The sequence below is a fragment of the Martinezella tropici genome, assembly GCF_008370325.1.
GTDB lineage: Bacteria > Pseudomonadota > Alphaproteobacteria > Rhizobiales > Rhizobiaceae > Rhizobium > Rhizobium tropici_B.
Genome location: NZ_VNIP01000011.1, coordinates 284783 through 398230 on the forward strand (window position 1 = coordinate 284783; position 113448 = coordinate 398230).

The 113448-nt window shown below is 60.3% G+C and carries 107 protein-coding genes and 1 tRNA gene (2 of these 108 only partly in view); 49 read left to right on the forward strand and 59 right to left on the reverse strand.

Annotated elements, in window-relative coordinates; translation table 11 throughout:
* From FP026_RS22275 to rpoZ, 10 genes are all read right to left on the reverse strand, one after another.
* Nucleotides 1-383, reverse strand: partial view of a response regulator gene (locus FP026_RS22275; RefSeq protein WP_246665409.1) — the 5' portion only. Its footprint begins 127 nt before the window's first position; only the first 383 of its 510 coding nucleotides appear in the window; its start codon is at nucleotides 381-383; the stop codon falls past the left edge of the window.
* Nucleotides 384-574: 191 nt separating this feature from the next.
* A complete protein-coding gene (locus FP026_RS22280) occupies nucleotides 575-1330 on the reverse strand; it encodes a Crp/Fnr family transcriptional regulator (protein ID WP_149636765.1) in 756 nt (251 codons plus the stop codon).
* Between the two features lie 84 nt (nucleotides 1331-1414).
* Entirely contained in the window at nucleotides 1415-2359 is a 945-nt protein-coding gene (gene era / locus FP026_RS22285) for a GTPase Era (RefSeq protein ID WP_149636766.1), read from the reverse strand.
* A 21-nt stretch (nucleotides 2360-2380) separates the two neighbouring features.
* Nucleotides 2381-3100: a ribonuclease III gene (gene rnc / locus FP026_RS22290; RefSeq protein WP_149636767.1), complete on the reverse strand. Its 720-nt coding sequence runs from the start codon at nucleotides 3098-3100 to the stop codon at nucleotides 2381-2383.
* Nucleotides 3097-3843, reverse strand: coding sequence for a signal peptidase I (lepB, locus tag FP026_RS22295; RefSeq protein WP_149636768.1), 747 nt, complete (start codon nucleotides 3841-3843; stop codon nucleotides 3097-3099). The genes rnc and lepB overlap by 4 nt, the downstream gene beginning before the upstream one ends.
* 114 nt (nucleotides 3844-3957) lie before the next feature.
* Nucleotides 3958-4362, reverse strand: a complete 405-nt coding sequence (gene acpS, locus FP026_RS22300) for a holo-ACP synthase (protein WP_149636769.1) — start codon at nucleotides 4360-4362, stop codon at nucleotides 3958-3960.
* A gap of 40 nt (nucleotides 4363-4402) precedes the next feature.
* Nucleotides 4403-4990 carry a DUF2062 domain-containing protein gene (locus FP026_RS22305; RefSeq protein ID WP_149636770.1) on the reverse strand — a complete coding sequence of 196 codons (588 nt, stop codon included), beginning with the start codon at nucleotides 4988-4990 and terminating at the stop codon, nucleotides 4403-4405.
* A 219-nt stretch (nucleotides 4991-5209) separates the two neighbouring features.
* Nucleotides 5210-5359, reverse strand: a complete 150-nt coding sequence (locus FP026_RS22310) for a DUF3563 family protein (protein ID WP_149636771.1) — start codon at nucleotides 5357-5359, stop codon at nucleotides 5210-5212.
* Nucleotides 5360-5551: 192 nt separating this feature from the next.
* Nucleotides 5552-7783 carry a RelA/SpoT family protein gene (locus FP026_RS22315; RefSeq protein WP_149636772.1) on the reverse strand — a complete coding sequence of 744 codons (2232 nt, stop codon included), beginning with the start codon at nucleotides 7781-7783 and terminating at the stop codon, nucleotides 5552-5554.
* A 100-nt stretch (nucleotides 7784-7883) separates the two neighbouring features.
* Nucleotides 7884-8282: a DNA-directed RNA polymerase subunit omega gene (rpoZ, locus tag FP026_RS22320; RefSeq protein ID WP_069616142.1), complete on the reverse strand. Its 399-nt coding sequence runs from the start codon at nucleotides 8280-8282 to the stop codon at nucleotides 7884-7886.
* Nucleotides 8283-8583: 301 nt separating this feature from the next.
* Between rpoZ and FP026_RS22325 the strand changes: the two genes are divergently transcribed.
* Complete coding sequence (locus FP026_RS22325) at nucleotides 8584-9168, forward strand: NYN domain-containing protein (protein WP_149636773.1); 585 nt, start codon at nucleotides 8584-8586, stop codon at nucleotides 9166-9168.
* Between the two features lie 301 nt (nucleotides 9169-9469).
* On the opposite strand, the gene smpB is transcribed toward FP026_RS22325, so the two are convergent.
* Both smpB and dapA read right to left on the reverse strand, forming a co-directional pair.
* Complete coding sequence (smpB, locus tag FP026_RS22330) at nucleotides 9470-9949, reverse strand: SsrA-binding protein SmpB (RefSeq protein ID WP_149636774.1); 480 nt, start codon at nucleotides 9947-9949, stop codon at nucleotides 9470-9472.
* Between the two features lie 136 nt (nucleotides 9950-10085).
* Complete coding sequence (gene dapA / locus FP026_RS22335) at nucleotides 10086-10970, reverse strand: 4-hydroxy-tetrahydrodipicolinate synthase (protein ID WP_113250712.1); 885 nt, start codon at nucleotides 10968-10970, stop codon at nucleotides 10086-10088.
* A gap of 217 nt (nucleotides 10971-11187) precedes the next feature.
* On the opposite strand from dapA, the gene FP026_RS22340 reads away from it, so the two are divergent.
* Together FP026_RS22340 and FP026_RS22345 are read left to right on the forward strand one after the other, a co-directional pair.
* The gene (locus FP026_RS22340) at nucleotides 11188-13239 is read left to right on the forward strand and encodes a lytic transglycosylase domain-containing protein (RefSeq protein ID WP_149636775.1); all 2052 of its coding nucleotides are present in this window, start codon (nucleotides 11188-11190) and stop codon (nucleotides 13237-13239) included.
* Between the two features lie 75 nt (nucleotides 13240-13314).
* Nucleotides 13315-14208 carry an alpha/beta fold hydrolase gene (locus tag FP026_RS22345; RefSeq protein ID WP_149636776.1) on the forward strand — a complete coding sequence of 298 codons (894 nt, stop codon included), beginning with the start codon at nucleotides 13315-13317 and terminating at the stop codon, nucleotides 14206-14208.
* Nucleotides 14209-14332: 124 nt separating this feature from the next.
* Here FP026_RS22345 and FP026_RS22350 read toward each other — a convergent pair whose 3' ends face one another.
* From FP026_RS22350 to FP026_RS22370, 5 genes are all read right to left on the reverse strand, one after another.
* Entirely contained in the window at nucleotides 14333-15400 is a 1068-nt protein-coding gene (locus FP026_RS22350) for a porin (protein ID WP_149636777.1), read from the reverse strand.
* A 446-nt stretch (nucleotides 15401-15846) separates the two neighbouring features.
* Nucleotides 15847-16908, reverse strand: coding sequence for a porin (locus FP026_RS22355; RefSeq protein WP_149636778.1), 1062 nt, complete (start codon nucleotides 16906-16908; stop codon nucleotides 15847-15849).
* Between the two features lie 671 nt (nucleotides 16909-17579).
* A tRNA-Ser gene (locus tag FP026_RS22360) sits at nucleotides 17580-17669 on the reverse strand.
* A gap of 130 nt (nucleotides 17670-17799) precedes the next feature.
* Nucleotides 17800-19017, reverse strand: a complete 1218-nt coding sequence (locus tag FP026_RS22365) for an NAD(P)/FAD-dependent oxidoreductase (RefSeq protein ID WP_149636779.1) — start codon at nucleotides 19015-19017, stop codon at nucleotides 17800-17802.
* Nucleotides 19018-19158: 141 nt separating this feature from the next.
* Complete coding sequence (locus FP026_RS22370) at nucleotides 19159-20277, reverse strand: Gfo/Idh/MocA family protein (RefSeq protein ID WP_149636780.1); 1119 nt, start codon at nucleotides 20275-20277, stop codon at nucleotides 19159-19161.
* 232 nt (nucleotides 20278-20509) lie between these two features.
* Between FP026_RS22370 and FP026_RS22375 the strand changes: the two genes are divergently transcribed.
* The 5 genes from FP026_RS22375 to iolB all read left to right on the forward strand — a co-directional run bounded on the left by FP026_RS22375 (nucleotide 20510) and on the right by iolB (nucleotide 27288).
* Entirely contained in the window at nucleotides 20510-21382 is an 873-nt protein-coding gene (locus FP026_RS22375) for a MurR/RpiR family transcriptional regulator (RefSeq protein ID WP_149636781.1), read from the forward strand.
* Nucleotides 21383-21561: 179 nt separating this feature from the next.
* A complete protein-coding gene (locus FP026_RS22380) occupies nucleotides 21562-23496 on the forward strand; it encodes a bifunctional 5-dehydro-2-deoxygluconokinase/5-dehydro-2-deoxyphosphogluconate aldolase (protein ID WP_149636782.1) in 1935 nt (644 codons plus the stop codon).
* 88 nt (nucleotides 23497-23584) lie between these two features.
* A complete protein-coding gene (gene iolD, locus FP026_RS22385) occupies nucleotides 23585-25435 on the forward strand; it encodes a 3D-(3,5/4)-trihydroxycyclohexane-1,2-dione acylhydrolase (decyclizing) (RefSeq protein ID WP_149636783.1) in 1851 nt (616 codons plus the stop codon).
* A 65-nt stretch (nucleotides 25436-25500) separates the two neighbouring features.
* Nucleotides 25501-26418 carry a myo-inosose-2 dehydratase gene (iolE, locus tag FP026_RS22390; protein WP_149636784.1) on the forward strand — a complete coding sequence of 306 codons (918 nt, stop codon included), beginning with the start codon at nucleotides 25501-25503 and terminating at the stop codon, nucleotides 26416-26418.
* Between the two features lie 72 nt (nucleotides 26419-26490).
* The gene (iolB, locus tag FP026_RS22395; RefSeq protein WP_149636785.1) at nucleotides 26491-27288 is read left to right on the forward strand and encodes a 5-deoxy-glucuronate isomerase; all 798 of its coding nucleotides are present in this window, start codon (nucleotides 26491-26493) and stop codon (nucleotides 27286-27288) included.
* A gap of 61 nt (nucleotides 27289-27349) precedes the next feature.
* Here iolB and FP026_RS22400 read toward each other — a convergent pair whose 3' ends face one another.
* Complete coding sequence (locus tag FP026_RS22400) at nucleotides 27350-28717, reverse strand: MATE family efflux transporter (RefSeq protein WP_149636786.1); 1368 nt, start codon at nucleotides 28715-28717, stop codon at nucleotides 27350-27352.
* Nucleotides 28718-28781: 64 nt separating this feature from the next.
* Nucleotides 28782-29219, reverse strand: a complete 438-nt coding sequence (locus tag FP026_RS22405) for a glyoxalase superfamily protein (RefSeq protein WP_149636787.1) — start codon at nucleotides 29217-29219, stop codon at nucleotides 28782-28784.
* A gap of 309 nt (nucleotides 29220-29528) precedes the next feature.
* Between FP026_RS22405 and FP026_RS22410 the strand changes: the two genes are divergently transcribed.
* Complete coding sequence (locus tag FP026_RS22410; RefSeq protein ID WP_188112655.1) at nucleotides 29529-29927, forward strand: PilZ domain-containing protein; 399 nt, start codon at nucleotides 29529-29531, stop codon at nucleotides 29925-29927.
* Nucleotides 29928-30035: 108 nt separating this feature from the next.
* Here FP026_RS22410 and FP026_RS22415 read toward each other — a convergent pair whose 3' ends face one another.
* Complete coding sequence (locus FP026_RS22415; protein WP_149636789.1) at nucleotides 30036-30944, reverse strand: AraC family transcriptional regulator; 909 nt, start codon at nucleotides 30942-30944, stop codon at nucleotides 30036-30038.
* 97 nt (nucleotides 30945-31041) lie between these two features.
* Here FP026_RS22415 and FP026_RS22420 point away from each other — a divergent pair, with 97 nt between their 5' ends.
* Together FP026_RS22420 and FP026_RS22425 are read left to right on the forward strand one after the other, a co-directional pair.
* Nucleotides 31042-31794 (forward strand): SDR family oxidoreductase, encoded by a 753-nt coding sequence (locus FP026_RS22420; protein WP_149636790.1) that lies wholly within the window; start codon nucleotides 31042-31044, stop codon nucleotides 31792-31794.
* Between the two features lie 240 nt (nucleotides 31795-32034).
* Nucleotides 32035-33147, forward strand: coding sequence for a pyridoxal phosphate-dependent aminotransferase (locus FP026_RS22425; RefSeq protein WP_149636791.1), 1113 nt, complete (start codon nucleotides 32035-32037; stop codon nucleotides 33145-33147).
* A gap of 134 nt (nucleotides 33148-33281) precedes the next feature.
* On the opposite strand, the gene FP026_RS22430 is transcribed toward FP026_RS22425, so the two are convergent.
* On the reverse strand, nucleotides 33282-33545 hold the full coding sequence (locus tag FP026_RS22430) for a sel1 repeat family protein (RefSeq protein ID WP_149636792.1): 264 nt from the start codon (nucleotides 33543-33545) through the stop codon (nucleotides 33282-33284).
* Nucleotides 33546-34014: 469 nt separating this feature from the next.
* Between FP026_RS22430 and FP026_RS22435 the strand changes: the two genes are divergently transcribed.
* The 3 genes from FP026_RS22435 to FP026_RS22440 all read left to right on the forward strand — a co-directional run bounded on the left by FP026_RS22435 (nucleotide 34015) and on the right by FP026_RS22440 (nucleotide 36344).
* The gene (locus FP026_RS22435) at nucleotides 34015-34353 is read left to right on the forward strand and encodes a DUF2147 domain-containing protein (protein ID WP_149636793.1); all 339 of its coding nucleotides are present in this window, start codon (nucleotides 34015-34017) and stop codon (nucleotides 34351-34353) included.
* Nucleotides 34354-34556: 203 nt separating this feature from the next.
* Nucleotides 34557-34733 carry a hypothetical protein gene (locus tag FP026_RS30305; protein WP_188112656.1) on the forward strand — a complete coding sequence of 59 codons (177 nt, stop codon included), beginning with the start codon at nucleotides 34557-34559 and terminating at the stop codon, nucleotides 34731-34733.
* Between the two features lie 108 nt (nucleotides 34734-34841).
* Nucleotides 34842-36344 carry an AMP nucleosidase gene (locus FP026_RS22440; RefSeq protein WP_149636794.1) on the forward strand — a complete coding sequence of 501 codons (1503 nt, stop codon included), beginning with the start codon at nucleotides 34842-34844 and terminating at the stop codon, nucleotides 36342-36344.
* 32 nt (nucleotides 36345-36376) lie between these two features.
* Here FP026_RS22440 and FP026_RS22445 read toward each other — a convergent pair whose 3' ends face one another.
* A complete protein-coding gene (locus FP026_RS22445) occupies nucleotides 36377-36607 on the reverse strand; it encodes a hypothetical protein (RefSeq protein WP_149636795.1) in 231 nt (76 codons plus the stop codon).
* A 155-nt stretch (nucleotides 36608-36762) separates the two neighbouring features.
* Here FP026_RS22445 and FP026_RS22450 point away from each other — a divergent pair, with 155 nt between their 5' ends.
* The 4 genes from FP026_RS22450 to FP026_RS22465 are packed head-to-tail and all read left to right on the forward strand — an operon-like array spanning nucleotide 36763 to nucleotide 39146.
* A complete protein-coding gene (locus FP026_RS22450) occupies nucleotides 36763-37122 on the forward strand; it encodes a YciI family protein (RefSeq protein WP_149636796.1) in 360 nt (119 codons plus the stop codon).
* 10 nt (nucleotides 37123-37132) lie between these two features.
* Nucleotides 37133-37495 (forward strand): YciI family protein, encoded by a 363-nt coding sequence (locus FP026_RS22455; protein ID WP_149636797.1) that lies wholly within the window; start codon nucleotides 37133-37135, stop codon nucleotides 37493-37495.
* A gap of 18 nt (nucleotides 37496-37513) precedes the next feature.
* Entirely contained in the window at nucleotides 37514-37891 is a 378-nt protein-coding gene (locus tag FP026_RS22460) for a YciI family protein (protein WP_149636798.1), read from the forward strand.
* A 10-nt stretch (nucleotides 37892-37901) separates the two neighbouring features.
* Nucleotides 37902-39146, forward strand: coding sequence for an RNA polymerase sigma factor (locus tag FP026_RS22465; protein WP_188112669.1), 1245 nt, complete (start codon nucleotides 37902-37904; stop codon nucleotides 39144-39146).
* A 15-nt stretch (nucleotides 39147-39161) separates the two neighbouring features.
* On the opposite strand, the gene FP026_RS22470 is transcribed toward FP026_RS22465, so the two are convergent.
* Complete coding sequence (locus FP026_RS22470; protein WP_149636800.1) at nucleotides 39162-40130, reverse strand: lysylphosphatidylglycerol synthase domain-containing protein; 969 nt, start codon at nucleotides 40128-40130, stop codon at nucleotides 39162-39164.
* 96 nt (nucleotides 40131-40226) lie between these two features.
* On the opposite strand from FP026_RS22470, the gene FP026_RS22475 reads away from it, so the two are divergent.
* Together FP026_RS22475 and FP026_RS22480 are read left to right on the forward strand one after the other, a co-directional pair.
* A complete protein-coding gene (locus FP026_RS22475; protein ID WP_149637176.1) occupies nucleotides 40227-41246 on the forward strand; it encodes a glycosyltransferase family 2 protein in 1020 nt (339 codons plus the stop codon).
* A gap of 50 nt (nucleotides 41247-41296) precedes the next feature.
* Entirely contained in the window at nucleotides 41297-41917 is a 621-nt protein-coding gene (locus tag FP026_RS22480) for an NUDIX hydrolase (RefSeq protein ID WP_149636801.1), read from the forward strand.
* Here FP026_RS22480 and FP026_RS22485 read toward each other — a convergent pair whose 3' ends face one another.
* Nucleotides 41918-43285 carry an aspartate aminotransferase family protein gene (locus FP026_RS22485; RefSeq protein ID WP_149636802.1) on the reverse strand — a complete coding sequence of 456 codons (1368 nt, stop codon included), beginning with the start codon at nucleotides 43283-43285 and terminating at the stop codon, nucleotides 41918-41920. It lies immediately after the preceding gene.
* Nucleotides 43286-43439: 154 nt separating this feature from the next.
* On the opposite strand from FP026_RS22485, the gene FP026_RS22490 reads away from it, so the two are divergent.
* Entirely contained in the window at nucleotides 43440-44780 is a 1341-nt protein-coding gene (locus FP026_RS22490; protein WP_149636803.1) for a glutamine synthetase family protein, read from the forward strand.
* A gap of 5 nt (nucleotides 44781-44785) precedes the next feature.
* Here the strand turns inward: FP026_RS22490 and FP026_RS22495 are convergent, their stop codons facing one another.
* Nucleotides 44786-45733, reverse strand: a complete 948-nt coding sequence (locus FP026_RS22495; RefSeq protein ID WP_149636804.1) for a diacylglycerol/lipid kinase family protein — start codon at nucleotides 45731-45733, stop codon at nucleotides 44786-44788.
* Between the two features lie 325 nt (nucleotides 45734-46058).
* Between FP026_RS22495 and FP026_RS22500 the strand changes: the two genes are divergently transcribed.
* The gene (locus tag FP026_RS22500; protein WP_149636805.1) at nucleotides 46059-47276 is read left to right on the forward strand and encodes an MFS transporter; all 1218 of its coding nucleotides are present in this window, start codon (nucleotides 46059-46061) and stop codon (nucleotides 47274-47276) included.
* Here the strand turns inward: FP026_RS22500 and FP026_RS22505 are convergent.
* The gene (locus FP026_RS22505) at nucleotides 47241-47645 is read right to left on the reverse strand and encodes a winged helix-turn-helix transcriptional regulator (protein WP_149636806.1); all 405 of its coding nucleotides are present in this window, start codon (nucleotides 47643-47645) and stop codon (nucleotides 47241-47243) included. The genes FP026_RS22500 and FP026_RS22505 overlap by 36 nt on opposite strands.
* Nucleotides 47646-47749: 104 nt before the next feature.
* Between FP026_RS22505 and FP026_RS22510 the strand changes: the two genes are divergently transcribed.
* Nucleotides 47750-48763, forward strand: a complete 1014-nt coding sequence (locus FP026_RS22510) for a zinc-binding alcohol dehydrogenase family protein (RefSeq protein WP_149636807.1) — start codon at nucleotides 47750-47752, stop codon at nucleotides 48761-48763.
* Between the two features lie 354 nt (nucleotides 48764-49117).
* Complete coding sequence (mgtE, locus tag FP026_RS22515; protein WP_149636808.1) at nucleotides 49118-50491, forward strand: magnesium transporter; 1374 nt, start codon at nucleotides 49118-49120, stop codon at nucleotides 50489-50491.
* A 48-nt stretch (nucleotides 50492-50539) separates the two neighbouring features.
* On the opposite strand, the gene FP026_RS22520 is transcribed toward mgtE, so the two are convergent.
* The gene (locus FP026_RS22520; protein ID WP_149636809.1) at nucleotides 50540-51013 is read right to left on the reverse strand and encodes an Lrp/AsnC family transcriptional regulator; all 474 of its coding nucleotides are present in this window, start codon (nucleotides 51011-51013) and stop codon (nucleotides 50540-50542) included.
* A gap of 144 nt (nucleotides 51014-51157) precedes the next feature.
* Here FP026_RS22520 and FP026_RS22525 point away from each other — a divergent pair, with 144 nt between their 5' ends.
* Nucleotides 51158-52072 (forward strand): DMT family transporter, encoded by a 915-nt coding sequence (locus FP026_RS22525; RefSeq protein WP_149636810.1) that lies wholly within the window; start codon nucleotides 51158-51160, stop codon nucleotides 52070-52072.
* A gap of 86 nt (nucleotides 52073-52158) precedes the next feature.
* Here FP026_RS22525 and FP026_RS22530 read toward each other — a convergent pair whose 3' ends face one another.
* Nucleotides 52159-52686 (reverse strand): GNAT family N-acetyltransferase, encoded by a 528-nt coding sequence (locus tag FP026_RS22530; protein ID WP_149636811.1) that lies wholly within the window; start codon nucleotides 52684-52686, stop codon nucleotides 52159-52161.
* 6 nt (nucleotides 52687-52692) lie between these two features.
* Nucleotides 52693-54357 carry an electron transfer flavoprotein-ubiquinone oxidoreductase gene (locus FP026_RS22535; RefSeq protein WP_149636812.1) on the reverse strand — a complete coding sequence of 555 codons (1665 nt, stop codon included), beginning with the start codon at nucleotides 54355-54357 and terminating at the stop codon, nucleotides 52693-52695.
* Nucleotides 54358-54648: 291 nt separating this feature from the next.
* On the opposite strand from FP026_RS22535, the gene FP026_RS22540 reads away from it, so the two are divergent.
* The 7 genes from FP026_RS22540 to FP026_RS30310 all read left to right on the forward strand — a co-directional run bounded on the left by FP026_RS22540 (nucleotide 54649) and on the right by FP026_RS30310 (nucleotide 63225).
* Nucleotides 54649-55437 (forward strand): SDR family oxidoreductase, encoded by a 789-nt coding sequence (locus tag FP026_RS22540; RefSeq protein ID WP_149636813.1) that lies wholly within the window; start codon nucleotides 54649-54651, stop codon nucleotides 55435-55437.
* 426 nt (nucleotides 55438-55863) lie between these two features.
* The gene (locus FP026_RS22545) at nucleotides 55864-57105 is read left to right on the forward strand and encodes an efflux RND transporter periplasmic adaptor subunit (RefSeq protein WP_149636814.1); all 1242 of its coding nucleotides are present in this window, start codon (nucleotides 55864-55866) and stop codon (nucleotides 57103-57105) included.
* Nucleotides 57102-60221, forward strand: a complete 3120-nt coding sequence (locus FP026_RS22550) for an efflux RND transporter permease subunit (RefSeq protein WP_149636815.1) — start codon at nucleotides 57102-57104, stop codon at nucleotides 60219-60221. Before FP026_RS22545 ends, FP026_RS22550 begins: the two co-directional genes overlap by 4 nt.
* Nucleotides 60222-60451: 230 nt before the next feature.
* Nucleotides 60452-61741, forward strand: a complete 1290-nt coding sequence (locus tag FP026_RS22555) for an Hsp70 family protein (RefSeq protein ID WP_149636816.1) — start codon at nucleotides 60452-60454, stop codon at nucleotides 61739-61741.
* Between the two features lie 54 nt (nucleotides 61742-61795).
* Nucleotides 61796-62680, forward strand: a complete 885-nt coding sequence (locus FP026_RS22560) for a uracil-DNA glycosylase (RefSeq protein WP_149636817.1) — start codon at nucleotides 61796-61798, stop codon at nucleotides 62678-62680.
* Between the two features lie 138 nt (nucleotides 62681-62818).
* On the forward strand, nucleotides 62819-63010 hold the full coding sequence (locus FP026_RS22565) for a hypothetical protein (RefSeq protein ID WP_149636818.1): 192 nt from the start codon (nucleotides 62819-62821) through the stop codon (nucleotides 63008-63010).
* A gap of 53 nt (nucleotides 63011-63063) precedes the next feature.
* Nucleotides 63064-63225: a hypothetical protein gene (locus FP026_RS30310; RefSeq protein ID WP_188112657.1), complete on the forward strand. Its 162-nt coding sequence runs from the start codon at nucleotides 63064-63066 to the stop codon at nucleotides 63223-63225.
* A 63-nt stretch (nucleotides 63226-63288) separates the two neighbouring features.
* On the opposite strand, the gene FP026_RS22570 is transcribed toward FP026_RS30310, so the two are convergent.
* Nucleotides 63289-64167 carry a hypothetical protein gene (locus FP026_RS22570; RefSeq protein ID WP_149636819.1) on the reverse strand — a complete coding sequence of 293 codons (879 nt, stop codon included), beginning with the start codon at nucleotides 64165-64167 and terminating at the stop codon, nucleotides 63289-63291.
* Nucleotides 64168-64658: 491 nt separating this feature from the next.
* Here FP026_RS22570 and pepN point away from each other — a divergent pair, with 491 nt between their 5' ends.
* Nucleotides 64659-67307, forward strand: a complete 2649-nt coding sequence (gene pepN / locus FP026_RS22575) for an aminopeptidase N (RefSeq protein ID WP_149636820.1) — start codon at nucleotides 64659-64661, stop codon at nucleotides 67305-67307.
* A 229-nt stretch (nucleotides 67308-67536) separates the two neighbouring features.
* Entirely contained in the window at nucleotides 67537-69852 is a 2316-nt protein-coding gene (locus FP026_RS22580; protein ID WP_149636821.1) for a PAS domain-containing sensor histidine kinase, read from the forward strand.
* Nucleotides 69853-69952: 100 nt separating this feature from the next.
* On the opposite strand, the gene FP026_RS22585 is transcribed toward FP026_RS22580, so the two are convergent.
* From FP026_RS22585 to FP026_RS22650, 13 genes are all read right to left on the reverse strand, one after another.
* Nucleotides 69953-72913, reverse strand: coding sequence for a bifunctional [glutamine synthetase] adenylyltransferase/[glutamine synthetase]-adenylyl-L-tyrosine phosphorylase (locus tag FP026_RS22585; protein ID WP_149636822.1), 2961 nt, complete (start codon nucleotides 72911-72913; stop codon nucleotides 69953-69955).
* Nucleotides 72914-73066: 153 nt separating this feature from the next.
* Nucleotides 73067-74482 carry a sensor histidine kinase gene (locus FP026_RS22590; protein ID WP_149636823.1) on the reverse strand — a complete coding sequence of 472 codons (1416 nt, stop codon included), beginning with the start codon at nucleotides 74480-74482 and terminating at the stop codon, nucleotides 73067-73069.
* Nucleotides 74479-75237: a response regulator transcription factor gene (locus FP026_RS22595; RefSeq protein ID WP_149636824.1), complete on the reverse strand. Its 759-nt coding sequence runs from the start codon at nucleotides 75235-75237 to the stop codon at nucleotides 74479-74481. Before FP026_RS22595 ends, FP026_RS22590 begins: the two co-directional genes overlap by 4 nt.
* A gap of 205 nt (nucleotides 75238-75442) precedes the next feature.
* Nucleotides 75443-76996, reverse strand: a complete 1554-nt coding sequence (locus FP026_RS22605) for a Do family serine endopeptidase (protein ID WP_149636826.1) — start codon at nucleotides 76994-76996, stop codon at nucleotides 75443-75445.
* A gap of 187 nt (nucleotides 76997-77183) precedes the next feature.
* Nucleotides 77184-77639, reverse strand: a complete 456-nt coding sequence (locus FP026_RS22610; RefSeq protein ID WP_149637177.1) for a cytochrome c-type biogenesis protein — start codon at nucleotides 77637-77639, stop codon at nucleotides 77184-77186.
* Between the two features lie 50 nt (nucleotides 77640-77689).
* Nucleotides 77690-79678 carry a heme lyase CcmF/NrfE family subunit gene (locus FP026_RS22615; protein ID WP_149636827.1) on the reverse strand — a complete coding sequence of 663 codons (1989 nt, stop codon included), beginning with the start codon at nucleotides 79676-79678 and terminating at the stop codon, nucleotides 77690-77692.
* Nucleotides 79675-80124, reverse strand: coding sequence for a cytochrome c maturation protein CcmE (gene ccmE / locus FP026_RS22620; RefSeq protein WP_149636828.1), 450 nt, complete (start codon nucleotides 80122-80124; stop codon nucleotides 79675-79677). The genes FP026_RS22615 and ccmE overlap by 4 nt, the downstream gene beginning before the upstream one ends.
* Nucleotides 80121-81281, reverse strand: a complete 1161-nt coding sequence (gene ccmI, locus FP026_RS22625; protein WP_149636829.1) for a c-type cytochrome biogenesis protein CcmI — start codon at nucleotides 81279-81281, stop codon at nucleotides 80121-80123. Before ccmI ends, ccmE begins: the two co-directional genes overlap by 4 nt.
* A 196-nt stretch (nucleotides 81282-81477) precedes the next feature.
* Complete coding sequence (locus FP026_RS22630; protein WP_149636830.1) at nucleotides 81478-81909, reverse strand: hypothetical protein; 432 nt, start codon at nucleotides 81907-81909, stop codon at nucleotides 81478-81480.
* Nucleotides 81910-81999: 90 nt separating this feature from the next.
* Complete coding sequence (locus tag FP026_RS22635; RefSeq protein ID WP_149636831.1) at nucleotides 82000-83394, reverse strand: sensor histidine kinase; 1395 nt, start codon at nucleotides 83392-83394, stop codon at nucleotides 82000-82002.
* The gene (locus FP026_RS22640; protein WP_149636832.1) at nucleotides 83384-84055 is read right to left on the reverse strand and encodes a response regulator transcription factor; all 672 of its coding nucleotides are present in this window, start codon (nucleotides 84053-84055) and stop codon (nucleotides 83384-83386) included. The genes FP026_RS22635 and FP026_RS22640 overlap by 11 nt, the downstream gene beginning before the upstream one ends.
* A gap of 136 nt (nucleotides 84056-84191) precedes the next feature.
* Nucleotides 84192-84440 carry a hypothetical protein gene (locus FP026_RS22645; protein WP_149636833.1) on the reverse strand — a complete coding sequence of 83 codons (249 nt, stop codon included), beginning with the start codon at nucleotides 84438-84440 and terminating at the stop codon, nucleotides 84192-84194.
* Between the two features lie 576 nt (nucleotides 84441-85016).
* Nucleotides 85017-85325, reverse strand: a complete 309-nt coding sequence (locus FP026_RS22650) for a Dabb family protein (protein WP_149636834.1) — start codon at nucleotides 85323-85325, stop codon at nucleotides 85017-85019.
* Nucleotides 85326-85430: 105 nt separating this feature from the next.
* Here FP026_RS22650 and FP026_RS22655 point away from each other — a divergent pair, with 105 nt between their 5' ends.
* Nucleotides 85431-85811, forward strand: a complete 381-nt coding sequence (locus FP026_RS22655; RefSeq protein WP_432444142.1) for an MmcQ/YjbR family DNA-binding protein — start codon at nucleotides 85431-85433, stop codon at nucleotides 85809-85811.
* On the opposite strand, the gene FP026_RS22660 is transcribed toward FP026_RS22655, so the two are convergent.
* Nucleotides 85789-86277 (reverse strand): YcgN family cysteine cluster protein, encoded by a 489-nt coding sequence (locus FP026_RS22660; protein ID WP_149636835.1) that lies wholly within the window; start codon nucleotides 86275-86277, stop codon nucleotides 85789-85791. The genes FP026_RS22655 and FP026_RS22660 overlap by 23 nt on opposite strands.
* A gap of 166 nt (nucleotides 86278-86443) precedes the next feature.
* Between FP026_RS22660 and FP026_RS22665 the strand changes: the two genes are divergently transcribed.
* The 3 genes from FP026_RS22665 to FP026_RS22675 all read left to right on the forward strand — a co-directional run bounded on the left by FP026_RS22665 (nucleotide 86444) and on the right by FP026_RS22675 (nucleotide 90037).
* Complete coding sequence (locus tag FP026_RS22665; protein ID WP_149636836.1) at nucleotides 86444-88639, forward strand: transglycosylase domain-containing protein; 2196 nt, start codon at nucleotides 86444-86446, stop codon at nucleotides 88637-88639.
* A 269-nt stretch (nucleotides 88640-88908) separates the two neighbouring features.
* Nucleotides 88909-89496 (forward strand): DUF1214 domain-containing protein, encoded by a 588-nt coding sequence (locus FP026_RS22670; protein WP_149636837.1) that lies wholly within the window; start codon nucleotides 88909-88911, stop codon nucleotides 89494-89496.
* Entirely contained in the window at nucleotides 89489-90037 is a 549-nt protein-coding gene (locus FP026_RS22675) for a DUF1254 domain-containing protein (RefSeq protein ID WP_149636838.1), read from the forward strand. Before FP026_RS22670 ends, FP026_RS22675 begins: the two co-directional genes overlap by 8 nt.
* 138 nt (nucleotides 90038-90175) lie before the next feature.
* Here the strand turns inward: FP026_RS22675 and FP026_RS30315 are convergent, their stop codons facing one another.
* Entirely contained in the window at nucleotides 90176-90343 is a 168-nt protein-coding gene (locus tag FP026_RS30315) for a hypothetical protein (RefSeq protein WP_169644805.1), read from the reverse strand.
* Nucleotides 90344-90865: 522 nt separating this feature from the next.
* On the opposite strand from FP026_RS30315, the gene FP026_RS22680 reads away from it, so the two are divergent.
* Both FP026_RS22680 and FP026_RS22685 read left to right on the forward strand, forming a co-directional pair.
* Complete coding sequence (locus tag FP026_RS22680; protein ID WP_149636839.1) at nucleotides 90866-91072, forward strand: hypothetical protein; 207 nt, start codon at nucleotides 90866-90868, stop codon at nucleotides 91070-91072.
* Nucleotides 91073-91527: 455 nt separating this feature from the next.
* Nucleotides 91528-92535 carry a DUF2336 domain-containing protein gene (locus FP026_RS22685; RefSeq protein ID WP_432444147.1) on the forward strand — a complete coding sequence of 336 codons (1008 nt, stop codon included), beginning with the start codon at nucleotides 91528-91530 and terminating at the stop codon, nucleotides 92533-92535.
* 7 nt (nucleotides 92536-92542) lie between these two features.
* Here the strand turns inward: FP026_RS22685 and FP026_RS22690 are convergent, their stop codons facing one another.
* The 3 genes from FP026_RS22690 to FP026_RS22700 form a co-directional block, all read right to left on the reverse strand.
* A complete protein-coding gene (locus tag FP026_RS22690) occupies nucleotides 92543-92902 on the reverse strand; it encodes a DUF1491 family protein (protein ID WP_149636841.1) in 360 nt (119 codons plus the stop codon).
* A 95-nt stretch (nucleotides 92903-92997) separates the two neighbouring features.
* Nucleotides 92998-94032, reverse strand: coding sequence for a peptidoglycan-binding domain-containing protein (locus FP026_RS22695; protein ID WP_149636842.1), 1035 nt, complete (start codon nucleotides 94030-94032; stop codon nucleotides 92998-93000).
* Complete coding sequence (locus tag FP026_RS22700; protein WP_188112658.1) at nucleotides 94004-95539, reverse strand: sensor histidine kinase; 1536 nt, start codon at nucleotides 95537-95539, stop codon at nucleotides 94004-94006. Before FP026_RS22700 ends, FP026_RS22695 begins: the two co-directional genes overlap by 29 nt.
* A 470-nt stretch (nucleotides 95540-96009) precedes the next feature.
* On the opposite strand from FP026_RS22700, the gene FP026_RS22705 reads away from it, so the two are divergent.
* Together FP026_RS22705 and FP026_RS22710 are read left to right on the forward strand one after the other, a co-directional pair.
* Nucleotides 96010-96465, forward strand: a complete 456-nt coding sequence (locus FP026_RS22705) for a DUF5330 domain-containing protein (protein WP_149636844.1) — start codon at nucleotides 96010-96012, stop codon at nucleotides 96463-96465.
* Between the two features lie 232 nt (nucleotides 96466-96697).
* Nucleotides 96698-97120 (forward strand): SufE family protein, encoded by a 423-nt coding sequence (locus FP026_RS22710; RefSeq protein WP_149636845.1) that lies wholly within the window; start codon nucleotides 96698-96700, stop codon nucleotides 97118-97120.
* Nucleotides 97121-97195: 75 nt separating this feature from the next.
* On the opposite strand, the gene FP026_RS22715 is transcribed toward FP026_RS22710, so the two are convergent.
* From FP026_RS22715 to FP026_RS22750, 8 genes are all read right to left on the reverse strand, one after another.
* Entirely contained in the window at nucleotides 97196-97627 is a 432-nt protein-coding gene (locus FP026_RS22715) for a MucR family transcriptional regulator (protein WP_047627360.1), read from the reverse strand.
* 529 nt (nucleotides 97628-98156) lie between these two features.
* The gene (gene mnhG / locus FP026_RS22720) at nucleotides 98157-98525 is read right to left on the reverse strand and encodes a monovalent cation/H(+) antiporter subunit G (protein ID WP_149637179.1); all 369 of its coding nucleotides are present in this window, start codon (nucleotides 98523-98525) and stop codon (nucleotides 98157-98159) included.
* Nucleotides 98522-98899, reverse strand: coding sequence for a cation:proton antiporter (locus FP026_RS22725; RefSeq protein ID WP_149636846.1), 378 nt, complete (start codon nucleotides 98897-98899; stop codon nucleotides 98522-98524). The genes mnhG and FP026_RS22725 overlap by 4 nt, the downstream gene beginning before the upstream one ends.
* Entirely contained in the window at nucleotides 98896-99369 is a 474-nt protein-coding gene (locus FP026_RS22730; RefSeq protein ID WP_149636847.1) for a Na+/H+ antiporter subunit E, read from the reverse strand. The genes FP026_RS22725 and FP026_RS22730 overlap by 4 nt, the downstream gene beginning before the upstream one ends.
* The gene (locus tag FP026_RS22735) at nucleotides 99366-100928 is read right to left on the reverse strand and encodes a Na+/H+ antiporter subunit D (protein ID WP_149636848.1); all 1563 of its coding nucleotides are present in this window, start codon (nucleotides 100926-100928) and stop codon (nucleotides 99366-99368) included. The genes FP026_RS22730 and FP026_RS22735 overlap by 4 nt, the downstream gene beginning before the upstream one ends.
* A gap of 4 nt (nucleotides 100929-100932) precedes the next feature.
* A complete protein-coding gene (locus FP026_RS22740; protein ID WP_149636849.1) occupies nucleotides 100933-101310 on the reverse strand; it encodes a Na+/H+ antiporter subunit C in 378 nt (125 codons plus the stop codon).
* Nucleotides 101310-101729 carry a Na+/H+ antiporter subunit B gene (locus FP026_RS22745; RefSeq protein WP_149636850.1) on the reverse strand — a complete coding sequence of 140 codons (420 nt, stop codon included), beginning with the start codon at nucleotides 101727-101729 and terminating at the stop codon, nucleotides 101310-101312. Before FP026_RS22745 ends, FP026_RS22740 begins: the two co-directional genes overlap by 1 nt.
* Nucleotides 101726-104122 carry a putative monovalent cation/H+ antiporter subunit A gene (locus FP026_RS22750; RefSeq protein WP_149636851.1) on the reverse strand — a complete coding sequence of 799 codons (2397 nt, stop codon included), beginning with the start codon at nucleotides 104120-104122 and terminating at the stop codon, nucleotides 101726-101728. Before FP026_RS22750 ends, FP026_RS22745 begins: the two co-directional genes overlap by 4 nt.
* 348 nt (nucleotides 104123-104470) lie before the next feature.
* On the opposite strand from FP026_RS22750, the gene FP026_RS22755 reads away from it, so the two are divergent.
* Nucleotides 104471-104986 (forward strand): hypothetical protein, encoded by a 516-nt coding sequence (locus FP026_RS22755; RefSeq protein ID WP_149636852.1) that lies wholly within the window; start codon nucleotides 104471-104473, stop codon nucleotides 104984-104986.
* On the opposite strand, the gene trhA is transcribed toward FP026_RS22755, so the two are convergent.
* Complete coding sequence (gene trhA / locus FP026_RS22760; RefSeq protein WP_149636853.1) at nucleotides 104961-105629, reverse strand: PAQR family membrane homeostasis protein TrhA; 669 nt, start codon at nucleotides 105627-105629, stop codon at nucleotides 104961-104963. The genes FP026_RS22755 and trhA overlap by 26 nt on opposite strands.
* A gap of 315 nt (nucleotides 105630-105944) precedes the next feature.
* Between trhA and FP026_RS22765 the strand changes: the two genes are divergently transcribed.
* Nucleotides 105945-106811, forward strand: a complete 867-nt coding sequence (locus tag FP026_RS22765) for a VOC family protein (RefSeq protein ID WP_149636854.1) — start codon at nucleotides 105945-105947, stop codon at nucleotides 106809-106811.
* A 98-nt stretch (nucleotides 106812-106909) separates the two neighbouring features.
* Complete coding sequence (locus tag FP026_RS22770; protein WP_149636855.1) at nucleotides 106910-108079, forward strand: AI-2E family transporter; 1170 nt, start codon at nucleotides 106910-106912, stop codon at nucleotides 108077-108079.
* A 13-nt stretch (nucleotides 108080-108092) separates the two neighbouring features.
* Here FP026_RS22770 and FP026_RS22775 read toward each other — a convergent pair whose 3' ends face one another.
* Entirely contained in the window at nucleotides 108093-108884 is a 792-nt protein-coding gene (locus FP026_RS22775; protein WP_149636856.1) for a polysaccharide deacetylase family protein, read from the reverse strand.
* A gap of 260 nt (nucleotides 108885-109144) precedes the next feature.
* Here FP026_RS22775 and FP026_RS22780 point away from each other — a divergent pair, with 260 nt between their 5' ends.
* Together FP026_RS22780 and FP026_RS22785 are read left to right on the forward strand one after the other, a co-directional pair.
* Nucleotides 109145-110056 carry a DnaJ C-terminal domain-containing protein gene (locus FP026_RS22780; protein ID WP_149636857.1) on the forward strand — a complete coding sequence of 304 codons (912 nt, stop codon included), beginning with the start codon at nucleotides 109145-109147 and terminating at the stop codon, nucleotides 110054-110056.
* Between the two features lie 3 nt (nucleotides 110057-110059).
* Nucleotides 110060-110392: a chaperone modulator CbpM gene (locus FP026_RS22785; RefSeq protein ID WP_149636858.1), complete on the forward strand. Its 333-nt coding sequence runs from the start codon at nucleotides 110060-110062 to the stop codon at nucleotides 110390-110392.
* Nucleotides 110393-110467: 75 nt separating this feature from the next.
* Here the strand turns inward: FP026_RS22785 and FP026_RS22790 are convergent, their stop codons facing one another.
* A complete protein-coding gene (locus FP026_RS22790) occupies nucleotides 110468-110857 on the reverse strand; it encodes a DUF930 domain-containing protein (protein ID WP_149636859.1) in 390 nt (129 codons plus the stop codon).
* A gap of 283 nt (nucleotides 110858-111140) precedes the next feature.
* Here FP026_RS22790 and FP026_RS22795 point away from each other — a divergent pair, with 283 nt between their 5' ends.
* Both FP026_RS22795 and FP026_RS22800 read left to right on the forward strand, forming a co-directional pair.
* Nucleotides 111141-113234, forward strand: coding sequence for a S9 family peptidase (locus tag FP026_RS22795; RefSeq protein ID WP_149637180.1), 2094 nt, complete (start codon nucleotides 111141-111143; stop codon nucleotides 113232-113234).
* Between the two features lie 21 nt (nucleotides 113235-113255).
* Nucleotides 113256-113448, forward strand: partial view of a DUF1697 domain-containing protein gene (locus FP026_RS22800; protein ID WP_149636860.1) — the 5' end (the start) only. The gene runs 329 nt beyond the window's last position; only the first 193 of its 522 coding nucleotides appear in the window; the start codon lies at nucleotides 113256-113258; its stop codon lies off the right edge, out of view.

A 113448-nucleotide genomic window follows, 5' to 3' on the forward strand; every position in this document is an offset into this window, starting at 1 on the left:
CCGCTGACAAAACCAAAGGAGATGCCGCGATCCATCAACAATCGGGCAAAACCGAAGCTTGTCGACTCCCCGAGGTTCACGTCCAGCATCGCAAAATCATAATGTTCGGAATGAACAGCGTTGACCGCCTGTTCCAGATTTGAAGCAATCTCAATCTGTTGAATTCCCACGAGACGAAGAATTTCCTCCGCCTCCATGGCAATAATGAGATTGTCTTCCAGAATAAGGACGCGCTGAAACGTCATATCAGCGCCATCCTTGCATGCGCGCGCCAGTTGGCGCTCCCCGTAAAAAGTCCCACATCTATCCCTCCGGTGCCAATCATCGGCCCGTATTGAATGAATGGTTTTTCCCATCCGTAATGGCTTAGTCTCTTGCAACATGACCTTGCCTCCAACCCGCTTCGCACTTTTTGCACTGCGGTACTATGGGCTCGTTGACGTGCTCCAATCGCTTTTGCCGCCGGGGTTAGTAAAAGGTGAAACTGGTGGAAAAGTGACGGTGAAAATAATCTATGCTGATACACTTACCGTCAGCATTTAAAAAAGACATGCTGCTTTGCATCGAGAATAACTCAGATGAAGGGACGCTTGCCCGAATCAAGTCCGTCCCAGCCGGCTAGTGCCGCAAGCCCTTCCCCATCCAGAACCTCGCAGCCTCGCTCCTGCCAGAGAAGCAATCCTCGTGCAGCCAGCTTTTTCAATGTCTTATTGGTGTGAACAACGGAGAGGCCGAGCGTATCCGCCACATGCTGCTGCGTGACGGGAATGACCTTGCTGCCATCGAAGAGGCGAAGCGCTTTGGCGCGCTGGTGCAGGTACGCGATCAGATAGGCTGCGCGCTCGACCGCGGACCTGCGTCCGATGCTCAGGAGATGTTCATCCAGAATCCGCTCTTCCCTTGCAGCAATCCACGTGAGGTCGAAGGCGAGTGAGGCGTGCAAATTGTATAGCGTCATCAATTCGGTGCGCTCGAAAACGCAGAGCGATACCGGCGACAGCGCTTCGGTCGAGTGCTGCATCTCTCCCATGATCGAACCCTGCAGCCCGATGAGGTCGCCGGGCATTACATAGTTGAGGATCTGGCGCCGGCCGTCCTCCAGCGTTTTGTAGCGAAAACCCCACCCCGACAGGATGGTGAAGAGATGGGCACTGTGAGCACCTTCGAGGAAAATCGTGGCGCCGGCATCGACAAGAAGCTCGCCCTTCTTGAAAGTGCTTATAAAATTCAGTTCATCGCGGTCGAATTCACGAAAATGCGGCAGAGACCGCAATGGACAGTGGTGACATGGTGTTCGCTGTCCATGCATCGTCGCAACCGCTTTCGCCATGAAACGCTCCCTGAATGGCAGCGGCGTGGGCGCCACGCCCGACAAGCCGCTGCATTATAAAGCACTCATGAAAGCAAAGCTCCATTAACGCGGGAAGTCCAGCCCCATCTCCCGGAAACGCTCGGGATCATCTCCCCAGTTCTCGCGGACCTTGATGAAGAGGAAAAGATGTACCGGCTGCTCCAGGATCTCGGAGAGTTCCTTGCGCGATGCGGTCGAAATCGCCTTGATCGTCTCGCCGCCCTTGCCGAGCGCAATCTTCTTCTGGCTTTCGCGCTCGACGTAGATCACCTGTTCGATGCGCACCGAACCGTCCTTGCGCTCCTCCCACTTTTCCGTCTCGACATGCGAGGAATAGGGAAGCTCCTGATGCAGGCGCAGAAACAGCTTTTCACGGGTGATTTCGGCGGCAAGCTGCCGCATCGGCAGATCCGAAATCTGATCCTCGGGATAGTACCAGGGCCCTTCCGGCAAGGTGTTCGCCAAATAGTCCATGACATCGTCACAGCCGGAGCCGTTTTCTGCCGAGATCATGAAGGTCTGATCGAAGGCAATCTTCTCATTGGCGGCGGCGGCAAGCGCCAGCAGATCCTCGCGGCGAACGCGGTCGATCTTGTTCAAGACCAGGATCTTCGGCTGCGACACCTCTTTCAGCCCTTCCAGAATCGCTTCGGCGTCGCCGCGCAAACCACGCTCGCTGTCGATCAGCAGCATGATGAGATCGGCATCCTTGGCGCCGCCCCAGGCAGACGTCACCATCGCGCGGTCGAGACGGCGGCGCGGCTTGAAGATGCCGGGCGTATCCATGAAGACGATCTGCGCATTGTTATGAATGGCGATGCCGCGCACGATCGCGCGCGTCGTCTGCACCTTGTGGCTGACGATCGAGACCTTCGCGCCCACGAGCCGGTTGACCAGCGTCGACTTGCCGGCATTGGTGGGGCCTATAAGAGCCACGAAGCCCGAATGCGTCGGGCCGATATGTTCAACCGCGCCGTCCTCGGCGGGCGTGTCCTGCTGATTGTTCATTTTTCCATTAATCCCCGGCAGTCACTTCCCAGTCAACTGAGGCTGCCATACGCCTTCACGCTCCAGGATCCGCGTCGCCGCCACTTGTTCGGCCGCACGCTTGGAGCGTTCAATTCCTGTCTCGGGCGTCGTTCCCTTCACTTCCACCGTCACGGTGAAGCGTGGATCATGATCCGGTCCGCTGCGATCATCAACCCTGTAGACCGGGGTGACGCCGAATTTCGCATGCGCCCATTCCTGCAGTTCCGTCTTGGCGTCGCGCCTTGCGCCTTCCGGCCTGATGGCACGACGCTCCCAAAACCGCAGGATGAACTTGCGGGCGACTTCGAGCCCGCCATCCAGATAGAGCGCGGCAATCAGGCTCTCGACGACATCGGCGCGCACGTTGAGCATGCGCTTGCCCGTCAGCTTTTTCACGTCGGCGCCGGTGCGGATGTAAAGATGCAGCTCCATCTCGTCGGCGACTTCGGCGCAGGTGTCCGCGCTGACGAGCTGGTTGAGGCGAACCGAAAGCTCGCCTTCCGTCGCGGCACCGAAGGTCTTGAACAGCAGCTCGGCGATGCACAGGCCGAGAACCCGGTCGCCGAGAAATTCCAACCGCTCGTAATTGCCCGTCTTGTGCGTGCGTGCGCTGGCATGGGTCAGCGCACGGTCGAGACGCTCCTTCTCGGCGAATTCATGACCTATCGCAACCTCAAGCTTCGTACGATCCGCCTGGGAGAGCGCCTGCGCCTTCGTCATTCGACAACCTTGAAGAGGCGATCCCAACGCATGTTGGTCGGCCATTTCCAGACTTCGCGGAACGAGGTGTCATGGCCCAGCGAGAAGAAGATGACGCTGGCGCGGCCGATGAGGTTTTCGGCCGGCACATAGCCGACGTCGAAGCGGCTGTCGTCGGAATTGTCGCGGTTGTCGCCCATCATGAAGTAATGACCGGCCGGCACGACGTATTCCTGGGTATTGTCGCCACGGGAATTGGGCGAAAGATCCAGTGTGTCATAGACCTTGCCGCTATCCGGCAGACGCTCGCTATAGACGGGGATGTTGTCGCCCGGCTCCTGGCTGTAGTCCGACGAGAACGCGCCATGCGGCTCGCGCGGAACGGCCTGGCCGTTGATGTAGAGGATATCATTCTTGACCTGAATGCGGTCGCCCGGCAGGCCGATCACGCGCTTGATGTAATCGACGTCGGGATTCGGCGGGAAACGGAACACGACCACGTCGCCACGCCTCGGCTCGCTGCCCAAAATACGGCCGCTGAAGAGATCCGGCGAGAACGGCAGCGAATATTTCGAATAACCGTAGGCGAATTTGTTGACGAAGATATAGTCTCCGACAAGAAGCGTCGGCATCATCGAACCGGACGGGATGGTAAACGGCTGAAAGAGAACCGTACGGATGATCATGGCCAGGACGAGCGCCTGTACGATGACCTTGATGTTTTCCCACAGGGCGTTCTGCTGTTTTACGGCTTTCTCGGACACGCAGTCTTATTCCTTTTTCGCACCCCACCGGCGCACTTGCTTTCAGGCACTGTCTACTCGCTTCATATCATTGCGGCAATGGCGCGGATGCCAAAAGCGACACATGGCTGTGATTCAACCATCCATCGGCAATGCCTCGATGATCACAAAAGCCTGAGCAAGAGGAAAATCATCGGTTATCGTCAAATGAATGGCGGCGCGATGATTTGGCGGCAGCATGGACGCCAGTCTCTCGGCCGCCCCGCCGGTCAATTGCATCGTCGGCTTGCCGCTCCGCAGATTGACGACGCCCATGTCGCGCCAGAAGACGCCTTGCGCCAGGCCGGTGCCCAACGCCTTGGAACAGGCTTCCTTGGCGGCAAAGCGCTTGGCATAGGAGGCCGCCTTGTTCTTGCGGGCTTCGGACTTGGCCCGCTCGATGTCGGTAAAGCAGCGGTCGGTGAACCGGGCGCCGAAACGCTCGATCGTCTTCTCCACCCGGCGGATGTCGATGAGATCACTGCCTATGCCGATAATCATGGGAAGGCCCTCCTGGCGGCCGGGGCGATGTCAGGCGCCGTCAGACGCTCGATGCGTTTTCGGCAAGCGCCAGCCGCTCGCGGGCGCGCTCCATCAGGCGTTCCTTGCGACGCGTCTTGAAGGTCTTCACGCCATAATAGGTGAGCGCATAGACGATCACGCCCGTCACGATCGCCGGCGGAATGCCGCCGATCAGCATCGGCTTCAAAACCGGGTCCCAGATTTGCGTGAGATCGCCCTTGTGCCACAGCGCCGGCAAATCGATGCTGCCACCCTGACCGCCGCTGTCACGCGCCAGGATCAAATGGCCGATTTCCCAGGTGAAGGCCCAAATGAAGGGGTAGGTAATGGGATTGCCGGCCGCCAGACAGCCGAGCGCCGACGCGATGACGTTGCCGCCGACCAGATAGGCGATGATGATCGCCATGATGAAATGCACGCCGATGAAAGGCGTCCACGACACCACGATACCAGCGGCAAAACCGGCCGCAACGGAATGCGGCGAGGCGGCAAGGCGAACGAGGCGCTTACCGAAATATTGGAACGAGCGGACGAAACCCTTGCGGGGCCATAGGTGCTCCCGCAGTTTTTCCTTGAGTGTCAGTGGTTTTCGGCGACGAAATAGCATGCGGCTTATCTAGTGCAATGGGGGCCGTCGTGACAAGACCGGCCTTGCGTATCACACACCGATTAAGAACCGAAAGTGCGGCCCTTTTTGGAACGCCACCTGCTCAGGATGCAGAAAATGGACGTTCTCTCGTTTGCGGGAAGCAATCCCGCGAGATCGGGATGCTCCAAGGGCGCAACAATGACGCGCCCCTCCTGGTCTTTTAAGTATTAACGGCTGTTAGCGCTGACGGAACAGACCGCGGTCGACCTGACGCTGACGATATTCAAGGTCAAAACGGTCGTGCGAGCCATTCAGGTAAGCCATTTCGCGCTCTTCGACACTCGGAACACGCAGGGCGCGAGCGATTCTCTTGATCGGGCTAAACATTGTCTTCTCTCATCTCTGTTTCGTTTCTTCGATGATCAGAAGATAGGCTCAACAAAGGTGAATTACCACCGCTCTAAAATAGACACAGCCATGCGTTCGGCGCATATCTATCCGGAAAGGTGCTCGATTTTGGTCATAAAATGATCACAAAATATGCAGCCTGCCTCGGATCGAGGTAGTGTCGAGCAGAGCTCACTCGTAAAGGCGCTTCACCGTGGCGATGCAGTCGAGCTCCTTGAGCTGCACCAGAAGCTGGTTGAGCTGGCGCAGATCCCATACTTCCACATCGAGCGCCATTTCGGTGAAATCGGCGGCGACGCGAACGGTGTTGAGCACGCGAATATTGACATCGATATCGGCGACGGTCTGCGCCACCTTGGCCAAGGTGCCCGGCTCGTTCAGCGCGTTGATCATGATACGCGCCGCAAAGCGGGACTTGTTGGCCTCGTCCAGATCCCAGCGCACGTCGATCCAGCGCTCCGGCTCGTCGTCGAACCGCTGCAGGACCGGCGACTGGATCGGATATATGGTGATGCCTTTGCCCTTTTCCATGATGCCGACGATGCGGTCGCCAGGAACGGCGCCGGTAGAGGCAAAATGCACCTCGACATTTGCTGCCAGGCCACGGATCGGCGGAGCCTCTGCATCGGTGCCGTCAGCCAGATCGGCCTTGGTCTTGCCGGGGATCTTGAAGATCATGCCCGAAGCGCTGCGGACGTTGAACCAGCCCTCGTCGCCGGCCGGCTTCACGGTCACGCGCTCATCCTGATGATCGGGGTAGACGGCGCGCAGGACGTCGAGCGACGACATCTCGCCGCGCCCGACGGCCGCGATCGCATCCTCAACATCCTTCTGGCCGAGGCGATGCAGGGCCGGCTTCAGGGCATCGCGTGAAAAGACCTTGCCGGCGCGCTCGAAGGTGCGCTCCAGAATACGGTGGCCAAGGCCGGCATATTGCTTGCGGATGGCAAGGCGCGTCGCGCGGCGGATGGCGGCACGCGCTTTGCCAGTGACGACGATCTCTTCCCAGGCGGCCGGCGGCACCTGCACGCCGGATCGGATGATCTCGACTTCATCGCCATTGTTCAGCCGCGTCACCAGCGGCATGATGCGGCCGTTGATCTTAGCGCCGACGGTGGTGTCGCCAATGTTGGTGTGAACCGCGTAGGCGAAGTCGATCGGCGTCGCGCCACGCGGCAGGGCGATCAGCTTGCCCTTGGGCGTGAAGCAGAAAACCTGATCCTGGAACAGCTCGAGCTTCGTGTGTTCGAGGAATTCTTCCGGGCTGTCGCCTTCGGCCAGCGCTTCGATCGTGTGGCGCAGCCAGGAATAGGCATTGCTTTCCCGCGACAGGAGCTCACCGTCCGCACCATTGCCGTTGCTATTCGTACCATCCTTATAGAGCGTGTGGGCGGCAATGCCGAATTCGGCGATTTCGTGCATGCGCTTCGTGCGGATCTGCAGCTCGATGCGCTGGCTGGAGGGACCGACGATGGTGGTGTGCAGCGAGCGGTAGTCATTCTGCTTCGGTGTCGAGATATAGTCCTTGAACCGGCCGGGAACGACGCGCCAGCGGGTGTGCACGATGCCGAGAGCACGGTAGCAGGACGGAATATCGTCGACGAGAAGGCGGAAACCGTAGATATCGGAAAGCTGCTCGAAGGAGAGCGACTTCGACTGCATCTTGCGGAAGACCGAATAGGGCTTCTTCAGCCGGCCCTTGACCATGGCGTTGGCAAGACCGTTGGCAACAAGCAGATCGCGCAGCTCAGTCTCGATCTTCTTGACGAGGCCCTCGTTGCGCCGCGACAGCTCCTCGAGGCGCTTGGTGACGGTGTCATGCGCTTCCGGATTGATATGGCGAAAGGAGAGCTCTTCCAGCTCCTCGCGCATATCCTGCATGCCCATGCGGCCGGCAAGCGGCGCATAGATTTCCATCGTCTCCTCGGAAATGCGGGCGCGCTTTTCCGGCGACATATGATCGAGCGTGCGCATATTGTGCAGGCGATCGGCAAGCTTGACCAGCAGCACGCGCACGTCGTCTGAAATGGCGAGCAGCAGCTTGCGCAGGTTTTCCGCCTGCTTCGCCTTCTTGGTGACGAGATCGAGCTTCTTGATCTTCGTCAGCCCTTCGACCAGGCGGCCGATATCCTCGCCGAACAGTTCGTCGATCTCGGCGCGCGTCGCCGTCGTGTCCTCGATCGTATCGTGGAGAAGCGCGACCGCGATGGTTGATTCATCCAGACGCATATCGGTCAGGATGGCAGCAACTTCGAGAGGATGGGAAATATAAGGATCGCCGCTGGCACGTTTCTGCTGGCCATGCTTCTGCATCGCATAAACATAGGCTTTGTTGAGTAGAGCTTCGTTGGCATCGGGCTTGTATTTCTGCACGCGCTCAACAAGCTCGTATTGCCGCATCATTCCAAAGCTACTCCAGCAAAAACAAAAGCGCGCCAGTCATATGACCGGCGCACGCATTTCCCCATCATATCGCTCCTGCCCGGAGCATCAAGGTCGACGATCAGTAATCGTCGCTTTTTTCCGGCGGAACCAGGCCTTCGATACCGGCCAGAAGTTCTTCTTCCGACATCTGGTCAAAGGTAACGGTCTCCGGCAGATCTTCTTCCTCGTCGCTGGAGGCGGAAGCGCCGGCTGCGAGCAGGCTTGCCGGATCGGGCTCGGGCTCATCCACTTCCACATGCTTCTGCAACGAATGGATGAGATCTTCCTTGAGGTCGTCCGGCGACAGCGTCTCGTCGGCGATTTCGCGCAATGCAACAACCGGGTTCTTGTCGTTGTCGCGGTCGATCGTGATCGAGGAGCCCTGCGAAATCAAGCGAGCGCGATGGCTGGCGAGCAGCACAAGCTCGAACCGGTTTTCTACTTTATCAATGCAATCTTCTACTGTGACACGGGCCATTGCCTGTCCTTTGCGGTCGTGATGTCGTCATCATGTCTCGGAGTAGCACGCCGATACAAGCAAACGATGGCAAATTCAAGTTTTTCCTGTTTGAGCGCCTTCGCACCTCCTGGGAAAGTGCTAAAATTACCCTAGACAAACAGCGATTTCTACCCTGGATTGCTTGGAATATCACATTTCGTGCCCTACATCTTGGTTATATGAATAATTCATAAAGTACTACGAATTATTCTGCAACGGATTGTTTTAGCTGAACTTTGAATGAAATCATTACGTTTTTATAACAGTGGATATGTAGGCAATGTTTGACCCACGCGAAAAAATCGCACTCTTTATAGATGGCGCCAATCTCTACGCTGCATCCAAGAGCCTCGGTTTCGATATTGACTACCGCAAGCTCCTGAAAGCTTTTCAGAAACGCGGATATCTCCTGCGCGCCTATTATTACACCGCCCTTATCGAAGATCAGGAATATTCCTCGATCCGCCCGCTGATCGATTGGCTCGACTATAACGGCTACAAGGTCGTCACCAAGCCGGCCAAGGAGTTCACGGACTCCATGGGACGCCGCAAGATCAAGGGCAACATGGATATCGAGCTGGCGATCGACGCCATGGAGCAATCCGAAACCGTCGATCATCTGGTGATCTTCTCCGGCGACGGCGACTTCACGACCCTTGTGGAGGCCCTGCAGCGCCGCGGCCGCAAGGTGTCGGTCATCTCGACCATGGCAACCCAGCCACCGATGATCGCCGACGATCTGCGCCGCCAAGCCGACCATTTCATCGATCTCGTATCGCTGAAGGCGGAAATCGGCCGCGAGGCCTCGGAGCGTCCACAACGTCCCGTCGAACCGACACCCGCCGCTTCGGATGTCGAAGAGTAATTGAGGGTACATCAGACAGGTTCGCTGTTTGCCGAAGCGTAGTTGCGCGCGGTGGAAGCGTTTCGCGTTTGCCGCGGCAGCCGGCCCTTCGCTAAGGCATCCTGAGCCTGCCGAAGAGGCGTTCGTCGCTGCAATCGATTGACGCCCAGCTGTAGTTGCCCAGGGATAGTTCTGCACGACGCAAGCGTTTCGCGTTTGCCGCGGCAGCCGGCCCTTCGCTAAGGCTCAGGGCGTTCGTCGCTGCAATCGATTCACTGGATCGATTGCTCGGGCTTTGCCCGACCGCTCCTCACCCTCACTCTCACCCATTGTCCTTGAGCAGGCGGCTCTTCTGCCTGTTCCAATCGCGTTCCTTCTCGGACTCGCGCTTGTCATGCAGCTTTTTGCCCTTGGCGAGCGCCAGTTCCAGCTTGGCGCGGCCGCTGTCGTTGAAATAAATCTTCAGCGGCACGAGCGTCATGCCTTCGCGATTGATGGCCGAGCGCAGCCGGCCGATTTCGCGGCTGGAGAGCAGCAGCTTGCGGCGGCGGCGCGGTTCATGGTTGAAGCGATTGGCCTGCAGATATTCCGGGAGATAGGAATTGATCAGCCAGATCTCGCCATCCTCGTCCGAGGCGTAGGATTCGGCGATATTGGCCTTGCCTTCGCGCAGCGACTTGACCTCCGTGCCCTTCAGCACGAGCCCCGCTTCGTAAGTGTCGATGATCTCGTAGTTGAAGCGCGCCTTGCGGTTTTCCGCCACGATCTTGTTGACTACGCGCTGGCTGCCTTTGGGTGCCATGGTTCTTCTTCTTTTCTTGCGTCATTCCGGCAGCGGCCGAAGGCGCGCCAAGTTCCTGCACCCTAAATAAGCGAGACCGCCCTCCTTGTGAAGAGAGCGGTCCGGCGGAGTTTCGGCAGAGCGTCCGTAAGCCGTCTCAGTTCAGAAGGCCGGCATGGCGCATGGCGGCATCGATCGCCGCTTCCGTGCCCGGCTCGAGCGTCGACAAGAGCGGCGAGCGCACATTGCGGCTCATGCGCCCAAGGCGGGAGAGGCCGTATTTGGCGCCGCAGAGACCGGGCTCCAGGAAGATCGCCTTGTGCAGCGGCATCAGGCGATCCTGATAGTCCAGAGCCTTGGCATAGTCACCTGCAAGTGTCGCCGCCTGGAATTCGGCGCACAGGCGCGGCGCCACATTGGCGGTCACGGAAATGCAGCCGACGCCGCCATGGGCGTTGAAGCCGAGCGCGGTGGCATCCTCGCCGGAAAGCTGGCGGAAATCGCGACCACAGCTGATACGCTGCTCGGAGACGCGCTCGATCTTGCCCGTCGCATCTTTCACGCCGACGATATTGGCGTAGGTCTTCGCAAGCGCCCCCATCGTCTCCGGCGTCATATCGACGACCGAGCGACCGGGAATGTTATAGATATAGATCGGTAGCTTCACCGCCTCGGCAATAGCGGCGAAATGCGCGTAAAGCCCCTTCTGCGTCGGCTTATTGTAGTAGGGCGTGACGACCAGAACCGCATCGGCGCCGACCTTCTCGGCGTGCTGCGCAAGCTCGATCGCCTCGCGGGTATTGTTCGAACCCGCTCCCGCCATGACCGGAACGCGCTTATTGGCAACTTCGATGCAAAGCTCGACGACGCGCTTATGCTCGTCATGCGACAAGGTCGGCGATTCCCCGGTGGTGCCGACAGGCACCAAACCCTTGCTACCCTCTTTTATCTGCCAGTCGACATGCGAGGCAAAGGATGCCTCATCCACCTTGCCGGCGTCAGTAAAGGGCGTAACGAGTGCGGGAATGGATCCCTGGAACATGCAAGTCTCCTAGCGGCGCGGCATTCATGCTTCGGCCGCAATCCATGGTTATGAATCCGCGCACCATAAAGCGCTGGCTTGACGGCGACAAGCACGCTTTGGATGGTAGAGGGCAGTTTCGGATATCATAATTGATTGAAATTCGGACCACCGGTAAGGTTTCGTTAATATAGCATTTGGCAAATGGAATGGGACCGTTTGTTTTGTGAGTAGCCGGATGAAGAGACCAGTCATGATCTGGACCGCTGTGGGCTTGGCGGTGGCCTGGGGCGCCGTTGCCTCGCAGCTTCCCGGCCAGCAGACGTCCACACGCGCCAGCGCCGATCTCGCCATGGCGACGGATCCCATAAGCACGGCCGCGATCCCACGCAGCGGCGCCATCGCGCCGGTGAGCGGAGACCTGAAGGCCGGCCTGGACGCGCTTTCCAACAAGAACCCGATGCAGGCGCTTGCCATCCGCAACAGCATGGACGAAGGCACGCTCGATCGCCATATCCTGACCTGGGCGATTGCCACGTCGGGCCAGCCGGGCATTCCCTCGGGTGAGATTGCCACCGCCGCTCGCGAACTTCAGGGATGGCCCGGGCTCGGCAGCCTGCGCGCCAATTCCGAGCGTGCGCTCTACGCCGAAAACCCGGCGACGGATCAAATTCTCGCCGCCTTCGGCAACTCGCAGCCGGAAACCGTGGAAGGCGCCATCATCCTCTCACGCGCGCTCATGGCGCGCGATTCATCCGCTCAAGCCGGCAAGCTGATCCGCAAGATCTGGCGCGACGAGCCGCTCGATAAGCCACTCGAAGACAAGATCCTCGCGGAATTCCCGAACCTGCTGTCGCCTGCCGATCACAAGGCGCGCATGGACTATCTGCTTTACCGCGACCGGACTGCGCAGGCCAAACGCTTCGGCGATCTCGGCAAGGCGCAATCGCTCTACAAGGCCTGGGCCGCGGTCAGTGATCGCTCCCCCAAGGCCGACGCGCTGATAGCTGCCGTCGATGCGCAATGGCGCAAGGATCCCGCCTATCTCTTCATGCGGATCGAAAGCCTGCGCCGCCAGAACAAATATGACGACGCGGCCAATCTGCTGGCGCAAATGCCGCGCGACCGCAGCGCGCTTGTCAGCCCCGGCCAATGGTGGAACGAGCAGCGCATCGTCAGCCGCGGCCTGGTGGACCAAGGTGAATTCAAGGCGGCCTATCGCATCGTCGATGCCAGTGTCGCTGAAAGCCCGCAGGATATCGGCGAGGCCGAATTCCATGCCGGCTGGTACGCTCTGCGCGGCCTGCAGGACGGCGCAAGCGCGGCAAGCCATTTCCGCAAGATCCTGCAGGTTTCGAACGGACCGATCTCGCAATCGCGCGCCTGGTACTGGCTCGGCCGCGCAGCCGAAGCGGGCGGTGCGGGCAAATCAGCCGATTTCTATGCGAAGGCCGCCTCCTATCCGAGCACGTTCTATGGGCAGCTCGCCGCCGAAAAGCTCGGCCGCCGCACGCTGAATGTCAGCTACCCCTCCCCCTCGACTGCCGATCGCCAGCGCTTCCAGGAGCGCGAAGCGGTGCAGGCGATCTCACGGCTCGAGGCGGCAGGGCATGGCTGGCGTGGAGAGGCGCTCTATCGCGCCCTGGCAAAACAGCTGGAGAGTGCCGGCGAAATCGCCCTGTTGGCCGCTCGAGCAGAGCGCTCCGGCAACCACCAGCTTTCACTGCAGATCGGCAAGATCGCCTATGGGCGTGGCGTCGACGTGGCGGCACTCGCCTTCCCGATCGGCGTCATTCCGGACAACGCCAATATCTCCGGCTCCGGCAAGGCACTCGCCTACGCCATTGCCCGGCAGGAAAGCGCCTTCAATCCGGCTGCGGTTTCCTCCGCCAATGCGCGGGGCCTGCTGCAGTTGCTGCCGAAGACGGCGAAGGCCGTGGCCGGCCGGCATGGGATGGCCTACTCCGCCGACAAGCTGACACAGGATGCGGGCTACAACGCCACGCTCGGCGCTCATTACCTCGGCGAGCAGATCGATACGTTCGGTGGATCCTACATCCTCACCTTCATCGCCTACAATGCCGGGCCGAACAAGGTGCCGGAATGGATCAGCCGCTACGGCGACCCGCGCGGCAAGTCGCTCGACGACGTGATCGACTGGATCGAACGCATTCCCTTCCCCGAGACGCGAAACTATGTCCAGCGGGTCATGGAAAACTACCAGGTCTACAAGGCGCGGCTCGGACAGAAGGCCGACATCGTACAGGATCTGGTCAACGGCCGCGGTTAGCCCAGAACCTCAGTTGTGCGTATTGAGGAAATGCCGTTACATCCCTCGTGATATCCGAAGCACGAGGGACGATGCATGCGTAGCGACGATCAAAGCGGTTTTCTTGCCAGAACGATCCCGGCCGGGGATGGCCTGAAGCTTCATGTGCGGGATTATGCCGGCGACGAAGCGTCGACACGAAGCCGGCCGCCCGTCTTCTGCCTGCCGGGGCTGACACGCAATTCGCGCGATTTTCACCAATTGGCGCTACTTCTATCGCAGGATTCCTTAGCTCCGCACCGGGTGATCACACTCGACGCTCGCGGACGCGGCCTATCCGAACGGGATCCCGACAAGTCCCACTACAATCTCGTCATCGAAGCGCAGGACGTGCTGACGGTTTGCGCCGCCCTCGATATTCAGCAAGCCATCTTCGTCGGCACGTCACGTGGCGGTCTGGTCCTGCATATGCTTGCGGCCAGCCGACCGGATGTCCTGAAAGCGGTCATCCTCAACGATATCGGTCCCGTCCTGGAAAAGATCGGGCTGGCGGATATTCGCGACTATCTCAACCGCGACAGGAAGCCCGTCAATTGGAGCGAGGCAATCGAAATCCTGCGGGAGAACCATGGCCGCGCCTTTACCGCGCTTGCCGAAGAGGACTGGCATGACATGGCGCGAGCGATCTATACCGTTGTCGACGGTAAGCCCGCTGCCGATTACGACCCCGCCATCGCGGTCCAGATGCAGGCACTCGATCTGGAAGCGCCGATTCCCGATCTTTGGACGCAGTTTCAGGGATTTCAGGATATTCCGCTGATGGTGATTCGCGGCGAGAATTCGAAGTTGCTTGCGCAATCCACGACAGATGAGATGGCTAGGCGCCATCCGGGCACTGTCGTCAAAATTGCCGATGGACAAGGGCACGCCCCCATCCTGCATTTCGGCGATATTCCAGACGCGATCCGGGATTTCATCTCAAGGCTTTGAGGACAGCGCCTTAAATCATTTGGTTCCTATAAGAAACAAGAAGGCCCGGTGGGAGACCGGGCCTTCTCTCTTCCGATCGGAGGTCTGATCGGAAGATCTGTCAAATTCGATTCGGCGAACCGAATTAGAAGGTGCGCTGGAAGCGAAGGATACCAGCCCAGGTATCCTTGTTCACGGCGTCGTAGTTGACGTAGGTCAATTCCGGCTCGATCAACAGGTCCTTGACCGGGTTGAACTTGACGTTCGTCGTTGCAGCGAAAGTCTTCAGGTCGTCGTAGGAAAGCTGCAGGTTCCACTTCAGCTTTTCATTGATCGGAACGCCAACGCCGCCCCAGACAGCCCAGTCACCCCAGCCGAGACCAGCACCGCCAGCACCGGCATACTTGTTGAGCTTGTCGCCATCGGTGTTCCAGCCGCCCATAACGAAAGCGGTGAGGACGCCGAAGTCGGCATCGACGCGAGCCTTGACAGCGCCTTCTTCAACGATGGAGTCATAGCCGCCGACGACGCGGAACTGCCATGCGCCGGCCTTGTAGCCAACACCTGCGACAACGTCAGGAGCGTAGTGGTCGGAGCTGTCTTCGCCATTTGCACCGGTTGCGCCCGTGCCGGAATTGCTGTCTTCCACCGAGATCACAGCCGTGAAGCCGTTGCCGGCGTCATACTTGTAGGTGATCTGGTTCAGTTCGTCGGTGCCGTTGATGCCGTATTCGATCACGTCGTCGTTGATGACGTCGCCGGCATAGCCGAGGAACGTCGAATACTGCGAATCAGCCTTACCGACGAGGAAGCCACCGAGGCTGATGTTTGCCCAGAGGAGCTTCGTCGTGGTCGAATTGCCGTCGTTCCAGTCCCAACGAACAACGGTATTGGTCTTCAGCGGACCGTATTCGGTGTCGGTCGCGGTATCGAGGGAGAGTTCAGCGCGGGTATGCCAATAGGTACCGCGGGCACCTGCGTCCTGGCCAGCCTTGTAGGCGTTGTACCAGCCGCCTTCGGTACGGACGCGGCCGCCGATCTTGAGGCAGGTTTCCGTGCCCGGGATGAAGAAGTAGCCAGCACCGTAAGCGTCGCAGATGCGGACATATTCGAGCGGCTCCGGCTCAGCAGCAACGATAGCGTCAGCCGCATGAGCACTGGAAACTGCTGCCAGCGCAGCAGCGGAGCCGAGAAGAAGGCTCTTGATGTTCATAGTAACTCCAGTTTCAATATCAATTAGGTACGAGAAATCACGCCGAAAAAATCGACGCGCCCTACCCCACCTAGTTTTAAAAGTTGACCCCTGATCTGGGAGAACCAAGACAGTAAGTCTTGCTTCCGATTTGGAACCTACAGATCGTTTTTTTCAGAGCAATATCAGAGATAGACTATCAGCAATTGTGACGGGCGTTTCAAAGTGTGCGTTGCACAAAAATCACGTCGCAAAACCGTCATACAGCAGACGCATCGAAAGCCGACTTCTACTCTGGATCAGCTAAAAACCACCGAATTCAGAGGGTTGTATTTAACGACAGCGGCATGCCCGTAAAGAATACGGTATTTTAGTTTGCTAATACTTGCACGCACAGAAAAAGCCCGGCCAATGGCCGGGCTTTCCCTTCACCGTAGTGAAAATCTTATGACCGAGGTCAAATCAGATTAGAAGTTACGCTCGAAGCGGAGGATACCAGCCCACTGGTCCTGATTGATGGAGTCCCAGTTGGTGTAGGAGACTTCCGGCTCGATGAGCAGGTTCTTGACCGGGTTCCACTTGACGTTCGTGGTAGCGGCAAAGATCTTCGAGTCGGTGTAGGCGAGCTGCAGGTTCCACTTCAGCTTTTCATTGATCGGAACGCCAACGCCGCCCCAAACAGCCCAGTCACCCCAGCCGATGCCGGAGGCAGCACCACCGCCGCCAGCGCCAGCATACTTGTTCAGCTTGTCGCCATCGGTGTTCCAGCCGCCCATCAAGAAGGCCGAGAATGCGCCGAAGTCAGCGTCAACGCGAGCCTTGATGGCGCCTTCTTCAACGATCGAGTCGTAACCGCCGACGACCTTGAAGCCCCATGCGCCGGCCTTGTAGCCAACACCTGCGACAACGTCAGGAGCGTAGTGGTTGTGGCTGTCTTCGCCGTTAGAACCGGTTGCACCCGAACCCGAGTTGCTGTCTTCAACCGAGATCACAGCCGTGAAGCCGTTGCCGGCGTCATAGTTGTAGGTGATCTGGTTCAATTCATACGGGCCGTCATAGACCACGTCGTCGTTGATGACGTCGCCAGCATAACCGGTGAACTGGTTGAACTGCGAGTCCGTCTTACCAACCGTGAAGCCGCCGAGGCTGATGTAAGCCCAGAGCAGGTTGGTGGAGGTGGCGTTGCCGTCGTTCCAGTCCCAACGGATGATGGTTTCGGTCTTCAGCGGACCGTATTCAGTGTCGGTCGCGGTGTTGACGTTCAACTCGGCACGAGTGTGCCAGAGAGTGCCATAATGGCTGTCCGGGCTGTAGGCGTCGTACCACTTGCCTTCGGTACGGACCTTGCCGCCGATCTTGAGGCAGGTTTCCGTGCCCGGAATGAAGAAGTAACCAGCACCGTAGGCGTCGCAGATGCGGACGTATTCGAGCGGCTCCGGCTCAGCAGCGACGATAGCGTCAGCTGCATGAGCACCGGAAACTGCTACGAGTGCAGCAGCGGAGCCGAGAAGAAGGCTCTTGATGTTCATATTGACCTCCAGTCAAAGTTTTATCTCGAAAATGAGAACTACCCGAAGGTATTCCCTGTCTCATTCTCGCGTTTCAAGAAGTGGACGATCAATCGCCCTCGCTTCCGAGAGTGAAAATACAAGACGTGCTCTGTCACGCAATCGACATCTTCTCCGAAAGGGGGATTTGCGTGAACCTTCCGCAAGTCCTGTTGCCGAAAGGACACAAGTTGGCAACACCGCTGCCACATAGATTTAGACTTCGTTAAGAAATCCTTTAATCTACCGGTACTTAGGCGGCACATGATTAAGGAGGCCCGGGATAGGCAAACGGCAGCAAAATGGCCAATCCGCGGCGATTTCGAGACCTCCGCGACAGCAGGCAAGCCATCTGCGTCACTTCAGGCGACGACTTCCGGTAGTGTGGACGGACAAGTCTTGCTTGCAGCTGTCCCAAATCGAAGCAAGCGCCCGAACGATTCTCGCCGCGCGATTCGCAGCCGGGCCGCACGGCATCCACAATCCATGTCCTGAGGTCGCATACGGCTGCCGAATCGAGGAAGGCTCCGGACCCGACGGGAAGCTGCCCCCGCATAAACGGAAGCCGCAGACATCGCGGTATCCCAAGCCGGCAAGCCGATAATTTCGTTTGCGGGACTGACGACGATCAATGCAATAATATTTTGGGAAAATGGCGGAGAAGATGGGATTCGAACCCACGATACCATTTCTGGTATACTCCCTTAGCAGGGGAGCGCCTTCGACCACTCGGCCACCTCTCCGGTGCGGCCCTGATAGGGCCATTCATTTATCGACGCAAGCGCTTTTTCGCCTTCGGCTGCGTTCTTTTCCGAGATTCGGCGGCAGCCGGTTGTCGGCCGGAACGCGGTCCGTCCGACTTGAAAACTTATATTAGCCCAATAGCTGCTTCAAATCGGCCGCCGGGTCTGCAAGGATCGCCTTGGACGGATTGGCGCCGCCTTCCAGGAGCTTTTTACCCGTCACATAAGCCTTTGCATCGTTTATCGCGTCGACGGCGATGAAGCGGCCCTGCTTGAAATACCATATCGAAGCCGCGCCCTCGCGAGCGCCGGGGCGCAGAAGCGTCTCGTCATAGCCCAGATTAAAACCGGCAATCTGCAGCTTGACGTCATATTGATCCGACCAGAACCATGGTTTCGGATCATAGGCTTTTTCGCTGCCCACGATGATTTCGGCCGCAGCCTCCGCCTGGTCGACGGCGTTCTGCACTGATTCGAGGCGGATGCGCCCACCCTCCCATGGCAATTCCACGCAATCGCCCACTGCGAAGATATAGGGATCGGAGGTGCGGGCGAACGAATCGACGACGATGCCGTTGCCAACCTCGAGGCCGGCTTCCTTGGCGAGCCTGTCATTGGGCGCAACGCCAATGCCGACGACGACGAAATCGACATCGATCGTCGAGCCGTCGGAAAGTTCCGCGGCAGCAACATGGCCATTGCGGCCGATGAGCTGCTTCAATCCGGTCTTTTCGCGAATGACGACATCATGCTTTTGATGAATGGCCCTGAAAATATCGGCGGTTTCCTTGGCGGCGACACGCTGCAGGATCCTGTCGCCCATCTCGATGAGGGTCACTTCGAGGCCGCGATGGCGCGCGACGGCGGCCGCTTCGAGCCCGATATACCCCCCGCCGATGATAAGCACCCGGCGTCCGGGGCGCATCTCGCCGGCAAGGAGATCGGCATCGCGCTTGTCACGGGCGAGATAGACGCCCTCCAGCGCACCGCCGACGGATGGCGGCAGGTGGCGTGGCGTCGCGCCAGTCGCAAGCGCCAGTGTGTCGTAATCCAGTCTCGAGCCGTCCTGCATGACGATCTGCTTTGCGGCGCGATCGATCTGCTCGACCCAGGTCGACGCGCGGATTTCGACATTGTTGTCGGCATACCAATGTTCGGGCCGGAACAGCAGGCGATCGAAGGTCATCTCGCCGAGCAGGTACTTCTTGGTCAGTGGCGGCCGCTGGTAGGGAAGGCTTTCCTCTGCGCCAATGATGGTGATCGGCCTCGAATCACCCAGCCCACGTAATTTGGCCGCGAGCGCGAAACCCGCCTGCCCGGCCCCGACTATGACCAATCTGCCCGTCACGATCCGTACTCCATTGTTATTATAGCGATCCTCCACGCAACGCGGGGGATGCCTATGGACTTCAGGGGTAACGCCTGCATCTGCAAGCGTCAATCATGGCTGACCCTGCGCCCCGGATCGGGAGAAAATTAGGCCGAACGCTCAGCTCTCGATTTCCACCCAGCGCCGCTCGTGGAAGGATTGTGCCATGGCATGCACCGATTTCTCGATGCGCAGGCCATCCTTGAAAGCCACGACCGACGCAGGCTGGCCTGATATAGCGCGGATCAACTCGCGGCATTCGATGATCTTCAGATCGTTGAAACCGAGTCCATGGCCGGGTGCCGGGACGAAACGGTCGTAGGGCTTGTGGACGGGAGCGGCCAGCACCTTGCGGAAGCCCTGCTCGCTGTCCCTGCCCTCGGCCTGGTAGAGCTCGAATTCGTTCATGCGCTCCTGGTCATAGGAGATCGAGCCCTTGGAGCCGAAGATCTGCAGGGCGATCCGCCCCTTGCGGCCCCAGGCCGAGCGATTGGCCATCAGCACGACGGAAATGCCGCCGCCAAGCCGCATCAGCACATTGGCGAGATCGTGGTTTTCGACGGCGCGGCGGCCGCCATCCTTCAGCGGCCGTTCGGCATAGGGCTTCATCATATCGGTGATGACGGCCTCGACATGGCCGAAGAGGAACCAGAGCAGAGAAAGCGGATGCACGGCGAAATCATCGAGAGCGCCATAGCCGGAGGCAAGCTCGCTCTTCCAATAGAAGAGGCAGTTCGGATCCGCCATGAAGTCCTCATCCATCTCTACGCGGACATGGTTGACCACGCCGATCGCGCCCTCAGCAATCAGCGCCTTGATGTGCCGCATCACCGGGTTCTGGATATAATTGTAGCCGAGGATTGCGACCTTGCCGGAGGTCTTGGCCGTGGCCAGCATGTGCTCGGCATCGCCATAGGACGGCGCCATCGGCTTTTCGCACCAGACATGCTTGCCGGCTTCAAGCGCTGCGATCGCCATTTCCGGGTGGAACTGGTTGGGAGTCGTGACGGAGACGACATCGACGTCCGGGTCCGCGATGAGCTCGCGCCAGTCGGCCGTTGCCTTTTCGAAACCGAATTCATCACCTCGCGCCTTTGCCAGATCGGCATTGGCTTCGGCGAGATGCACCAGGCGCGGCCGCGCGACATCGCCGAACACGGTTTTCACTGCATTCCACGCCAGCGCATGGCATTTGCCCATATAGCCGGTCCCGATCAATCCAACGCCCAACGGCTTCATTTGGTCTTCCTCCTCAACCTGCTCCCGAAGTGGGAGGATTTTTGGAATATTTGGACCGTTTTGACAAGCGTACTCATCAGCCCGAAACTCTCGCCAAAGCATGATATTCATATTTATCTATTTAAAAGCAGTCGCTTAAAATATTTCGTGCTGAACGAATCAAAATCCGGTATCGTTGCAAATATGGAATATTTGTTTCATTGAGGGTGCTGGGGGAGCTTAAGGATGGCGCATGGACAATAATATCGAGACGCAGACGAGAGTTCCGCGCGACTTCGAAAGCCTGCGCAGCATCATTATAGAGCGCAAGAATGCCATGCCGAAGCGTCTCGCGCAGGTCGCCGCCTTTGCGCTTGGCAATCCCGATGAAATCGCCTTCGGCACAACGGCCAGCATTGCGGCCGCAGCCGAGGTTCAACCTTCCACTCTGGTGCGCCTGGCTCATCACCTCGGCTACGAGGGCTTCTCCGACCTGCAGAGCATCTTCCGGGAAAGGCTGCGCGATCGCACTTTAAGCTACGAAGAACGGCTGGTGACGCTGGAGCGCTCCGGTATTCAGGATGAGGACGCCGGCATTCTCTCCGGCTTTCTGTCCGCCGCAAGCCAATCCATCAACAAGCTCGCCGCAACCATCGAGACGGAGCGTTTCGCCAAGGCGGTGGATGTCCTTGCCGCAGCCGAGACGATCTATCTCATCGCCAAGCGCCGCTCCTATCCACTGACGGCACATATGACCTACGCCTTTTCCAAGCTGAACATACGCCACCAGATCGTCGCCTCGCCCAACGGCATCGACGGTGAGATTGCCCGCTTCGCCACCGAGAAGGACGCAGCGATCGCCGCGAGCTTTTCGCCATACGCCGCCGACAGTCTCGCGCAGGCGCAGGATCTTGCCTCGCGCAATGTGCCCGTCATCGCCATCACCGATTCGGCCTTTTCCCCGCTCACCGCGTGCTCAACCCATTGGTTCGAGGTCGCCGAGTCGGATTTTGCCGGCTTCCGCTCGCTATCGGCATCGATGGCGCTGATCATGGCCTTTCCGGTCGCCATTGCAGAACGCCGGCGAAAAGGCACAATAAAAGCAGACAAAACGAAAATGGAATAAATATTCCGAATTGACAAAATATCGGAACCAATGTTTCACTACGACCAGGATCACGGCCACGGGAGGTGGCCGCCCGATCGATCGCAACCGGGACGAAACGAACACCGGCACTTTTAATAACGCATGATCTCGGCGCAGGCTGTAGAGCGACAGAGGTCATGCCCCGACGGGAGGACATCATGGCACACGACAATCCTGGCGCTCAGCCGGAGACAAAACTCGATGTGATCACCATCGGCCGATCCTCCGTCGATCTTTATGGCCAGCAGATCGGCTCGAAGCTCGAGGACATTGCTTCCTTCGCCAAATCGGTTGGCGGCTGCCCGGCCAACATCGCCATCGGCACGGCGCGGCTCGGCCTGAAATCCGGCCTGATCACGCGTGTCGGCGACGAGCAGATGGGCCGCTTCATCCGCGAACAGGCGGCGCGCGAGGGTGTGGCCATCGACGGGATCGCGACGGACAAAGAGCGCCTGACGGCGCTGGTGCTGCTCGCGGTCGAGGCCGAGGGCGTCTCGCCGATGATCTTCTATCGGTCCGACTGCGCCGACATGGCGCTGAATGAAGACGATATCGACGAGAATTTCATCAAATCCTCAGGCGCGGTTCTGGTATCAGGCACGCATTTCTCCAAGCCCAATACCGAGGCGGCTCAACGCAAGGCGATCCGCATCGCCAAGGCTTACGGCCGCAAGGTGATCTTCGACATCGACTACCGGCCGAACCTCTGGGGCCTTGCCGGCCATGCCGAAGGTTTCGAGCGCTATGTGAAGTCGGATCGCGTGTCCTCGAAGCTGAGGGAGACGCTGCCGGATTGCGATCTGATTGTCGGCACGGAAGAGGAGATCATGATCGGCTCGGGCGTCGACAACGTGCTCGGCGCACTCAAGGAAATCCGCCGACTCTCTCCGGCGACCATCGTGCTCAAGCGCGGCGCCATGGGCTGCATCGTCTATGACGGCCCGATCGCCGACGATCTCGAGGCCGGCATCGTCGGCCAGGGCTTCCCGATCGAAGTGTTCAATGTCCTCGGCGCCGGCGATGCCTTCATGTCCGGCTTCCTGCGCGGCTATCTGCGTGGCGAACCGCTGAAGACCTGCGCCACCTGGGCGAATGCCTGCGGTGCCTTTGCCGTCTCCCGCCTGCTCTGCTCACCGGAATATCCAACCTGGACGGAACTCGATTTCTTCCTGAAGACGGGCAGCAAGCATAGGGCGCTGCGCAAGGACGAGGCGATCAACCACATTCATTGGGCCACGACCCGCCGCGGCGACGAAATCCCGTTGCTGATGGCGCTTGCCATCGATCATCGTTCGCAGCTCGTCAGTGTCTGCGATGAACTGGGCGTCGGCCATGACAGGATCGTCGCCTTCAAGCGGCTTGCCGTCGAAGCGGCGGCGCGGGTCGCCGCCGGACGATCCGGCTATGGCATGCTGATCGACGAACGCTTTGGGCGTGACGCTTTCTTCGATGCGGCAACGAAGGATTTCTCCTGGATCGGACGCCCCGTCGAGCTGCCGGGATCGAAACCGTTGAAATTCGAATTCAGCCAGGATATCGGCTCGCAGCTCGTCGAATGGCCGCTCAATCACTGCATCAAATGCCTGTGCTTCTATCATCCGGACGATCCGAAGGAGTTGAAGGCGGAGCAGCAGGAAAAACTGCGCACGCTGTTCGAAGCAGCACGCAAGGTCGGCCGGGAACTTCTTGTCGAGATTATCGCCGGCAAGAACGGGCCGCTGACCGACGACACCATTCCGACGGCAATGGAAGAGCTCTACGCGCTCGGCATCAAGCCGGACTGGTGGAAGCTGGAGCCGCAGGAATCGACCGCTGCCTGGAAAAAAATCGATGCCGTGATCGCCAAAAATGATCCATGGTGCCGTGGTATCGTGCTGCTTGGACTGGAGGCGCCGGCGGAGGAATTGATCCGAAGCTTCGAGGCGACGCTCGCCGCGCCCTCGGTCAAGGGTTTCGCCGTCGGGCGGACCATCTTCTCCGATGCAGCCCGTGCGTGGCTTTCGGGCGGCATGAATGACGAGGAAGCGATTGCCGACATGGCCGGCCGTTTCCGCCAACTGACGGATGCGTGGCTGAAAACCCGCTATCTGTGAAATCCTGGAGCAATTCCAGCAAAAGTGCATAGCGGTTTTGCGTCCGGATTTGCTTGAACAAAGAGATACGGCATTTGGGAGGCGCCCGATGGGCAAGACGATCCGATTGACGATGGCACAGGCCGTCGCGCATTTCCTCAAGAAGCAGATGACCATCATCGACGGGCAAAAGCAGCCGATCTTCGGCGGCGTCTGGGCGATCTTCGGTCATGGCAACGTCGCCGGCGTCGGCGAGGCGCTTTATCAGGTGCGCGAGGAGCTGCCGACCTTCCGCGCTCATAATGAGCAAGGCATGGCGCATGCCGCTATCGCCTACGCCAAGGCGAGCTTCCGTCAGCGTTTCATGGCCTGCACGACCTCCATCGGCCCCGGCGCGCTGAACATGGTCACGGCCGCCGGCGTAGCACACGTCAACCGCATTCCGGTCCTGTTCCTGCCCGGCGACGTCTTTGCCAACCGCGCACCCGATCCGGTACTGCAGCAGATCGAGGATTTCAGCGACGGCACGGTTTCTGCCAACGACGCCTTCCGCCCGGTTTCGCGCTATTTTGACCGTATCACCCGCCCCGAGCAGATCATCTCTGCACTGAAGCGCGCCATGCAGGTGCTGACCGATCCCCTAGATTGCGGTCCTGTGACGCTGTCGCTGTGCCAGGATGTGCAGGCCGAAGCCTTCGACTATCCGGAAAGCTTCTTCGAAGAACGCGTCTGGGCGCAGCGCCGCCCGCAGCCGGATGCCGACGAACTTGCCAACGCGATCGCGCTGATCCGCCGTTCGGAAAAGCCGGTCATTCTGGCCGGCGGCGGCGTGCTCTATTCGCAGGCGACAAAGGAACTCGCCGCTTTCGCCGAAGCCCACGGCATCCCTGTCGTCGTGACGCAGGCCGGCAAGTCGGCCATCGACGAGACGCATCCCTTAGCGCTGGGCTCGGTCGGCGTGACGGGCACATCGGCGGCCAATGCCATTGCCGAGGATACAGATCTGGTGATTGCCGTCGGCACCCGTTGCCAGGATTTCACCACCGGCTCCTGGGCGCTGTTCAAGAACGAAAAGCTGGCGATGATCGGCCTCAATGTCGCAGCCTATGATGCGCTCAAGCACAATAGTCACCCGCTGGTGACGGATGCGCGCGAGGGGTTGAAAGCGCTTTCCGCCGGCCTGACGGGCTGGCGCGCGCCGGCATCGCTGGCCGAGAAGGCGACGCAGGAAAAGAAGATTTGGATGGAAGCCGCCGCCAAGGCGATGGCGACGACGAATGCCGCCTTGCCTTCCGACGCCCAGGTCATTGGCGCCGTGACGCGCACGCTCAGCGGCGGGAACAGCATCCTCGTCTGCGCCGCTGGCGGCCTGCCCGGCGAGCTGCACAAGCTCTGGCCGGCGACAGTGCCCGGCAGCTACCACATGGAATACGGCTTCTCCTGCATGGGCTATGAAATTGCCGGCGGGCTCGGCGTCAAGATGGCGCGGCCGGACAAGGATGTGGTCGTCATGGTCGGCGACGGCTCCTATATGATGCTCAATTCCGAGCTGGCGACTTCCGTCATGCTCGGCCTGAAGATCACCGTCGTCCTGCTCGACAATCGCGGCTATGGCTGCATCAACCGCCTGCAGATGGCGACCGGCGGCGCGAACTTCAACAATCTGCTGAAGGACTCACGCTTCGAAGTAATGCCGGAGATCGACTTCCGGGCACATGCGGCCAGCATGGGCGCGATTGCCGTGAAGGTCGCTTCGATCGCCGAACTGGAACAAGCCATCGAAGCCTCGAAGAAGAACGATCGCAGCTCGGTCATCGTCATCGACACCGATCCGCTGATTACGACGGACGAAGGTGGCCACTGGTGGGATGTCGCCGTTCCCGAGGTCAGCCCGCGTGCCGAGGTCAACAAAGCCCGCGCCGCTTATGAACAAGCCCGCGCCTCCCAGCGCATCGGCTGATCGATTTCCGTCCTATTTCTGGAGGAGCTTTGGCTCCTCCAACAGTATTTTCAAGGAGACCATTGATGAAGGCCAAACTCGGCATGTCGCCCATCGCCTGGTGGAACGACGATCTTCCTGAGCTCAGCGACGACGTATCCCTCGAAGAATGCCTCCGCCAATCGCGCGGCGCGGGCTTCACCGGCATGGAACAGGGCCGGCGCTTTCCGAGCAATCCCGATGACATGCTGCCGATCCTGCGCGCCGCCGACGTAACGCTCTGCGGTGGCTGGTTTTCGGGCACGCTCGTCAATGAGGAGCTGGCGGCCAACAAGGACCGCATCGCGCCGATGATCGAGCTGTTCAAGGCCGTCAACGCGCCTTGCATCGTCTATGGCGAAGTCGGCCGCTCGATCCAGGGCGACCGTTCCAAGCCGCTCGCCACCAAGCCACGCCTTTCGGATGACGAAATGAAGGCCTATGCCCGCCGCGTCACCGAATTCGGCGAATGGTGCGCCGAACAAGGCATGCCGCTTTCCTACCACCATCACATGGCGGCCGTCGTCGAAACCGAGCCGGAACTCGACGCCTTCATGAGCAATTCCGGCGAAGGCATTCCACTGCTGCTCGACGCCGGCCATCTTGCCTTTGCCGGCGGCGACGTGCTGCGCGCCATCGACAACCATCATGCCCGCATCAACCATGTTCACGTCAAGGATATCCGCAAGTCCGTCGTCGATGGGCTGGACCGCAGCCGTCAGTCCTTCCTCGATGCCGTCGCGCTTGGTGCGTTCACGGTGCCGGGCGACGGTTCGCTCGATTTCGGCGCTATCGTCAAGCGTTTCGCCGACTACGGCTATGAAGGCTGGTTCGTTGTCGAGGCCGAACAGGATCCACGCAAGGCGCCGCCGCAGAAGATGGCCGAGATCGGCCATGCCGAGCTGATGCGCGTCATGACAGCGGCAGGCTACACGGTGGAAACCGAAGGCTTTCCCAAGGGATAGCTAGCGATGAGCGCCCCTCTCCTTCGTCGAAGGCTGGCGAGGGGCGCTCTTCCAAGCAATGGAGGAAGAACCATGCCCAATCTCAAGGTCAAACCTGATGGCTCCCATGGCCGCGTCACCCATGTCACGCCCGAAAGCGCCGGCTGGACCTATGTCGGCTTCGATCTCCACCGCCTGAAGCCCGGCGAAACCGCTTCGGCCGAGACCGGCGACCGTGAAGTCTGCCTCGTATGGGTCAGCGGCAAAGGAAGCGCCAAGGCGGGCACAAAGGATTTCGGCTCGCTCGGCGGCCGCATGAGCCCATTCGAGGGCGCGCCCCACGCGCTCTATATTCCCTCTGGATCGAGCTGGTCGGTGACTGCCGAGACGGATCTGGAACTTGCCGTCTGCTCGGCACCGGGCGGCGGCTCCTATGAAGCCCGCGCCATTCCGCCGGGCACGCATCCGGCGCTGACGCGCGGCAAGGGCACCAATGTCCGCCATGTCAACAACATCATGCCGGAGGACGATGGTGCTGCACATTCGTTGCTGGTGGTGGAAGTGATCACGCCGGGCGGACACACCTCGTCCTATCCGCCACACAAGCACGATCAGGACAATCTCCCGAACGAGAGCTTTCTGGAGGAAACCTACTACCACCGCCTTAACCCGCCGCAGGGCTTCGGCTTCCAGCGCGTCTATACGGACGATCGGTCGCTCGACGAAGTCATGGTGCTGGAGGATGGCGACGTGACGCTGGTGCCCAAGGGATATCATCCCTGCGCCGCCTGCCATGGCTATGATCTCTACTATCTCAACGTCATGGCTGGTCCGAAGCGCATCTGGAAATTCCACAATGCCGTCGAGCATGAATGGCTGCTCAAGTCCTAAATGACTGATGACATAGGCTCGTAACGAAAAGGTCGCGCCGGAAAGCGCGGCCTTTTCCATTTCACGCGGGCATCAGGCCATAGCGCCAGCCCCGATCCCTGGCATTGCGCGACAGCACCAGCCAGGTAAGCACGATCATCCCCGCCTCCGCGAAGATCGGCGTCATCCAGATACCCCGCTCGCCGAAGATGAGAGGCAACAGGAATGTCAGCGGCAGGGTGAACAGATAGGACCGTGACAGACCGAAGATCGCACCGCGTTTCGCATCTCCGATCGACTGGAAATAAGACGACAGGATGATCGCCTGGCCGAAGAGGAAATAGGCGCCGATCGTCCAGGGCAGGATGCGGCCGACTTCCTCGACGATCACGGGATCGGCCACGAAGATCGAGCCCAGATGTCCCGCCAGCAGCTCGACGATGAGCTCGACGGCGGCGCAGTAGACCAGAGCCGAGATCATGGCGATGACAACGCTATGGCCGACGCGCGCCGGAAGTGCGGCGCCGTGATTATGGCCGGATATGGTCTGCAGCGCGATGCTGAGGCCCAGAAGCGGCAGATAGGCGAAGGTCATCACGCGGGTGACGATCCCGTAGGCGCCGACGGTCGCGACATAATCTCCCTGGTGCCAGACCGACACGTTGAAGAGGATGGCGGCCGAACTCAGCGAAATGCCGATGAAGCCGAGGCTCATTGGTGCGCCGAAGGCAAAGATGCCCCGCCATTCGCGAACATGCAGTGCCATGTCGACCCAAAGCCCATTTGGCCGACGCAGGCGATAGATGATGACGATCATCAGGCAGATGAATTGCGCCAGGATCGAGCCGCCGGCGGAGCCGACCACGCCCCAATGAGCGACAGCCATCAACAACCAGTTTGCCAGGATATTGAGCAGTGTCGAGGCAAGCGTCACCAGCGTCATGAAGCCGAGCTTACCTTCGCAACGCAGGCCGTCGAGGTGCAGCGAGAGGAAGAAGCTGATCGGCGCGAAGGCGACCATGACGCCCATAAAAGCTTCAGCATTGCGGGCGACATCGGCGTTTCCCGCCGCAGCCGCGGCAATGAACTGCCGGCCTGCGAGCCAGTAGATGAGGTTGATTGCCACGATGACTGCGATCACCAGCGTATGGGCGCCGGTGAATACCGATCTCGCCCCAGCTCGATTTCCGGCACCAAGACGGCGGGCGAGAATGCTCGCCATGCCGTTTGAAACCAGCGTCTGCAGTGCTATCAGCAGCATGAGCGCTGGAAAGATGAGGCTGACGGCGGACAGCGCGTCGGCGCCGACGTAGACGCCGAGGAAATAGGCGTCGACGACGGCAAAGAGGCCGCTGACCGTGGTGATGACGATGATCGGCGCGGCTGTCTTGACAAAGACGCCAGGGAGCCAGCCGGTGAGGAACATATTGTTTTCGATAGTGTGCGTCATGGTGGTGTCCGGACGGAATCGCTCGCGGGCGGCGAAGATAGCGATCTGATGATGAAGGATGAAGTCAGACGTCGAGAACCAGGTGCGGCACACCGTTCGATGTCTTGCGCGGCGAAATGCCGTCGGCGTCGACCTGGGCGTTGATGCGCTGGCGGAATGCCGAGAAGCTCTCGAATTCCACCACATCGACCGGTTCGTCGAAGTGAATGGTGATCCTGTAGAGCCCGCCTGACTTCGCCGACATCGCCAGAACCTTGCCAGTGAAGGGTTGGTTCAGATAGCGCCCGCGCACGGCGGAGCCGACATCGAAGGGCGCATCCGGCCCGTCATTCGATTTCGTGGCGAGCGCCGATAGCGTGTTCCAATCGCGCAGCCCATGTTGCTTCGCAACGAGTTCCAGCGCCATGCTGTGGCTCATGTCGTCGCCGCGTTCGGCCATGGCCTGACGCAGACGCCGGGCCTGAGCCTTCAATTCATCTATGGACGGATAAGTCGTCGTCATAGGATCAGCCTTTGCTAAGGCACGCAATTACGACTGTGAAACGGAGCTCGCATTACCGTCAGTCAGCATGCCCTAAATGGCTGTGACCAAAACTGCGAAGACTTCACCTTGGATTTTCATCCGCGAGCGGCAGGCGCCTCGAACCGTCAATTCGTATGATCGAAGCTGGTTTTGCTGTCAAGATGCGTTCAAATCGGGACAAAAGACCGAGCCGTTAAAATTCTACCGATGGAATTGACGCTTCCGCAAAATCTCCGTGCAAGGTTCGTGGAGTAACCGAGATGAATTCGGTCTGTTCTTCAACAGGGAATGACAATGCTTCGCGCAACTCATCTGGCGAAAGTCAAATCCGAAGTCTATGAACGAAGCTGGGAACGGTTTTATGTCCAGAGGCCGGCGCGTCTCGTGGCGGTCCGTCCCTGTCTGACCGGCATTTCCATGCGCAGCGCTGAAATCACTGACATCTCGCGCGGCGGCGCCAGCTTTACCGTCGCCACGACCGTCGGCCTGCCGAGCCACTACTACCTGAACATTCTCGGTCTCGCCTACCGCATTGCCTGCGCCGAGGTCAGCCGCAACGAAAACCGCGTCCACGTCCGCTTCATCAACCTGATCGAACCGGAAACGCTGCGCCGCGTCGTGCGCGCCGATTTCATGATCGGCAATGCAGAGGCGCTAGCTGCGCGCGGCAGAAGGCGATCGGTATAATTTGGTGAGATCTGGGAACGCAGCCGGCGGCTGTGTTTGCCTTGAGCCGCCATTCCAATATTAGCCTGGCGGGATCGTCTCTCGGTTCTAGTTGATGACCTCACGTCCTCAATCGCTTCTTAGGCTCCTGCGGGCATATCGAGCGGGCGGCGTGCCTGCGTATCGCGCAAAGGCGACGCTAAAAGTACTTGCTGATCCGTAGCCTACGCGTTCGGCCACTTGATCCATGCCCAATTCGCGGCTGCGCAATAGCTGCTTTGCAAGAGCCATGCGCCAAGCTAATAGATATTCCATTGGCGGTAGGCCAACGGCGCGGCTGAAACGCGCAAAGAAAGCCGATCGGGACAGGGCCGCTTCGGCTGCAAGATCCGCCACAGTCCAAGGATGGGCAGGACGCGCATGCATCGCGTGAAGTGCTGCAGCCAGGCGTTCATCGGCAAGGCCGCGGCTCAAGCTCGACGTGACCGTTGCTTCCGTGCCGGATCGCAATGCCTCGATCAACAACACTTCCAGCAGCCGTTCCAGCACGAGTTCGCGCGCCGGCCGCCGCTCACGTGTTTCGTCGCCGACTAATTGCATCAGCGTAGCGAGTCGGGGCTCATTGCGAACGATAACCACATCAGGCAAGAGGGAAACGAGCAAGGCCGCATCCGGCGCGCCGAAGCTGCAATGCCCAATGCGCATGCGCAGATCGGGCGGCCCTTCAAGGCGGCCGACACGGAAATGGCCACCACTCAACTGCGTCGGAACCATGGCGGACAGATCGGCCGGTGCGTCGAGGCTCTCGTTGACAAGGTCGCGCATGGCGGGCACGAGCACGAAATCACCGGCCCGGAGGATGAAAGGCTGATGTCCTCCAAACGTTACGCGGCAATGCCCCTCAAGGATTGCGCAATAGAATGGTTCGCCTGTGGCCTCCCGATGAATTCGCCAGGAGCCGGCGCATTCCACCAGCTTCGAAAAGCGCGCGGCCGGCTGCAGCAGTGTGACGATTTCGGCAAGAGGATCGACTGTCATAATCAGGACTGTTGCTAAAGAAATGGAGACTGCAGCGTATATAAAGTCTCTTGTTCGGTCACTACCATGGCATCATTCCTTTTGTTTGGAGAAGCTCATGTCCACAATATTGATCACTGGTTGCTCGTCTGGCTTCGGCCTACAGACTGCGAAACTGTTTTTTGAACGTGGATGGGATGTGATCGCGACAATGCGCACACCCAAACCTGAGCTACTACCGGTTTCCGAACGCATGCGTATTCTCGCGCTCGACGTGACCGATCCAGCAAGCATCACAGAGGCTGTAAAGGGTGCCGGTCCGATAGACGTATTGGTCAACAATGCCGGTTTCGGAGCGCCCTCACCAATCGAGCTGACTGCGCCGGAGACGGTGCAGTCGCTATTCCAGACAAATACGATCGGCACATTGGCGATGGTTCAGGCCATATTGCCCCAGATGCGGCAACGCCGGGCCGGAGTCATCGTCAACGTCACCTCCACGGTTACGGTCAAGACGTTGCCGGTGGTTGGGATTTACCGGGCGAGCAAGGCAGCGGTGAACGCCTTCACCGAATCCTTGTCGGTGGAGCTGGAGCCGTTTGGTGTCCGGGTGCATATTGTCTTGCCAGGCCGTTCGCCGGAAACCCGTTTTGGGGAGAACGCGCGTCCACATTTGCGTGGTTTGGACGATCCGGATTATGCGCCACTGATCCAGCGATTTGTAAGGGCGGTGCAGGACGACAGCGGTCCCGTGACCCATGCGCCGGACGTAGCGGAGGCGGTCTGGCGGGCTGCGACCGATCCATCTGCCCCTCTACGAATTCCGGGCGGTGCAGATGCCGAGCTCTGGATGGCCGAAGCAGGTTTGTAGCCGCAACGGTGGTAGCCGAAAGGGCGCTGCCGTTCCGACCCTATATACATTAAGGGGAATGCGCTATCGTCAGGTGAAGCGCATTTCCTCGGCTTTTATGGACTATCGAACAGGTGGTCCTTCATCAGCTGCGATGACTGCAAGTGGCGCGATCCGACGAATACCTCACCGCTCTTGCAACCACCCGCCAAGCGCCTATTCTGCGGCGCCCAGCAACTGAATTCGGGAAACAAAGCCAGCATGTCCGCCTTCTTGCGCTTCACGCCGCTGATCAGCACCCTTCCCTCTACCGTCCCCTTCGTCGGCCCCGAAGCGCTGGAGCGTCAGCGTGGGTCGATAGTAAAAGCCCGCATCGGCGCCAATGAAAGCGGCTTTGGGCCGGCGCCCTCCGTCATCGCTGCCATGCGCGAACGGGCAGGCGACATCTGGATGTACAACGATCCGGAAAACTTCGAACTGAAACAGGCGCTTGCGGCACATCTCGGCGTTCAATCCGCCAATATCGCCGTCGGCGAAGGCATCGACAGTCTGCTCGGCCTCATCGCCCGCATGGTCATCGAACCGGGAACGCCCGTTGTCACCTCGCTCGGTGGCTATCCCACCTTCAATTTCCATGTCGCCGGCTTCGGCGGGCGCCTGGTTACCGTGCCTTACGTCAATGATCGCGAGGATCTCGATGGATTGCTCGAAGCCGTCAGCCAAGAGAATGCGCCGCTCGTCTATTTCGCCAATCCCGACAATCCGATGGGAAGCTGGTGGGAGGCCGACAGAATCGTCGCGTTTGCCCGCGCGCTGCCGGAAAACTGCCTGCTGATCCTCGACGAGGCCTATAGCGAGACCGGGCCTGCCAGCTCGCTTCCTGATATCTCTGATCTGATCGACCAGCCGAATGTCTTGCGCACCCGCACCTTCTCCAAGGCCTATGGGCTGGCCGGTGCCCGCGTCGGCTATGCCATCGGCGCGCCGGAGACGGTGCTGACTTTCGATAAGATCCGCAACCATTTCGGCATGAACAGGCTCGCAACCGTGGCGGCTCTGGCCGCGCTGAAAGACCAGGCCTATCTCGCAGAAGTGGTCGGCAAGATCCGCGCGGCGTGTGAGGACATTGGTGCGATCGCCCGCGACAACGGACTGCTGCCTCTCGCCTCCGCCACCAACTTCGTCGCTATCGATTGCGGCCGCGACGGCACCTATGCGCGCGCGATCGTCGACGGGCTGATCCAGCATAGCGTCTTCATCCGCATGCCGGGCGTGGCGCCGCTCAACCGCTGCATACGTGTCAGCGTCGGCCCCAAACAGGATCTCGATCTCTTGGCCGAGGCATTGCCGAAGGTGTTGAAGGCGATTGGCTAAGCTCTAAACGACGAAACCGCGCCTGCCTTGTTCCGGCCGGTCGCGGTTTTCATCATTTCGGCGTTCGCCTCCCGTCGACCGCCGACGCCCCTCCTTCGAGATCGGTCAGTACGTCGTATCGTTTGCGGCACGCCTCAGTGCGTGGTCATCCACTCGCGGGCGGCGCGCAGCGCTGCTGCGAGCTGCATCTTGGTCAAGGTCGCGGCGACGTCGGCGCGAAGCTCGGCGGCGCGCTCGCTGCCACGGATGGCGGCGATATTCAACCATTTGTGGGCGGCAACCAGGTCTGCGGCGCAGCCCCTGCCGGTCGCGTAGTTCACGCCCAGTTCGCAAAGGGCATCGGCGCTGTTACCACCCATCATGGCATTTCCAGACATGGTCGTTTCGAAGCGTGCCATCGGTACTATCCCTGTTTTACTTCTGTTCGTATCTGCCCTGTTTTCCGTTCCGAACCTTGCCGTCGTTCGCGGCTTTCCGGTTCTTCCGGCCGGCGGGTTTGCCCCGCTCGTTTGATGGCTTCACTATCGCAGACGGCTTTCAAAAAACGCCTAAAATGCATGATTAATTCGATGCAAACAAAGTGCAAATGCTTGGTAAATTTGGGATTTTGTTAAACATCGCTTCCCTTGCAAATTAAGGATTTTCGGGCGGGCTTAACCTTCCGTTAGGATTTGGATTTAAACCCTTCCTTCACCACAAAATGAGCGCAGTTCAATCCGATGGCTTGTTTTGATGACGCATTGATAGCCGGCGACACAGGAGACTGCGTGCTGAAAACCGTGTTTACCTTTACGTTCGCGTTAGATAATCTCGCCACGTTTCCGGCCATGGAGCCGGATGGCGCCTTAGGGGAGGAATAATAACACCATGATCCGTGCCACCATTCTTGCTGCCGCACTGCTGCTGAGCGCAAGTGCGGCGCTCGCCGAAGAGCCGATCGTCGGCAACTGGAAAACAGTCGAGGGCGATACCGCGGCCATTGTGCCCTGCTCGGACAGCTATTGCGTGACGCTGAAGACCGGGAAATATGCCGGCAAGCAAATCGGCAAGATGCAGGGCAAGGGCGACAGCTATACGGGCGAGCTTACCGACCCTTCCGAAAACAAGACCTATAGCGGCTCCGGCACCGTGAGCGGCAATAGCGTCAAGATGAGGGGCTGCGTGCTCAAGATATTCTGCAAGTCGCAGACCTGGACGAGGTTGTAAAAAGGCGACTTCCTATCCAGGAAACACGATCGGCCTGCCCGCCACGGTCGGCAGGCCTGCTCTTATTTCCCCGCGGACACACGCAGGCGACCATTCGAGATTGGTAATATTTCTGAACGCCGGATGAACCGGTATCTCAGCACCTGTTCAGCCTGACCATGGCAAAACAGTGTCCAGTATAGGGCACGGGTAGGGCCAAGGACATGGACTCGATCATCATAGCACGGCGTTTCGTCATCATCATGCTGTTTGCCGCCATCTTTGCATTCAGCTTCTCGGTTGCGGTCGACCACGCAGGCCGCAGCGGCGCGCAATCGCATTTCGGGGCAAGCTTCACCTGCGTAGAGACCGGCACGCCTTATTGCACGACGGTGCAATGACGAACTGCCTGCGCAACGACCCTGCGCAGGCTGCAAAATAGCTGCGAGAATCCGGGCCACCTCTTGCAACGTCGTTTGCTTGTAATCAACGACACTCTATAATGGCTCATGAGCAACAGAATCTCTCCTTTTTCACCCCTCGACATCTCCTCTCCCAGCCCGTTCCAGCCGCGGACCTTCGATGATCCGGGCAAAGCCGTCGAAGCGTTGACGGAGCTTTACGAGCGCAATACGGCGTTCCTGATCGACAATTTCACCATGCTCGCCAAGGGCGCGCCGATCACCGCGCGCTACCGGGCCTTCTATCCGCAGGTCAGCATCGAGACGACCAGCTTCGGCCATGTCGACTCGCGCCTCTCCTACGGCCATGTCACGGCGCCCGGCGTCTACACGACAACGATCACGCGCCCACAGCTCTTCAAGCATTATCTCAAGGAGCAGCTGACGCTCCTGATGCGCAGCCATAATGTGCCGGTGGTCGTATCGGAATCGAATACGCCCATTCCGATCCATTTCGCCTTCGGCGAAGGTGCTCATGTCGAAGCATCCGCCACTATTTTCGAAGATATTCCGCTGCGCGATCTCTTCGACACGCCCGATCTGAATACGACCGATGACGAGATCGCCAACGGCGAATATATCCCGCCGCCGGGCGAGCCCTCGCCGCTTGCGCCGTTTACCGCGCAGCGCATCGACTACTCTCTGGCCCGCCTCGTCCACTATACGGCGACCAGCGCGGCGCATTTCCAGAATTTCGTGCTGTTCACGAATTATCAGTTCTATATCGACGAATTCTGCAAATGGGCGCGCGACCTGATGGCAAGCGGCGGCGATGGTTATACCGAGTTCGTCGAACCGGGAAACATCATCACCAAGGCTGGTTCCGGCCAGCCGGAGGGCGATGCGATCGCGCCGCGGCTGCCGCAAATGCCGGCCTACCATCTGAAGAAGAAGGGCCATGCCGGCATCACCATGATCAATATCGGCGTCGGCCCCTCCAACGCCAAGACGATCACCGACCACGTTGCCGTGCTGCGCCCGCATGCCTGGCTGATGCTCGGCCATTGCGCGGGCTTGCGCAATAGCCAGCGGCTCGGCGACTATGTGCTCGCCCATGCCTATATGCGCGAGGATCACGTTCTCGACGACGACCTGCCGGTCTGGGTGCCGATCCCGGCGCTTGCCGAAGTGCAGGTGGCGCTGGAAGCCGCAGTTGCCGAGATCACCGGCTACGAGGGCTTCGAACTGAAGCGCATCATGCGCACCGGCACCGTCGGCACCATCGACAACCGCAACTGGGAACTGCGCGATCAGGCCGGCCCCGTCAAGCGGCTGTCCCAGGCCCGCGCAGTCGCGCTCGATATGGAATCGGCAACGATCGCCGCCAACGGCTTCCGCTTCCGCGTTCCCTACGGCACGCTGCTGTGCGTTTCGGACAAGCCGCTGCATGGCGAATTGAAGCTGCCGGGCATGGCGACCGCCTTCTACCGCACCCAGGTCAACCAGCATCTGCAGATCGGCATCCGCGCCATCCAGAAGCTGGCCGCCATGCCGCCGGAAGCGCTGCATTCGCGCAAGCTGCGCAGCTTCTTCGAAACGGCGTTTCAGTAAGCCATGAACCAGCAGGCAATGGGGCTTTCGCCCTATCGCTTATCTGCTGACACTGACTGCACCTGATAAGCGGCCGCGACTTGCGGCCGTTCGCCGTTTGGCGAGGCCAACAAATTCAGACCAAGAATCATCACGGCAAAAATGGCAAATCCGATCATCGTGCGAAGGACGACTTCGCCGGGATTTGACATTTGCAGTATGTCTTTTTCCGACAGCGTCTTCCTGTGCCATTGGTAGATGAGTGCTGCTTCCAGATTGTACATGTCCGTTTCTCCTTTTGAGATGACGGAACTGGTCGAGCGGCGATTGCCTTTTTCGACAGGGCCTAAAATTTTTGTCATGCTGCGGATGGGGATGTCGATTTGCTCGCGAGCCGCTCGTCTATGGCTGTCAGCAAATCGAGAGAGGAGACGCTGTGATGAAATATCTCTGCCAAGTCTGGTTCGATGGCACGAGGCTCGACCTCATGAGCAAGGAGGAAAAGCACAAGCTCGATGCGGATTCGCTCGGCTATGACCGCGATCTGATGGCGAGCGGCCACATGATCCATGCCGAGGCGCTGCAATCGCCAAGCTCGGCGGTGACGGTGCGGGTCCGCAATGGCGAGACATCGGTGACCGATGGTCCCTTCATCGAAACCAAGGAATATCTCGGCGGCTTCATCCTGATCGAGGCGAAAGACCTGAACGATGCGATCCGCGTCGCCGCCGGCATCCCGCTCGCCAAGCTCGGCAGCATAGAGGTGCGGCCGATCTATTCCTTCGGCCCGGACGTTTGAGGAGGTTACCATGAAATTTCTTTGCCAGGTCTGGTTCGAGACCTCTGAGATCGCCAAGCTTTCCGAAGAGGAAGGCCGGAAGCTGACGCAGGATTCGATCGACAACGACAACCGGCTGCGCCAGAGCGGCCATCTCCTCGTTGCCAATGCCTTGCGCGAGCCAGAGACCGCCAGGACGGTTCGGGTGCGCAAGGGTGATGCGGTCGTCACGGACGGCCCTTTCGCCGAGATCAAGGAGCATCTCGGCGGTTTCGTGCTGATCGAAGCGCGGGACATGGAGGAAGCGACCGAAATCGCCGCCACTTTCCCCGTCGCCCGCTACGGCATGATCGAGGTTCGCGCCGCCTTCGACATCCACTTTCCGGACGAATAGCTGCGGAGGAAAAAGGACATGCGGTTTCTATGCCAGATCTACACATCCGTCGACGTCGACGGAAGGCTGACGCCGAACGAAATGAACCATCTGATCGGCGAGCATTTCGTCTTTGACGAGGGCCTGCGGCGGGACGGCACGCTGATCGTTTCGGATGCGCTGGAGCTCCGAAACAAATCGATCGTCATCCGCCCCAACGGCGACACGTTTTCTATCACGGACGGGCCGTTCGTGGAGACGAAGGAATATCTGGCCGGGTTCTATCTCATCGATGCCCCCGATCTGGATAGCGCAACGGATATTGCCAAGCGCATTCCCTCGGCGCGCTACGGCGCCATCGAGATTCGTCCGGTGCGCATCTTGACCCTTCGGGGAGATCTGGCGGAGGAAGGCTGATGCCGTGTCGCTGAACCAGACCATAGACAGCATCTATCGCAGCCATTCGCGCCGCGTGCTGGCAACGCTGATCCGTCTGCTTGGTGATTTCGACCGGGCCGAGGAAGCGCTCCACGATGCTTTCGCGGCTGCGGCGCAGCAATGGACGGCGGAGACGATCCCGGCCAATCCCTATGCCTGGCTCGTCTCCGCCGGTCGTTTCCGCGCCATCGATCATATCCGGCGCCGGACCCGCTTCGACGCGGCCCGCTCGGACATTACAGACAGCCTTTATCCGGAGGGAGAGGCGATGGAAATCGCCGAAAACGAACAGATCGAAGACGATATGCTGCGGCTGATCTTCACCTGCTGCCATCCGCTTATCGCCTCCGAAGCACGCATGGCGATGGCGCTACGCGAGGTCTGCGGGCTGACGACGGAAGAGATCGCCCATGCATTCCTGATCCCGGCGCCGACCGTCGCCCAACGCATCGTGCGGGCCAAGAACCGCATCCGCGCCGCCCATATTCCCTATGAAGTGCCCGGCAAGACCGAGCTGCCGGAGCGTCTGGCGCAGGTGCTGCATGTCATCTACCTCGTCTTCAACGAGGGCTATTCGGCATCATCAGGCGCGGCGATCGTCCGCGCCGACCTTGCAGCCGAGGCCATCCGGCTCGGCAGGCTCCTGCTGCAGCTATTGCCGGATCCGGAGGTCGAAGGATTGCTTGCGATCATGCTGCTGCAGGATTCGCGGCGGCATGCTCGCACCGATGCCGCAGGCGATCTGGTGCTGCTTGTCGATCAGGATCGCATGCTCTGGGATCACAGCCAGATCAGCGAAGGCCTGACACTGTCGGCAAGAGCGATGGCGGCCGAAAGCGTCGGCAGCTATGCACTTCAGGCCGCGATCGCGGCGGAACATGCCCGCGCCGTGACCGCGGATGATACCGACTGGCGAAGGCTCGTGACGCTCTACGACCTGCTGCTGACGGCGAGCCCCTCGCCCGTGATCGAACTCAATCGAGCCGTGGCCGTCTCCATGTGCGATGGTCCGACGGCGGCACTTGCCATCGTCGATGGGCTGCTGCGGGAGGAGCGTATGGCACGGTATCATCTCACCCATGCCGCAAAGGCCGATTTCCTGCGGCAGCTCGGGCGTTCGGACGAGGCGCAGCGATCCTATGAAATGGCGCTTTCGCTCTGCCAGCAGGTGCCGGAGCAGGCATTTCTGCGCAAGCGCTTGGCCGAGCTTGACGATAAGACGACCCGACATTAAAGCGCGGTGCGATCTTTAAGGCGCGATTACGCGCTTGCGCGAGACCAGCAATCCGATCGCGGTCCCCGTCAGCGCCGAAACAACGATCAGCAGGTGAGCATTGATGCTGGCCTGAGCGAGATTTTCAATCGCCGCCTTCTCGCCCGAAGCACCGAAGGCCATAGCTCCGGCGGTGATGCCGGCCGGATAAGTGCCCACACCACCTGGTGCATGCACCGGCAAGACGGAGGACAGTTCACCGCCCAGCGCCCCGCCGAAGCTTGCCGAAAGCGGGGTGACGTTCATGAGGCCGAGCGCCCAGGCAAGCACGACGACCTTTACCAGCCAATTGACCACCGTCGTCAGCCAGGCACGCGCAAAGGCACCGGCATCGACCGGCAGGCCACGTTCAAGTTCATGAACCAGCCCTTGTGCCTTCTTCGGCAGGATGCGGGCGGCAAGGCGGATCAGCGGCCGGCGGGAGGCAAAGCCCGCAACGGGCAGCAGCAGGAAACACACCCATACGATCCAGGCCAAAATGCTGTAGGGCGAGGCAAGCGCAAGGCCAATACCGGCCGCGACCAGCAGCGCGTGTAGGTCGAGCAGCCGCATGACGAACAGTGCCGATGTACCGCGCGCCAGCGGAATGCCGAATTCCGAGCGCATCAGCACCGGGAAACTGGTCTCGCCGGTGCGGAACGGCATCATGATATTCAGCAGGTTGTGAACCTGCGTCACGCGGAACAGCGCCGCAAAATGGCCCGTGGTTTCCTTCGGGAAATAGTCGTAGATGCGCCAGGTGCGCAGGAAGTAGGTGCCCGTCAGAAGCGCCAGGGCGAGCAGGATCGGCAAGGCGCCGACCTTGCCCCATTGCGCCAGGATGGAACTCCATCCCCAGAACCATTCGATGAAAGCCGCATAAGCAAGAACGACCGCGAGCGTCAGCAGCGTCATTCGGTTGCGAATAAACCAATTCTGTCGGCTGGCAACCGTCGGAGTCTTCATGTAGTTAGGGCACCCAAAGGCGAGCGGAAGGCTGAAACCGGACTTCTCGCTCGTTTCGTCCGGCAGGTACTGCCGGTCTTTTAGGAGAAAGAAGTGTTGCAGACAACGGTAGAGTCGACCCTCCCCCAGGCCGATCCGGCGAGCCCTCTCGAGCTTTCGCTGGTCGTGCCCGTCTTCAACGAGGAAGAGAGCGTCGGACCGCTGATCGAGCGCATCTGTTCCGCCATGGCGGGCTTTGCCAAATCCTGGGAACTCATCCTGGTCGATGACGGCAGCACGGACGCGACGCTCGTCAATGCCCGCCGATCGCTTTCGCAAGAGGGACTGACGCTGCGCATCGTCGAGCTTCAGCGCAATTTCGGGCAGACCGCGGCCATGCAGGCCGGCATCGACGCGGCCAATGGCCGTCTCATTGCCACCATGGACGGCGATCTGCAGAACGACCCGAAGGACATCCCCTCGATGGTCGATGAGTTGGAACGCCGGCAGCTCGATCTGCTCGTCGGCTGGCGCAAGAACCGCCAAGACGGCCTGCTGCTGCGCAAGATCCCCTCCTGGTGCGCCAATTACCTGATCGGCCGCATCACCGGCGTGAAGCTGCACGATTATGGCTGCAGCCTGAAAATCTATCGCTCCTCCATCATCAAGCAGGTCAAGCTGATGGGCGAGATGCATCGCTTCATCCCAGCCTGGGTTGCCGGCGTCGTGCCGAGCTCGCGGATCGGAGAAGTCCCGGTCACCCACCACGCGCGCCAGCATGGCACGTCGAAATACGGGATTTCCCGCACCTTCCGCGTCATCCTCGATCTGCTGTCGGTGATGTTCTTCATGCGCTACAAGGCGCGGCCGGGACATTTCTTCGGCTCGCTCGGTTTAGGCCTCGGCGCGCTCGCTGCCCTAATCCTGCTCTGGCTCTTGATCGACAAATTCATCTTCGGCGACGATATCGGCAGCCGTCCGCTGCTCATGGTTGGCGTCGTGCTGCTGTTATCGTCGGTCCAGATGATCACCACGGGCATCCTCGCCGAGATGATCGCGCGCATCTACTACCGCGACGATCTCTCGCCGAACTACATCGTGCGCAAGATCTTCGATCGAGATCATCATGATGCATAGGTATCTTTCGTTTGTGCGCGGACCTATCCGCAACAGGAGCTGAACCGCGCATGAGCTCGAAAGACGCTATCGCAAGCCTGCTGTCCGACACCGCGGATCTTCCGTCCTGGCAGACGACGCGCTCGACGCATCTGGTTCATGATCGCTGGCTGAAAGTCCGAGCCGACAACTGTGTAACGGCCGAGGGCGTCGAGATTGCGCCCTATTACGTGCTGGAATATCCCGATTGGGTCGAGATCGTCGCGCTTGATGCCGAGGATCATATCTATCTCGTCCAGCAGTACCGTCACGGGCTTGGCGTCGTGGCGCTCGAGCTTCCCGGCGGGGCCGTGGATGCGAACGATGCAAGCCCGGTCGAAGCGGCAGCGCGCGAGCTGCGCGAGGAAACCGGCCTCGCCTCTGCCGATTGGAACTATGTCGGCAAGCTTGCACCCAACCCGGCCACGCATACCAACTACGCGCATATCGTCATTGCCCGCAATGTCGAGCTTGCCACCAAGCCGGCGGATGACCCGACCGAGCGCATCCGCTTGATCCGCATGCCGATCCGCCAGGCGATAGAGCTCGCGCTGGAAGGCAAGATGATCCAGGTCATCCATGTTGCGGCGCTGATCCTTGCCCTTCACAAGGCGGGCAAGTGGGACGTGCCTGCGTCATCAGGCAAGCTCTAGTTACGATTTCACTTCCGCCCAGACGGCATCGAGAGCGCCGCGTGCAATGCGCACCATGGCATCCACTTCCTCGTGGCTGATGATCAGCGGCGGCGAGGCCAGCATGCGGTCGCCGGTGGCGCGCAGCACCAGGCCATTCGCCAGGGCATGGTTGCGAACGGCTGAGCCGATCGCATCCGGTTTCACGGAGCGGCGGCGTGTCGATTTGTCCGCGGCGAGCTGCAGGCCGCCCATGAGGCCAATGCTGACGGCTTCCCCCACCATGTCGTGATCGGCAAGGCTGCCCCAGGCACCGGCGAAATAAGGACCGATATCGTCGCGCACGCGCTCGACCAGTCTCTCTTCTTCGATGATCCGCAGATTTTCGAGGGCGGCAGCCGCGCAGACCGGGTGGCCGGAATAGGTGAAGCCATGATTGAACTCACCGACTTCGTTGATCAGTACATCGGCGATGCGGTCGCTCACAAGCACGCCGCCGATCGGCAGGTAGCCTGACGATAGTCCTTTGGCGATCGGCGCGAGATCAGGCTCGACGCCGAAATGCTGATGGCCGAACCATGCGCCGAGACGGCCGAAGCCGCAGATCACTTCGTCGCAGACCAGCAGAATGTTCCTTGCCTTGCAGATGCGCGCGATCTCGGGCCAGTAGGTGGATGGCGGGATAATGACGCCGCCGGCGCCCTGCACGGGCTCGGCAACGAAGGCCGCGACATTGTCCTCGCCCAGTTCGTCGATCTTGGCTTCGAGCTCGCGGGCGATCTTCAGGCCGAACTCTTCAGGAGAGAGATCGCCACCCTCGGCATACCAATAGGGCTGGCCGATATGGACGACGCCCAAGATCGGCAGGTCGCCCTGCTCGTGCATGTACTTCATACCGCCCATGCTGGCACCGGCGACCGTCGAGCCGTGATAGCCGTTCTTGCGGGCTATGATAGTCTTCTTCGTCGGCTTGCCCACGGCAGCCCAATAAACCCTGGCCATGCGGAACCAGGTATCGTTGGCTTCGGAGCCGGAATTGGTGAAGAAGACGTGGTTGAACTGCGGCCCGGCATGGGCGCAGACTTCCTCGGCGAGAAGCGTCGCGGGCGTTGTCGTGGTGCCGAAGAAGGTGTTGTAATAGGGCAGCTCGTTCATCTGCCTCGTAACAGCATCGGCGATTTCGGTGCGGCCATAACCGATGTTCACGCACCAGAGGCCGGCAAATCCATCCAGATACTTCCGCCCTTCCGCATCGAAAATATAGACTCCCTCGCCGCGCTGGATGACGCGCGCACCATCGGCATTGAGCTTCTTCATGTCGGCGAAGGGATGAAGGTGATGGGCGGCATCGAGGGCGGCGAGATTGGAGCGGGTGGATTTATCGGACATAATTTATTCGAACCCTCTTTGCGATTGGCGTCTGTCAGGCAAGCCCGTCAATGTCGCGATAATGTGCGTGGCTCCGGACCGCAACGCGGCCAGACTTGACTGAAAGCTATCTTGGTTTACGACCATGCCGTGAGCATTGGGGATTTACAAGAGCATGGCGGCCGACAACGCAACCGAAGGTAACGCGCGCATCGAAGTGCTGATCTCGGACATGAACGGTCGGCTGCGAGGCAAGCAGATCCCGATTGCGGCCGAAAAGAAGGTCTGGTCCGGCGCCGTGCGGCTGCCGACCTCGACGCAATCGCTCGACATCTGGGGTTACGACAATGACGAGATTACCGGACTGTCGATGACGATCGGCGACCCCGATGGGACCTGCGTTGCCGACGAGCGCACGCTCGCCGATATGCCCTGGGCGCCACCGGGATCGAAGCAGGTGCTCGCCACCATGCATGAGCTCGACGGCAGCCCGAGCTTTCAGGATCCGCGCGCCATTCTTTCCGCAGTGATCGATCGCTACAAGGCGCTCGGCCTAACGCCCGTCATCGCGACCGAGCTGGAATTCTATCTACTTGCCGGCGACTGGCGCGATAGGGGCATCCCCTCGCCGCCGGCAGCCTTGACCTATCGGGGCGAACCGAACGGCTTTCAGCTCTACGACATGGACGCGGTCGATCTCCTCGACGATTACCTCGAAACGCTGCGCGCCTATGCAAGGGCGCAAAGGCTGCCAGCGGATGCGACGACGGCGGAATTCGGCCCGGGCCAATTCGAAGTGAACCTGCTGCATCGCCCGGACGCGCTGGCGGCGGCGGACGATTGCATCATGCTCAAGCGCGTAGCCGAGCAAGCCGCCCGCAAGCACGGCCTGAAATCGACCTGCATGGCCAAGCCCTATACCGACCATGCCGGCTCGGGATTGCATGTGCATGCCAGCATCATCGACAATCAAGGCCGCAATATCCTCGACGCGGAAGGCGGCGAACCGAAGAGGCTGAAGTCGATCTGCGCGGGGCTGCTGCAGACGCTGCAGGATGCGCAGCTGGTCTTTGCGCCCTATGCCAATTCCTATCGCCGTTTCCAGCCGGGCTCGTTTGCGCCCGTCGATCTCACCTGGGGCTTCGGCCATCGCGGCACCGCCGTGCGCATTCCCGAGAAGGATGGGCCGGGCGCACGCATCGAGCACCGTGTCGCCGGCGCGGATGCCAATCCCTATCTGATGCTGGCGGCGATCCTCGGCGGCATGCTGCTTGGCCTTGAGAACGAACTCGATCCCGGCGAGGAAACGACGCCGTCTCATGTCCCTGCCGAAGCGCCGCGGCTGACGCATGATTTCCTGACCGCCGTCGAGCGCTTCCGCGCCTCCGCCTTCATTGCCGACATTTTCGGAGAGCGGTATCAGAAGCTCTACGGCGATACGAAGCATAAGGAAGCGATCCGTCACCTGCGCACGGTTTCCGATTTCGATTACCGGACCTACCTGCCCCGTCTCTGAATCCGTCAAATAGCGACGCTGTCGACGGCGCCTTCGCGCGCAACGCTGGCGGCGGTTCCTTCGCGGACCATCACCTTGAGTTCGCCGGGATGGACCTTGAGCGTCACGTCGCGCTCAAGCGGCAGGAGCTCGCCATCCATGACGCAGTTTGCGAGGTGGCGCAGATTCGGGAAATGCAGATGCACCTCGGGCGCATGCATGACCATGACATCGTTGTTCTCGCGAACGCGGCCACGCAACATGTCGATGGCAAGACGAGCGACGCCGAGCGGCCGCAGCGGCTTTGCGGTGTAGAAACCCAGCTCGCCGCTGCGCAGGCTGTCGGCATAAAGCAGCGCATTGGCGCCGAAGGGATTGTTGGAAACGGAGATCGCCGAGACATGCCGGCGCTCGCGAATGCCGCCGACTTCGAAATCAACGTCGAATTCCGGCGGATTGGCGATGACGCCGAAGGCGGCGCGGGTGCTGGCGGACATCTTTCCAATGCGTGAGCGATAGGTATAGCCGTTGCGATAGCGCACCATGCGGGCATGCAGGCCGGCCGAGAACTGATGTACGAAGGCACGGCCGTTGGCGCTGCCGATATCGACATTGTCGACCTCGCCTGTCGCCAGCACGCCAAGCGTCTGCCAGATATCGAGCGGCAACCGCAGCGAGCGGGCAAAGAGATTCATGGTGCCGGCCGGAATGACGCCAAGGGCGACGCCGTTCTTCCAGGCGATGGCGGCAGCCGCCGAAATCGTGCCATCGCCACCGCCGGCGACGATCCCGTCGATGTCATCACGCCGCGCCGCGCGCTCCATCGCCGAGACGATGTTGCGGCCCTCCACGACCACGGCCTCGAAATCGTGGCCGGCGTCGCGGAAGACCTGCTCCGCTGTCCTCTCGTAGGCCATCATGTCCGTCGTGCGGAAAGTACCGCCATCACGATTGAAAAAGCCGATCAGTTTCATTGGGGCTCTCGGTTTTTCCGCAAACTTTTATTTCAGTAAGGGGCTGTAGAAGGCCCCGTGCGCTCTTTCACAAATGGTTCCGGACGAGGCGATTTCAAGAATCGCTGTCTCTCCTCGGATTGTGCAGCGCGCACTTATGCATCATGCGATATGCTGCACTGCAGAAAATGCACGCGACAGGAGTGCCGGCCTCATCAATACTTTCGCGCGAGGCATGTTCGTGCCCTTCCAGTTCCTTATTTCGTCCTGATGCATTGAGCGCCGGATGCGGGGTTCGCTGCCTGATCGCGGCACTTCGTCTTGGTGTGCCTCCCAAGGAGTTTCCGTGAGCGATATTTCCCTCGAGGCCCTCGATACCCCGACTTCCCTGGAAGCGCCGTCGCGAGCCGCCATTATGCTGGTGACCTTGGCTCTGGCCGTCGGCAGCTTCGGCATCGGCACGGGCGAATTCGTCATCATGGGACTTCTGCCCAACGTCGCCGACACCTTCGGCGTCACCACGCCGGAAGCGGGCCATGTGATCAGCGCCTATGCGCTCGGCGTCGTCATCGGCGCGCCTGTTATCGCTGTGCTTGCCGCCAAGATGGCGCGCCGCACGCTGCTCCTGCTGATGATGGCGATCTTTGCCGCCGGCAATATTTCCAGCGCCTTTGCGCCGACCTTCGAAAGCTTCACGGCGCTGCGCTTCATCACCGGTCTGCCGCATGGCGCCTATTTTGGCGTCGCGGCACTGGTTGCCGCCTCCATGGTGCCGGTCCACCGCCGCGTGCGTGCCGTCGGCCAGGTCATGCTTGGTCTCACGATCGCGACGCTGATCGGCACTCCGATCGCGACTTTCCTTGGGCAGCTTCTGAATTGGCGCGCAGCCTTCATGATGGTTGGTGCTATCGGCCTCACCACCATGCTGCTCATCGCCCTCTTCCTGCCGAAGGATAAGGTCGAGGAAGGCGCCAGCATCACCCGCGAACTTGGCGCCCTGAAGCGCATCCAGGTCTGGCTTTCGCTTGGAGTCGCCGCGGTCGGTTTCGGCGGCATGTTCTCCATCTTCAGCTATGTCGCGACGACGACGACCGAAGTGGCCGGCCTCGGCTCCGCCATGGTGCCGGTCGTACTTGCGCTCTTCGGCATCGGCATGAATGTCGGCAACATCGTCGGTTCGCGCCTCGGCGACATCTCGATCAAGGGCACGATCGGCGGCATGATGATCTTCAACATCATCGTCATGACGCTCTTCTCGCTGACATCAGCCAATCCCGTCATGCTCTGCATCTGTGTCTTCCTGATCGGCTGCGGCTTTGCCGCCTGCCCTGCCGTGCAGACCCGGCTCATGGATGTCGCCGCGGATGCGCAGACGCTTGCCGCAGCCTCCAATCACTCCGCCTTCAACATCGCTAATGCACTCGGCGCCTGGCTCGGCGGCCTGGTAATCTCATGGGGCTTTACGGCTGCCGCCACCGGCTATGTCGGCGCGGTTCTTTCCATCGGCGGTCTGGCGGTGTTCGCCCTTTCAGTTGGCCTGGAGCGCCGCGCCGGGCGCGCATGAGGCTCCAGCCGCCATCAGCTGCTGGCGACCGTCACCGCAGAAGACATTCTCCTCGCCCCATACCGCCATCGCCTTGATGATCGGCCCCAGGCTGGCGCCAAGCGGCGTCAGCGCATACTCGACATGTGGCGGCACCACCGGAAAGACGGTGCGTGACACCAGTCCTGATTCTTCCAATTCCCGCAATTGCTTCGTCAGCATGCGCTGCGTCACCGACGGCAGCTTGCGGCGGATTTCGTTGAAGCGCAGCGTTCCCTCCATGAGGTGAAACAGGATCACGCCCTTCCATTTGCCGTCGAGAAGGCTCAGCGTCGCCTCGACCGGACAACCTGGAAAATTTCCGACGAGCTTGGAGCGGGGAAGTGACATCGACAGTATCCTTTTTGTACCTACGTACAGAAATTGTGCATTCTTGCGCCTCTTGAGGATAATGCGCATCTAGCCTCTGTGCAACAAACCGAGGAGTTTCTCCCATGCGCGCAGTCGCCTACAAGCAACCACAACCCATCTCCGCAGAGACATCGTTGATCGACATCGAGCTGCCGACGCCCGAGGCAAAGGGCCGTGACCTGCTGGTCGAAGTGAAGGCGGTTTCCGTCAATCCGGTCGATATCAAGGTCCGCGCCAACGTCGCCCCGTCCGAGGGCGAGTACAAGATCATCGGCTGGGACGCGGCCGGCATCGTCAAGGCGGTCGGGCCTGAGGTCACGATGTTCAAGCCGGGAGACGAAGTCTTCTATGCGGGCGCCATCAACCGTGATGGGTCGAATGCCGAATTCCATCTCGTCGACGAGCGCATCGTCGGCACAAAGCCGAAGAGCTTGGATTTTCCGTCGGCCGCCGCACTGCCGCTGACCTCGATCACCGCCTATGAGGTGCTGTTTGACCGGCTGAAGGTGCAGGACCCCGTACCCGGCGCCGCCAATGCCGTCCTCATCATCGGCGGGGCCGGCGGCGTCGGATCGATCGCCATCCAGATCGCCCGCGCGCTGACCGATCTCACCATCATCGCAACGGCATCCCGCCCGGAAACGCAGGCCTGGGCCAAGGAGCTCGGTGCCCATCACGTCATCGATCATTCGAAGCCGCTTGCGCCGCAGATCGAGGCGCTCGGCATCGGCGCCCCGGCCTTCGTCTTCTCGACGACCAACACCTTGGATCACATCGGTTCAATCGCCGAAGCCATCGCGCCGCAAGGCCGATTTGCCCTCATCGACGATCCGAAGACGCTCGATGTCGTGCCCTTCAAGTGGAAGGCGATATCGATCCATTGGGAGATGATGTTCACCCGCCCCCTCTACAACACGGCCGACATGATCGAGCAGCACAAGCTGCTGACCCAGGTCGCGGAGCTGGTGGATGCGGGCAGGATCCGCTCGACCCTTACGGAGACCGCGGGCACGATCAATGCCGCCAATCTGAAGAAGGCGCATGCCCTCGTCGAGACCGGCAAGATGAAGGGCAAGGTCGTTCTCGCAGGTTTCTGAGCGATCGGCATTCATGCCAAGTCAGGCCGGGCGAATGTCGTCCGGCCGCTTTGTTTTAACGCATTTGCACCAGGTTTTGTTGCATCGCAAAAATTTGCAGCCGCCTAAACAAAATTTTATCGCAGGATCGAGTGTTTAGGCACGTCCGCCTCTTGACTTTTCATGCCTTCGGCGCGACTTCTCCGCACGTGGGGAACAGCGTTTTCCATACCGATCAACCGGAGTCATCTTTCGATGCCTAGCGACAGTAGTAGTCGATTGCCTTTGCCGTCAGTAGCATTCGTGCAGTAACCGACTCCTGTCGGCTCGCCACGATCCGCTACGACGGCGGATCGACCGGAAAGGCGAGCTATAATGAACATCAACAGCTTTCCCGTGCGGGCTGGCAATGCCGCTCGTGCATTTATCAATAACAATCGTGGCGTAACCATCGCCGAGCGTGTCGAGTCGCTGAATGCGCTTGGGGCATCCGAGGCTGCGCGCATCCTCGCCAAAATGCCGGAAGAGCGCGCCGTGCGCATTCTCGACCGGCCAGAACTTCGCAACGCGCCCGCCATCCTCGAAGTCATGAGCAATGGGGATGCCGCGCGGCTGCTGCACGGGATGTCCAACGACCGCGTCGCCGACGTGCTGCTCGAAATGGATGTCGAGGCACGCGCCCGGCTCTTCGCCACCTTCGACGAACATGCGCGGCTGGCGATCCAGGGCCTGATGGGCTATCCGCCGCGTACGGCCGGCGGCATCATGACGACGGAATTCGTCAGTGTTCTCGCCAGCTGGACCGTTGCGCAAACGCTCGACCACGTTCGCCAGGTCGAGCGCTCCCGCGAAACCGTCTATGCCATCTATGTGCTCGATGACGAGACGCATGTGCTGCTGCATGTCGTGACGCTGCGTCGCCTCATCACCGGCGAGCCCGATGCCTGTATCCTGACCGTGGCCCAAAAGGGCACGCCGGTCACGGCGCCGCCGCTTATGAAGCAGGAGGATGTCGCGCGCCTGATCCGCCGCCATGATCTGCTGGCGCTTCCGGTCGTGGACGACAAGGGTATGATGCTCGGCATCGTCACGGTCGACGACGTCATCGATACGATGATCGCCGATACAACCGAGGACGCCCAGAAGTTCGGCGGCATGGAAGCACTTGGCCAGCCCTACATGAAGATCAGCTTTGCCGGCATGATCCGCAAGCGCGCCGGCTGGCTCGCAGCCCTCTTCCTCGGGGAAATGCTGACGGCAAGCGCCATGCAGCACTTCGAGGGCGAGCTGGAAAAGGCGGTGGTGCTGACCCTGTTCATACCGCTGATCATGAGCTCGGGCGGCAATTCCGGTTCGCAGGCGACGTCGCTGATCATCCGGGCGCTGGCGCTCGGCGAGCTCAAGCTTGCCGACTGGTGGCGCGTCGCGTTCCGCGAACTGCCGACCGGCATCGTGCTCGGCGCGATCCTCGGCCTCGTCGGTTTCGCCCGCATCGTGCTCTGGCAGAATATCGGCCTGTTCGATTACGGCCCGCACTGGCAGCTGGTCGCCTTCACCGTCTTTGCGGCCCTGATCGGCATCGTCACCTTCGGTTCGCTTGCCGGCTCGATGCTGCCGTTCATCCTGCAGAAGCTGCGGCTCGACCCCGCCAGCGCATCGGCGCCTTTCGTCGCGACGCTGGTCGATGTCACCGGCCTGGTGATCTACTTCTCGGTCGCTCTGCTGATCCTCAGCGGAACGATGCTCTAAGGATAATCAAATCATCATCGTAAAAGGGGCCGGCAACGGCCCCTTTTTTTAATCCGGCACAGGCAATTTCAGCACGCCATTGGTCTTGATGGTTCGGATTGCGAAATTCGAGCGCAGGTCGACCACGCCTGGAAGGACCAGAAGCTTTTCCGACATTACCTTTTCGTAGGCGGCAAGATCTTCCACAACGACTTCCGCCAGGAAATCGGCCGTTCCCGAAATCAGATGGCAAGCGATGATTTCCGGAATGGCGAGCAGTGCTGCCTGCTGCGCTTCGGAATTTTCCTTCGAATGATGACCGACCTTGAGTTCCACGAAAACCGTCAAGCCCAAACCGGCTTCCTTGCGGTCGATATCGGCGCGGTAGCCGCGCAAGAGCCCTGATTTTTCCAGATTGCGAATGCGCCGCAGGCAGGGCGATGGAGAGAGGTTTACGCGCTCGGCGATCTCGACATTGGTCGCCCGCGCATCCTCCTGCAGGCAGTTGAGGATCGCAATATCGAATTTATCCAGTTTTAGCATATCTCGCAATCTCGATTGCCGATATTGGCAGATCATTGCTCATAGCATGACTTTTGAGCCATAACTAGCAAGGACATGCCTCGGCCTTCGGCGCTATCTTTTCCTCATTCGAAAGATAACCGGATCGTTGGAAAGGATATGTCGATGACCGCTTTGTCTCTCTCCACCCGCAAGGCAACACCCACCATGGTCGGCTATGCCGGCGCCGTCGTCACCGTTTTGATCTGGGCAAACTGGATCTTAGCCACGCGTCATACGGCCGAGACCGAAATGAGCACGATCGACCTTGGTCTGCTGCGCTATGGTGTGCCGGCGCTGGTGCTGGCCCCGGTCTGGTGGCGGACCGGCCTGCTGCCGAAGGGCGTGCCGCTGAAGCTGCTGGCGTTGATGGTCTGCGGCTCTGGCGCCCTCTTCTTCCAGCTGACCACGCTTGCCATTCAATTCACGCCCGCCTCCTCGGCCGGCATTTTGCTCGGCGGCTCCATGCCGCTGGCGACCGCCCTGATCGGCGTGCTGATCTTTCGCGAGCGGCTTGATATCACCCGCTGGCTCGGTCTTGGCGGCATCGTCGCGGGCGTCGTGATCCTACTTGCCCGCAGCCTCTATGGCGTACAGATCTCCTGGGATGGCTTCACGCTGCTGCCGCTTTCCGCAGTGCTTTGGGCAAGCTACACCCACGCCTTCCGCCGCTCCGGGCTGAATGCCGTGCAATCGAGCGCCATCATCGCCGCTTGGTCGTTCCTGATCCATGTCGGTCTAGCCGCCATCTTCGGCAGCTCGCTGACCTCGGTGCCGCTGCCGGAAATCGGCCTGCAGATCGTCAGCCAGGGCCTGCTGTCCGGCCTTGCCGCCACGCTGGCCTATGGCCTCGCCGTCCAAGCTCTCGGGGGCACACAGGCTGCAGCCTTCACCGCGATCACGCCGGTTCTCGCCACTATAGGCGGCGGCTTCCTGCTCGGCGAGGAAATCGGAATGGCCGGCATTGCAGCCGCAATCGTCACCGGAGCAGGCGTTGCTCTCTCCACTGGCCTGCTCGCTCGGAAAGCAGTCCAGCATTAAATCGCATCTTGCGGGAGATAGGGAGCGGTCCAGCGAAACACTGGACCGCTCTTTCTATTTGTTCCCACGCAATTTACGGGACTGGATCAAAAGCAAAGCGCCATTGCCACGCGTCTGGCCGGATCAGCACCGTGGGCAATTTCATTTTCCAGGATCTGCGTGAGAACGACCGGCCTTTCCTCATCATCGAGAATGCGAAATCCGATTGAGGCGTAAAAAGGCGCGTTGAAAACCACCTCGCGGTCCGTCGTTAGAGTGACGCCTGCCGCTCCTTGTGCCCTCGCCGCAGCAATGGCTGCTTCGATCAGGCGCCGCCCGACGCCCTTCTTCTGCCAGTGCCTGATGACATCGATCTCGGCGATGTAAACGGAGCAATCCTTGAGAAGGCCGGCCATGAAGCCGAACGGTTGATCCATGCCGTCGACGGCGACGAACAGCAATTGCTCCGACAGGGATTGTTGCAGGATCTCGAGAGGCAGCGACGTCGGCTCGCAGGCGACCGCACCCGCCTCGTGCAGAGCCCAAAAGGCATCCATCTCGATATCAGCAAGCAAATGCAGCTCATCGGCCCTGGCCGAACGGATCGTCCAGGCGCCTTGTTCGATCTCCGTCATCGCATCTCACATATTCGGATAGACCGGCCCCTCGCCGCCCTGCGGCGGCACCCAGTTGATGTTCTGGTTCGGGTCCTTGATGTCGCAGGTCTTGCAGTGGACGCAGTTCTGGGCGTTGATGACAAAGGTTTCCTTGCCGTCCTTCTCCACCCATTCATAGACGCCGGCCGGACAGTAGCGCGTGGAGGGGCCGGCATAGATATCGTGCTCCGACGACACCTGCAGCGCCATATCCCTGACCTGCAGATGCACCGGCTGATCTTCCTCGTGATTGGTGTTCGACAGGAACACCGAGGAAAGACGGTCGAAGGTCAAGACGCCATCCGGCTTCGGATAGTCGATCTTCTGGTGCTTGGAGGCCGGCTCCAGGCTCTGCGCATCCGTCTTGCCGTGCTTCAGCGTGCCGAAGAAGGAGAAGCCGAGGAGCTGGTTCGTCCACATGTCGAGACCGCCAAGCGCTACGCCGACCGCCGTGCCGAACCTCGACCAGAGCGGCTTGACGTTCCTGACGCGCTTCAGGTCCTTGCCGATGTCGGAAGCGCGCCATTCGTTCTCGATCTCGATCACTTCGTCGTTGCCGCGGCCGGCCGCAATCGCCTCGGCGATCCTGTCTGCCGCCAGCATGCCCGACAGCACCGCATTGTGGCTGCCCTTGATGCGGGGAACGTTGACGAAGCCGGCCGAGCAGCCGATCAGGGCGCCGCCCGGGAAGGTCAGCTTCGGCACCGACTGGTAGCCGCCCTCGGTGATGGCGCGGGCGCCATAGGAGATGCGCTTGCCGCCCTCGAAGGTGCCGCGGATCGCCGGGTGCGTCTTGAAGCGCTGGAATTCCTCGAAAGGATAAAGATAGGGGTTCTTGTAGTTCAGGTGCACGACGAAGCCGACGGCGACGAGATTTTCTTCCAGATGATAGAGGAACGAGCCGCCGCCCGTCTTCATACCGAGCGGCCAGCCGAAGGAGTGCTGCACAAGGCCCTTTTTGTGGTTCTCCGGCTTGACTTCCCAGAGTTCCTTGATGCCGATGCCGAACTTCGGCACATCGCTGTTCCGCGACAGATCGAACTTGGCAATGAGCTGCTTGGCGAGCGAGCCGCGCACGCCTTCGCCGATCAACACATATTTGCCTAAGAGCGCCATGCCGCGCGTGTAGTTCGGGCCAGGCTCGCCATTCTTCTCGATGCCCATATCGCCGGTGGCAACACCGATGACGGCGCCCTCGTCATTATAGAGCACTTCGGTCGCGGCAAAGCCGGGATAGATTTCGACGCCGAGGGCTTCGGCCTTTTCGGCCAGCCATCGACAGACGTTACCGAGCGAGACGATATAGTTGCCGTGATTGCTCATCAGCGGCGGCATCATGAAATTCGGCAGGCGGACGGAGCCGGCGGGACCCAGGAACAGAAAGTGGTCGTCCTTCACCTCGGTCTTGAAGGGATGCCCCTCCTCTTCGCGCCAACCCGGTAGCAGGCGGTCGATGCCGATCGGATCGACGACGGCGCCAGACAGGATATGGGCGCCGACCTCGGCTCCCTTCTCGAGCACGACGACAGTCAGATCCGGGTTGATCTGCTTCAGACGGATCGCAGCCGACAGACCCGCAGGGCCTGCGCCGACAATCACAACGTCGAATTCCATGCTCTCGCGTTCCGGCAGCTCGCTCGCGTCAGTCATTCATCTTCTCCGCTTGGCGGCGTCCGATGATATCGGATCACAGCCTTATCCCCTTGGGCGTCTTCCCCGTTTCGTTTATCTCTTGTCAAAACGGGAGAGGATTGTCGAGCCGGGAAGCGACAGGCAATCCTCCAATTCGTCCATCGCGAGAAACAAGGTAAATTACCCTTACGTTAACGTCAATATTCTGGAGGTATTTTTGCCATCCCCTGGAGCCTGACTTCCATAATCGCCTGATGGCGCTCTATAAGAGCCGATCGGAAATTGCAGATAGTATGAAGGGTGATCAAGATGGATCTTCGTATCGGCGGAAAGCGCGCGCTGGTGCTTGCCTCATCCAAGGGGCTCGGCCACGGGATCGCCGTGGCGCTGGCCCGCGAAGGCGTGAACGTTCTGCTCTGCGGCCGCAGCGGCGAAAGGCTTGACAGCAATTGCAAGGCCATCAATGCCGAAAGCAAGGGCCGCGCCGACTGGATCTGGGCCGACCTCAACGACGAGAACTTCGTTGATGTCGTCACCAAGGCTGCGACCGAGAAGCTCGGCGGCATCGACATTCTCGTCAACAATAGCGGCGGCCCGACGCCCGGAACGACCGAGGATATGACCGCCGACCGGCTGGAGACCTATTTCATCTCCATGGTGTCGCGGATCATCACACTGACCAACGCCCTCCTGCCTGATATGAAGGCGCAAGGCTGGGGGCGTATTCTCACGGTCGCCTCCTCCGGCGTCATCGAACCCATTCCCAACCTCGCGCTCTCCAACACACTGCGCCCAGCGCTGGCCGGATGGAGCAAGACGCTGGCGAGCGAAGTGGCGGCGCATGGCATCACGGTGAACATGCTTCTGCCTGGCAGTATCGCCACCGATCGATTGGCCGAGCTTGACACTGCCGCGGCCAAACGTGGGGGCCGGAGCCTGGAAGACGTCAGCGCCGAGCGCCAACAGCGCATTCCCGTCGGCCGCTATGGCCGTGTCGAGGAATTCGCTGCGACGGCCGCCTTCCTCTGCAGCGAACCGGCAAGCTACGTCACGGGAACGCTGGTCCGTTGCGACGGAGGAGCTGCGCGCTCCCTTTGAAGTCCCAACCACCAACGAAGAAGGGGCTTGATTAAACTGGCCCCGACAACACATTTGCGTGAGCGATGATGGCGCCTGCCATGAGGTTTGCGACCTGCTTCTCCACTATAAATACTGTATCCCGCCGCGCAGCCGTCCAATTATTACATAACGGCAATCAAAAAGTAGCCATTTGACTTTTTGCTGCACTGCACAAACAGAAGCAATCCCAAAGCTTTCCAAGCTTTAATTTTTCGTCCTGCCGAACTGTGGTAAATTGCGCTTGATCAGCGTTCACCAATTCACGTTATAGGGACAGAATTACCGAACGTTAGCGGTAACAGCGATGTGATGGATTGCGGCGAAGCTCGTCTTTGTTGTGCGGCGCAATAAATACACTTCAACGTCATCGCGCTTCCTGCAACTCGCCTCGACCGGTTCTTTAATATGAAAAAATTCTGGCTTCCCCTCGGCCTTCTTGTCGTCGCAGCCCTTGTTGCATGGGGCTATCGCGATCGTATTCCTTTCCTTTCCGCATTTGTCGACCAAGCATCCGCAGAAACCAAAGACGCCAGCAAGGCGGCGCAAGCAGGCGGTCACAAGCGCGAAGCCGCTCCCACCGCCGTCAAGACCGTTGCCGTAACGAAAAGATCGCTGCCGAACGACGTAACGGCCACCGGCTGGGCTGACGCGCAGGACACCACCACCGTCGCCGCGCAGGAAGCAGGCCTGATCACCGAGATCGAGGCGCAGGATGGCGCCATGGTCAAGGCCGGCGACCTGATTGCGAAGCTGGATCCGCGCACCGCGCAAGCCTCGGTCGACAAGGATCAGGCAAACCTCGCCAAGGATCAGGCTACGCTTGTCGAGGCGGAAGCAGCGCTTACCCGCGCCAAGAACCTGCTCAACAATGCTGGCACGCAGCAGACGGTCGATCAGGCAGTTGCGGCGCGCGACACAGCGGTCGCGACAGTCAACGGCGACAAGGCGCAGCTCGCATCCGACCAGGTGCTTCTGGAGCATACCGAAATCCGGGCGCCGTATGACGGCCGCCTCGGCGATGTGCAACTCAGCGTCGGCGCCTATGTCAGCGCCGGGACCGCGATTGTTTCTATCGCGCAATATGACCCGATCTACGTGAAGTTCCATCTGCAGGAAAGCCATCTTCGCGAACTCGAAGAAGCCATGAAGGCCGGCACCGTACCGGTCAGCACCGTGCCGCGATCGGCCGAAGGCAAGACGCGCCAGGGCGTCATGAGCTTCTATGACAACCAGGTCGATGCCGCTTCCGGCACCATTCTCGCCAAGGCGAAGTTCGACAATGCGAACGGCGCCATCTGGCCCGGCCAGTCGGTCAATATCGTCGTGCACTTCAATGACAACCAGCCGGTCGTCGTCGCGCCCACGGTTTCGATCAGTCCCGGTCCGGACGGCTTTTTTGCCTATGTCGTCAAGGACAATGAGGTGCATCTGACGCCGGTCACCGTCGCACGACGGAACGGCGCATTTACAGCCGTCGCCAAGGGCCTCTCGGAAGGCGATCATGTCGTTACCGAAGGACAGGTGCAGCTGAACGACGGCCAGAGCGTCGTCGAGCAGTTCAGCGATGGCACGCCGCAGAAAGTCGCCTCGGCTGACGATCAGTCAGGCCAGAAAACCGAAACGATTTCCGTCGGAGCACAGCAATGATTCCCGCCTTCTGTATCCGGCGGCCGGTGGCGACGACGCTACTGGCCCTAGGTGTGGTCATGGCTGGCCTGGCGGGATATCAGCTTGTTCCTGTGGCCGCCCTGCCGCAAGTCGATTTCCCGACCATCAACGTCACCGCACAGTTGAATGGCGCTTCGCCGCAGACCATGGCGACATCGGTTTCGACGCCGCTGATCAAACAGTTCGAGACGATCCCCGGCATCAGCGAAATCTCGTCGAGCAACTCGCTCGGCAACACCAGCATCGTGCTGCAATTCGACCTTAACCGCGATATCGATGCCGCGGCCGCCGACGTTCAGGCCGCAATCTCGCACGCAACCCGCCAATTGCCTGATAATCTGACCGTGCCGCCAAGCTACCGCAAGACCAATCCCGCGGATGCGCCAATCATGCTGCTGGCCGTGCAGAGCGATACGATGCCGCGCAGCAAGCTCGACGAGATCGCCGAAGATATCATCTCGCCCTCGCTTTCCACCCTGCCAGGCGTGGCGGAAGTGACTGTTTTCGGTGCCCAGACTTATGCCGTGCGCGTCGAAGTCGATCCCGCCAAGCTGCAGAACCGCAACATCGGCATCGACACCGTCAACAATGCGCTTGTCAACGCCAACAGCCAGGTTCCGGTCGGCACTCTGCAGAACAATTCGCAGAGCATGACCATCAATTCCGATACCCAGCGCACCAATGCCGCCCAATTCCGCTCGCTTGTCATCGCGAACCCGAATGGCGCACCGATCCATCTGAGCGACGTCGCAGACGTGCAGGACAGCGTGGAGAACACCAATACCGGCTCCTGGTATGACGGCAAGCGCGCGATCATTCTCGCCATCCAGCGCCAGCCGGATGCCAATACGGTCGACGTGGTCGATGCCATCAATGCCAAGCTGCCGCAATTGCATGCGGAAATACCGGCATCGGTGAAGACGACCGTCATGAACGACGCGGCGCAGCCGATCCGCGATGCGATTTCCGACGTCAAATTCACGCTGATGCTGACGATCGGCCTTGTCGTGCTGGTGATCTATCTCTTTACCGGTCACGTCACGGCAACGATCATCCCAGGCCTTGCCGTGCCGCTGTCGCTGATCGCGACATTCGGCATGATGTATGTGCTGGGATACAGTATCGACAACATCTCGCTGCTAGGCCTGACGCTTGCGGTCGGTCTCGTGGTGGACGACGCGATCGTCATGCTCGAGAATATATTGCGTCATGTCGAAGAAGGCATGCCGGTGCTCGAGGCGGCGCTGAAGGGGTCGGCTGAGGTCAGCTATACCATCATCTCGATGTCGATCTCGCTGATCGCGGTGTTTATCCCGATCCTCTTGATGGGCGGCGTGGTCGGCCGCATCTTCAACGAATTCGGCATGGTCGTTGCCATCGCCATCGTGTCGTCGGCCGTCGTTTCGCTGACCGTCACGCCGATGCTCAGCTCACGCCTGTCGGCGGGTCAGGGCGAGCCGCCCTACCCGGTGCGCCTCTTCAATATGGGCTTCGACTGGACCCAGCGCGGCTACGACCGAGGCGTTGCCTGGTGCCTGCGCCATCGCGGCACGGTGCTCCTGAGCTTCCTCGGCTCGGTGGCGCTTTCGGCCTACCTCTTCATGGTCCTGCCCGCGAGCTTCTTTCCGACGGAAGATATCGGCCGCCTGACGATCTCCACGCAGGCTCGGCAGGATATCTCCTATCCGGCGATGCAGGACCTGCAGAACCAGGCCGCCGCGCTTGTGAAACAGAACCCGGCCGTTGCCCACGTCATGTCCATCGTCGGCGGCAATGCGCGCCAGCCGCTGAACAACGGCACCATGTATGTCGAGTTGAAGGCGAAGGACCAACGCGAGCCGCTGGACAAGACCCTGCGGGAGCTGCGCGCCAGCATCAGCAAGATCGCCGGCCTGAAGGCCTACATCACACCGCAGCAGAGCCTGCGCTTCGGCGGTCGCCAGACGGCCAGCCAGTATCAGCTCGTCGTCCAGGCGCTGAGCGCCGACCAGACGAACCTCTGGGCCAACAAGATGCTCGACGCGATGCGCCGCGATCCGCGCTTCACCGATGTCGCCTCGGATGAGCAAAACAACGCCCTGCAGGCCAATATCGTCGTCGATACCGAAAAGGCAGCGCAATACGGGATCAACAACAATCAGTTGCGCACGTCGCTCGAAGAAGGTTTCGGCGGTTTCGCCACCGCGCAGATCCAGTCGACCGGCGACAGCTACGACGTCATCGTCGAATTCGACACGAGCAAGCCCTGGGACGACCAGAAGCTTCAGGAAATCCAGATCGCCTCTGCGAGCGGCGCGCTCGTTCCGCTGTCGAACTTCGCCCATGTCGAGCGCACGACAGGCCCCGTCACAATCAACCAGACGGGCCAGCTCGTCTCGACCACTGTATCCTTCAACCTGCCGGCCGGCGAAGCGCTCGGCGATGCCACGGCGCAGATCGAGCAGATCAAGAAGGATCTGAACGTACCGGCTGATGTCTTCACCTCCTATGGCGGCACCGCCCAGATCTTCCAGCAGTCGCAGGGCAGCACGCCTTATCTGATCCTTGCCGCTGTCCTGACGATCTATGTGGTCCTCGGCGTTCTCTACGAGAGCTTCATCCATCCGCTGACCATTCTCTCCGGTCTGCCGGCTGCCGCTCTCGGCGCCCTGCTTGCCTTGAAGGTCTTCGGCTTCGACCTGTCGATCATCGCGCTGATCGGCTTGCTGATGCTGATCGGTATCGTCAAGAAAAATGCGATCATGATGATCGACGTTGCTCTGGAAACGCTGCGCTCGAGTACTGGCATGTCGCCATCGGAAGCGATCCATGAAGCCTGCGTCCGTCGTTTCCGCCCGATCATGATGACCACCTTCTGCGCCCTGCTCGGCGCCCTGCCGATCGCGGTCGGCGGCGGTGCAAGCTCCGAGCTCCGTCAACCGCTCGGCATCGCTGTCGTTGGCGGCCTGGTGGTCTCGCAGCTTCTGACGCTGTTCATCACGCCGGTCATCTTCCTGGAGATGAACCGCCTGAACGACTTCCTTGGTCGTCTTGGCAAGCGGAAGGACAAGGATCCGCGTCACAAGCAACCACCAGCGGCTATCGCCGCCGAATGACAGCAACGGGCGCCGAAAGGCGCCTGTTTTGTTTGCGAGAGACCTGAAGCGCTTCGCTTGTGAAACGCCCACAAGGGATAGTGCGGCACGTAAAAATAAAACCGCCGTCAGGTCTTGAACTCGGAACCCAGCCATGTCATGACGCGCCCTCTTTGCGACAGGGACGCGTCTTGCGTCTCATAAGGGGCTCGGCCTCAATCCAGACAATTTCGACGGAAGGGAGTGCGGGCATGGCTCGGGCGCTTGGTTTCGACTTCGGCACGACGAACACGGTTCTGGCGACGGCCGATGGAACCGCGACACAATCGGTCGCCTTCCATAGCGCGGCCGGCACAGCCGACAGCATGCGCACAGCGCTTTCCTTCATGAAGGATTCAGGGCTCGGCGCAGCAGCATTGAAGGTCGAAGCCGGGCATGCGGCCATCCGGCAATTCATCGACAATCCCGGCGACTGTCGCTTCCTGCAGTCGATCAAGACCTTTGCGGCGAGCGCGCTCTTTCAGGGCACGCTGATCTTCGGCAAACGGCACAGCTTCGAGGACCTCATGGAGATATTCGTGCGTCGCCTGCGCGCCTATGCGGGAGACAACTGGCCGAACGACATTTCCCGCATCGTCACCGGGCGCCCTGTGCATTTCGCCGGCGCCAATCCGGACGCCGCTCTTGCCACGCAGCGCTACAATGCCGCGCTGACGCGCTTCGGCTTTCCGGAAGTTCACTATGTCTATGAACCGGTGGCAGCCGCCTTCTACTTCGCTCAGCATCTGAAGAAGGATGCGACGGTGCTGGTCGCGGACTTCGGCGGCGGTACGACCGACTATTCGCTCATCCGTTTCGAAACCCAGGCCGGAAAGCTGACGGCCACTCCCATCGGCCACTCGGGCGTCGGCATCGCCGGCGATCATTTCGATTTCAGGATGATCGACAACATCGTCTCGCCGGCGATCGGCAAAGGCAGCTTCTTCAAGAGCTTCGACAAGCTGCTGGAGGTGCCGACCTCCTACTATGCCAACTTCGGCCGCTGGAACCAGCTTTCGATCTTCAAAACCTCACGCGAATACGCCGACCTGAAGACACTCGTGCGCAGCAGCCTGGAGCCGGAAAAGCTGGAGACCTTCATCGAACTCGTCGAACATGATGAGGGCTATCCGCTCTATCAGGCCGTATCGGCGACGAAGATGGCTCTTTCGAGCGAAGAAGAAGCCGAATTCAACTTCCCGCCGCTCGGCAAGGCCGGCCGCAAGCATGTTCGCAGGGCCGATTTCGAGAGCTGGATTGCCGACGACCTCGCCCGCATCGAGGGTGCGCTGGACGACGTTCTGACGACCACGAACACATTGCCCGATGCGATCGACAAGGTGTTTCTTACCGGCGGCACTTCCTTTGTGCCGGCCGTGCGGCGCATCTTCACCGAACGCTTCGGCCAGGAGCGGATCGAGACAGGCGGCGAACTGCTATCGATCGCCCACGGTCTTGCCCTGATCGGCGAGCGCGACGATATCGCCCAGTGGACGGCCTGACATAGCACCCGCCCCGCTCTTTCGTTCCCGCGTTGCTTTGGCTAGAGTTCAGCCATGATTTCCGCCAGCGACCTCACCCCGGCCGAACTTGCCGCGCTTCTGCATTTTCATGCGGATGCCGGTGTCGATTGGCTGCTGGAAGAACAGCCGGTAGATCGCTTTGCCGAATTCGAGGCCATGCGTGCCGCGCGGCAAGGCGGGCGCGCCGCGCAGCCCCGCGCTGAAACTCCGGCACCTGCGACGCGGACACAACCGGATCGTCGCCAGGCTGCAAAGCCGACCGCACCTGCTGCAGCACCGCCGCGCGCCGCGCCCGCCATTCCCGATGAGCAGGCCGTGGAACAGGCGCGATTCGCCGCCGAAAGCGCACGCTCGCTCAGCGAATTGAAAACCGCGATCGAAGCCTTCAACGGCTGCAATCTCAAGAACAGCGCACGCTCGACGATCTTTGCAAGCGGTACCGCGGAAGGCCGAATCATGGTGATCGGCCCGATGCCGAGCGCCGACGATGACAGGGAAGGCGCGCCGTTTTCCGGCCGCGCCGGCCTGTTGCTGGACAAGATGCTGGCCGCCATCGGTCTGCAGCGCGACGGGATTCTGCTCGCCAACGTCATTCCGTGGCGGCCGCCCGGCAACCGGGCGCCATCCGCACCCGAAATCGAGATATGTCGCCCGTTCATAGAACGGCAGATTGCGCTCGCCGAGCCGAAGGCCTTGTTGCTGCTCGGCAATTTTACCGCCCGATATTTCTTCGGAGGGGGCGAGACCATCCACGGATTGCGCGGACAGTGGCGCGAGTTAAGCATTCTCGGCCGGGCGGTGCCGGCAATCGCCAGTCTCCATCCGCAGGAACTGCTGACCGCGCCGATCAACAAGCGCTTGGCCTGGAGCGACCTGCTGGCCTTCAAACATTATATCGACGCCGAAATATTAGGCTGATTTTCGCCACGATTAACGAAAAATGACGTTAGCCATGCATTTTAAGCATGGCAGTCTTCCGGCGTTGTGCATTGCGGAATCAATGTTGCGTTGCAATATAGACTTGTGTCTTGGGAGGAATCGAAAGGAACCAAGGCCATGACTGCACGTTTGCGCCCTATTCACTGCGGGTTTGATACCCTTCGCCGCGCCCTCGAGCCCGTGCGCGCGATAAATGGACATCGCAACCTCGGCATCGCTGCCAATGAGCAGATGATTGCTCGAGGTACTGGCGTTTCTGCTCGCGTCAGCCGTCCGACGGCAATCTTCGCGGATTTCCGTACCTGCTGAACACAGGCGCCAGTGGCGCCGCAGCGTAGCGTTTGATTATCAGGAATTATATCATGTCTTCCGGTTTGCGTTCCCTCATCGCCTTGTTCGATTCGGTCGGCCATATCGGCTCCGCGGTGCGAGCTGCCGAGGAATTTGAGCGCGCGCGCAACTTCCGCAAGGGGGAATGCCGCGAGACAGCTGCCGCGCGGGCATCGGCAAGCATCCCTCTTTGAGATTTCACGGGCGGATTCGCGTCTCCATCGGCCGCGCCTTAATGGCCAAGCCTGCGCCGGCCTTTACTCCTCAACAGCGAGAGCGGAGCGTCCCTCGATCGATCGCGCCCAGGCGAAAGCCTCATCGATCGCGGCCAATTTCACGGCCTGCCATCCGCAATATTGATCCAGGAAATCGCGCGACACCCACATACGAGTCTTCTTGACCTCGTCGTGCCAGCCGATGTCGCCGCGCTCGGCGGATTTACGCAACAGGCGCTGAAGATGGGTTCGCGATATCATGAAGTGGGCTGCCAGCGCCCGCGCATCGACGTGACCGATGTCGATCCTGTCTCCCTCCTCGGCGAGATCCAGTTTCGACATGATGTGATCGACGACAAGGCCGCCGGCTTCCGTCCAAAGAAATAAGCCAATGCATTCGGGCGGTTCACGCCAGATTTCCATTTCCAGGCAATTGCGCGCCATGCGGGGCTGGGCAAGATCCATCAGTGCCGGCGAGGCGGCAAGAGCCGCAGCCCGCGCGCCATCGTCAAGCAGATCGAGTGCGGTCAGGTTGGCGAGATACCAACCGAACATTGCGGTGAAGCTCATCTCCGTCGGCACATAACGGCGCGGGCGGCGAACGGGGCCGGGAGCCAGTTCGAGGAAGCGATAGGTCAGCAGTTCTTCGACGAAGCTCAAGACCGTATTGCGGCTGGCGACACGATACCGCGTGATGAGATCGCGGAGCGCGACGACGGTCAGCCCCGAGCCGGGAACGGCAGTGTCGTGCTCAAGGTGAAGCGCATAGGCCGTCTGCGTCAGAAGCCAGCGCTGATGCGAGGCGAGCATGCGCGCGATCCTCGGACCATTGTCGTAACGGTTGCGCAACGCCTCCGCAAGGAAGCGCAATGACGCGACGAATTTGGGATGACGAGCAAGCTGCTCGATGGAAAAACTCAATCGGGCCTCCTTGGGGTGCCCATTTCAATCAGCGACAAAAGGGGATGTTTCATTTTTGTGAACGAATTCACCGGAATCGATCATAATTCCGACATCTAATAGCATGCTATAGTTATGCAACCGCCCTTATATCGCAAGAGGTTAAACAAATAATTTACTTTAAATTATTGTTTCCTCGCCCGAACACCCTGTATTCGCCGGTAGTGAAGCCATGATGATCCATCTGAACGCGATGGTAGCAACTGTAACATCAGGCTGCAAATGCAGGCGGAAATTGGCGCCTGATCGATCCGATGTCCATTCAAGTGTTGCATTCAACCTGAAACGAAGACAGGCTGCCGGGCGAATACTTATTGTGCCATAACAAAACATATCGATGTCGTGACATGACTTTAACTTTGGTTCAGATTTCGATGTAATGATGCGACACCTTCAGTCCGAGGGAGGCTTCGGACCGCACCCGCCATAGCTTAGCCTGATCAGGATAGACCATGCGAACAGACACCGGCCAGATCGTCAATCTGGCAGACTACCGTCCCACCGACTTCGTTCTGGAACGCGTGGACCTTACCTTCGATCTGCATCCAACCGAAACCAAGGTCGAAGCGCGGCTGATCTTCCATCGGCGCGAAGGCATCGATCCCAAGGCACCGCTGGTGCTCGATGGCGACGAACTGGTTCTGTCCGGGCTGCTGCTCGACCAGAGCGAACTTCCCACCGAACAATATGACGCCACGCCGGAAAGCTTGACCGTTCGCGGCCTGCCCGAGAGCACGCCTTTCGAGCTGACGATCACGACCGTCATTAATCCCGAGGCCAACACGCAGCTGATGGGCCTCTACCGCACCGGCGGCATCTATTGCACGCAGTGCGAAGCCGAAGGCTTCCGCCGCATCACCTATTTCCCGGATCGGCCTGATGTTCTCGCCCCCTATACGGTCAACATCATCGCCGACAGGGCTGCCAATCCGCTGCTGCTGTCGAACGGCAACTTCCTTGGCGGCGCTGGCTATAGTGAAGGCAAGCATTTCGCCGCCTGGTTCGATCCACATCCGAAGCCGAGCTATCTCTTCGCGCTTGTCGCCGGCGACCTTGGCGTCGTCGAAGATACGTTCACCACCCTGTCCGGCCGCGAAGTGGCGCTGAAGATCTATGTCGAGCACGGCAAGGAGCCGCGTGCTGCCTATGCCATGGATGCGCTGAAGCGCTCGATGAAGTGGGACGAAGAGCGATTCGGCCGCGAATACGATCTCGACATCTTCATGATCGTCGCCGTGTCGGACTTCAACATGGGCGCGATGGAGAACAAGGGGCTCAACGTCTTCAACGACAAGTACGTGCTCGCCGATCCCGAGACGGCAACCGATGCCGACTATGCCAACATAGAAGCCATCATCGCCCACGAATATTTCCATAACTGGACCGGCAACCGCATCACCTGCCGCGACTGGTTCCAGCTCTGCCTCAAGGAAGGCCTGACCGTCTATCGCGATCACGAGTTTTCCGCCGACCAGCGCTCGCGTCCCGTCAAGCGCATCGTCGAAGTCCGGCATCTGAAATCGGAACAGTTTCCGGAAGACAGCGGACCGCTCGCCCATCCGGTTCGCCCGACAAAATATCGTGAAATCAACAACTTCTATACGACGACCGTCTATGAGAAGGGCAGCGAAGTCACGCGCATGATCGCAACCCTGCTCGGCCGCGATCTCTTCAAGCAGGGCATGGATCTCTATTTCGATCGGCATGATGGTCAGGCCGTCACGATCGAGGATTTCGTTAGATGTTTCGAGGATGTCAGCGGCCGCGATCTCACGCAGTTTTCGCTTTGGTACCACCAAGCCGGCACGCCCCTCGTCACCGCATCCGCCGCCTATGATGCCGAAGCCAAGACGTTCACCTTGTCGCTTGAGCAGATGGTGCCGGCAACGCCTGGCCAGACCGCCAAGAAGCCGATGCACATTCCGCTGCGCATGGGCTTGCTGGCCGAAAACGGCACCGTCATCACGCCTGCATCCGTCATCGGCGCGGAGCTCACCGACGATGTCCTGCACCTGACGAAGCAGACGCAGACGGTGACGTTCCACGGCATTCCCTCACGGCCGGTTCTGTCGCTCAATCGCAGCTTCTCGACACCGATCAACCTGCAATTCAGCCAGAGCACCCGCGATCTCTCGCTGATCGCGCGCTACGAGACCGATCATTTCGCCCGCTGGCAAGCGCTGATCGATCTTGGCCTGCCCAACCTCTTGCAGGCGGCGCGCGATGCACGTCAGGGCATCGACATCACCTGCGGTTCGGCCTTCACCGACGCACTGCTCGCAGCCGCGGCCGACGAAAGCCTGGAGCCGGCATTTCGTGCCCAGGCGCTTGCCCTGCCGAGCGAGGCCGATATTGGCCGGGAGCTTGGCGGCAATAACGATCCGGATGCCATTCATGCCGCGCGCCAGACGATCATCAAGCGGGTGGCCGAGGCCGGAAAACAGGTCTTCACCGCGCTTTATGACGGCATGCAGACGACAGGCGTCTTCTCGCCGAATGCTGCAAGCGCCGGCCGCCGCGCCTTGCGCAACACGGCGCTAGGCTACCTGTCGCAGCTGGACGAGACGCCGGCGAGAGCGAAAGCTGCCTATGATGCCGCGAACAATATGACCGATCTCAGTGCCGCGCTGACCATTCTGGCGCAGCGCTTCCCGGATACGGCGGAGACGGCGGCAGCGCTTGCGCATTTCCGCGACCGCTTCGCAGACAATGCGCTCGTCATCGACAAGTGGTTCGCCATTCAGGCCGCAATCCCTGGCGCGGGCGCGCTGGAGCGCATTCGGCTGCTGATGGAGACGCCCCTGTTCAAGCGCACCAATCCGAACCGTGTACGCGCAGTCCTCGGCACCTTCGTCTTCGCGAACCCGACCGGCTTCGGTCGGGCAGACGGCGCCGGATACCATTTCCTGGCCGACGAGATCCTTGAGATCGATCCGCGCAACCCGCAGCTCGCAGCCCGCATCCTGACGTCGATGCGCTCCTGGCGGCTGCTGGAACCGGTGCGCGCCGACCATGCCCGCTCGGCACTGATGCGGATCGAACGCTCGAACAACCTTTCGACCGACGTACGCGACATCGTGGACCGCATTCTGAAGGAGTGACTGCGATCTCCCCGGGTGCCGATTTCAAGAGCTGATTTGCGTCGGCCTTTTCAGCTTCAGCGAGTCCCGAATACGCGCAACTTACCGCTGCGTGTGCGAAATATGCTGAAATCGCAGATGGTTAAGAAAGTTTTACCGCACCCTCTGGACAAGCCGAATCACGAATGATTCATTAAGGCAGATTCGGGCGAGCGGTGCAGCGAATCACACGAGGGACAAGGCTGAAGCGATGGTGGACGTGCGGCGGGCAACCGCGGCCGAAGGACGGCTGCGTGTTAATTTCGACGGTCTGAAATCCTGGCATAGCGGCGTTACCGATCGAACCGGAGTGCGTGTGGAGACGATCTCGCGCCGCTTCCCGCAGACGGAACATATTCTCAAGCGCGTCATTCCGGTTCTCATCGTTTCCTTCCTGATGGTCGTTGCCGCCTCGCATTTCTTCGGAATGATCACGGAACATGGCCGGATGGCGGCGTCTGCCCGCCGTACGACTTCGCTTTCCATCGCCGCCGCATCCGCCGCCCTTTCGAACGATGCCAGCCTGTTCCAGGCCGGCGACCGCAGCGGCGCAGAACGAAAATTGGCCTCCTATTTGCCGCAGGATCGATTGGATACCGGCGCATTCGTGCTGCTCGTGCAGTCGAGCGGCCGCGTGTTCGGCTCGTCGGCGGCCGGCTCCGGCTATATCGGCATGCTGATCTCCGACTTCTTTCCGGAAGTGTCGGCCATCCGCAATTTCGGCGACCATGCCGGCGTGATCGAAACCATGATCGGCGGCGAGCCCTATTACGCGGCGATCTCCCTGATCGGCGACAAGGGCGATTTCATCCTGTCGGCCGCATCGATGGATCAGATCGACAAACTCTGGCGCGACGAGCTGACGCTGAACGTCACGCTCTTTGCCGGCATCTCCTCCATCCTGCTCGTCATTCTCTATGCCTATTACACCCAGGTGAAGCGGGCCCGGGACGCGGATGAAATCTTCCTCGAATCGAACCTGCGGGTCGAGACAGCGCTTTCGCGCGGACGCTGCGGCCTTTGGGATTTCGATTTCACCAGCCGCAAGTTCTTCTGGTCGCGCTCGATGTACGACATGCTCGGGATGCCGGCCGCCGACAAGCCTCTCGCCTTCACGGATGCGGCGCGGCTGATGCACCCGGACGACAATAGCCTTCACATGCTCGCCCGCTCCATCACCCGCGGCAATGCCGGCCAGGTGGACCAGATCCTGCGTATCCGCCATGCCAAGGGACATTATGTCTGGATGCGCGCCCGCGCCCAGGTGATCCGCACCAATTCGGGCCGCGTGCACATGATCGGCATCGCCATGGATGTCACCGAGCAGCACCGGCTGGCGCAGCGCTATGCCGAAGCCGACCAACGGCTGGCCGATGCCATCGAATGCACCTCCGAAGCCTTCGTGCTGTGGGACAAGAACGATCGTCTCGTCATGTGCAACGCGCATTTTCAGCAGGCTTACGGCCTGCCCGACAATGTGCTGGTGCCCGGCACCGAGCGCGCCGTCGTCAATGCCGCGGCAGTTCGGCCGGTCATCGAGCGGCGCATCGTCGATCCCGGCCGCATCAGTCATTCGCAGACGACGGAAGTGCAGCTGGCCGACGAGCGCTGGCTGCAAATCAACGAGCGCCGTACCCGCGACGGCGGCCTCGTCTCCGTCGGCACTGATATCACGCAGCTGAAGCGCAATCAGGAGCGCCTTCGCGAGTCCGAGCGCCGGCTGATGGCGACGATCAACGATCTCTCCGCCTCAAGGCAGATCCTGGAGCGGCAGAAGGCCGAGCTTTCGACCGCCAATGCCAACTACCTTGCGGAAAAAGAGCGGGCCGAAGCGGCCAACAGGGCCAAGTCGGAGTTCCTCGCCAATATGTCGCATGAGTTGCGCACGCCGCTCAACGCCATCCTCGGCTTCTCGGAGATCCTGCACGACCAGATGTTCGGCCCGCTCGGCTCCGCCCGCTACAACGAATATGCCAAGGATATCCACGACAGCGGCAAGCATCTGCTCAACGTCATCAACGACATTCTCGATATGTCGAAGATCGAAGCCGGGCATATGAAGCTCTCCTGCGAGCAGATCAATCTGGCGCCGCTCATCGAGGAGTGCCTGCGTTTCACCCGCATCCCGGCCGCTCAGAAGAACATTCTCGTCGAGCAGAACATTTCCTCGGAGATCAAGCTGAGTGCCGACCGCCGAGCGATGAAGCAGATCGTGCTCAACCTGCTCTCCAACGCCGTGAAATTCACCAATGACGGCGGCCGTATCGCGGTTCGCACGCGCAAGGTCGAGGATGCTGTCATGCTTGTCATCGCCGACACGGGCATCGGCATTCCGAAATCAGCCTTGAGCAAGATCGGCCAGCCCTTCGAACAGGTGCAGAGCCAATATGCGAAGAGCAAGGGAGGCTCAGGCCTTGGGCTCGCCATTTCCAGATCGCTGACCGCGCTGCATCATGGCCGCATGCGCATCCGCTCCCGCGAAGGCATCGGCACCGTCATCGCGATCCGTATCCCTGATCAGCGCTAAAGCGCGTCGCGATCTTTCAGATTCGCTTCTCGCGCTTTAGGTCCTTGATTTTGCGCATGTCGTTGTCGCAAAACCGCTGCGCACTTTTGCGCGACATGCTTCAGCTTCCAACGGTTGCCTGGAATATCTTCCGCACCGCCTTCGACAGCCGCTTCAGCTCCGCTTCCAAGGTGCGGATGTCCGGGCAGTCGCCGGCGCGGCAGACCAGCTCGATCAGTCCCGAAGGCGCATTCTGCGGATCGAACGAGCCGTCGATGCACAGCCGGATGAGTTGCGACAGTTCCGTATAGAGATGCAGGGCCTCCAGGCAGACATCGAGATCATTGCGATCCATCAGGCTGGCGCCCAGCAGTTTCAACGCTTCCGCCGTGCTGAGCCCGTTCGCGTCGATGCCGACGCCACGCTCGGGTGCGATCAGCCGCAAATATTGCGCTGTGAATTCGATATCGATCAGGCCGCCGGGGATCAGCTTCAGGTCCCAGATGTTTTCAGGCGGCTTTTCCTGCTCGATCAGGCCGCGCATCTCACGAACATCCCTAGCGATCTTGGCCGTGTCTCTCTTTGCCGAGAGAACTTCGCCGATGATGCGCTCGGCGTCATTCACCAACGCCTCATCCCCGCCGATCAAGCGCGCCCGCGAAAGCGCCATGTGCTCCCAGGTCCAGGCCTCCGTGCGCTGATATTTCTCGAAGGAGTTGATGCGCGTGGCGACGGGTCCCTTGTTTCCGGAAGGGCGCAGCCGCATGTCCACCTCGTAGAGGATGCCTTCGGCGGTCGGCGCCGAGAGAGCGGCAATCAGACGCTGGGTAATGCGCGTGAAATAACGCGTGGCGTCGAGTGGCTTCGGCCCAGTCGATTCACCGGCCGTGTCGTCATAGTCATAGAGCAGGATAATATCGATGTCGGAGCCGGCCGTGAGCTCGAAACTGCCGAGCTTGCCCATGCCGACGACAGCGATGCGACCGCCAGGATATTCGCCATGCGCCCCGCGGATTTCCTTCATCACGGCATCCAGCGCCGCCTCGACGATCAGATCGGCAAGATAGGTGAAGGCTCGGGCGGCCATCTGCCCGCCGATCGCGCCCGTCAGCAGGCGGATGCCGATCAGGAAGCGCTGTTCGGATGCGAAGATGCGCAGGCGGTCCAGCACGTCCTCATAGTGTCTTGCAGGCGCCAGGAAGCTTCTGATGCGCTCCGCCAGATAATCGCGTGTCGGCAATTCGGCCATGAGGCCGGGGTCCAGCATGCCGTCGAAGACATGTGGCTTGGCCGCGATGATCTCTGCAAGACGCGGCGCCGAGGACATGATGTTGACGATGAGAGAAAGCAGCGCCTGATTGGTGCCGAGCAGCGAGAAGAGCTGAATGCCCGCCGGCAGGCCGGAGATGAAGCTGTCAAAGCGCAGCAGCGCCTCGTCGGCACGCTTGCTTTCGCCGAAGACACGCAACAGCTCGGGCGTCAGCTCCGTCAGCCGCTCGCGCGCCTCCACCGATTGGGTCGCGCGATATCGGCCATAGTGCCAGGTGCGGATCACATTGGCGATGTCGGACGGCCTTTCGAAGCCGAGACTGCGCAGCGTCTCCAGAGTGTCGGGATCGTCGCCCTGGCCGGTAAAAACCAGATTGCCGGTTCCGGACGACAACTTCATTTCCTGCTCGAACAGGCGCGCGTAACGCCGCTCGACCGTTTTCAGCGTCGTCACCAGAGCCTCAGAGAAGGCCGTTAGGTCAGCAAAGCCCATCATGAAGACGATGCGCCGGAGCTCGGCATCGGTTTCCGGCAGCAGATGCGTCTGCTCGTCGCGCACCATCTGGATGCGATGTTCGACATTGCGCAGGAACCAGTAGGCCGATGTCAGCTCATCGCGGGTTTCCGCGTCGATCCACTTCGCCTCGGTCAACTCGGCGAGCGTTTGCTCGGTTGACCGGCAACGCAATGCCGGCATGCGGCCGCCGGCAATGAGCTGCTGCGTTTGCACGAAGAACTCGATCTCGCGAATGCCGCCGCGGCCAAGCTTGACGTTGTGGCCCTTGACGGCGATCGCCCCGTGGCCCTTGTGCACATGGATCTGCCGCTTGATCGAATGAATGTCTGATATCGCCGCATAGTCCAGATATTTGCGGAAGACGAAGGGCACGAGATCGCGAATGAAGGCCTGGCCGGCGGCGATATCGCCGGCAACCGGGCGGGCCTTGATGAAGGCCGCGCGCTCCCAGTTCTGCCCCCTGCCCTCGTAATAGATCATCGCCGCGTCCACAGGGATCGCCAGCGGCGTCGAGCCGGGATCGGGACGCAGGCGAAGATCGGTGCGGAACACATATCCATCCGCCGTGCGCTCCTGCAGGATGCGCACCAGCCGCCGCATCAGCCGCGGGAAGATATCGATGGCGTCATCCGGATCGGGCACGATTCCTACCGTCTCGTCGAAGAAGACGACCAGATCGATGTCGGAAGAATAATTCAGCTCCTCGGCGCCGAGCTTGCCCATGCCGAGCACGATCAGCCCCGATTTCTGGCTCGGCGATGCGGGATCGGGGAGCGAAATCTTGCCGGCTTCGTGCGACGACAGCAGCAGATGGTCGATCGCCGCCGAGATGGAAGCTTCGGCAAGCCTGCTCAGCCAAAGGGTCGTCGCCTTACCATTATAAATGCCTGCGAGATCGGCGAGCGCGATCAGAAAGGCAGCACGGCGCTTGATGACGCGCAGGCGGCTCATCACCTCGGATTCCGAAGGTGACGAGCTGGCCTCCTCAGCCGGCAGCCAAGCGCGGCGGGCCTCTCCCATAAGCGCTTCGACCTGAGGCGATAGCGGCCTCTCGATGGCGGCCACCAGGAGCGGCGGTTCGAGATTGGCGATCTCGCGCAGATGAGGAGACAGAGTGAGCGCAGCGACGATGAAATCCCGCAATGCGCTCTCTTCGGCGAGCAAGGCAGCGACGGCAGGCTCTGCTCCGCCGATCTGCTTGAGATCGGCAAGCGCTGACTTCGTCTCGGTCTGGTTCAAAGGCCGCAACCGCCCAGACGGAACATCCCGCAGCAAATCGCTTTGCGTCGTCGTCATGCAGCTCTCCCCAACAGCAAGCGGATAGAGCATGATGCCGAAAAGTGTTAGGGGATTTCGGACAACATCATGCTCTACTTCTTTTATGCTAGAGCGGATTCAGATTTTAGGTCGTTTCGACCTAAAATCATCCGGCTCTCGTGCAGGATTAACCTATTGTTTCTGCATGGGGAAGATCATGGTGACCGTTAATCCCTTGGCATCGGGACTGTCGGGATCGGTATCGGAAAGCTCCAGCCGGCCGCCATGCAGCTCCATGACCGCCTCGACCAGAGCGAGGCCAAGGCCGGTTCCCGGCTTGGAACGGCTTTCGTCCAGGCGGAAGAAACGCTTGATCACATCGGCGCGCTGATGGGCGGGAATGCCTGGCCCATGATCGGCAACGGCGAGCGTCACCGCTTCGGGCGTGCGCGCTAGCCTGAAAGTTATCGCCTGCTTGCCGTTGCAGCCCGAGGCGTATTTGAGGGCATTGTCGATGAGGTTGAAAAGCGCCTGGCCGATCAGCTCGCGATTGCCCTGCACCTCGACATCAGGCTCGATATCCGCCGTCAGTGCCAGGCCGGCCTCTTCGGCAACCGGCTCATAGAGTTCGGCCGTATCGGCGACGATGGAGGAGAGATCGACATCGGTCATTTCGGCGGCCACCGATCCCGCCTCGACGCGGGAAATCATCAAGAGCGCATTGAACGTGCGGATCAGCTGATCGGACTCGCCGATGATGCCCTCGAGAGCGACGCGACGCCCTTCACTATCGGCATTGTCGAGTGCATCGGCAGCCTTGTTGCGCAGGCGTGTGAGCGGGGTCTTGAGGTCATGCGCGATATTGTCGGAGACCTGCCGCAGCCCTTCGTTCAGTTTCTCGATGCGCTCGAGCATCGAATTCAGCGACGCCGACATGCGGTCGAACTCGTCGCCGGAGCCGCCGACCGGCAGGCGCTGGGAAAGGTCGCCGGCCATGATCTTGCGGCTGGCATCCGTCATCCGGTCGATGCGCTTCAGCGCGTTGCGGCCGATGCCGAACCAGATGACCAGCGCGCCGAGGCCCATGATCGCCAGCGCCAGCATCAGCGCCTGGCGCACCAGCAAGCGGAAGCGCTCCGGCTCGCCCAGATCGCGGCCGATCAGGATGCGCAGGCCGTTGTCGAGGATGAAGATATTGGCGATCGCCAGATGGCGCCGCTCCGGATCGTTGGAAGCGTCCGTGTAGCGCTCGTAGACGAAGGGCAGCTCCGTCCAGCCGGCCTGGCCGAGAACGCCCGGCTGCACGGAGGCGACGTTGCCGGCCAGAATGTCGCCGGAAGGACCGGCAATGACATAGAGGTTGGCGCCCGGCTGACGGGCTCGGCGCTCCATCGTGCGCAGAAGCAGGTTCAGCCCGCCGATGTCATAGGCGCGCTTGACCTGATTGACTTCCTGCTGAACGGCATCGCGGATCTGCCCCGTCAGCAACCGTTCGGACATGGCCGTGACGTAGAAGACCAGCGTCGCGGCACAAAGCGCAAAAAGAAGGATGTAAAGGGCGGAAAGGCGGACGGCGGTGGACTTGAAGAGGACGCGGAAGCGACTCATCCCTCGTCCTTGATCATGTATCCGGCGCCACGGATCGTCTTCAGCAGCGGCTGGCTGAAATCCTTCTCGATCTTGGAGCGCAGGCGCGAAACATGGACGTCGATGACGTTCGTCTGCGGATCGAAATGATAATCCCAGACATTCTCGAGCAGCATGGTGCGGGTCACGACCTGGCCGGCATTCTTCATCAGATATTCCAGCAGGCGGAATTCGCGCGGCTGCAGCGGGATTTCCTTGCCGCCGCGACGCACCTCATGCGAAAGCCGGTCCAGTTCCAGATCGCCGACACGATAAAGGACATCCTGCTCCGGCGTGCCCTTGCGGCGGCCGAGCACTTCGACGCGCGCCAGAAGTTCGCTGAAGGCATAGGGCTTCGGCAGGTAATCGTCACCGCCGGCGCGCAGGCCCGTGACGCGATCGTCGACCTGACCGAGCGCGGAAAGGATCAGAACCGGCGTATGCACACCCTTGCGGCGCAGCTCGCTGATGACGGAGAGCCCATCGCGGCGCGGCAGCATGCGGTCGATGATAGCGACATCGTAAGTGTTCTCGGTTGCCATGAAGAGACCGCTCTCGCCATCGCTTGCGTGATCGGCAACGATGCCGGCCTCGCGAAACGCCTTGGTGAGATAGGCAGCCGCCTCGAGATCGTCTTCGATGATCAGAATCTTCATGTGGGCGACATTACCCGCCGAGGGTGTCTCGGCACAACCGGAATCGGAAGAATTCACGGCGTGTTGGCCAGTGGTTGTCATCTTGCACCTGCCTTGGAGCCAGCCTTATTGAATGTCCTGGACCGGTTCAGCTTTTCACGAAATCTCGGAACCGCCCTATCGCTCTGTTTTCCCGCAATTCCGGACGGAAAACCGCTCAGCACTTTTCCTGGAATTGCCCTAAAGAAGAAGCCGCGCAAGCCGTGGTCTGCGCGGCTTCTTGAATGCATTTCACACGCTGAAGGGATCAGCCGGCGTTGATCGGCAGAGCAACGAAGCGGCTGCCGTCACCAGACTGGATCTGGAACAGGGCGCGGGTGCGACCGTCCTTCTTCGCCTGCTCGATGACCTTGACGATGTCGCCGGCGCTGGAGACCTGCTGGTTGTTGACCGAGGTGATCTTCTCGCCCTCCTTCACGCCCTTGTCGGCGGCATCGGAATCGGGATCGACGGCGGTGATCGCGACGCCCTTACCATCATCGGACGGGCCGACGGTGAGGCCAAGATCCGCGAGCGCCTTTTCAGAGGACGGCTGCTGCGGCTGGTTCGGCTGCGAGTCCTCGCTGGAGGCCTGGGTTTGATCGGCCGGAAGCGTGCCGAGCTCGACGGTGACCGACTGCGACTTGCCGGCGCGCCAGATCGAAACGTCGACCTTGGAACCTGGCTGCATCGCGCCGATGCGGCGAGCGAGATCGCGCGGATCCTTGACCGGATCGCCATTGACCGCCGTCACGACGTCGCCATTCTTGATGCCGGCCTTCTGGCCGGGCGAACCGTCCTGCGGGGAAACGACGAGTGCGCCGCTTGCCTCGGAAAGGCCGAGGGATTCGGCGATATCCTTGGTGACCGGCTGGATCTGCACGCCGAGCCAGCCGCGAGAGACGGTGCCGGACTTGATGAGGTCGGCTACGACATCCTTGGCGGTCGTCGCCGGAATTGCGAAGGCGATGCCGACGCTGCCGCCCGACTGCGAGAAGATGGCGGTGTTGATGCCGACCACCTGGCCGTTGAGGTTGAAAGTCGGGCCGCCGGAGTTGCCCTTGTTCACCGGTGCGTCGATCTGGATGTAATCGTCATAGGGACCGGAATGAATGTCGCGGCCGCGAGCCGATACGATACCCGCGGTGACGGTACCGCCGAGGCCGAACGGATTGCCGACGGCAACGACCCAATCACCGACGCGAACCTTGGCGTCATCGGCCCAGCCGACATAGGTGAACTTCTTGCCCTTGGGATCGACCTTCAGGACTGCGAGATCGGTGCGTGAATCCTTGCCGACGAGCTTGGCGTCGAGCTCGGTGCCGTCATTGAGAATGACGACGAAGGCCGCGCCGTCGGACACAACATGGTTGTTGGTGACGATATAGCCATCTTCCGAAACGAAGAAGCCCGACCCTTGAGCGACCGGGCGCAGGTGGCCCTTGTCATCGGGATTCTTCTGCTGGTTCTGGCCATGCTGCTGGCCGCGGCCCTGCTGCTGCTCGAACTGGCGGAAGAACTTCTTCAGCGGGTGATCATCCGGAAGGTCATCGAAGCCACGGCCGAGACCGAAAGAGTCGTCTTCATCCGCAGCGGCATTGACGCGGGATTCGACGCGCACCGAGACGACGGCCGGCGACACGGCATCGACTACATTGGCAAAGCTCGGAACCTGCGGCGCCTGAACATTGACGGCATCGGCATAGGAACGGCTGACTTCGGCCGGAACACCCGTGGCCAGAGCAGCAACAGCGAGGCCGGCGACGACCGAGGCCTTCATAGCGGTGCTGCGGGACAGGCTGTCCTTGATATTCCTGAACATATGCAAGTTACCTTTTCTTTTCTCGTCGGATTTGCGCCGGCGAAACCGGCTTTGGCTCGTGGTGATAAAATATATAGGGCGCGACACCTTACGGCGAACTGTCCGCCCCATGAAAAATTCGTAATGTAAAGAAATGGTGGCAATGAGGTGAAGGAATGACGGGGAGGTGAAGGAATGACGGGCGGCGTCACTTTTCCAGGATCTCGTTCAATTGCGCCTCTTCCTCGTTGCTCAGAGGCTTGCCGGTGGGCTTGCCGGAACGGCGCCGCGCATAGGCAACCAAGGCCAATCCGCCGACAACGAAGAGCGCAACTGGCGCGCCCCAGAGTATATAGGTCTTCTCGCTCAAGCGCGGCTTGAGCAGCACGAACTCGCCATAGCGGGAAACGATGTAGTCGAGCACCTGCCGATCCGTATCGCCGTCGGCAAGGCGCTTGCGCACGAGCAGGCGCAGGTCGCGGGCAAGATCGGCATTGGAATCATCGATGGATTGATTCTGGCAGACCATGCAGCGCAGTTCGGCCGAAATCGTGCGCGCCCGCGCCTCGAGAGCCGGATCGAGCAGAACCTCGTCGGGATTGACGGCAAAGGCAGGGGCCGCGGCAAAGAGCAATGCCAGCAGCATAAGCAGGCGAGCGAACACCCCTGCCTTCTTCCCGGCCCCGCTATTCCTGTGGAGGATGGTCAAACGCATCATTCAGCCGGCTCCATGGCCGGGCGAGCCGGCTTCGCCCTGCGGCTGGGGGCACCGACACGCAGGCGGCGGTCGCTGAGCGACACGAAGCCGCCGATCGCCATGACCAGCGCACCCATCCAGATGCAGAGAATGAAGGGCTTCCACCAGATGCGCACGACCATGCCGCCATCCTTGCTCGCATCGCCGACCGACACATAAAGCTGGCTGAGCCCAAGGGTCAGAATGCCGGATTCGGTGGTCGCCGTACGGCTCGCGGTGAAGACACGTTTGGCGGAGGACATTTGCGCAAAGGCAACCCCTCCACGGCTGACCGTGAAGCGGGCACGATCCTCGGTGAAATTGGGACCGACACCGGGCTGCACGCCCTCGAAGCGCAGGCTGTAGCCGCCGAGCTCAGCGGTCTCGCCCGGTTTCATGCTGGTGATGTTCTCGCCCTCGAAGGTCGTCACCGCGATGATACCAAGGACAGTAATGCCGAGGCCCGCATGCGCCAGCGCCGTGCCGAAAGCCGAACGCGGCAACCCGCCGAGGCGCCACCAGGCCACATTCGCAGCCACCTTGCCGACACCGGCGCGATACCAGAGATCGGCCAAGGCGCCGAAGATCAGGAAGAAGCCGGCGGCAAGGCCGAGGACGGCAAGGACCGGGCCGCCATGCCTGATGTAAAATAGAACCAATCCTGCGATGAAGGCCAACCCTGCCACGACATAGAGCCGCTGCAATGCGCCGAGCAGGTCACCGCGCTTCCAGGCAAGCAGCGGGCCGAACGGCACGGCAACGAGGATCGGCGCCATCAACAATCCGAATGTCATGTTGAAGAAGGGCGGACCAACGGAGATCTTGTCGCCGGTCAACGTTTCGAGCGCCAGCGGATAGAGCGTGCCGGTCAGTACCGTGCCGCAGGCGACCGTCAGGATCAGGTTGTTCAGCACCAGTGCGCCCTCGCGCGAGATCGGCGCGAACAATCCGCCGGCGGCAAGTTTCGGCGCGCGGAAGGCGAAGAGCGACAACGCCCCGCCGATGAAGATCAGAAGAATGCAGAGAATGAAGATGCCGCGGGTCGGATCGCTGGCGAAGGAGTGGACGGAGGTCAGCACGCCCGAGCGGACAAGGAATGTGCCGAGCAGCGACAGCGAGAAAGTGAGGATCGCCAGCAGTACGGTCCAGATCTTCAAGGCATCGCGCTTTTCCATGACAACAGCCGAATGCAGCAGCGCCGTGCCGGCAAGCCAGGGCATGAAGGAGGCGTTTTCCACCGGATCCCAGAACCACCAGCCGCCCCAGCCAAGCTCGTAATAGGCCCAATAGGAGCCCATGGCGATGCCGAGCGTCAGGAAACTCCAGGCTGCCAGCGTCCACGGGCGGACCCAACGCGCCCAGGCGGCATCGATGCGGCCTTCCAGCAATGCCGCGACGGCGAAAGAGAAACAGACGGAAAAGCCGACATAGCCGAGATAGAGCAAGGGCGGATGGATCGCGAGACCGATATCCTGCAGCACGGGATTGAGATCCTTGCCCTCCGCCGGAGCCGGGTCGAGGCGGATGAAAGGATTGGAAGTCAGCAGGATGAAGACTAGAAAGGCCGACGATATCCACGATTGCACGGCCAGCACATTGGCGCGCAGCACATCGGGCAGATTGCGCCCGAACAGCGCGACAAGCGCGCTGAACAGCGCCAGGATCAGCAGCCAGAGCATCATCGATCCCTCGTGATTGCCCCAGACGCCGGAGATCTTGAAGATCAGCGGCATCAGCGAATGGGAATTGGCCCAGACGTTGAGCACCGAGAAATCGGAGGCGACATAGGCGTAGGTCAGCGCGCCGAAGGAAAAGGCGACCAGCAGGAACGTGACGATCGAGCCGACCGGCGCGATATCCATCATCGACACGTCGCCGCGCCGTGCGCCGATCACAGGAAGGATGGAAACGACGAGCGCCGTCGCGAGCGCCAGCACTAGGGCATAATGTCCGAGCTCGATGATCATCGGGTGGCCTCCTCGCCCTTCCACACGCCATCGGCCTTCAGCTCGTCGGCGACCTGCTTCGGCATGTAGCGCTCATCATGCTTGGCGAGCACGCTGTCGGCAACGAAAACGCCGCTGCCCGGCTCGAATTTGCCCTCAGTCACCACACCCTGCCCTTCGCGGAAGAGATCCGGCAGGATGCCATCATATTTGACCTTGATCGTATCGGTGCCGTCGGTAACGGAAAACTGTACCTCAGTGCCCTGACCGTGCACGATCGACCCCTCGCCGACGAGGCCGCCAAGGCGGATCAGCGTCCCGGCATTGACCGGGGTCTTCGCCAGATCCGCCGGCATGTAGAAATAGGCGACCGACTGGCTGAAGGCGAACAGCACCAGCAGCACGGCGGCCGCGATGAAACCCATGCCGCCGGCGATGACTGCCAGACGTTTCTGTTTGCGGGTCATTGCTGCGTCACCTCCGTCGGCAGTCCCAATTCCTTAGCCAGCGCCAGAAGCTGCTGACCCTCTCCTCCATTGGCCGGAAAGGCCGCAAGGCCTCGCTTCAAGGCATCCGCAGCGCGATCCCGATCGTTCAATACGGCATAGGAGCGGATCAACCGCATCCAGCCTTCGAAATTCTTCGGATCCTCCTTGAGCTTGGCATCAAGGCTATCGACCATGCCGCGGATCATTTGCTGGCGATCGCCGCTGCTGAGCGCATTCGCCGCGGCGACGTCCTCCGCTGTCGGATTGCCGGGTGCGTTGCCATTGGCGGCTGCTATCGCCTGGCCGCCATTCTTGATGATATGCTCATTGACGGCGGCAAGCCACGGCGCGTCCGGCGGCGATTGTTTCGCCAGTGCCTCGAAGGCGGCCTTCGCATCGGCTGCCTTGCCCTCCTGTTCCAGCGCCAGCGCCAGATAGAACAGCGTGCGCGGATTGGCGGCATCGAGCGCCAGCGATTGCTGCAGCACGCCCCGCGCCTCGGCGGTCACGACGCCATCGGCCTTGACGACCAGCACCTCGCCCAGATCGCCGAGGTGAGCGGCACTCGGCCCTTCCAGGCGAATGACGTTGCGATAGGCAAGCTCAGCATCGCCGATGCGGTTGGTCTTGAAATAGATCGGCGCCAGGACCTCCCAGCCCTTTGCGTCGTCCGGGTTCTTGGCCAGATGCTGCTCGATCTTAACGATCGAGATGGCGAGATCGTTTCCGGGCTTCTCGAGCCGCGCTTCCAGAGGCTGCGCCGGCAATCCCGGCTTGCCGTTCGCAAGGTAAAGACAGAGCCCGACTGCCGGAAGAATGACGATGATGAAGGCCTGGGCAAGGCGATAATTGCCGTGCGCCGGCAATTTCGCCGCCGCCTTCCCATCCTTGGCAATTGCCCCATCTTTAGCAATTGCGATAAGGCGTCGGCCGATCTCCGCACGGGCATAGCCTGCCTCCCCGGCGGAAATCAGGCCGCCGGCGAGGTCTCGGTCCAGTTCGCGGAGCTGATCGCGATAGACCTCGGTCTCTCCGGAACGACAGTCATCCGCCTCCCTTGCACCACGCAGAAGGGGATAGAGCAGCACAGCGCCGACAACGGCCGTCAGAACGGCCACGAGAATCCAGAACAGCATACACGCCCAATACTTTAACAGGGCGCTTATTCCAACCGAGAAAGGCCTTCTGACGAAGATTTGAGGCGTTTGGCCGCGCCTTTCGGCGTAAAAACCTGGAGCCTTCCCGCTTTTCTTCGAATCGCGAAATGCTCCATCTTTTTGTTTTTACGCGATTCCGGACGGAAAACCGCTGCGCACTTTTCCTGGAATTGCATTAATCGAGCGGCGTCCAGGTGCCGTCGTCATTGCGGCAGGCCGCCCCCCTTGCCATCGTGGGTTTGCCGTCGACAGTGACGGTGTGTGTATATTGCCGGCAATTCTGCGAGCCGACCTGATAAGGTGCGGCGGGGACGACTTCGCCGCTGGCATCCCTGCCCTTCCAAGCGACGGGTTGGCCAAGTGGCGAGGTCTCAAGCGCCCGATATTCCGCTTCCAGCGCACGCTGCTTGTCGTTGTCGCTGAGCTTGACGCCGGTGCGCTCTACGATGCCACCATCAAGAGCATTGATGAAGGTTGCTGAGGCCGGAGGCTTCGCAGACGAAAACAGGCTCTTGCCGCCCCCCAAGCCGCTCGTCGTCGAGCAACCAGAAAGCGCAAGCGCAGCGAAAAGAGAGGGAGCGACCAGAGAAAAGGTGCGAAGCTTCATACAACCGAACCAGTATCAAAAAGCAAAACCATAGGTACTGCGCTGCGGCATCATCATGACCCACAGCGTCTTTTGGCATCATGCCGTGCCTCACGCAACATCCTTCATCAGGCCCGGCAAAATTAGGCTCGCCCGAAGCCCGCCCCAGGTGCCCCGGGAGAGTTCGAATCGGCCTTGATATTCATTGGTGATTTCGCTGACGATCGAGAGGCCAAGTCCTGTCCCGGGCTTGCTCTCGTCCAGCCTGCGGCCGCGCTTCATGGCTTCGCGGATCTGATCCGGCTCTAGGCCGGGGCCATCGTCTTCAACCACCAGTTCCACCCAATGACGCCGCGCCGGATCGAGGCCCTTGACCTCGACCGGTGCCTCGTTTGCAACCAGGCGCACCTTGCGCTCGGCAAAGCGGGCGGCGTTTTCGAGGAGATTGCCAACCGTCTCTTCGAGATCCTGCTGCTCCATGGCAAGCGCCAGATTGGGAGTAACCGACAGCTCGAATTCCTTGTCCGAATTCAACCGCCGCATAACGCGGACAAGCCGCTCGAGCGCCGGCTCGGCCTCGGTGCGCGCCAGCACGGATTCACGCTGTGCGGCGATGCGGGCACGATTGAGATAGGATTGCACCTGCCCCTGCATGGCTTCGGCCTGGTTCTTCACCAGATCGCCATGCGAGCGCTCGAGCACGCGGGATTCGTTAAGTAGCACCGCGATCGGCGTTTTCAGCGAGTGCGCGAGATTGCCGACCTGCATGCGGGCGCGCTCGACGATACGCCTGTTGCTTTCGATCAGCGCATTGACCTCGTTGGCAAGCGGCAGGATTTCGCGTGGGAAATCGCCCTGCAGACGCTCGCTTTCGCCGGCGCGAATGCGCTCCAGGGCGGCGCGGGCCTTATCGAGTGGCTTTAGACCATAGAGAATGGCGAGCGCATTGACGATCAAGCTTCCGACGCCAAAGCCGACCAGCGCGAAATAGAGGCTGTGGGAAAAATTGCGAACATCGTCCTCGACGACGGCGACATTGCCGGTGACGCGAAACCGGGCCGCGTGGTCCGTATCGAACTGGATTTCGGTTTCAGCCACCTGCACGCGGTTTCCGAAAGCATCCGTGACGATGTAATAGCGTTGGTAGTACTTGTCGAAGGGTGCCTCCAGCACCGACAGCACCGGCAGGTTCGACGCGCCTAGCGACGGCGATACCAGCGGCGTCGCGGTATAGGTGCCGAGCGGCTCGACTATCCAGTACCAGCCGGTCTTCGGCTGAGCGAAGCGCAGGTCGCCAAGCTGCGGATTGCCTGTTAGCCCACCCTGATCGCCGATCGTGACCGAATTGACCACACTGGAGAGCTGTGCCCGCAACAGGTCCTGAAAACCGCGCTCGGCACTCTTGCGATAGATATTCGAGATGACGAGGCCGATCACCACCAGCGCTACGGCCGACCAGAGTGTGGTCAGCAGCAGGACGCGAGCGGTGAGCGACTTAATTCGCATTGGTCGGAGCTTGGATTCGGTAACCAAGGCCACGGACCGTTTCAATCAGATCGACACCCATCTTCTTACGCAAACGACCGACGAAAACCTCGATCGTGTTGGAATCCCGGTCGAAATCCTGGTCGTACATATGTTCGACAAGCTCGGTGCGCGAGACGACCTCGCCCTTGTGATGCATGAGATAGGCAAGCAGGCGATATTCATGGGAGGTGAGCTTCAGCGGCTTGCCGTCGACGGTCGCCTTCGAGCTCTTGGTATCGAGCCGCACCGGGCCGCAGACGATTTCCGAGGAGGCATGGCCGGCGGCGCGGCGGATAAGCGCGCGGATGCGGGCCAGCACTTCTTCGACATGGAAAGGCTTGGCGACATAGTCGTCCGCGCCGGCATCGATGCCCGCCACCTTGTCGCTCCACCGGTCGCGGGCGGTCAGAAGCAGCACCGGCACCGTGCGCCCGGCGCCGCGCCATTTCTCCAGTACGGTGATGCCATCCACTTCAGGCAGGCCGATATCCAGAATGATCGCGTCATAGGGTTCGGTATCGCCGAGGAAATGGCCTTCCTCACCATCAAAGGCCGTATCGACAACATAACCTGCCTCCTTCAAGGCTTCGGCAAGCTGGCGATTCAAGTTGATATCGTCTTCGACTATGAGAATGCGCATGTCTGGACCCAATTTCCCCGTTCGAGAAACAGTACTGTAAATCGTGCTGCAGTGGAATCATGGAAACAATAAGATTTTGTGTGGGATTCAAGGCTTTAGAGTGTCAATTGCACGTCGCCGCCTCACGTGCCCCGCGTCACATCGGCACTTTCATCGTCACCTTGCGCGGGCGCTGCCCATTGCCCTGCACGAGAACGGTGATGATGCAGCTGTCGCCTGAGGGTTGTGCGGATAGAAGCTGTCCGCCGGTCTTCTCGACGACCTCGGCCGCGGCCTCGCTGCAGTCGCTGTTGGCACGAGCAACCAGGGTCGACGTCGGCGCTGGCAGAACAGCCGAGCCGGCCATGACGAGAGCCGCCGCTGCTATGCTTGAAAATGAGGCCATGCTTCGGACTTCCCACGGGGATATTAACTTGGTGATTATTTACCCAAACACGTCTGAATGGCAAATGAATGGGCTGTAATTTTCGGCCTACTGAGCAGGCAAGGCACGCAATCTGCGCCTTAACCATTTGAAATAATTGAATGCAAAGTGGCGACCTTGCCACGACGGCAACCGATTGGCGTTCTACCGCCCCGCATCGATACAATCTATCAGCGATATGTCCGCGACGGCGCGTATTTGGCTTCGAAATACCCTTCTTCGAGCTGCAAGCTCAGCCATTTTTAATCATTCTTGCTTATCATCTGCCCGTGGGTGCGAGATGGGCAGGCACGCCACCATGGGCCGCTGCAAACCGGCCTTCAGGCGCTTTGCCGAGGTGAGGCGCTGGGATTTCCTTGAGTCCTTTGAATCGCTTGAGGCGATTTCTTCTGAAATCAAACCCGCAACTTCGAAGGCTGATTGAAGAGCCTCATGAAAAGAATCCGGTCACCGACAATCCGATTCCGCTCGAATGCTCAATCCGTTGAAATACTTGCCGTTAAAATGCTTGGCGGGACCGGCCCCGGCGCAGCGCGTTCAAAACGGCTCGCGAACAGCCGTCGCGGTCTCGTAGTCGGCAGCGATCCGCATCTCGCGCAGCGGACGAACACGCTCGATGGACCGCTGATAGTTTGGATGCGCCTTGTAGGCTGCAAGCGCCGCCTCGTCATCGAATTCGCCATAGACGACAAGATCGACTTCGGTTCCGAGCTGGTCGGTCTTCACATTCGTGCCGATTTCCAAGAGCCGCGCATGTGGAATGTCTGTCAGGATCGAGAGGCCGGAGCGGACCTCTTCGAGATTGGCGCGATCAGGAACGGTGAAGAAGACGATATGACGGATCACGCGGCGGCTCCTTGTGCATATGCGAAGGCATGGCGCGATACCATGCGTACAGGCGCAATTCAATAAACTGACCGTTTTGCGGGCGGGATCGTTTCGTCGCAGGCCATGCAGACTGCCATTTATCGCATGGTGGCGAGGCGTGTTATCATCGCGGCCATGACCGACGAGGACCTTATATCCGTTGCCCTTGGCCTGCCGGAGGCAGCAGAGAGCTCACACTTCGGAACCCGCGATTTTCGTGTTCGGGGCAAGATCTTCATGACCCTTCCGAGCCCCGATTTCTGCGTCGTCAAGCTGACACCCGACCAGCAGCAAATGGCATTGGCAACCATGCCGGGCGACGTCATGGCCGTGCCGGGCGGTTGGGGCCTGAAGGGCTTTACGCGGCTGTTTCATCACGACGCCGATCATGCGACGATCAAGGCGCTGATGCAGCGCGCATGGCAAAACGTGGCGCCGAAATCTATGGTTTTGCCGGAGGATTAGGTTCCATGTCGTCTTCGACCGTCAACGGCCAATCGACGACGTAATCCTCGAAATCGTCGAGATCGACATCGTTCTCGCTGACCGTGCGTCCACGGGCGGAAACGCCAGCGATGTGCACGGTTTCCGGATCGCCCGAGATCAGCGGATGCCACCAGTAGAGATCGCGGCCTTCATTGACGAGGCGGTAGGCGCAGGTGGGCGGCAGCCACGCCAGCTCCGGAACCTTCTCCGGCGTCAACTGCACGCAGTCGGGGACGAAATCCCAGCGGTTCGGATAGCTCGTGCAACGACAGCTCTCGCCATCCATCAGCTTGCAGCGGATCGAGGTGAAGTAGACATCGCCGCTATCCCATTCCTCGAGTTTGTTGAGACAACAGAGGCCGCAGCCGTCGCACAGGCTTTCCCATTCCGGCGAGCTCATTTCCGCCAGGGTCTTGGTTTTCCAGAAGGGTAATTCGTCTGTCATCATCGTCTTCCTCGCCACCCGACAGGGAGAATTCGGGCTGCGGCATGCATGTCTCTTGTTCTTTTCTCTAAATCAACCAATTATTCAAATAGCCGTTCTATGAGATAATGAGCTTTGTGTGTGCCACAAGGAAGCATGCAGCAATAATGTGGTCGGGAAGTAGAGCGTGGAAGACCCATCCAATCCAGAAAACGGGCCGAAGGCGGAGCCTGAGACGCAGAAGGACAGCCGGGCCGAAAAGCCGCAGCGGCGGAAACGCTATTTCTTTCTGCGCCTCGATTCATGGATCGACTCCACCTTATGGAATGCCGGTTTTGGCCTTGCGGAAGCCTGGGAGGAGATCACGATCTTCTTCCGCCGCTTCCGCGTGCGCGGCTGGAAACGCATCGTTTTCGAGCTGCTCGGCGAAGGTCTGACGCTGGGTGCGGCCGGTTCGGTGGTAATGCTGATGCTTGCGATGCCCGCCTTCGAGGCGACGCAGGGCGACTGGCGCAATCGCGGCAATTTCGCCGTCACCTTTCTCGACCGCTACGGCAACGTCATCGGCCACCGCGGCATCATTCATGAGAATTCAGTGCCGGTCGACCAGCTGCCGGATTATTTCGTCAAGGCGGTGCTCGCCACCGAGGACCGGCGTTTCTTCGACCATTTCGGCATCGACGTGATCGGCCTGTTCCGCGCGGTGACCGTGAACGCGCAAGCCGGCGGCGTCGTCCAGGGCGGCTCGACGCTGACCCAGCAGCTTGCCAAGAATATCTTTCTCAGCAACGAGCGCTCCATCGAGCGCAAGATCAAGGAAGCCTTTCTGGCGATCTGGCTCGAGGCCAATCTCTCCAAGAAGGAGATCCTGAGCCTCTATCTCGACCGCACCTACATGGGCGGCGGCACCTTCGGCGCGGCGGCAGCCGCACAATTCTATTTCGGCAAGAGCATCACCGACGTCAATCTGGCGGAGGCTGCGATGCTTGCCGGCCTCTTCAAGGCGCCGGCGAAATATGCGCCGCACGTCAATCTGCCGGCCGCCCGCGCCCGCGCCAACGATGTGCTTTCCAACCTGGTTCAAAGCGGCCTGATGACCGAGGGGCAGGTGATCGCCGCACGCCGCAATCCGGCCTCCATCGTCGACCGCGCCCAGATCGAATCCCCGGACTATTTCCTCGACTGGGCCTTCGACGAAGTGCAGCGGCTCGCGACGCGGTTCCCTGAGCGCTCGCTGATCGTCCGGACCACCATCGATATGGGGCTGCAGAAGGCGGCGGAAGATTCCGTCCAATCCAGCCTGATGGAATTCGGCGAACGTTACCATGCCAAGCAGGGCGCCAGCGTCATGATCGAAAATGGCGGCGCCGTTCGCGCCATGGTCGGCGGCAGCGACTACGGCGAAAGCCAGTTCAACCGCGCGACCAAGGCGCTACGCCAGCCGGGTTCCTCCTTCAAGATCTACACTTATTCGGTCGCGATGGAAAACGGCATGACGCCGACATCCACCATCGTCGACGCGCCGATTTCCTGGGGCAACTGGAGCCCGCACAATTATGAAAATCGTTATGAAGGCAAGGTGACGCTGACGCAGGCGATCACGCAATCGATCAACACCATCCCGGTGCGGTTGGCGAAGGAGAAGTTCGGCATCCAGCCCATTCGCAACATGGCCAAGGCCATGGGCGTGGAAACGCCGATCCGCAACGACAAGACCATTCCGATCGGCACCTCGGAGGTGACCGTTCTCGACCAGGCGACGGCCTATGCCGTCTTCCCGGCCAACGGCGTGCAGTCGCGGCGTCACGGCATCGACCAAATCACCGGCTATGACGGCAAGGTGCTCTACGATTTCAGTCACGACGAGCAACCGGCCAAGCGCGTCCTCAGCGAAAAAGCCACGTCCTACATGAACCAAATGCTGACGCAGGTGCCGGTCATCGGCACCGGCCGCAGGGCAGCACTCGATAACGGCATCGTGGTCGGCGGCAAGACCGGCACCACGCAGGCCTATCGCGATGCCTGGTTCATCGGCTTTACTGGCAACTACACTTGTGCCGTCTGGTTCGGCAACGACGATTATACGTCGACGAACAACATGACGGGCGGCACGCTGCCGGCCATGACCTTCAAGAAGATCATGGACTATGCGCAACAGGGCATCGTGCTGAAACCCATCCCCGGCATCAGCAACCCGTTCCCGGTGCAGAAGCCGCAAACCGTTGCAGCTAAGAAGCCGGCCGATGCCTCCACTCCCAGCCTGCCTCCCCTCATGCGGCCGCGCTCGCTTTCGGTGGATTCCACGAACATCCTGCGCGATATCGGCGAAAGACTGAGGGCCGCGAACCGGCTCGGCGTGCAGAAGGTGGCGACGGCGGAATAGAGATTATCCAAGCAGAGATGAAGGCGGAGGCCGCATAAGCAGCCTCGGCGCGGATTTTCCAACGAAAATATGAGGGAATATGTCGCGGTCGCAACAGGGCCGGCCGACTGGCGAATGGTCCGACAGCAGCTGATGTTCCGGCCAAAAGCTGCTTTGTTCGCTCACCCGGGGCATTCTGTATGACTGCCGCCTGAAAGCGGCTCGCCCTTCCCCCTGCCGACAGAATCAGGAATAAATCGATACTGATTTGTCACGAGGACGATCCCAGGGTGTTCCGAGTTCCCCTTCTTGTTGCGCTTTCGCTTGTCATCGCCTTTGGCGGCGGGATCGTGTTCACGCTCCTGGCGCTGGATGCGACCTCCGGTTTCGGCGCGATCAAGCTCGGTGCCTGGCAGGCCTTTCCGGAAATGCAGACGGCCGATGCGGACCCTTATGCGAAATCCCATAGAGCTCGCGCCGGACGCTTGCTCTATGGCACCGCGGAAGGGCTCGTGTTTACCGCCTCCGATGACGATGCCGGCGCGCGGCTGACGGCATCTTGCAGCTATCGCATCAGCGGTCAGACGCCGCCCGCGAGGCTCTGGACACTGTTCATCGCCGGCAATGACGGGCAACCGATCGAAGGCGCCGGCGGACGCCCTTCGACCATCAATTCATGGATCGTCCTGCGCAATACGGATTCAAGCTTCAGTATCACGGTTTCACCCAATGCCAAGGCGGGCAACTGGCTCGCCCTGCCTGCCGCCGGCAATTTCCGTCTCGTGTGGACGCTGCTGGATTCGCCGGCGGCCGGCAATTCCGGCCTGATCGATCTCGGCATGCCAAAACTCGAAAAAATCGGGTGCGGCAATGTTTAGATTCGTTTTCGCGATCCTGACCGGCTTGTTCGGCGCGGCGCTGCTACACATTGTCATTATTCTCTCCTTGCCGCATTTTTCCGACCGCGATGCCTATACCCGCGTATCGGACGAGGGCGACGAGAACCATTTCTACATGCTCGACGACAAGGATGACGAGGCGGGGCTTTCCAACACCGATCCCTATATCCGCACGGCCGTCTGCGCATTCGACATCGAAGACACCCCCGTTCATTTGACCGCGAAAGGCAAAGTGCCTTTCTGGTCGCTCGCCGTCTATGATGCCGCATCGAATGAAGTATTCAGCATGAGCGACCGCACATCCGTCGGCGGCGCACTCGACTTGTTGCTCGCATCTCCCGTCCAGCTCACGGGCATACGCAAGGCGTTGCCGCCAGCCCTTGCCCAATCGATCCTGGTGGAAGTGCCGCGTGCCCAAGGCTATGCGGTGCTGCATACGATGGCGCCACAAGGCAGCTTTGATAACGCCGCCCGCGAGTTCCTATCGGAAGCGGGTTGCGACGAATTTGATAATGGCTGAGATGATCGGCGCGGAGATAACTAGCATCGGGCGGAAAGGGATTTGCGCGATCTTACGCGCCGGCTCGCCACGATGGGAGACCGCTGAATTATAGCGGCAACCAGGAGATGCGCGCATGGACGCGCCCCCGCCCGGACATTACTTTCCTTTTGCCCGCTTCGGCCCGGCTCCCGGTCGATGGGTGGGCGTATCCAGATGTTCGTAGCGCACGCCGGTGAACAAAAGGATCTTTGCTTCCACCGGTTCCTTCTGGGCGCGCGGCGTCATGCGCAATCGCCAATCCGAAAGAGATATGATCTTTGCCATTCTCGTCTCCATTTACGTCTCGAGACGGATGAACTTGCGACTTGATTTCACCCTGCCCGCCGCTGAAGCGGGCCAACGCTTCCCTCCATTTCAGCCTTGCTCCTTAGGCTGCAATAGAGGCATTCGCGCCTTCTCACGGCATTTCCCTGACACCGTGGCATGGTCTGCCGCTTGCGACCTCCATGCTCTCCCTACACTCAATCAATTCTGCCAATCGCTGCTTTCAGCCGGAATTCAGACATATCGCAGTTAACAGAATACTAATCGTCGTCGCTCGCCACCCTTGGCGTGAGTCGTCATGCCCTAATAACGCTGCGACGACGGCTTTGGTTTCATCGGCCGGCGAAAAATCGTCGGAGCCGATTTTGCTGGGAAATGAAGCGATATCATATCCTTAGGTAAATAGACGACGTTGCCGGCAAAAGGAAATTCAGCCAATCCGTTGCAGAAAAACGTCACACAAATATTATTTGCGCTCACGAAAAATTAACGTATTGTAACGTTGAAATTCGAGGGCGACCAATGACTATGGCGGGCAGTTCCGTCTTTTCTCCAGAGGATGTCACCGTCCTGCGCGGTGCGCTTGATAAGTGGTGCCTGGAAAAGCGGATCGATATAAAAAGTGCCGAAGCCGAGTTTGCGGCTACGGCCGCGATCGGCCTCTTTCAATCGGGCTACAACACTTCGGAAAAGCTGCTCGCCGCCATGCGCGAGCATAGAGGCATCTGAACTATCTTCATTCTTGTCATGACACCGGCCGAAGCCCAGTCTGCATTTCGCGGACATGGCAGCATGCCTCCGGCAACCCTCTTTCAGTCAATACCCTTATAGGTTGAGAAACCGTACTGACGCGCATCCTGCGAAAGGTTATCCACAGGAGGCTTGGTCGGTTAAATCCCCGTGGATATGGCCGATGTCAGGCGGTTGCCTCCGCGCAAGCTTAACGCGCAATTTTTATTCGGATTTTAATAAAGTTTTCACGAACCATTAACCTTGGCGGCCTTAGTCTTTCGCGAAAGCCAGATAAGGACGACCGTGTCCATACCCGTTTCGACAATTGCCGCCGAAGACGCCTTCTTCATCGAAAGGACCGTCCGGCACGATCGGAAAGAAGCGCTGCGGGATCCATGGTCGACCGTCCGGCTCCCTGCTTTTTTGTTCCGAGTATCAGTATGGGTGTTGGCGTGCGTGACCGGTTTCGAGACCTTGAAGAGCCTGCGACAGTCCGCAAGAAGGACGTGGTTCTGATGGCGACGATTACCAGCTTCGAAAGCATGGGACACCCATCCAAATCGGAACTCCGCCAATTCGCCGAGCTTTTCACGCCCGTCTTCCAGGCGTCTTCGGAAGAGGCAAAGCGACAGGCGGTCGCCGCCCTCTCCCAATGCCAAACAGTGCCCCAGGCGGTTGCGCTGTTCATCGGTTGTCAGCCGATCTCCATCGCCGCCCCTTTCCTCACGAGCTCGCAGGCGATCGATGACGATACGCTGATCACCATCGCCCGCACGCAGGGCGCGGCCCATGCGCGGGCCATCGTCCGCCGGTCGTCTCTCTCCCCCAAGGTCATCGACGCTCTCGTTGGCCTGCATCAGGCCGAGCCGGAGCGCGGCATGACGGTGGCGGAGCAGCAAACGGAAGCTGTTTCGACGCAGGCAGAGATAACGGAAACCGAGCGGCTTTCGCGCGAAGAGGTATTGCGTCAGCAGATCAAGCAGGCCGCCCGCCATATGGGCCGCGACGACAAGGATCGTCTCGGCCTGCGCAGCCTCAGCGAAACACAGGAAGCCCTGCTCGTGCGTTTCGCCCGCGAACGCGATGCGCGGCAATTTGCGACAACGCTCGCCGACGCGCTCTCCTCCAGCCACTGGCTCGCGGAGCGCATCCTGCTCGACACATCGGGCCAGCAGCTTGCGGTCACGCTCGTCAGCCTCGGCATGGGTATCGCGGATGCCGTCTATTCACTCGAGCGCTTCTATCCGCATCTGGCGGAACGGCATGGCAGCGTCAGCCGGGCATGGCTGGTGCTCGACGACATCGATGCGGAAGAGAGCCAGGCCCGCGTCGAGGTGTGGCGTCGCGCCGACAGCTACACCTATCTGCCGGAGGAAAAGCCGACACAACGGCCCACAGCGCCATTATTTGGTGCGAAGTCTGGCTCCATCCGCGAATTGCGGGTGGCAAACCGGCGATAAAGACGGGTCAATCCAGCGGATTGGCGCGGAAACCGGCCAAAGGGACGATATCGGCGATATCGTCCGTCTCCAGCTCTACGACCCACAAATCCGGATCGAACTTCAGCTCGCGATCGAGGGTCTCACGAATATCCTGCGGCTCCTTCCGCTCGATGCGGACTTCGAAGAGCCGTGTTCCGCTCTCCTCCTCATCGAACAGGCTCTGCGGAGCGGGCGCATAGAGGGTTTCCGTGCCATCGCGGAAACGCTGCCGAATGAAGATCGCGCCGGCGTGCTCCTCGCCCTTTCGCTCGACGGCGGCAAAATCGCCACGGGCGAACAGGCGGCGGATAAGAGCGGAAACAAAGATGTCGCTGCGCAATCTCATAAGCGAGCTATAGCGGCGAGCAGCAACCAGCGCAATTCAAGTCGGCTCGGAAGTGCATTGACACGCGGAGTTTGCAGATAGGCTCTCGGTAAGCCTCAGAGCGCGCCGATATCCTGCAGTTTTTTCAGCACCGCCATGTTCGGCTCGCCGGTCTCCGGCAGACGGTAGTGCTTCTGGAAGCGGCGAATGGCCGCCTTGGTTTGTTCCCCGGCAACGCCGTCAATGCTGACATTGCTGTAGGCGATGTTGCTCAGGCCTTTCTGGATCTGCATGACCAGGTTGACCTTGTTGACCGCATCGTTCGGGGCAGCGTTTACCGCGACGGCACCGGTCTTCAAATTCTTCTCCGCATTCTGAATGGCAGCGGCAACCGGATCGACAGCGCCTGCGGCGGTGGACACGTTGACAGGACGTTCGAAAGGTACGGCGGCGGCTCCTGCCCTACCGCCGGCCGGAGTCGCGTCGGCAACACTGCTTGCCTTCAGGGCCGTAAGAAGCTCCGGCGTCGGTACGCCGGTCTGCGCCAGGCCCGAGGCCTCCTGGAAGAAGAGAATGGCTGATGTCGTACGCGACCCAGGCTTCCCGTCGGCAACGCCATCATAAAGCCCATGGCGGATAAGTTCCGCCTGCACATCGGCAATCAGCTTCGACGGAGCGGCGGATGTCTGCGCCGCGGGTCGGCTCGCTACCTGGCCGCCTGACGCGGATGTAGCGGGATCGGAAGCCGAATCCTGCCGTTCTATCCGGAATGTCGTGACGTTGCCGGCGTCGGCCTGCTGTGCATGCAGGAACGATCTGCGGCCGGGAATCTGATAGGGCGAGCCGGGATCGCGGGTGCGCAGCATGGGCGATGGATGTGCGCCGGTCTGGTACCAAAGTGCGTTCGCGGTTACGAAGCCGAAAACGCCGAAGAAGAGCGCCACACCGCCGGCGATGACGGGATGACGACCGACCGCGCTGCCAATCAGACCGGCGAGCGCTCCCACACCGCGAAGGCCGAGGCCACCCAGCGCAGTACTGCCGCGCAGGCTCAGGCTGCCCAGGGCAACCGCTCCACGAGAAGCGAGGCCGGGCTGCTTGCGCCTGCCCTTTCCTCTTCCCTTAGGCGATTTTCGCTTTTGCGGGGCCATTCATCCCTTCCTTGTTTCGCCCTTCGTTCGTCTCCGTTGTATGTTTCAGGCGTGGCGGAAAATCGACGGGCCGATTGGCATCCACAGGCTGTTGCATCGCCACGACCCCCGAGCCGTCAAACGGGATCAGGATAGTGATCACCGTGCCCTCACCTGGTGCGCTGGCGATGGAAAAGCTTCCGCCGTGCAGGCCGACGAGGCCCTTGACCAGCGACAGGCCGAGACCGGTACCGGCATATCGGCGCGTATAGTCGTTCTGGATCTGCACAAAAGGCTGACCGAGGGAGGCCAGCCGCTCGCTTGCGATGCCAATCCCCGTATCGCCGATCGACAGCTTCAGCATGCCATCGGTCAATGCCGCATCGATGGTGATCGCGCCGCCCGCGTCGGTGAATTTGATGGCATTGCCGACAAGGTTGATGAGGATCTGCTGGATGGCACGCTGATCGGCAACGATCTCTCCGAGACCGCGCTGGATGCGGCTCGTCAAAGTCAGACCCTTCTCCTTGGCCTGCAAGCCTAGCATCGCTTCGCATGTCGCGATGGATTCCTCGATCGAGAAGGATTCGAGCAGCAATTCGTAGCGGCCCGCCTCGATCTTGCTCATGTCTAACATGGTGTTGACGACCGAAAGCAGATGCGCGCCCGACTGGCGGATCAGGCCGACATATTCACGCTGTCGGTTGTTTTCGAGCTTGCCGAAATATTCTCCGCTGAGGATGTCGGAGAAGCCCAGGATCGCATTGAGCGGCGTGCGCAGTTCATGGCTGACAGCGGCAAGGAAACGCGATTTCGCGTCGTTGGCCGATTCCGCCTCCGCAGTCTTGCGGGCTGCATCTTCACGAAGCTGCTGATCTTGAGAGATGTCGCGCAGCTGGCTGACGATCGCCGTCAAGCGCCCCTCGCCATCGCGGCGCGCCGTCAATTCCATGCGGATATGGACGAACTGCGCGTCGTTGCCGACAACAGCGGAACGTTCCAGGCGCAGATCGGCGCCGTAAGAATCCCTGCCCTGACGAAGCACATCGATCGCCTGCAAGAAGATGATGCGGTCCGAGACGTGGATTTGCTCGACGAAGCCGCGGCCCGTCGGATCACGCATCCAGCTCAGAAATTCGATACGGTCCCGGCCGCCGATGGTCGTCACGTTTCCTTGCGGATCAAGCAGCAGTACCAAGCCGAAAGCGGCTTCCAGCATCAGGTCGCGATGCTCGACGACGACGGCCTCCGCAGGAAGCGACGACGGTCGCTGACGCGACAGCGCAATGCTGCCGACCGCCGAAAACAGGAAAGCGGCGCAGACCGTGGCGACACCGGCGGGCAGAGCTACGGCCGGGCTGGTAACGAAAGAGAGGCCCACGGGAACAGCAAAGAGGGCAACCGAGGAGACGAGCGCAAGCCGACGAAGGATCGCCAGCTCCTGTCCATGGACTTCGCCATTCCCGCTCGTCCGGGAGAGCCAGCTTCCGCCCACCCGGTCTACGAAGGCCCCAACCCCGACAGCCATGTCACTCAATACACGCACACTACAACCCGTCAAAACGGTCACTTATTGGACTGCACAATAGGCCTTGCGGGCTTAAGGAAAGAATAAAGAAGGAACGCGCCGGATGGTCCAAAAGGCTCCAAAATCCCGTTTTGGCGCAGAATGCAGGACCTTTGTTTTTTGTGGTTAACAGCGGGTAAGCAACGGATTTTATTCGTATTTCCAGCGCGCGTTAACTTTTGTATTAAGGGCTGAAGCCGCAAAGCCCTGCATATCAACGGCATCGGGCGAGACATGCTTAACATCAATCGCTACAATTTGAACCAAATGCTGCTCAAAGCCGGAAAGCTAAAATTTGAATCAAATTAGCGGAAAATGCCGCCGAGTTTTGAAAAGCGCTGTTGTCCTCTGCCGGATAGGCTTCGAAGCAGATCGGACAGGCAAGTCCGAATCGGCCTCCGGGCCGAACGACAGAGAGGATGGGCAAGGCAATGTGGTTTCTGATTAGAGCAGGGTTCTGGTTTTCGCTGGTTCTCATGTTCCTGCCGATCTTCGCAAAGCCTCAGGGTGATCCGCGACCGGCAGGCGAACCGGCGGTGCAGGTTTCCGACGCGATTTCGGCCGCCTCGGGCGTCGTTCAATATGTCGGCGCCATGTGCACCGAGAAGCCAGATGTCTGCGTAAAGGGAGGCGAAACGCTGACCGCGCTCGGATATCAGGTTGGCGACGGCGCCCGCGTCGCCTACGACATGCTCGGCCGCCACTTCAAGGATCAGCCCGCAAATGCATCCGCTGATGCCGCATCGGCTCACGCAAGCGCCGATCAGGTCGCCGCCATGACCCAGCCGATGCCGGCCAAGCGGGTGACCGACGCCGATGTGGTCGTTACCGGCACGGTCCGGCTGCCATCCTCCGTTCCGCTGCCGATGCCGCGCCCGCGTATCTAGTGCATTTCCGCTTTTCTTCGAATCGCAAAAACGCTCTATCTTCTTGTTTTTACACAATTCCGGACGGAAAGTCGCCGCGCACTTTTCTTGGAATTGCACTAACGCTTCCTCCATTGGCCCAGCCTGAACGCCGTGACCTGCCCGTGGTCAGCGGCGTTCTTTTTTGCCACGGGTTCAAATCGCCTGTCACTTCGCCTATATCCAAGGCACACGGGCAATCTGGATCATTGCAATGGCATCGCTTGAAAAGATCATCGACGACTTTTCCTTCCTGGACGACTGGGAGGATCGCTATCGCTACGTGATCGAACTCGGCAAGGCATTGCCCGATCTGCCGGAAGAGAAGCGCACGCTGGAAAACAAGGTGCAGGGCTGCGCCAGCCAGGTCTGGCTCGTCACGCATGCGTCCGGCGATCCCGAGAACCCGATCTTGACGTTCGAAGGCGATTCCGACGCCCATATCGTGCGAGGGCTGGTGGCGATCGCGATGGCGACCTATTCAGGCAAGTCCGCCTCTGAAATCGCTGCGCTCGATGCGCTCGACGTCTTCGGTAAGATCGGTCTCGTGGAGCATCTCTCGTCGCAGCGCGCCAACGGGCTCAGGTCGATGATCAAGCGCATCCGCGAGGAAGCCCGCGTCAGAGCCGCGGCATAGGCTCGAATTTAAAGCATCCATAGACAAAAACCCGGCTCGAAAGCCGGGTTTTTCTTTGGTTCAGCGATGAAGCTCTCAGCGGCTGCCGCGCTTGCGGCGCTGGCCGAGGCCCATTTCCTTTGCAAGGCGCGAACGGGCTTCCGCATAGGCCGGTGCTACCATCGGGTAGTCGGCAGCCAGATCCCACTTCTCGCGATATTCTTCCGGCGAAAGACCATGATGGGTCATGAGATGGCGCTTCAGCGACTTGAAGCTGCCGCCACATTCCAGGCAGGTGATCTGATCATCCTGCACGGATTTGCGAACGGATACGGCCGGCTTCTGCTTTTCGACCACGGTTACGGCTGGAGCCGGAGCCGAGGTGTTGCTCAAGGCGGAATGTACGTCGGAAATCAAGTTCGGAAGGTCGCTGACCGGTACGACATGGTTGCTGACATAGGCCGCAACGATGTCGGCGGTCAGTTCAACCAGTAACTCCTGCCCGTTGCCAAGGGCCGCATCTGTCATTGTGTTCTCCTGTTCATCGGCTTGCTTGCCGCGCCGCGCCCCAAAAGAGAGCGCAGGGCACAGCGTTGCTGTATAATCTGCGCCTGGCTTCGGAAATCTGCTGATCCCGGAGTTTCCCAGCGCCGAGCAATCGCACAAACGTATTGCTCGTATTCGTAGCAGCCATCAGCAAGAAAACGGTGCATAACGCCACATTTCTTATCGCATGAAATCCACCCCTAGACTTCATACGAGGGAAAACCGCCTCTTGCCGCCTGATATCAGAATTAGCGACCACGATAGCGATCTCTAATCGCTGATCGGAACTAAGTTTTGCTCAGCTTTGTATCAAAGAAAGATAAAAGCATTGAGAGCTTAAACCCGGTCGAGACTAACTTAACATCAGAACTCTACTTGAATCTGAATTAGCACTCTTTACCCAAATGTCCAGTTTTTAATCCCAACATTTCTTCGCAAAAAATTCATCTACTAAAAAATGGATAACTAATAACGCGAACAGATATTCCTTCATTAACAATTTCTGCGTTTGTTAGCCCTTTTTTCCATTCCCGCGTTTCGTGAACTGCCCATGCCGCAGCAATTCATCGCGTACCGAAGGCGCGATTAAGCGATGCCCCGCCTTATGCGCCGCACGCGCAAGAAGATGTGCCGAAATCGGTGCGGTCAATACGAAAAAGACAAATCCGGCCAGCGCCCGCGCCAATATCGACAGATCTTGCGAATGAATACCGACCGCAAGTAGCAATAGGCCGGAACCCACCGTGCCCGCCTTCGATGCTGCATGCATGCGGCTGTAGAGATCGGGAAGGCGAACAATGCCGATGGCGGCAATAAGCGAGAACAATGCGCCGGCCAATAGAAGCACGGCGACCAGGACAGCCCAAAGCAAATCCATCAGCGCCCTCCTTTCTTCGGCTTGTCCCGCTTGCGCGTCTTCTTGCTTTCGGAAGCGCCAATAGTTTCCGGGCGCGTGGCATGCCGGTTCGAAATATCGGATTGCGCCCGCGTCAGGATGAACCGGGCGAAGGCGACGGTGGCGAGGAAACCGACAAGGCCCAGCGAAATGGCAATATCGATGTAAAGCGTGAAGCCAGTCTTGATGGCAATGACGGCAATGAAGCCGATGGCGATCGCCACCAGCATATCGAGCGCCAGAACCCGATCCGGCAATGTCGGGCCGGCAACCACGCGATAGACGGTAAACAGGAAGGCGATGCTCAGTATGCCCAGCGCCACCATTGCTGCCGCCGACACGACGGATGCGGCCATCATCGGAAAGCCTCCATGATGCGGCGCTCGAAGCCGTCGGCGATGCCGCGCTTGATGGTTTCCGGATCGGAGCAATCGAGCGCGTGGACATAGAGCATCTTGCGGTCATCGGAAACGTCGACCGACAACGTGCCCGGCGTCAGCGTGATGAGATTGGCAAGCAGCGTGATTTCAAAATCGCGGTCGACCGTCAGGGGAAAGGCGAAAATCCCGGGCTTCACATCGATCCTGGGGCTCATGACGGCCACGGCAACGGCCCAGACGGACTTTGCCAGCTCGCCTATGAACAGCACCAAGAGCGCGAGGATGCGGCGAGCCCGACCGAGATAGAGTACGCCTCCGTAGGACGATCGCACGATCGCGAGCGCAATCGCCGCAAGGACGAAGCCGAAGACCAGATTGATGAAGGAGGCACTACCGGTTACGGCAACCCAGACGATGGCAAGCAGCAGATTGAAGATGAAGAGGATCATTGAGCGCCTCCTGCCGCGGGAAAGACGGAGTGCAAATAGGCCGATGGCTGCTCGAGGCCGGCAGCGGCCGCCTGGGTCAGGTGCAGGAGCCGTTCCGGAAACAGGCCGAAACCGATAACAAGCAGCGAAAGAGCAAGAAGCGGCAAAGCGGCCTGCCACCTGATCGGCTCCGCCGCCATGCCGTCGCCCGCCGCAGGTCGCCAATAAGCAAGTAGGAACACCCGCCCAAAAACGATCGTTGTCAGGAAACCGGCCAGCAGGATTGTTGCGGCGAGCCACCAGGCGCCCGTTGCGAGCGCAGCCTTCACCAGTACGACCTTGGGCCAAAAGCCCGAAAAGGGCGGCAACCCGCTGATGGCGAAGAAGAGCACCAGCGAGAGGCCGGCAAACCAGCCGCTTCGCCGATAGAGCCCGCCGAGAGCCGTGAGTGAAAAACTGCCGCCGAGCCGGGCCGCCTGCCCTGCAAGCAGATAAAGCGCTGTCATCAACACCATCGAATGCAGCGCATAGAAGATCGCCCCGCTGAGGCCATCGGCATTGCCGAGGGCAACGCCCGCCAGCATCGTGCCGATGCCCGATATGACGATATAGCCCAGCATGCGCCTGACATCGTTTGCGCCGAGCGCACCCATCACCCCGACGAGCATGGTCGCGATGGCGATAACCGTGATCAGCGGACCGAGCCCCGCCCGCTCGACAGGCAGCAGCATGACCAAAACCCGGATGAGCGCATAGATGCCGACCTTGGTCAGCAGGCCGGCGAAGAGCGCCGAAACGGTGATGCGGGGGGTGTGATAGGAAGCCGGGAGCCAGAAATTCACCGGGAAGGCCGCCGCCTTCATGCCGAAGGCCAGCAGGAACAGGCCTGCCAAGGTCGTCAGCGGCGCATTGCTCTCACCCGCTCTCGCCTTCATGGCGATATCGGCCATGTTGAGCGTACCGAAGATGGCGTAAAGATAGCCGACGGAGACGAGGAATAGCGTGGTGGCGATGAGATTGAGGACGACATATTTCAATGCGCCATCGATCTGCTCACGCTCCGAACCGAGGATCAGCAGACCGAAGGACGAGATCAGCAGCACCTCGAACCAGACATAGAGATTGAAGACGTCGCCCGTCAGGAAAGCGCCGCTGACGCCAGCCAGCAGCAGCATCAGGAAAGGGAAGAAACCGTATCGCCGGCCGCTCGTGGTGATTTCGCCGAGCGAGTAGAAACTCGCCAACAGGGCAACGATGGCCGCGGTCAGGGCCATGAGCGCGCCAAAAATATCGACGCTGAAGGCGATGCCGAAAGGCGGCAGCCATCGTCCCATGACCATTGTCACGGCGCCTTCGCTGACGACCTTGTAGAGCAAGGCGGCGTCGATAAGCACCAGCAATACAAGACCGGGAATAGCGATCGCGGCATGCCATTCGGTACGGTTGCGCAACATCAGCAGAATGGCACCGAGCCCGATGCACAAGGCGACCGGCAGGATGACAAGCCAATGTCCCACAGGCACGGGTGCCGCGACCAGCGCAGCGGAAAGATCGACAGGCATATCGGTTGGGCCGGCCATCGCGTCAGTATCCCAAGGGCGGCAGCGGCCGCTCGTCCGGTTCGGCCACCAGCATCTCGCCGGTGTTGTCGGTCTTCAGGTCCTGATAGGCGCGGTAGGTCAGGACAAGCAGAAAGGCGAGGAACGAAAAAGAGATGACGATCGCCGTCAGGATCAATGCCTGCGGCAGCGGATTGGCGGCTGCATTGTCGAGTGTGCTCGCCCCTTTCTGGATGATGGGGGGCACTTCGGGCGTGACGCGGCCGGCGGTAAAAAGCAGAAGGTTGACGGCATTGCCGAGAATGGCGATGCCAAGCATGATACGGATCGAGAATTTCGACAGCATCAGATAGATCGCGGCAGCGAAGAAGAGGCCGACGACGAGGGCAAAGACGGCCTCCATCAATCCGCCTCCCGTTCTTCGAGCGCCAGCGCGATCGAGGTGATGGCTCCAACAACCACCAGATAGACACCGATATCGAAGAGCATAACGGTCGAAAGCGGCACCTCGACGCCGAAGAGATACGGATAGATCCAAAGACCGGTCATGAACGGCACGCCGGAAAAGACGGACAGAAAGCCGGCAAGGGTCGCCGCCAGCAGACCGAAGCCGGCAATCGCCAGCGGATGAAAAATGATGGCTTGCCGGACCGCCGTGACGCCACAGGCAATGCCGTAAATCGCCAGCGCCGAAGCTGCGATGAGGCCGCCGATAAAGCCGCCGCCGGGTTCGTTATGACCGCGCAGCAGCACGAAAACGGAAAAGAGCAGCATCAGGGCAGTCAGAAACGGCGCGGCGGTGCGGAAGATCAGCGTATTCACGAGCGCTCGGCCTCCATCCTTTCGCCGAGACCGGCCTTCTCCTCGAGATCGGGATCGTTGGCCGCAAGCTTGCGCTCGCCGCCGGCACGGATGCGGATCAGCGCCAGGATTGCAAGGCCGGTCATGGCGACCACGGCAATCTCGCCGAGCGTGTCCGTGCCGCGGAAATCGACGATGATGACATTCACCACATTGTCGCCATGCGCGATCAGCTTCGAATATTGGTTGAAGAAGGCCGTCAGCGTCAGATCGAACGGCGCTTGGGTCGCCTTCAGCAGCAGAAGCGCAAAGCCTATGCCGCAGGCCATCGCCAACACGGCATGAGCGACCCTGGCGAGCGGCGGCCGGCGATCCGAAGGCGAGAGGCGCAGGCGCGTCATCACCAGGGCCAGGATCACGACCGAAAGGGTCTCGACCATGAACTGCGTGAAGGACAGATCCGGTGCGCCGAACAAGAGAAAGATGACGGCGACGGCAAAACCCTGAATGCCGAGCGAAACGATGGCCGTCAGCCGGTCCCGCGCAAAAACGACTGCGGCAACACCGATGATGGCGATCAGGAAGATCGCCGCCTCGTGCCATTGCAGGTTCGGCCAGGCAGGCACATGAGGCAATTCACCGTGGATCACGAGGGGGATCAGCAGCATCGCCGCAAGGCAGAGAAAGGTGACGGTGACGTAGATTTCCAGCCGCCCGGGCTGCAGCACGCGCGATACCGCATGCGACAGCCACACCAGGCCGGAGATGAACCCGTCGAAGCCGCGGTCCGGCCCTCGTCCCAGCATCCGCAGGACAACGGACATGAAAAAACGGGCGCGGTCTAGCTGCCAATAGACAAGGATGCCGATCAGCACGGTCACGATGGAGAGTGCCAAAGGCACGCCGATATGCGGCGCCAGCGAAACCGCGATCTGTAAACCTTTGCCGCTGACGGCGCTTGCCATCGGTGAGGAGACATAAGCGTGCCATAAGGCTGCGAACAAGGCCGAAGCGATGCCGAGCAAGGCAAGCGTGACCGGCCCGAGCCAAAGCAAGGGCGGCGCTTCATGCGGATGGCGTGGCGTCTCGGTCAGCGGCCCGATGAAGGGCTTCAGCGCCACGGCAAAGGCAATGGCGAACATCAGCGCGTTGCCGGCCACGGCGATGATCGTCAGGATGATCGCGGCCGGCGATGCCTGCGCCAGCGCGGCATAGATCTCTTCCTTGGCCAAGAAACCGAAAGCCGGCGGCAGGCCGCCCATCGACACCGCCGCAACCAGAGCGGCGGCAAAGGTCAGCGGCATGGCCGAGCGCAGGCCGCCCAGACGGGTGATGTCGCGCGTTCCCGTCTCATGATCGACGATGCCGGCGACCATGAAAAGGGCACCCTTGAACAGCGAATGCGCCACCAGATAGAGGACAGCTGCTTCGACGGCATAGTCCGTGCCGAAGCCGGTGAGCATGACAAGCAGGCCGAGCGAGGAAACCGTCGTATAGGCAAGCTTCAGCTTCAGATCGGTCTGGCGGATGGCAAGCAGGGTTCCGACGAGCAGCGTGGCGGCACCAAAAAGCGGAAGGATGGTCTGCCAGGCCATCGTACCGCCGAGGACGGGATTGAGCCGCATCACAAGATAGACGCCCGCCTTCACCATGGTTGCCGAGTGAAGGTAGGCCGAAACAGGAGTCGGCGCTTCCATGGCATTCGGCAGCCAGAAATGAAACGGAAACTGCGCCGATTTGGTGAAGGCGCCGCCAAGCACCAGGATCAGAGCCGCAAGATAGAGCGGGCTCGCACGCACGAGATCGCCGGCTTTCAATAGATCGGACATCGCGGCGATCCCGGTTATCTGCCAAAGCAATAGCAGGCCGGCCAGCAGGAGCAACCCTCCGCCCCCGGTCACGACCAGCGCCTGCAGCGCCGCCCGGCGCGAGGCTTCGCGCTGATGATCAAAACCGATCAGTAGGAAGGAGGTAATCGAGGTCAGTTCCCAGAAGACGAAGAGCGTCAGGAAGCTATCCGAGACGACAAGACCGAGCATCGAGCCCATGAAGAGGAAGATGAAGGAGAAGAAGCGCCCGAGATCCGCATGCCCCTTCAGGTAGCCGCCGGTGTAGAGGACGATCAGCGCACCGATGCCGGTGATGAGCAGGGCGAAGGTCAGCGACAGACCGTCGATCAGCCAGGAAAACCGCAGATTGAGGCTTGGCACCCAATCGAAGCCGCCCAATTCAACCTGCCCGGCTGCGGTTGCAGGAAGGAAACCCGCGAAATGAAGGAAGGCGAGCGCTGGAAGCGACGCCAACGGCCAGGCCGCATTATGACCTAGCCACCGAACAGCGACGGGCGCGATCAATGCACCGAGAAAGGGCAGGCATAGTGCCAGGAATGTCAGGCCCGCGGTGGCGGCGGCCATGTTCCCCCCTTTGCTGAATGATCATCGATTCCGTCAATACCGGAGCTTAATTGAAGGGATAGGCGAAAGGGCACATCGCCTCAAGCCCTGGAAAAGGAAAACTGGAGGTAAACCACTGAAATCGGTTTTTGAAACGGCGGCCTGCAGAAGTTGCAAACGTCTGGAACCGTGGCAGCTTCGCGAACCGCAGGCAGTGGGACCAGACAAACCGCCAATTACGCATAGCTCGCAATGAAGCTGTAACGAATTGGCGCTAATTTATGCTCGCACCTGCAATCGCTATGAAATTTTCGCCGAAAAATGCGTTATTCTTGATCGGTTTGCAGATCCCGCCTCCCAGGAACCGCAATGCTCGTCCGCCTGATCGCTCTCCTGCTTCTTTCCCCCGCCTCGGCCTTTGCCGCGGATTGGCGGTCCTATGACAATGCAGGTCTCGGCTATGCGATTGAGCTGCCGCCGGAATTCCATCTCGCAGCTCCTTCCGGCGATACCGATCGGCTTTCGCTGTCGCCGGCGGACCGCTCGGCGACGCTGCAGGTTTTCGGCACGATGATCGCCAATGGTGACTTTACCTCGGAAGCGAATGGGCGCGTGGCACTGGCGAAAGACGACGGCTGGAAGATCTCCTATTCCAAATCGAACTCGCGCGGCATCAGCTTTTCAGGCACCAGGCAAGGACGCATCGTCTATGTTCGCGGCGTCGCGCTCTGCAACGGGGCGGCCGCCTTCTTCCAGATGGACTATTCGAAAACGGATATGCAGCGCTACGACGCCATTGTCATGCGCCTGGTGCGCAGCCTGCGCTCGACCAGAAAGTGCACGCCGACGGCTGAGATCGTCAAAAGCTTTCCGGTGACAGGCTGAAGCAGGTCAGCACCGCCGAATAATGCACGGCGGCCGCGGCGATGACAAAGCCATGCCAGATGGCATTCTGGAAACGCAGCTTTTCCCAGACGTGAAAGATCACGCCGAGCGAGTAGATCACACCGCCGATGACGATGAGCAGCATCGAGGCGAATGGGATATGCATGGAAACCGGCTTGGCGACAAGGATGCCGCTCCAACCCATGGCGAGGTAGAGCAGGATCGCCAATCGGTCGTAGCGCCCCGGAAACAGACACTTCAGGATGATGCCGAAGGCAGCGAAGACCCAGACGGCGATCAGCACGCCGAGCAGCAGCGGGTCTTCAGCTCCCCGCTCGAGAAAGGGCGTGTAGGTGGCGGCGATCAGGACATAAATGAAGGAGTGGTCGAAACGCCGGAGAAACCATTTCGTCTTCGACACCGGCCAGAGGTTATAGGTGAAGGACATTCCGAGCGTCAGCACCAGGCCGACCCCATAGATCCAGGCCGCCGCAATTCCTCCGTGGGAGCTCCACACCGTCGCATAGAAGATCAATACGGTCGCGCCGATCAATGCAAAGACGACGCCGACACCATTGACGATGCTGTCGGCGATAATTTCATAGCGATCATAGGCCCAACGGATGCCCCTGTACTCAGTCATTTAGTTCGGTTCCGTTTCCGTCCGAAATCGATCTTTGCACCGGGGCGATGAGGAAGCAACTGTGCCAAACGAGCGCATCGATCAATCTTCGTAAACAGGCCTCCCGTCCCATCCGTCAATGGAAAGCGAACGCTCAATCCGCAATTTATAGGCTTCTGTGAACAATCGAAATCCGCCATATCTGGATGCAAGTACAGCGGGCCAGAGGATATCCAAAGAGGCATATCAACCGGCAAACCCTCCACCCGCCCCCGGCGGTCCATTGCCGCCAACGCCGGTTGCCTTTTTAAAAGTATCGAGGTTGGAACTGACCCTATGACCGAAACCACCCCTTCCTACGCTCTGACCCGTCCCGCTTATGTCGGCCAGTCGCACCTTGTCGTCACCGACCTGCCGCAGGTGTCGCGCTTCTATCAGGATATGCTCGGCCTGAAGGTGATCGAGAAGACGGCGAGCGGCGAGGTCTTGGGCGTTGCCGGCCATCCCCTGCTGACACTGACGACGGATCGGGCTGCGACGCGCGCGCCGAAGACCGCCGCAGGCCTCTTCCATACAGCCTTCCTGATGCCGAGCCGCGTCGAGCTGGCGCGCTGGCTTCGCCATGCCGCCCAAAACAATGTCGTGCTGGAAGGCGCATCGGACCATGTCGTCAGCGAAGCCATCTATCTCTCCGACCCCGAGGGCAACGGCATCGAGATCTATGCCGACCGGCCGCATGGGGCATGGACCTTCCATGACGACGGTACTGTCGAGATGGCCACGCTCCGGCTCGATCTGCAGAAACTCTACGAAAGCGCCCCGCAGGATCGCTGGGAGGGCATGGCCGAAGGGTCGGCCATCGGCCATATCCATCTGCAGGTGGGCGATGTGGCGGAAGCCAACGCCTTCTACCGCGACGTGCTCGGCATGAAGGTGATGGCCGCACGCTATCCCGGCGCGACCTTCCTCGCGACCGGCGGCTACCACCACCACCTCGGTGCCAATACCTGGAACAGCCGCGGCGCCGGTCTGCGTTCCGAACATATGACCGGCCTTTCCGACTACACGCTGCGCTTCAACGACAAGTCTGCGCTCGACACGGCCGTCTCCGCCCTGGAGCAGCATGAGATCAAGACCGAGAAACGCGACGGCGGCGTTTCGCTGCGCGATCCCTGGGGTATCGGACTGAACCTGATCGCTTGATCCGCCTGAATCACCATTGCCTAAGCCCGTTGCGGAACCGGAACGGGCTTTTCGCGTTTGAGTAGAGAGGCGATTGTGCCTTCGGGAATCTGCAAGGCATGGAAGTCGACAAAATCGTCACCACGCGATCGGAAACAACGGTTACACGCGAAGGCAGGGCCGACGCAGAACGCAACACATCTCAAGATGAGCGCGACGAGGACAGTGTTTTCGACATATCCCACGGATCGATGCGCGGCAGGCTTGATATCGCCGCATCCTGGGCGACCATAGGCATCTTCCTCATCCTGGCTTTGGCCGGTGTCTACATGATGTCACTGGTCCTCATCCCAGTGACGCTCGCGGTCGTCGTCGGCATGATCCTCGGGCTGGCGGCGGAGAAGCTCAGCAAACTCGGCGTGCCCCGCGTCCTGAACGCCATTCTCCTGTCTTCGGCGGTGGCGCTGGTCATCTTCCTCGTCATCAATGCGCTTGCCGGACCGGTCGCCAAGCTCGCCCAGGAAGCGCCGGACTTCTTTCAGCGCACCTCCGACCGGCTGATGCCTTATCTCGAGCGGTTCAAATGGCTGCATATTTCGTCCGAAAGCCTTCAGGGCGGTCCGATGTCGATCAGCACGCTGCTGGAAAACAGCGGCAACGTCCTGCATGTCGTGTCCGCAAACCTGACGCCGGCCATCGTGCAAATCCTGATTTTCTTCGCGGCATTGCTGCTGTTTCTTGCCGGCAGGGTGAGCCTGCGCAGGACGATCATTCTGGCCTTTTCCACCCGCGCGTCGCGGCTGACCGCGATCAGGATTCTCAATGCTGTGGAACAGGTGCTCGGCTTCTATTTTGCGACAGCCTCGCTGATCTATGCCGGAATTGGCGTTGCGATGACCGTTATTGCCTATGTCGGCGGCATGAGCGTGCCGGTGCTATGGGGCGTCTTCGCTTTCGTTTCGAGCTTCATTCCATTCCTCGGAATCACGACGATAACGATTGCGCTGGCGATTGCCGGTATCGTCACGCATTCCGACATCATCTTCGGCCTTGCGCCCGCCGTCGCGTTTTTCGCTGTGCATCTGGCGGTCGAAAACATCGTCTTTCCCGCGATCATGGGGCGCCAATGGGAGATCAATCCCTTCGTCGTCTTCCTTGCCATCCTCTTCTGGACATGGATGTGGGGCGCCGTCGGCGCCATGCTGGCCCTGCCGCTGTCGCTGATCGTCATGACCGTCATCGAAGAGCTGTTCATCGAGGAAAAGGCCCAGCCGCAATTGCCGGGTTAACCCCTTCAATCCCTCAATTCGTCGTGCCGTCGTCGCCCTTTTCGGGAATATCCTGCAGGCGAACGAACTCCACGCCCTTCGCCTTCAGCGCAAGGATGCTGGCCGCGACCCCCTCGCCCGCCGCATGCGTCGGCTGGTTGATGTGGGAAATGATGACGTCGCCGTCCTTGGCGGAGGCATATTGCTTTTCAACCATCTTGGCCGGCAGCAGCGAGCCGCTGTCGCCGTTCACCGAATAGCCGGCAACCCGATACCCCATGCCGCGGATCTGCGCGATGGCGGAAGGGCTATATTTCGCGGTCGCGCCGCGGAACCAGCGCGGCTGCGGAATCCCGGCCGCGATCATCGCATCGGCACCGCCCTTGACTTCCTGCGCGACAGCCTGAGGCGAACCGGCGGCGGGGATGCCATAAACCTTGGTCGGAATGTCGATGGCCGGGATATGGTTCTGCCCGTGATTTTCCAGTTCGAAGAGATCGGGATTGGCCAGGAAGACGGCGAGCGCATCGGGATTGGTGCGCAACCAACGCGCGGTGACGAAGATCGTCGCCGGGATGCGCTGATCGACAAGGGTGCTCAGGATGCGCGGATCGGTCTTGCCCATGCAGGCATCGAAGGTGAGCGCGATGCGGGGCGCGCCTTTGCCCGCCCGATTGACGTGCAGGTGCGGCTCGACAAGCTTGGTGTTCGAGGCCAACGCCTTCGCCGGCAATTGCGGCCAGCCGGCAGGCGGCTGCTCGGGCTGCGCGGCAAGGACAGCTCGCGCGGCAAGCAGAACCATTAATGTTGGCAACAGGCGTTTCATCGAGGCAGCCACCGGGTGGATCAAACAAACGAAATCGAGCGGCCGAATGATGATCATTTCAGCTGCAACGCCGCCATCATCCGGCAACACGCCGGAAATATGGCAAACCGGCGCGGCTCAGCTCATTTCACATCACAAATGCGCCGGGCATGAAAGCCTCGAAGTCCAGGCTTCAACCAGGCTGCGTCTATGCTACGATTGATCTGAGGTTGCCGTAGCACTATCTGCGTATTTTTCCTTGCTCCCAAAGAGAGACATGCATGAGTCGCGATCCCTATGAAGTTCTGGGCGTAAAGCGGGACGCTCCGCAAAAGGATATTCAAAGCGCCTACCGCAAGCTTGCCAAGAAGCTGCACCCCGATCTCAACCCCGGCGACAAGCAGGCCGAGGACAAGTTCAAGGAAGCCTCGGCAGCTTACGGCATCGTCGGCGATGAGGAGAAGCGTGCGCGGTTCGACCGCGGCGAGATCGACAGCAGCGGCGCCGAGCAGGCACCGCGCAACTATTATCGTGACTATGCAGCGAACGAAGGCCAGCGCGGCCGCTACCAGAATGCCGGCGGCTTTGCCGATTTCGGCGATGCCGACGACATATTTTCCAGCTTCTTCTCGCGGCGCAGCCAAGGCCAAACGAAAATGCAGGGTCAAGACCGTCACTATACGATGGAGGTCGATTTCATTGACGCCATCAACGGCGTGAAGAAACAGATCAGCCTGCCCGATGGACCGGCGCTCGACGTCCAGATCCCGCCCGGCAGCCGCGACGGGCAGACGCTTCGCCTCAAGGGCAAGGGAGATCCCGGCTTTGGCGGCGGGGCTGCCGGGGATGCGCTGATTGCGGTGCATGTCCGGCCGCATCGCTTCTATACCCGCGATGGCGACGACATTCGGATGGAACTGCCGATTTCGCTGTCGGAAGCAGTGCTCGGCGGCAAGGTCCGCGTTCCGACGCCGTCCGGCGCGGTCACCGTCACCCTCGCGCCGAACTCCAACACCGGCAAGGTGCTGCGCCTGAAGGGCAAGGGCGCACCTGTGCGCGGCAAGGAAAACGGCGATGCCTATGTCTCCTTGAAGGTCGTCCTGCCGGAGGCGCCGGATCCCGAACTGACGCGCTTCGTTTCCGAATGGGAAGCGGGCAAGGCACAAGATCCCAGAAAGTCCATGGGAGGATAAGCGATGAACGAGAGCGAGTTTCGACTGCACCTCCAAATCGAGACCACCGTGCTGGAAGTCTGGATCTCACAGGGCTGGCTGGTGCCGGAAGAGACGGATCAGGGCCGGAATTTTCGCGAAGCCGATATCGCGCGCGGCCAGCTGATCCTCGATCTCGATCGAGCAATGGGTCTCAACGAACCCGGCGTCGATGTCGTCATGGATCTGGTGGATCAGCTTCACAGCCTGAGGGCGACGCTGCGCGAGCTGACAGATGCCGTCTGCCGTCAACCGATCGATGTGCAGGAGCATATCCTGTCAGAGCTGACCCGCGCAGAGTCCCAGAGACGGCGATAGCGTTCAATCGCATCGGGCGATAGCGACATCAAGATGGAATGTCGTCGCCATGGCGGTCTTGCGGGGCGGAAACGCTCAGTCGTAGAGATAATGTTGCTGCCAGGCGTCGCGCGGCACCTTGTCGCCGATCTGGTAGCTCAGATCACGAACATGAATATGCTGCGGGCCGGTCACACATGCGTACGAGAGGTGATACCAGTCACCCTTGCTGCGGAAAACCGCGCCGGGCGCATTCATGGCATCCGGCTTCATATCGGGATCGCCGAAAGTATAGGCGATCACCTTGTCCGGCGTGAAACCTGTCTTGTCCGTGCCGATACGCTTCATGGCTTCGGCATCGCATGCCTGCTCCATCCGCTCCGACGGATCGAGTTTCTCCAACTGCTTCTTTATGGCCGGATCGACGGCGAAGGCGCAGGTGGCGACGGAGGCCAATGGAATAAGGATGGCGAAGAGTTTCAGCATGAAGACCGGTCCCTTGCATTGTTTTGGATTTTGAGTGCGCCCGTTCCATCGAGGGAAGGTTTTGATCGCCTTCATGTCGACGCACTGTATGCCGACTTCGATAAAGAATGTGGTCTCATCAAGGCAGCGCGCCATTCGCGCCAGGCCCGCCTGTTCGATCGAGATTAATGACGACGGCTTGCATGAAGCTTGAGGAGCGGACTTGACGCTTGAACCTAAGGTCGGCGCCCTCTATTTCTCTCTTCTCTTCACATTCGACTTTCACACCACAGAAAGTGCTCCCGTGCCAGTTTTCAAAAATCTTCCCACCCCACCTGTCGCCGAGAAAAAACCTCTGACGGATACACGTCACGGCATTGCCCGCACCGACGATTATGCTTGGCTGCGCGCCGACAACTGGCAGGCGATGTTCAAGGATCCGTCGATCCTGGCACCGGAAATCCGGGCGCATCTGGAGGCTGAGAACACCTACATGAACGCCGCGATGGCGGACACGAAGGAGCTGCAGAAAGTTCTCTTCGGCGAGATGAAGGGACGCATCAAGGAGGATGACAGCTCGATCCCGATGAAGGACGGCCCTTATGCCTACGGCACGCTCTTCGTCACCGGAGGCGAGCAGCCCCATTTTTTCCGCGAGCCGCGCAACGGCGGCGATCGCAAGCTGCTGTTGAATGGCGACAGGGAGAATGAAGGAAAGTCCTATTTCCGTCTTTCCGGCCTCGACCATTCCTCCGACCACAGCCATGGCATCTGGGGCTATGATGACAAGGGTTCGGAATATTTCACGCTGAAGATCCGCAATTTCGAGACCGGCGAGGATCTTGCCGACGTGATCGAGAACACCGGCGGCGATGCCGTCTGGGCGCCCGACGGCAAGAGTTTCTTCTACACGCTGCAGGACGAGAACCATCGTCCCTCGAAGATCTTCCATCACATCATCGGCACGCCGCAATCAGACGACCGGCTTGTCTATGAAGAAGAAGACCCCGGCTTCTTCATGGGCGTCGGCGGTTCGCTGCTTGATGATTACATCTTCATCGATATTCACGATCACGAGACCAGCGAATACCGCATCATCCCGACCTCCGATCTGACCGCCGAGCCGAAGATCGTGGCGGAGCGCGAAACTGAGATCGAATACGAGATCAGCGAAGGCGGCGACGTCTTCTACATTCTCACCAATGACGGTGATGCCAAGGATTTCAAGATCATGGAGGCACCGGCGAACGAGCCGGGCAAGGAGAACTGGCGCGAGGTCGTGCCCCACAAGCCGGGCACGCTGATCCTCAGCCATCTCGCCTATGCACGCCACTTGCTCTGGCTGGAGCGTAAGGACGGCCTGCCGCGCATCATCATCCGCGACCGTCGTACGGGCGAGGAGCATGCGATCGCCTTCGAAGAAGAAGCCTATGCGCTCGGCCTGCAGGGTGCGGCGGAATACGACACGGATGTCATCCGGTTCTCCTATTCCTCGATGACGACGCCGAGCCAGCTTTATGACTACAATATGGTGACGCGCGAGCGCACCCTGCTGAAGACGCAGGAAGTGCCCTCAGGCCATAATCCAGACGACTACGTGACGCGCCGCGTCTTCGCGCCCGCCTGGGACGGTGAGACGGTGCCGGTGACGCTGCTTTATCGCAAGGACACGCCCCTCGACGGCTCGGCGCCTTGTCTTCTCTATGGCTACGGTGCCTACGGCGTTACCATTCCGGCCGGTTTCAACACCAATTGCCTGTCGCTTGCCGATCGCGGCTTCGTCTATGCCATCGCTCATATCCGCGGCGGCAAGGACAAGGGCTTTGCCTGGTACGAAGACGGCAAGATGGAAAAGAAGACCAATACCTTCAAGGACTTCATCGCAGCCGCCGATTATTTGAATCAGGAGAAGTTCACCTCTTACGCGAAGATCATTGCCGAGGGCGGATCGGCCGGCGGCATGCTGATGGGCGCCGTTGCCAACATGGCTCCGGAGAAATTCGCAGGCATCATCGCCGCCGTGCCCTTCGTCGATGTGCTCAACACCATGCTCGACGACACCCTGCCGCTGACGCCGCCGGAATGGCCGGAATGGGGCAATCCGATCGAAAGCCAGCAAGAATACGAGCAGATTGCCGCCTATAGCCCCTACGACAATGTCGGCGAGAAGCCCTACCCGCCGATCCTCGCGCTCGGTGGCCTCACCGACCCGCGCGTCACCTATTGGGAACCGGCGAAGTGGGTCGCCAGGCTGCGCGAGAAGACGACGAGCGACGCACCCATTCTACTGAAGACCAACATGGATGCCGGCCATGGAGGCGCTTCGGGCCGCTTCCAGCGCTTGGAGGAAGTGGCTTTCGAATACGCCTTCGCCGTCAAGGTCGCCGGGAAAATGTAAGCCGAACGGCAGGAGGAAGCCATGACCGTCTTCGTCGCCCTGCTGCGTGCCGTCAATGTCGGCGGCACCGGCATGCTGTCCATGGCCGATCTCAAGGCACTCTGCGAGGAGATCGGCTTCAAGGATGTGCGCACCTACATCCAGAGCGGCAACGTCGTCTTCCGCGCCGGCGACGACGAGGCAACGGTGCAGGCTCGGCTTGAAAGGGCGCTGA

What these genes read in the sequence shown, in the direction of transcription:
- FP026_RS22595 (WP_149636824.1), bottom strand. Translation starts at nt 75,237, where the DNA reads ATGACAACCACTGGCCAACACGCCGTGAATTCTTCCGATTCCGGTTGT.
- FP026_RS22350 (WP_149636777.1), bottom strand. Translation starts at nt 15,400, where the DNA reads ATGAACATCAAGAGCCTTCTTCTCGGCTCCGCTGCTGCGCTGGCAGCA.
- FP026_RS22495 (WP_149636804.1), bottom strand. Translation starts at nt 45,733, where the DNA reads ATGAAACTGATCGGCTTTTTCAATCGTGATGGCGGTACTTTCCGCACG.
- FP026_RS22660 (WP_149636835.1), bottom strand. Translation starts at nt 86,277, where the DNA reads ATGACAGACGAATTACCCTTCTGGAAAACCAAGACCCTGGCGGAAATG.
- FP026_RS22490 (WP_149636803.1), top strand. Translation starts at nt 43,440, where the DNA reads ATGGCGGCCGACAACGCAACCGAAGGTAACGCGCGCATCGAAGTGCTG.
- FP026_RS22280 (WP_149636765.1), bottom strand. Translation starts at nt 1,330, where the DNA reads ATGGCGAAAGCGGTTGCGACGATGCATGGACAGCGAACACCATGTCAC.
- FP026_RS22410 (WP_188112655.1), top strand. Translation starts at nt 29,529, where the DNA reads ATGACAATGCTTCGCGCAACTCATCTGGCGAAAGTCAAATCCGAAGTC.
- FP026_RS22730 (WP_149636847.1), bottom strand. Translation starts at nt 99,369, where the DNA reads ATGATCCTCTTCATCTTCAATCTGCTGCTTGCCATCGTCTGGGTTGCC.
- trhA (WP_149636853.1), bottom strand. Translation starts at nt 105,629, where the DNA reads ATGACTGAGTACAGGGGCATCCGTTGGGCCTATGATCGCTATGAAATT.
- FP026_RS22765 (WP_149636854.1), top strand. Translation starts at nt 105,945, where the DNA reads ATGACCGAAACCACCCCTTCCTACGCTCTGACCCGTCCCGCTTATGTC.
- FP026_RS22345 (WP_149636776.1), top strand. Translation starts at nt 13,315, where the DNA reads ATGCGTAGCGACGATCAAAGCGGTTTTCTTGCCAGAACGATCCCGGCC.
- FP026_RS22415 (WP_149636789.1), bottom strand. Translation starts at nt 30,944, where the DNA reads ATGACAGTCGATCCTCTTGCCGAAATCGTCACACTGCTGCAGCCGGCC.
- FP026_RS22540 (WP_149636813.1), top strand. Translation starts at nt 54,649, where the DNA reads ATGGATCTTCGTATCGGCGGAAAGCGCGCGCTGGTGCTTGCCTCATCC.
- FP026_RS22460 (WP_149636798.1), top strand. Translation starts at nt 37,514, where the DNA reads ATGCGGTTTCTATGCCAGATCTACACATCCGTCGACGTCGACGGAAGG.
- FP026_RS22525 (WP_149636810.1), top strand. Translation starts at nt 51,158, where the DNA reads ATGACCGCTTTGTCTCTCTCCACCCGCAAGGCAACACCCACCATGGTC.
- FP026_RS22675 (WP_149636838.1), top strand. Translation starts at nt 89,489, where the DNA reads ATGTTTAGATTCGTTTTCGCGATCCTGACCGGCTTGTTCGGCGCGGCG.
- FP026_RS22370 (WP_149636780.1), bottom strand. Translation starts at nt 20,277, where the DNA reads ATGAAGCCGTTGGGCGTTGGATTGATCGGGACCGGCTATATGGGCAAA.
- FP026_RS22480 (WP_149636801.1), top strand. Translation starts at nt 41,297, where the DNA reads ATGAGCTCGAAAGACGCTATCGCAAGCCTGCTGTCCGACACCGCGGAT.
- FP026_RS22775 (WP_149636856.1), bottom strand. Translation starts at nt 108,884, where the DNA reads ATGAAACGCCTGTTGCCAACATTAATGGTTCTGCTTGCCGCGCGAGCT.
- FP026_RS22310 (WP_149636771.1), bottom strand. Translation starts at nt 5,359, where the DNA reads ATGTTTAGCCCGATCAAGAGAATCGCTCGCGCCCTGCGTGTTCCGAGT.
- FP026_RS22530 (WP_149636811.1), bottom strand. Translation starts at nt 52,686, where the DNA reads ATGACGGAGATCGAACAAGGCGCCTGGACGATCCGTTCGGCCAGGGCC.
- FP026_RS22560 (WP_149636817.1), top strand. Translation starts at nt 61,796, where the DNA reads ATGATTTCCGCCAGCGACCTCACCCCGGCCGAACTTGCCGCGCTTCTG.
- FP026_RS30305 (WP_188112656.1), top strand. Translation starts at nt 34,557, where the DNA reads ATGGACTCGATCATCATAGCACGGCGTTTCGTCATCATCATGCTGTTT.
- FP026_RS22740 (WP_149636849.1), bottom strand. Translation starts at nt 101,310, where the DNA reads ATGGAGGCCGTCTTTGCCCTCGTCGTCGGCCTCTTCTTCGCTGCCGCG.
- FP026_RS22735 (WP_149636848.1), bottom strand. Translation starts at nt 100,928, where the DNA reads ATGGCCGGCCCAACCGATATGCCTGTCGATCTTTCCGCTGCGCTGGTC.
- FP026_RS22615 (WP_149636827.1), bottom strand. Translation starts at nt 79,678, where the DNA reads ATGATCATCGAGCTCGGACATTATGCCCTAGTGCTGGCGCTCGCGACG.
- FP026_RS22770 (WP_149636855.1), top strand. Translation starts at nt 106,910, where the DNA reads ATGGAAGTCGACAAAATCGTCACCACGCGATCGGAAACAACGGTTACA.
- FP026_RS22545 (WP_149636814.1), top strand. Translation starts at nt 55,864, where the DNA reads ATGAAAAAATTCTGGCTTCCCCTCGGCCTTCTTGTCGTCGCAGCCCTT.
- FP026_RS22435 (WP_149636793.1), top strand. Translation starts at nt 34,015, where the DNA reads ATGATCCGTGCCACCATTCTTGCTGCCGCACTGCTGCTGAGCGCAAGT.
- FP026_RS22535 (WP_149636812.1), bottom strand. Translation starts at nt 54,357, where the DNA reads ATGACTGACGCGAGCGAGCTGCCGGAACGCGAGAGCATGGAATTCGAC.
- FP026_RS22635 (WP_149636831.1), bottom strand. Translation starts at nt 83,394, where the DNA reads ATGCGAATTAAGTCGCTCACCGCTCGCGTCCTGCTGCTGACCACACTC.
- FP026_RS22755 (WP_149636852.1), top strand. Translation starts at nt 104,471, where the DNA reads ATGCTCGTCCGCCTGATCGCTCTCCTGCTTCTTTCCCCCGCCTCGGCC.
- FP026_RS22425 (WP_149636791.1), top strand. Translation starts at nt 32,035, where the DNA reads ATGTCCGCCTTCTTGCGCTTCACGCCGCTGATCAGCACCCTTCCCTCT.
- FP026_RS22715 (WP_047627360.1), bottom strand. Translation starts at nt 97,627, where the DNA reads ATGACAGATGCGGCCCTTGGCAACGGGCAGGAGTTACTGGTTGAACTG.
- mgtE (WP_149636808.1), top strand. Translation starts at nt 49,118, where the DNA reads ATGAACATCAACAGCTTTCCCGTGCGGGCTGGCAATGCCGCTCGTGCA.
- FP026_RS22590 (WP_149636823.1), bottom strand. Translation starts at nt 74,482, where the DNA reads ATGAGTCGCTTCCGCGTCCTCTTCAAGTCCACCGCCGTCCGCCTTTCC.
- FP026_RS22630 (WP_149636830.1), bottom strand. Translation starts at nt 81,909, where the DNA reads ATGAAGCTTCGCACCTTTTCTCTGGTCGCTCCCTCTCTTTTCGCTGCG.
- FP026_RS22655 (WP_432444142.1), top strand. Translation starts at nt 85,431, where the DNA reads ATGCAGACTGCCATTTATCGCATGGTGGCGAGGCGTGTTATCATCGCG.
- FP026_RS22455 (WP_149636797.1), top strand. Translation starts at nt 37,133, where the DNA reads ATGAAATTTCTTTGCCAGGTCTGGTTCGAGACCTCTGAGATCGCCAAG.
- FP026_RS22470 (WP_149636800.1), bottom strand. Translation starts at nt 40,130, where the DNA reads ATGAAGACTCCGACGGTTGCCAGCCGACAGAATTGGTTTATTCGCAAC.
- FP026_RS22485 (WP_149636802.1), bottom strand. Translation starts at nt 43,285, where the DNA reads ATGTCCGATAAATCCACCCGCTCCAATCTCGCCGCCCTCGATGCCGCC.
- FP026_RS22710 (WP_149636845.1), top strand. Translation starts at nt 96,698, where the DNA reads ATGGCATCGCTTGAAAAGATCATCGACGACTTTTCCTTCCTGGACGAC.
- FP026_RS22585 (WP_149636822.1), bottom strand. Translation starts at nt 72,913, where the DNA reads ATGACGACGACGCAAAGCGATTTGCTGCGGGATGTTCCGTCTGGGCGG.
- FP026_RS22605 (WP_149636826.1), bottom strand. Translation starts at nt 76,996, where the DNA reads ATGTTCAGGAATATCAAGGACAGCCTGTCCCGCAGCACCGCTATGAAG.
- FP026_RS22380 (WP_149636782.1), top strand. Translation starts at nt 21,562, where the DNA reads ATGGCACACGACAATCCTGGCGCTCAGCCGGAGACAAAACTCGATGTG.
- FP026_RS22565 (WP_149636818.1), top strand. Translation starts at nt 62,819, where the DNA reads ATGACTGCACGTTTGCGCCCTATTCACTGCGGGTTTGATACCCTTCGC.
- FP026_RS22695 (WP_149636842.1), bottom strand. Translation starts at nt 94,032, where the DNA reads ATGGCCCCGCAAAAGCGAAAATCGCCTAAGGGAAGAGGAAAGGGCAGG.
- FP026_RS22355 (WP_149636778.1), bottom strand. Translation starts at nt 16,908, where the DNA reads ATGAACATCAAGAGCCTTCTTCTCGGCTCCGCTGCTGCACTCGTAGCA.
- FP026_RS22315 (WP_149636772.1), bottom strand. Translation starts at nt 7,783, where the DNA reads ATGATGCGGCAATACGAGCTTGTTGAGCGCGTGCAGAAATACAAGCCC.
- FP026_RS22400 (WP_149636786.1), bottom strand. Translation starts at nt 28,717, where the DNA reads ATGACGCACACTATCGAAAACAATATGTTCCTCACCGGCTGGCTCCCT.
- dapA (WP_113250712.1), bottom strand. Translation starts at nt 10,970, where the DNA reads ATGTTCCAGGGATCCATTCCCGCACTCGTTACGCCCTTTACTGACGCC.
- FP026_RS22510 (WP_149636807.1), top strand. Translation starts at nt 47,750, where the DNA reads ATGCGCGCAGTCGCCTACAAGCAACCACAACCCATCTCCGCAGAGACA.
- FP026_RS22440 (WP_149636794.1), top strand. Translation starts at nt 34,842, where the DNA reads ATGAGCAACAGAATCTCTCCTTTTTCACCCCTCGACATCTCCTCTCCC.
- smpB (WP_149636774.1), bottom strand. Translation starts at nt 9,949, where the DNA reads ATGGCACCCAAAGGCAGCCAGCGCGTAGTCAACAAGATCGTGGCGGAA.
- rpoZ (WP_069616142.1), bottom strand. Translation starts at nt 8,282, where the DNA reads ATGGCCCGTGTCACAGTAGAAGATTGCATTGATAAAGTAGAAAACCGG.
- FP026_RS22645 (WP_149636833.1), bottom strand. Translation starts at nt 84,440, where the DNA reads ATGGCCTCATTTTCAAGCATAGCAGCGGCGGCTCTCGTCATGGCCGGC.
- FP026_RS22505 (WP_149636806.1), bottom strand. Translation starts at nt 47,645, where the DNA reads ATGTCACTTCCCCGCTCCAAGCTCGTCGGAAATTTTCCAGGTTGTCCG.
- ccmI (WP_149636829.1), bottom strand. Translation starts at nt 81,281, where the DNA reads ATGCTGTTCTGGATTCTCGTGGCCGTTCTGACGGCCGTTGTCGGCGCT.
- FP026_RS22725 (WP_149636846.1), bottom strand. Translation starts at nt 98,899, where the DNA reads ATGATGGCCGCATCCGTCGTGTCGGCGGCAGCAATGGTGGCGCTGGGC.
- FP026_RS22700 (WP_188112658.1), bottom strand. Translation starts at nt 95,539, where the DNA reads ATGGCTGTCGGGGTTGGGGCCTTCGTAGACCGGGTGGGCGGAAGCTGG.
- FP026_RS22520 (WP_149636809.1), bottom strand. Translation starts at nt 51,013, where the DNA reads ATGCTAAAACTGGATAAATTCGATATTGCGATCCTCAACTGCCTGCAG.
- FP026_RS22305 (WP_149636770.1), bottom strand. Translation starts at nt 4,990, where the DNA reads ATGCTATTTCGTCGCCGAAAACCACTGACACTCAAGGAAAAACTGCGG.
- FP026_RS22450 (WP_149636796.1), top strand. Translation starts at nt 36,763, where the DNA reads ATGAAATATCTCTGCCAAGTCTGGTTCGATGGCACGAGGCTCGACCTC.
- FP026_RS22340 (WP_149636775.1), top strand. Translation starts at nt 11,188, where the DNA reads ATGAAGAGACCAGTCATGATCTGGACCGCTGTGGGCTTGGCGGTGGCC.
- rnc (WP_149636767.1), bottom strand. Translation starts at nt 3,100, where the DNA reads ATGACGAAGGCGCAGGCGCTCTCCCAGGCGGATCGTACGAAGCTTGAG.
- FP026_RS22445 (WP_149636795.1), bottom strand. Translation starts at nt 36,607, where the DNA reads ATGTACAATCTGGAAGCAGCACTCATCTACCAATGGCACAGGAAGACG.
- FP026_RS22790 (WP_149636859.1), bottom strand. Translation starts at nt 110,857, where the DNA reads ATGCTGAAACTCTTCGCCATCCTTATTCCATTGGCCTCCGTCGCCACC.
- ccmE (WP_149636828.1), bottom strand. Translation starts at nt 80,124, where the DNA reads ATGACCCGCAAACAGAAACGTCTGGCAGTCATCGCCGGCGGCATGGGT.
- FP026_RS22405 (WP_149636787.1), bottom strand. Translation starts at nt 29,219, where the DNA reads ATGACGACGACTTATCCGTCCATAGATGAATTGAAGGCTCAGGCCCGG.
- FP026_RS22580 (WP_149636821.1), top strand. Translation starts at nt 67,537, where the DNA reads ATGGTGGACGTGCGGCGGGCAACCGCGGCCGAAGGACGGCTGCGTGTT.
- FP026_RS22375 (WP_149636781.1), top strand. Translation starts at nt 20,510, where the DNA reads ATGGACAATAATATCGAGACGCAGACGAGAGTTCCGCGCGACTTCGAA.
- FP026_RS22430 (WP_149636792.1), bottom strand. Translation starts at nt 33,545, where the DNA reads ATGGCACGCTTCGAAACGACCATGTCTGGAAATGCCATGATGGGTGGT.
- FP026_RS22325 (WP_149636773.1), top strand. Translation starts at nt 8,584, where the DNA reads ATGTTTGACCCACGCGAAAAAATCGCACTCTTTATAGATGGCGCCAAT.
- FP026_RS22680 (WP_149636839.1), top strand. Translation starts at nt 90,866, where the DNA reads ATGACTATGGCGGGCAGTTCCGTCTTTTCTCCAGAGGATGTCACCGTC.
- FP026_RS22550 (WP_149636815.1), top strand. Translation starts at nt 57,102, where the DNA reads ATGATTCCCGCCTTCTGTATCCGGCGGCCGGTGGCGACGACGCTACTG.
- pepN (WP_149636820.1), top strand. Translation starts at nt 64,659, where the DNA reads ATGCGAACAGACACCGGCCAGATCGTCAATCTGGCAGACTACCGTCCC.
- iolE (WP_149636784.1), top strand. Translation starts at nt 25,501, where the DNA reads ATGAAGGCCAAACTCGGCATGTCGCCCATCGCCTGGTGGAACGACGAT.
- iolB (WP_149636785.1), top strand. Translation starts at nt 26,491, where the DNA reads ATGCCCAATCTCAAGGTCAAACCTGATGGCTCCCATGGCCGCGTCACC.
- FP026_RS22785 (WP_149636858.1), top strand. Translation starts at nt 110,060, where the DNA reads ATGAACGAGAGCGAGTTTCGACTGCACCTCCAAATCGAGACCACCGTG.
- FP026_RS22780 (WP_149636857.1), top strand. Translation starts at nt 109,145, where the DNA reads ATGAGTCGCGATCCCTATGAAGTTCTGGGCGTAAAGCGGGACGCTCCG.
- FP026_RS30315 (WP_169644805.1), bottom strand. Translation starts at nt 90,343, where the DNA reads ATGGCAAAGATCATATCTCTTTCGGATTGGCGATTGCGCATGACGCCG.
- FP026_RS22420 (WP_149636790.1), top strand. Translation starts at nt 31,042, where the DNA reads ATGTCCACAATATTGATCACTGGTTGCTCGTCTGGCTTCGGCCTACAG.
- FP026_RS22640 (WP_149636832.1), bottom strand. Translation starts at nt 84,055, where the DNA reads ATGCGCATTCTCATAGTCGAAGACGATATCAACTTGAATCGCCAGCTT.
- FP026_RS22690 (WP_149636841.1), bottom strand. Translation starts at nt 92,902, where the DNA reads ATGAGATTGCGCAGCGACATCTTTGTTTCCGCTCTTATCCGCCGCCTG.
- iolD (WP_149636783.1), top strand. Translation starts at nt 23,585, where the DNA reads ATGGGCAAGACGATCCGATTGACGATGGCACAGGCCGTCGCGCATTTC.
- era (WP_149636766.1), bottom strand. Translation starts at nt 2,359, where the DNA reads ATGAACAATCAGCAGGACACGCCCGCCGAGGACGGCGCGGTTGAACAT.
- FP026_RS30310 (WP_188112657.1), top strand. Translation starts at nt 63,064, where the DNA reads ATGTCTTCCGGTTTGCGTTCCCTCATCGCCTTGTTCGATTCGGTCGGC.
- FP026_RS22750 (WP_149636851.1), bottom strand. Translation starts at nt 104,122, where the DNA reads ATGGCCGCCGCCACCGCGGGCCTGACATTCCTGGCACTATGCCTGCCC.
- FP026_RS22705 (WP_149636844.1), top strand. Translation starts at nt 96,010, where the DNA reads ATGTGGTTTCTGATTAGAGCAGGGTTCTGGTTTTCGCTGGTTCTCATG.
- acpS (WP_149636769.1), bottom strand. Translation starts at nt 4,362, where the DNA reads ATGATTATCGGCATAGGCAGTGATCTCATCGACATCCGCCGGGTGGAG.
- FP026_RS22555 (WP_149636816.1), top strand. Translation starts at nt 60,452, where the DNA reads ATGGCTCGGGCGCTTGGTTTCGACTTCGGCACGACGAACACGGTTCTG.